The sequence below is a fragment of the Streptomyces sp. 378 genome, assembly GCF_030124145.1.
Lineage (GTDB): Bacteria > Actinomycetota > Actinomycetes > Streptomycetales > Streptomycetaceae > Streptomyces.
This window is the reverse complement of record NZ_JASKMS010000018.1, coordinates 1-114,163: the sequence shown is the minus strand read 5'-3', so window position 1 is coordinate 114,163 and position 114,163 is coordinate 1. Positions and strand designations below refer to the sequence as shown.

The window sequence follows — 114,163 nt, the reverse complement described above, 5'->3', positions numbered from 1 at the left end:
AACGAGTACGAGATGAGCCGCTACTACCTCGACGACGCCGACATCGACACCAACCACCGGTTGTTCGAGTCGTACGCGGCCGAGGCCCGGCGCCTGCTGGACCTGGAGCTGCCGGTCCCGGCGTACACCTACGTACTGAAGTGCAGCCACACCTTCAACGTGCTCGACGCACGCGGTGCGATCAGCACGACCGAGCGGGCGAAGGCGTTCTCGCTGATGCGCGGGCTGACGCATGAGACGGCGAAGCTGTGGGAGCGGCGGCGGGCCGCCCTGGAGCATCCGCTCGGACTGGCTCCGGCACCGGCTCCGGCCGAGCGGGGCATGCTGCCCAAGGTGCCCGGCGTCGAGACGCTGCTGTTCGAGATCGGCGTGGAGGAACTGCCGTACGCCGAAGTCCCCGCCACCACCGAGGCGGTGCGCGAGTCGGTCACAGCCAAACTCGCCGCGACCCGGCTGGGGCACGGCGCCATCACCGTGCTGGCCACACCGCGCCGGATCGTGATCACGGTCGACGGTGTGCAGCCGCGCGAGCGGGACACCATGCGGACCGTGCGCGGACCCAAGGTCGCCGCCGCCTACAAGGACGGCGCTCCCACTCCCGCGCTCCTGGGCTTCGCCCGCAGCCAGGGCGCCGAACCGACCGACGTACGGGTCGTCGAGGCCAACGGGGTCGAGTACGTGGCGGTCACCCGCCACGAGGAGGGCCGCCCGGCCGTCGAGGTGCTCAGCGAGCTGCTGGCCGAGGTCGTCTCCGGACTGCGGGCCGGGCGCAACATGCGCTGGAGCGACCCGGGGCTGTCGTTCTCGCGTCCCGTGCGCTGGCTGCTCGCGCTGCTGGGCCGTACCCCCCTGCCCGTGGTGGTCTCCTCGCTCTCCGCGAGCGACACGACACGGGTGCAGCGGAACGCCCCCTACCCGGAGGTCCGGGTGACCTCCGCCGAGGGTTACCCGCACTTCCTGCACATGCACGGCATCCTGCTCGACCGGGAGGCCCGGCGCGGGGCGGTCGTGCGTGGCGCCCTGGAGGCGGCGGCCGAGGTGGGCGGGCGCGTCGATGTGGAGGGCCAGGCCGGGCTGATCGACGAGATCACCGACATCCTGGAGTTCCCGTACGCCGTGCGGGGATCCTTCGACGAGCGCTACCTCGAACTGCCCGCGAGCGTCCTGACCACCGTGATGCGCAAGCACCAGCGCTATCTGCCGGTGCTGGACGGGGAGCGGCTCATGCCGCACTTCGTGACCTTCGCCAACGCCCTGTGCGACGACGACGTGGTGCGGGCGGGCAACGAGGCGGTGCTGCGGGCCCGTTACGAGGATGCCGCGTTCTTCTGGCGCGCGGACCTGAAGGTGGCGCCGGAGGAATTCCGGAGGCGGCTGGACAAGCTGACCTTCGAGGACCGGCTCGGTACGGTCGCCGACCGCGCCGTCCGGCTCGCCTCCCTCGCCCTGGATCTGGCCGGGCGGGCCGGGCTACCGCAGGACACGGTGGAGGTCGTGCGGCGGGCCGGCGCCCTGGCCAAGTTCGATCTGGCCTCGCAGATGGTCATCGAGTTCTCCGGACTGGCCGGGGTCATGGCGGAGGAGTACGCCCGCCGGGCCGGCGAGTCCCCCGAGGTCGCCCGTGCACTGGCCGAGATGGAGCTGCCGCGTTCCGCCGGTGGTGCCCTGCCGACCGGGGACGCGGGTGCCGTGCTGTCCCTCGCCGACCGGTTCGACCTGGTGACGGGCATGTTCCTGATCGGGGCGGCACCGACCGGCAGCTCCGACCCGTACGGGGTGCGGCGGGCCGCCATCGGGCTGCTCAACGTGCTGCGAAGCCTGCCCGCCGTGGCCGGGGTGCGGGTGAGCGAGGGTCTGCGCGCGGCGGCCGTGCGATATGCCGCGCAGGGCGTCGAGGTGCCCGCCGAGCGGGTCGCCGAGGCCGCCGAACTCATCACCCGGCGCTACGAGCAGCAGCTCACCGACGCCGGGCACGAGCACCGGCTCGTGCAGGCCGTACTGGTGTGGGCCGACCGTCCCGCCCATGGCGATCGCACGCTGGCCACCCTGGAGCGGCATGTCGGCAGCGAGGCGTTCGAGGCGCTCGCCGCCGCGTTCCAGCGGGTGGTGCGCATCCTGCCCGAGGGCGGTGCCGAGGGGGCCGACCTGTCTCTGCTGACCGCGCCCGCCGAGCTGCGCCTGGCCGAGAGCGCGCAGGCCGTGCGAGAGGCCTTGCAGGGGCGGGAGGACGATCTCGGCGCGCTGATCGAGGTCTCCGCACCCCTGGTCGACGCCATCGGCACCTTCTTCGACGAGGTGCTGGTGATGGACCCCGACCCGGCGCTCCGGGCGGCGCGGCTGGCGCTGCTGACGGACGTGGCGGGGCTGGCCCGTACGACGGTGGACTGGGGCGCGCTGTAGGGCGGTGTTTCACGGACAGCGGTTCACGGGCGTTGTTTCACGTGAAACACCGCACGGCCCCGCACGGCCCCAGAGTCAGACCGCCATCAGTGGTGCGTCGCTGCGCCACTTCAGGACCTTGTCGAAGCTCACCACGGCTCCGCCCCGGCCCGGCTTGTTGCCGATGTGGACGTGGTCGGCGAGTTCCTCGATGAGGCCCAGCCCCCTGCCGTTCTCCGCGTCCGTGTGCGCGGGACGGATCGGCGGGCGGGACCGCCCGGCGGACGCCGCGGGGAATCCCGGGCCCGCGTCGGCGACCTCGATCCGGCACTTCTCGCCGTCCAGGTACGCGGTGACCCGGTAGGCCTCCGAGCCGGGTCCCCGGCCGGTGTCCCCACCGTGCTCCACGGCGTTCGCGCAGGCCTCGCTGAGGGCGACGGAGAGGTCGTAGGAGATGTCCGGGTCGACGCCCGCGGTCTCCATCGTGCCGATCAGCAGGCGGCGGGCGAGCGGCACGCTCGCAGCTTCGCGCCGCAGATGGAGTGACCACCAGATGCTCATGCTCCAGCCTCCTGGCCGCGGCTCGACATACCGTTACGTATTGCCCTGCGTGCCCGTGTGTAAGCGCGAAGTTGACGTGATGCCGCCCATACGGCGGATGCGCGCTGGTCCTGATCGGTGTATGCGGGGGCGGACATCGGCGCATCCGGGGGCGCGTGGGGCCAGAGCATGATGTTCCGGTCGTACGGCATCTTGTGGACCTGCCGCACGGGGCGTGCGGGGCCAGTGCGATGATGAGCCCGCCATGACTGCCCCCCATGCGCGCGCGACGCGCTCCGGACACACGCTCCGGATCCTGCGGGCCGCGGTGTTCGCCGCGGTCTGCGTCGTGCTTGCCGGGGCAGGTCACGCGCTCGCCTCCTGCGACGGCATTCCCCTGTGGACGCTGGGCGCCGGGTTCCTCGGGGTGGTCGCGGTGGCGGCTCCGCTGGCCGGGCGCATGCGCTCGCTGGCGGTGATCACGGCGCTGCTCGCGGTCGGCCAGACGGTGCTGCACACACTGTTCGGCCTCGGCCAGCACGGTACGGCCGCCGTCACGTCCTCGGTACCGGCGGGCGGGAGCGATGCCACGCTGGTCCAGCAGGCCGCGCGGTTCGTTTGCGGCACGACGGCTGCGGCCATCAGCCCGGCGCAGGCCCAGAGGATCCTCACCGAAGCCCGGGTCCAGCCGTCCCCGGGGACGCACACGCATCTGGCCTCGGACGCCGTGTCCGGCTCCTCGGCCTCGCTGTGGCCGTCCCTGCCGATGCTGCTCGGTCACCTCCTCGCGGCGCTCGCCGCCGGCTGGCTGCTGCGCCACGGCGATCTGGCGCTGCAGCGGCTCACCGAACTGTCGGCGCAGGGTGTCGCCGAGGGGGCGCTCGTGCGCTCCCTGCGGGCCGCCCTCGCACTGGTGCGCGCCCTGTGCGCCGGGCTCCCGGGAGCTCCGGAGGCCCACCCGCGCCCGGTGTGCGCCGCGCGGCCCGTGCCCCCGATGCCTCGCACCCTGGCCCTTCAGCACACGGTGATCCGGCGGGGCCCGCCGACCGGCCCGGCTTCCCCAGCGGCACTCGCCCTCGCCGCCTGACGCGACGCGACCACCACCCCTTCCGCTCCCGGACGCCCCGGGCCTCCTCTCCTGGAGCCCCGGATCGCCGGATCTTTGAATCCCTGGATCCCGCGGAGGAGGGGCCGCCGTCGTGCGGCACGCGCGTGTGCGCGCATTCCTCCTTCCACATCCAGACCGAATCACAGCGGAGTGCTCCTTCCATGAAGGCTTCCCGTATCGCCGCGGCCGGTGCCGCCGCCGGTGTCACCGTTCTCGCCCTGTCCGCCCCCGCCTTCGCGCACGTCACGGTGCAGCCCGAGGGCACGGCCGCCAAGGGCGGCTACGCGGTCGTGGACTTCAAGGTCCCCAACGAGCGTGACAACGCCTCGACCACCAAGCTCGAGGTCAACTTCCCCACCGACCACCCGCTGGCCTCGGTGATGCCGGAGCCGGTGCCCGGCTGGGACATCAAGGTCACCAAGTCCACGCTGGACAAGCCGCTGGAGATGCACGGCAAGAAGATTTCCGAGGCCGTCACCAAGGTCACCTGGACCGCCGACGGTGAGGGCATCAAGGCCGGCTTCTTCCAGAAGTTCCCGGTCTCCATCGGCACCCTGCCCGAGGACACCGACCAGCTGGTCTTCAAGGCCCTGCAGACGTACTCCAACAAGGAGGTCGTCCGCTGGATCGAGGTGCCTCAGAAGGGTCAGGAGGAGCCCGACAACCCGGCCCCGGTGCTGGAGCTGTCCGCCGCCTCCGAGGACGGGCACCACGACGCGGCCGGTGACGACTCCGACGCCAAGTCGGCCGAGAAGGCCTCCGCCGAGACGGCCGCCTCCGGCTCCGCCTCCTCCGACGGCACCGACACCACCGCCCGCGTCCTGGGCATCGTCGGCATCGTGGTCGGCGCGGCGGGTGTCGCCTACGGCGTGCTCGCCGGCCGTCGGCGCGCCGACGCCTGAGGCCGCATCCGTTGCCGGCGCGCACCGGACCCCCGCCTCGTGCGGGGCACCCCGGTGCGCGCCGGGTAACCGACATCTGGGAAATTCTTCTATGCGCACCAAGACCTTCGCCGCGGCGGCTCTGCTCGCCGCCGCCTCCCTGACCCTGACCGCCTGCGGCAGCGGCGGCGACAGCGACAAGCCCGTCTCCGTGGTGTCGGAGGCGGCCGGGACCGACAAGGCCGCCACCGTCCTCGACAAGCCGTTCGAGAAGCCGGACCTGGTCCTCACCGACACACAGGGCAAGAAGTACGACCTCCGCGAGGAGACCGCGGGCAAGCCCACGCTGGTCTACTTCGGCTACACCCACTGCCCTGACGTCTGCCCGCTGACCATGAACAACATCGCCGTCGCCAAGAAGCAGCTGCCCAAGGCCGAGCAGGACGAGCTGCGCGTGGTGTTCGTGACCACCGACCCCGAGCGCGACACCTCGGCCGAGCTCGGCAAGTGGCTCAAGGGCATCGACTCCACCTTCGTCGGCCTCACCGGCGACTTCGCGACCATCCAGGCCGGCGCCCGCACCCTTGGCATTTCCATCGAGCCGACCAAGAAGGACAAGAACGGCAAGCTCGTCTCCGAGCACGGCACCCAGGTCATCGCGTTCTCCCCGAAGACCGACGCCGGCTATGTGCTCTACGGCGAGGACGCCACCGTCGACGACTACACCAAGGACCTCCCCAAGATCATCAAGGGGGAGAACCCGTGAGGCGGCGCATCGGCCCGGTGGCCCTCGTCATAGCCGGGGCACTGGCCCTGGCGGGCTGCGGCGGCTCGGACTCGGGCGGTGACAGCGGCTCCGGCAAGGCGGAACTCTCCGTCGGCTCCGCGTACATGCCGCAGCCGGTGTCCGACGACATGGCGGCCGGCTTCCTGACCGTCACCAACAAGGGCGGCGCCGACGACGAGCTGACCTCGGTCACCAGCGGCATCGCCGGGCAGGTCACCGTGCACGAGACCGTCGACGGGGCGATGCGGGAGGTCAAGAGCCTCAAGATCCCCGCGGGCGGCCGGCTGGAGCTGAGGAGCGGCGGTGACCACCTGATGTTCGAGCAGCTGAAGGACAAGCCGAAGGAAGGCCAGACGGTCTCCGTCGAGCTGCACTTCGCCCACTCCACCCCCGTGAAGGTCGAGATGCCGGTGAAGCCGGCGACCTACACGCCCACGACCGGACACTGAGGGAGGGACCCCTGTGACGCAGACCATCGCCCCCCGCGTCCGGACACTGGTACTGCTGCTCCTGGCCGCGGCCTGCGCACTCCTCGCCGGAGCCGGCCCGGCCTCCGCGCACGCCGCGGTGACCGGCAGCGACCCCGGACAGGGGGCGGTGGTCGACAAGGCACCGGCCCGGATCTCGCTCACGTTCTCCGAGCAGGTCGCGCTGTCCGACGACTCGCTGCGCGTGCTGGACCCCGAGGGCAAGCGGGTCGACAGAGGCAAGCCGGCCAACGTCAGCGGCACCACGTACGCCGTGCCGCTGCACTCGGGGCTGCCCGACGGCACGTACACGGTGGCCTACCAGGTCGTCTCGGCGGACAGCCATCCTGTCGCCGGTGCCTACACCTTCTCCATCGGCGCCCCCTCCAAGACGTCCGTGTCGGTCTCCGGGCAGTCGGCGGACGACGGGGTCGTGGGCTGGCTGTACGGCTTCGGGCGGTACGTGTCGTACGCCGGGTTCATCGTGATGGCCGGCGGCGCCGCCTTCGTGCTCGCCTGCTGGCGGCGCGGTTCCGGGGTGCGGCCGGTACAGCGGTTCGTCGTCTCCGGATGGGTCGCGCTCACCGCGGCGACCCTCGCCCTGCTGCTTCTGCGCGGCTCCTTCACGGGCTCCGGGAAGGTCTCCGACATCTTCGACCTGTCCCTGCTCGGGCAGGTGCTGCAGACCAAGAGCGGGGCAGCCCTGGTGTCCCGGCTGCTGCTGCTCGCGGCGGCGGCACTCTTCATCGCCGTGCTGTTCGGGGCGTACGACAAGCGGGAGGACGCCCAGGAGAAGCGGGATCTGACCTTCGGGCTCTCGATCGGCGGCATCGTGGTGGCGGCCGGTCTGGCGGCGAGCTGGGCGATGTCCGAACACGCCTCGGTCGGTCTCCAGGCGGGCATCGCCATGCCGGTCGACGTGCTCCATCTGCTGGCCGTCGCCGCCTGGCTCGGCGGACTGGGCGCGCTCCTGGTCGCCCTGTACCGCGCGCCCGCCGACACACCCGTCGACACCGCGGCCGTGCACCGCTTCTCCCGGCTCGCCTTCGGCAGCGTCCTCGCCCTGATCGCGACCGGCACCTATCAGTCCTGGCGCCAGCTCGGCTCCTGGTCGGCCTTCACCGACACCCGCTACGGCCGGCTCCTGCTGGCCAAGATCGCCCTCGTGGTCGTCCTGGTCGGCGTCGCGTGGATCTCGCGCCGGTGGACGGGACGGCTGGCGGATACGGCACCGGTGGAGGCAGCGGCGGTACGGGAGAAGGAGCGGGTCGGAGCGGGGGCGGACGGCGCCGCGGCCGGCGACGAGGTCGACGCCTCTGACGCGAGCGAGGGCGACAGCGGTCCCGAAACCGGCACCGGTGAGCGGCCCGGCTCCGAGCCCGCCGACAACGAACGCGCCGCTCAGCTCGCCCGGCAGCAGGCCGCCCGGGATGCCGCGCGGCAGAAGCGGATGCGGGACGCCGACCCGAACCGCTTCGGGCTGCGGCGCTCCGTGCTGGCCGAGGCCGGCATCGCGGTGGTGTTGCTCGCCGTCACCACCGTCCTGACGCAGACCGAGCCGGGCCGCACCGAGCAGGAGGCCCAGGCAGCCACCTCGTCCTCCGCTTCCTCCACCGCCGACACGGGTGCGTCCGGGGCGTTGACCCTGAACATGCCGTTCGACACCGGCGGCGAGGACGGCAAGGGCATCGTCACCGTCGACATCGACCCCGCGCGCGTGGGCGGCAACGAGATGCACGTCTATGTGGAACGGCCCAACGGCCGGGCCTTCGACATCCCCGAGGTGAAGGTCGCGTTCACCCTCGAAGCCAAGGACATCGGGCCTCTGCCCGTCGTCCCCGACCACATCGCTACCGGACACTGGTCGGCGAACGGAGTGCAGATCCCCATGGCCGGCGACTGGAAGGTCGACGTGACCGTGCGGACCTCCGACATCGACGAGGTGACCGTCTCCAAGAACGCTCAGATCGGCTGAACGACCATGCCTGAACAGTCCCTTCCGAAGGCCCGCACCCCTGAGGCCACCACCGGGGAACGCGAAGCGCCCTCTGCCCACGAGGCCATCTCACGGCGGCGGCTGCTCGGCACCGCCGGTGCCACCGGCCTCGTCCTCGGCACGGCGGGCGCCGCCGTGGGCTATGCCGCCGCCCCCTCCGAAGCCGCCGCTCCGCTGACCTCACTCGGCACGGGCCGGGCGATGTTTCACGGGAAACATCAGCCCGGCATCACCGACGGTCTCCAGGCCCGCGGCCACGTCGTGGCCTTCGACCTGGCGGCAGGCGCCGGCCGCAAGGAAGCCACCGCTCTGCTGCGCCGCTGGTCGGAGACGGCCCGGCGGCTGATGGCGGGTGAGCCGAGCCCTCACGACGACACCGACGTGGCCCGTGACGCCGGCCCTTCGTCGTTGACGATCACCTTCGGCTTCGGCCACAGCTTCTTCGCCCGGACGGGCCTGGAGAAGCAGCGCCCGACCGCCCTCGACCCGCTGCCCGAGTTCTCCTCCGACCAACTCGACAAGAACCGCAGCGACGGCGACCTGTGGGTGCAGATCGGCGCCCATGACGCCCTGGTCGCCTTCCACGCCCTGCGCGCCATCCAGAAGGACGCGGGCCGGGCGGCCAGGGTGCGCTGGCAGATGAACGGCTTCAACCGCTCACCCGGCGCCACCTCCCACCCCATGACGGCCCGCAACCTCATGGGCCAGATCGACGGCACCCGCAATCCGAAGCCGAGCGAAGCGGACTTCGACCAGCGTGTCTTCGTCCCCGAGAAGGGTGAACCGGCCTGGATGGCGAACGGCTCCTACGCTGTCGTACGCCGGATCCGGATGCTCCTCGACGACTGGGAGCAGCTCTCCGTCACGGCGCAGGAGGACGTGATCGGGCGCCGCAAGTCCGACGGGGCGGCGCTGTCCGGGGGCACCGAGACAACCGCGATGGACCTGGAGAAGACGGACGCCGAGGGCAATCTGGTCGTCCCGATCAACGCCCACGCCCGCATCACACGTCCCGACCAGAACGGTGGGGCGGCGATGCTCCGCCGCCCGTTCTCCTTCCACGACGGCATCGACGGCGACGGGGTGCCGGACGCGGGTCTGCTCTTCATCTGCTGGCAGGCCGATCCGCTGCGCGGGTTCGTGCCGGTGCAGCGCAAGCTCGACCGCGGCGACGCGCTGTCGCAGTTCATCCGGCACGAGTCGAGCGGGCTGTTCGCCGTGCCGGGCGGGGCCGCGGAGGGTGAGTACGTGGGGCAGAAGCTGCTGGAGGGGTGAGAGATCACTCCAGGGGCGCGCTTGTGAGGGATAGCGCTTCCGCGGGCCCATTAGGGTGAGGTCATGCCAGCGAGCTATGCGTATCTCGGCCCTGAGGGCACCTTCACCGAAGTCGCCCTGCGCACGCTTCCCGAGGCCGCCACCCGGGAGCTCATCCCGTACGTGTCCGTCCAGTCCGCGCTCGACGCGGTACGCGCCGGCGAGGCCGAGGCCGCGTTCGTGCCGATCGAGAACTCCGTCGAGGGCGGCATCACCACCACCCTCGACGAGCTGGTCGCCGGCGCCCCGCTGATGATCTACCGCGAGGTCCTGCTGTCGATCACCTTCGCGCTGCTGGTCCGCCCGGGCACGAGGCTGTCGGACATCAAGACCGTCTCCGCCCACCCGGCCGCACAGCCGCAGGTGCGCAACTGGCTGAAGAAGCATCTCCCGGACGCGCACTGGGAGTCGGCCGCCTCGAACGCGGATGCCGCCCGGCTGGTCCAGGAGGGTCAGTACGACGCCGCCTTCGCCGGTGAGTTCGCCGCCGCCCGCTACGGCCTGGAGGCGCTGGAGACCGGGATCCACGACGCGGAGAACGCCCAGACGCGGTTCGTGCTGGTCGGCCGGCCCGCCCGGCCCGCCGCCCCGACCGGCGCGGACAAGACCTCGATCGTGCTGTGGCAGCGCGACGACCACCCCGGCGGTCTGCGCGACCTGCTGGGCGAGTTCGCCACGCGGGGCATCAACCTGATGCTGCTCCAGTCCCGGCCGACGGGCGCGGGCATCGGCAACTACTGCTTCTGCATCGACGCCGAGGGCCACATCTCCGACCGCCGGGTGGCCGACGCCCTGATGGGCCTGAAGCGGATCTGCCTCCAGGTGCGCTACCTCGGCTCGTACCCGCGCGCGGACATGCGTCCGGGGGATGGGCGGCCACCGCGGCTGGGCACCTCCGACGACGAGTTCGTCGCGGCGGCGGACTGGGTCGCGCGGTGCCAGGACGGCCGCTTCTAGGCCGGTCGTACCTGCCGATTGTCGTTATCCACAGAAGTTATCCACAGGCCACTTCTCGACCTGGGGACAAGTCGACAACGAAGCATGACCCGGTCGACAAATCGCCCTACAGGCCCCTGGTGGGTCCATCCGCACGCAGGTCACCCTTCGTCCATCGTTTTCCTTTGCGTAACTCGTCAGGGTGACCTCTTTCCACTCGAAAGTGAGGATAGAGCGGGTTTCCCTCGGCAATTCCGAGGGTGTGACGGGTCTTCCGGAGTGATCAATTCCGAAGTCCACAGATCTTCCACACAGCCTGTGGATAACTCTTCGGGATGCAGAGATCCCTGTGGACAACCGTGGCCCAAGTCCCGCTTCCCGCAAGGGATTCCCGTCAATGCGGCGCCCCGGGGATGCCTCGTGCCGGGGATGGAGGACCGTGGCATTGACGCTGCACGTAATTCGCCCATAACGGTATGTATGTCACCGCGACCATAGTCAGTCGTGGGCGGTCACCCCGCACCGGTAGCCTTGGGCCCGTGATTGACCTTCGCCTGCTTCGTGAGGACCCCGACCGTGTGCGCGCGTCGCAGCGCGCCCGTGGAGAGGACGTCGCGCTCGTCGACGCCCTCCTGTCTGCCGACCAGCGGCGCAGGTCGTCCGGCGTCCGCTTCGACGAGCTGCGCGCCGAGCAGAAGGCGCTCGGCAAGCTCATCCCCAAGGCGGCCGGCGACGAGAAGGCCGAGCTGCTGAAGAAGGCGGGCCAGCTCGCCGCCGACGTCAAGGCGGCCGACGCGGACCGCGACGCCGCCGCGACCGAGACCCAGGAACTGCTCCAGAGGCTCGGCAACCTCGTCCACCCGGACGTGCCCGTGGGTGGCGAGGAGGACTTCGTCACGCTCGAGACGCACGGCACGATCCGCGACTTCACCGCCGAGGGTTTCGAGCCCAAGGACCACCTGGCGCTCGGCCAGATCCTCGGAGCGATCGACGTCGAGCGGGGGGCCAAGGTCTCCGGCTCGCGTTTCTACTTCCTGACGGGCGTCGGCGCCCTGCTGGAGCTCGCCCTGGTGAACGCGGCGATGGCGCAGGCCACCGCGGCCGGCTTCACCCCGATGCTGACCCCGGCGCTGGTGCGCCCCCAGTCCATGGCGGGCACGGGCTTCCTCGGCCAGGCCGCGCAGGACGTCTACCACCTCGCCGACGACGACCTCTACCTGGTCGGCACGTCCGAGGTGGCGCTCGCGGCGTACCACATGGACGAGATCCTCGACGCCGAACGCCTCCCCCTGCGCTACGCGGGCTTCTCTCCCTGCTTCCGTCGCGAGGCCGGCTCGCACGGCAAGGACACCCGGGGCATCTTCCGCGTGCACCAGTTCGACAAGGTCGAGATGTTCTCCTACGTCGCTCCGGAGGACTCGCAGGCCGAGCACCAGCGCCTGCTGGAGTGGGAGAAGCAGTGGCTGACCTCGCTGGAGCTGCCGTACCGCGTGATCGACGTGGCGAGCGCCGACCTGGGTTCCTCGGCCTCCCGCAAGTTCGACTGCGAGGCGTGGATCCCGACCCAGGGCAAGTACCGCGAGCTGACCTCGACCTCGGACTGCACCGAGTTCCAGTCCCGCCGCCTGTCGATCCGCGTCCGTGACGGCAAGCAGGTCCGCCCGCTGGCCACCCTCAACGGCACGCTGTGCGCCGTCCCGCGCACGATCGTGGCGATCCTGGAGAACCACCAGCAGGCCGACGGTTCGGTGCGCGTGCCCGAGGTGCTGCGTCCGTACCTGGGCGGCCGGGAGGTCCTGGAGCCGGTGGCCAAGTGAGCGACACGGCTTCGCCGGGCGGCTTCCCGTACCGGCTCGTCGCCACCGATCTCGACGGGACGCTGCTGCGCTCCGACGACACGGTGTCGCAGCGCACCCGTGACGCGCTCGCCGCGGCCACCGCGGCGGGCGCCGCGCACATCGTCGTCACCGGCCGCGCGGTCCCGTGGACCCGGCACATCCTCGACGACCTCGGCTACCAGGGCCTGGCCGTCTGCGGTCAGGGCGCTCAGGTCTACGACGCCGGTGCGCACCGCCTGCTGACATCGGTGACGCTGGACCGGCAGCTGGCCGGGGTGGCGCTGGCCAAGATCGAGGCGGAGGTCGGCCCGCTCCACCTGGCGGCGAGCCGCGACGGCCTGGACGGCGAGGTGCTGGTGGGCCCGGGCTACGCGGTCCAGGGCACCCTGCCCGCCACGCCGTTCACGGACGCGTCGGACCTGTGGACCGCGCCTTTGAACAAGCTGTACATCCAGCACCCGACGCTGACCGACGACGAGCTCTGCGAGGCGGCGACACGTACCGCCGGCGGTTTCGTCACCGTCACGATGGCGGGCGCGGGCATCGTCGAGTTGCTCCCCCTGGGGTTGTCCAAGGCGACGGGGCTGTCCCTGGCGGCCCGCCGGCTCGGGTTGAAGGCGGCGGACACGATCGCCTTCGGCGACATGCCCAACGACATCCCGATGCTCGCCTGGGCCTCCTACGGCGTCGCCATGGCGGACGCCCACGAGGAGTTGAAGGCGGTGGCCGACGAGGTGACGTCCTCCCACGACGAGGACGGCATCGCGGTGGTGCTGGAGCGGTTGCTGGGCTGAGCCCCGGGCGCTGGTGCCCTGCGGCTCGGTGGTGCTGGGCGGAGGATGCACGGATCGAACGTGCGCGGGCCCTTCCGGACCCGACCACGGTGTAGCAAACCGGTGCCTTACCACTCGGCCAATCCTCCGGGTGGGCGGCCCACGCGATGTGCGATTCGCGTGCTCGAAGCGGCCGCCCCGGGCAGCTCCCCGTGTGGGGCGAGTTCTACGGAGGGGTGGTGACTACTCCGGATCCCGCCGCGGGCTGCCCTGAAGGGAGCTGGACGTACTGCCGTGCATGGACATCGTCCCGCTCCTCTCCCAGAACGTGGCGCCGGGCTCCTCGCCCGGCCGTGACGACAACCACTGTGCCCGCCGGGCGAAGGGGACGCCACTGATTAAACCGGTGGTCCGACCGGCGGAGGTCCGGCTACTTCCTGCGCCACCTGCGCCGCCGGGCCTTGCTGAAGAACCAGCCCGCGGGCGGCTCGTCGGAGCGCCAGGGCTGCGGCTCCGGTTCCTCGCGCCGCCACTTCGCGGCGAGCATCCGGGCACGGGCGGACGGCTCGGAGGTCCCGGCGGAGCGTATGAAGTCCTCGTCGAGTACGACACCGTCGAGGTCGTCCCCGGCATCGTCGTACTGTGCCCTCTCGCCCGCCATACCCGTCCTCCAGCCGTCCAACTCCCGTTGCGGTTCCCCTGCATCCCGTTCGCCCAGTGTGCCCGGGCGAAGGTGAAGCCCCCGTCAAGACCGGGTCACGTCACTCCTCGCCGGCGAGCGTCAGGGAGCGCAGCTTCTGTCCGGCGAACCAGGTGGCCAGCACCGTGACCGCCAACAGCAGCACCGTCGCCGTGGTCAGACCCACGTCGGAGGAGACCAGGTCCCCGCCGGACACCTTCTGGGCCACGGCCAGCGACCACTGCTGGACGCTCAGAGTGCGGGCGCCCGGCACCAGGGAGCCGAACAAGGCCTCCCAGACCAGCGCGTAGACGAGCCCGAACACCACCGCGTGCCGGGAGACCGTGCCGAGCAGCAGGAACAGGGCCGCGTACGCGATGGAGGCGACCAGCGCGGCCACCGTGTAGGCGACGGCGACCTGCTGGCCGTTGCCGTTCAGGATGAAGCCGGCGATGAGCGTCGGCACCGCGGAGAACACCATGGTCACCGCGATGGCCACGATCAGCTTGGTGAAGATGATCGTCGGGCGCTTGATCGGCTTGGACAGCAGGTACACCACCGAGCCGTCGTCGATCTCCGGTCCGATCGCGCCCGTTCCGGCGATGACGCCGATGATCGGGACCATCGTCGCGAGGGCGAGTCCGCCCAGCAGGTCGGACGCCGTCTGGTCGTCCGCCCCTGCCAGCGCGCGCACCGCCACGGCGATCACGATCAGCAGCATGGGCAGGGCGCCGAGGATGAGGGCCCGGCGCCTGCCGAGCAGGGCCCGGTACGTGAGCCGGGCGACTGTGGGGTCGTACATCAGGGCCTCCTACGCCGCGACGAGGTACGAGAAGACGGACTCGAGGGACTCGTCGGACGGCGAGACCGTGAGCAGCCGGATGCCGTGGTCCCTGGCCACCCGCGGCAGCAGGGCCGTGAAGCGGCCGAAGTCGACGGCTTGGACGCGCAGCGCGCCCTCGGCGAGGTCGACCTCGATGCCGGCCGTCGACGGGTCGGCGATCAGCGCGGCCGCGAGGACCCGATCGTCGCTGGAACGCACCAGGTAGCGGTGCGGCCGGTCGGTCATCAGGCGGCGGATCTTGCGGAAGTCACCGCTGGCGGCGTGCCGGCCGGCGACGACCACCTCGATGTGCCAGGCGAGTTGCTCGACCTCTTCGAGGATGTGGGACGAGAAGAGGACCGTGCGGCCCTCGTCGCCCATGCGGCGCAGCAGGTCCATCAGCTGCATGCGCTGGCGTGGGTCCATGCCGTTGAACGGCTCGTCCAGCAGCAGCAGGGAGGGGTCGTGGACCAGGGCGGAGGCCATCTTCACGCGCTGGCGCATGCCCTTGGAGTACGTCTGGATCTTGCGGTCCTGGGCGTACTCCATCTCGACCGTCGCGAGCGCCTTCTGGGCCGCCTTGGCGCCCAGGCCGTGCAACTCGGCGTTGGCCAGGACGAACTCCTTCCCCGTGAGGAAGTCGTACATCGCCTCCCGCTCGGGCACGACGCCGATCTGCCGGTAGATCTGCTCGTTGCGCCACACGGCCTGGCCGTCGAGGGTGACGGTGCCGGTGGAGGGGGCCAGGAATCCGCCCATCATGTTGATGAGGGTGGACTTGCCGGCGCCGTTCGGGCCGAGCAGGCCGGTGACGCCCGGGCCGATGGTCATGGTGATGTCGTTGACGGCGACCACGTTGCCGAACCAGCGGGAGACGTGGTCGATGGAGAGCGTGGTCACAGTCCCACCTTCTTGTAGCGGCGCATCAGGAGGGCGTAGCTCGCCGCGATCACGCCCAGGGCGACGACCACGTAGACGATGCCCTCGGCGTTGCTCGGGCCCACGCCGCTGGGAGAGGCGGACGTCGCGCCGAGGAACGCCGACTGCACACCGTCGACGAGCGTGATCGGCGAGAACAGCCCGATCCACGGCACGGCGTCGCCGCTGCCCTGGGCGTCGGCGATGGCCTGGAGGGTGGAGACCGCGCCGTAGGTGATGGTCAGCACGGCGATCACGGCCGCGATGCCGAAGCCGCGGCGCGGGGTGAAGGACGCGATGACCAGGCCGATGCCGGCGAAGAGCAGTGAAAGCAGTGTTACGGACACGAGTCCCTGTGCGAATCCCTTGGTCTGGTCGGCGAAGTCGAGCTTGGCCAGCAGGGCGCCGACGTAGAGCACGAGCAGAGGAGCGGCCGTGAGGACGAACAGCGCCGAGGCCAGCGCCGCGAACTTGGCGCGGACGTAGTCGGCGGTCTCGATGGGCCGCGAGAAGTACAGCGGAACGGTCTTGAAGCGCAGGTCCCGCGAGACGGACTGGGGGGCCTGTGAGGCGACGTACAGGCTGATGACCGCCTGCATGACGATCGCGTAGCGGGTGTAGTCCAGGGGCAGGGCGTTGGCCTTGGTGGCGACCGCGACGGCGACCATGATGGCCGCGGGCACGCACATCACCACGAACAGCAGCATCGGCAGCACCTTGGACTTCACCGAGCGGCCGAGGCCGTACGAGCCGCGCAGGGACTGCGAGTACAGGGAGCGGCGGGCGTAGGCGCGGCCGAGGCGGGGGCCGTCGTAACTGCGGTAGCCGATGTTGTGGATGCGGGTCTGGTCACCCGGTGCCGGGGTGGATGTCCCCGTGGAGTGCTCAACCGCCATGGCCGACCGCCTCCTTCCGCTGCTCGTGCCGGTCGCTGGTCGTGAAGACCTCGGAGATGTGGTGCCTGCGCTGCTCCATGCGCACCAGGCCGAGTCCGAGGTCGGCGATCACGTCCCGGACCAGGTCGTACGTCTCCTCGCCCTGCGCGGTGAGCAGCAGGACGTGGCCGGCGCCCGGCAGGCCGCTGCCGTCCTCGACGCTCACCCCGCGCGCGTGCAGCGCCTCGCGCACCGCACGGGTGCCGTCCGGGTGCTCGTCGCTGTCGGTGACCTCGATCGCGAGGGTCGTGGTGGTCTGCGTGAAGTCCGTGGTGGAGCTGGAGCGAAGGAGCTTGCCGCCGTCGACCACCACGACGTGGTCGCAGGTGCGCTCCAGTTCGCCCAGCAGGTGGGAGGTGACCAGGACCGAGATGCCGAAGTCGGTGTGGATACGGCGGATCAGGCCGAGCATCTCGTCGCGGCCGACCGGGTCGAGGCCGTTGGTCGGCTCGTCCAGGAAGACCAGCTGCGGGTCGTGGACGAGGGCCTGCGCGAGCTTGACGCGCTGCTTCATGCCGGTCGAGTAGCCGCCGATGGGGCGGTAGCGCTCCTCGTACAGGCCGACGTGGCGCAGGGTGTCGGCCGTGCGCTCACGTGCGGCGGTGGGCGGCAGGCCGGACATGCGCGCCATGTGGACGACGAACTCGGTGGCGGAGACGTCCGGCGGCAGGCAGTCGTGCTCGGGCATGTAGCCGACGCGCTCACGGATGTCGGCGCCCTGGGTGGCGACGTCGAGGCCGAGCACTTCGGCACGGCCCTCGGTGGCGGGGGACAGACCCAGCAGGATCTTGATCAGTGTGGACTTGCCGGCTCCGTTGGCTCCGACGAGTCCGGTCACACCGGGTCCGACGTCCACGGAGAGCCGGTCAAGCGCGGTCACCCGGGGGAACCGCTTGCTCAGGCTTTCGGTCGCGATCACAGTCACCCCTCGAAGGTACGGGCCGCGCGGGTGGCGGTCGTCACTCCGCAGAGCTGTCTTCGGATCAGCCCTGAGTATTACGGGCCCCTAGGGGTGCTGGTTCTTGAGGGTTACCACGGCCGGGAAGCCTCTATTGACGAACTCTCTAACAACTGCCAGATTCGCCGGATGACGTTGCTGACGGGCGCGCGGGAGCGCAGGGTGCGGACGGGCGAAGTCGAGCTGTGCGTGGCCGAGCTGGGTGATCCGGGGCGGCCGACGGTCGTCCTGGTGCATGGCTACCCCGACAGCAAAGAGGTGTGGTCCGAGGTCGCCGAGCGACTCGCCGGGCGCTTTCACGTGGTGGTGTACGACGTCCGCGGCCACGGCCGCTCGACGGCGCCGCGGCCACTGCGGGGCGGGTTCACGCTGGAGAAACTGACGGACGACTTCCTGGCCGTCGCGGACGCGGTGAGTCCGGACGAGCCGGTGCACCTGGTCGGGCACGACTGGGGTTCGGTGCAGGCCTGGGAGTTCACCACCGTCCGGCGCACCGAGGGCCGCATCGCCTCCTTCACGTCGATGTCCGGCCCGTCGCTGGACCACTTCGGCCACTGGATCGACCGGCGCGTGAAGCGGCCCACCCCGCGGCGGGTCGTCCAGCTCCTCGGGCAGGGTGCCCGGTCCTGGTACGTGTACCTGCTGCATACGCCCGTGCTGCCCGAGCTGGCCTGGCGAGGGCCGCTCGGCAGGCGCTGGCCCCGGGTCCTGGAGCGCGTCGAGAAGGTGCCCAGGGGCGACTACCCCACCGCGTCCCTGCCGTCGGACGCGGCCCATGGGGCCTGGCTGTACCGGGACAACGTCCGGCCGCGGATGCGCAGCCCGCGCCCGGACGCCCGTGCCCACGCACCCGTGCAGATCATCACGCCTCTGGAGGACCGGTTCCTCTCGGAGCGGCTCCACGACGAACTGGATCAATGGGTTCCGCAGCTCACCCGCCGGACGATCCAGGCGGGGCACTGGATCCCGCGCACCCGCCCGGACCAGCTGGCCTGCTGGATCGACGAGTTCGTGACATCCGTCGAGAGCGGGCGGTCCCCGGCGGTGGCCGGCGGCGAACACGCCGAGCGGTTCGGCGGGCAGCTCGTGCTCGTCACCGGGGCGGGCAGCGGCATCGGGCGGGCCACGGCGCTCGCGTTCGCCGAGGCCGGGGCGCGCGTGGTGGCCGTCGACCGGAACGCGGAGGCCGCGGCCCGCACCGCCGAGTCCTCCCGCCGGCTCGGCGCCGCGGACGCCTGGGCGGAGACGGTCGACGTCTCCGACGAGCAGGCCATGGAGAAGCTCGCCGAGAAGGTCACCGCCGAGTACGGGGTGGTGGACGTCCTCGTGAACAACGCCGGGATCGGACTGTCCGGTTCCTTCTTCGACACCACGCCCGAAGACTGGAAGAAGGTCCTCGACGTCAACCTGTGGGGCGTCATCCACGGCTGCCGGCTCTTCGGCCGCCGGATGGCCGGGCGCGGGCAGGGCGGTCACATCGTCAACGTGGCGTCGGCCGCGGCGTACCAGCCCTCCCGGGCGCTGCCCGCCTACAGCACCTCCAAGGCGGCCGTGCTGATGCTCAGCGAGTGCCTGCGGGCGGAGCTCGCCGGGCAGCGGATCGGTGTGACGGCGGTCTGCCCCGGGTTCGTCAACACGGCCATCACGTCGACGGCGCACTTCGCCGGGGTCGACGCCCGGGAGGAACAGCGGCTGCGGAGGCGCACCGCCCGGCTGTACGGGCTGCGCAACTACCCGCCGGAGAAGGTCGCCCGCGCCATCCTGCTCGCGGTGACGCGCGACGAGGCGGTGGTGCCGGTGACGCCCGAGGCGCGGGGTGCGCGGTGGCTCTCGCGGTGGGCGCCGGGGGCACTGCGGAGGATCGCGCGGGTGAAGCCTCCGGTGTGAGGCCCTCCGGTGTGAGGCCGGGTGCCTCAAATACCGTGCATCCACCGCTAGTTGTCCACAGAACTGTCGATTCAGCTGTGGATAACCGCACTTGGCTGTGGATCAAACCTGCGAAGCGAAACTCGATCGCGTGATGCGCGTCTCTCCCGCACCCTGAGGGGATGGACGAGAGACGCACCGTGAAGGTGTCGAAGTACCTGTCGAAGCATCTGCGCCACCAACCGGGACACATCGGGCTGACCCTCGACGCGGCCGGCTGGGTGGAGATCGACGCGTTGATCGCCGCGGCCGCCGCACACGGCTTCCGGTTCACCCGCGACGAACTGGACCATGTCGTCGCCACCAACGACAAACGGCGTTTCGCCGTCGAGGGAACCCGGATCCGGGCGAGCCAGGGCCACAGCGTGGAAGTCGATCTGGGACTGGCCCCGGCCACCCCGCCCGCGTACCTCTACCACGGCACCGTCGCCCGCGCCCTGGACGTGATCCGAACCGAAGGGCTCCGTCCGATGACCCGGCATGCCGTGCATCTCTCTCCCGGCCGGGAGACTGCGACCCGCGTCGGCGCCCGCCGGGGGCAGCCGGTCGTGCTGGCGGTGCACGCGAGCGCCATGCACCGGGACGGCCATGTCTTCCAGGTGAGTGCGAACGGCGTGTGGCTGACGCAGTCCGTGCCGGTCCGCTATCTGCGCTTTCCCGGGTCGGACTGACCTTCGCGTCCGCCGATCATTCCGGGCGCCGTGTCCACCCGGACGCGCACGGTGACTGTTTCACGTGAAACACGGGCGGTCGGCGAGGCTCCCTTAGGCTCGATGCCATGAGTCTGCGTCTGAGCACCGTGATCCTCCCGTACCGCCGCTGGCACGAAGGCGGCCGCGCGGCCTGGACGCGCGCCGAGCAACTCGGCTTTCACACCGGGTACACCTACGACCACCTGTCCTGGCGCACCTTCCGGGACGGCCCGTGGTTCGGCGCCGTACCGACCCTCACGGCCGCCGCGAGCGTCACCGACCGGCTGCGGCTGGGCACCCTGGTGACCTCGCCGAACTTCCGGCACCCGGTGACCCTCGCCAAGGAGTTGATCTCTCTCGACGACATCTCCCGTGGGCGGGTCACGCTGGGCATCGGCGCGGGAGGCTCCGGCTTCGACGCCACCGCGCTCGGCCAGGAGCCGTGGACCCCGCGCGAGCGCGCCGACCGTCTCGCCGAGTTCGTCCCGCTGCTCGACCGGCTGCTCAGCGAGGACGCCGTGTCCTACGAGGGAGACTTCTACTCGGCCCACGAGGCGCGCAACATCCCCGGCTGTGTGCAGCGCCCCAGGCTGCCGTTCGCGGTGGCCGCGACCGGGCCGCGTGGGATGCGGCTCGCCGCCCGGTTCGGCCAGGCGTGGGTGACCACGGGCGACCCGAAGCTGTACGAGAACGGCACGCCTGAACAGTCGATTCAGGCCATTCGCGGGCAGGCGGAGAGGCTCGACGACATCTGTGCCGAGGTCGGCCGGGACATGACCGACCTCGACCGGGTCCTGCTCACCGGATTCACGCCGGACCGCGGTGGTCCGCTCCAGTCCTTGAACGCATTCGTGGACTTCGCCGGGCGGCATGTGGAGCTGGGCTTCACGGAGATCGTGATCCACTGGCCGATTCCCGACTCGCAGTTCGCGGCCGACCAGAAGGTCTTCGAGCAGATCGCCATGGAGGCGCCCGCACAGTTGCGCTGAAGCGTGGACGGGGGTGCCGAAGAGCTTCCGGCGAAGGGCTCCGGCGGAGAAGCTCAAGTGTCGGCTCTCTCCGGGAGTCCCCGGCAGGAGTCCTTGGCGAGGGCGGTATCCACTCGCCTGTGCGGAGCCCCACACGCACGTGCAGGCATGTGCGGGACAATGGCCGGGTGACCTCAGCGACCCGACAGCCCGAGACCGCGGCCGAGACCCTCCCGCCGCGGCTGATCGCCACCGACCTCGACGGCACCCTGCTGCGCGACGACAAGTCGGTCTCCCCGCGTACGGTCGCCGCGCTCGCCGCAGCCGAGAGGGCGGGCATCGAGGTCTTCTTCGTGACCGGCCGCCCGGCCCGCTGGATGGACGTCGTCAGCGACCACGTGCACGGCCACGGCCTGGCGATCTGCGGCAACGGCGCCGCCGTGGTCGACCTGCACGGCGGACCCGGCGCCCACCGGTTCGTGAAGGTGCGGGAACTGGCCCGGGAGAACGCCCTGGACGCCGTGCGGCTGCTGCGCGACGCGGCGCCGGGCACGGTGTACGCGGTGGAGCAGACATACGGCTTCTACCAGGAGCCGGCGTACCCGAAGCTGCACATGGAGATACCGGACAGTCTCGCCCCGGCCGAGGAACTGCTGGGCCCGGACCACCGGGCCGCCGGCGAGTCGGTGCTGAAGATCCTCGCCTATCACCCCGAGATCGACCCCGACGCCTTCCTGACCCTGGCCCGCCTCGCCATCGGCGACCGCGCCAACGTCACCCGCTCCAGCCCCAGCGCCCTCCTGGAGATCAGCGGTCCGGGGGTGTCGAAGGCCAGCACCCTCGCCCTGTGCTGTGCGGAGCGCGGCATCTCGCACGAGCAGGTCGTCGCCTTCGGCGACATGCCGAACGACGTGGAGATGCTCACCTGGGCGGGCCGGTCCTACGCGATGGGCAACGCGCACCCGGACGTGATCGCCGCCGCCTCGGGCCGGACGGTCGCGAACAACGAGGACGGGGTGGCGGTCGTGATCGAGGAGTTGCTGGCGGAACTGCCGTAGCCGCCGGGGGCAGGGGGGCTCAGAGGGACACTCCGCGCGCCGCCAGCCACGACACCGGGTTCACCGCCGAGCCCGTCTCCGGTGTGACCCGGGCCTCGAAGTGCAGGTGCGGCCCGGTGGAGTTGCCCGTGGTGCCCGACTGGCCGATCCACTGGCCCGGGCTGACGAGCTCCCCCTGGTCGACCGCGACGGACGCCAGATGGGCGTACTGCGTGTAGTAGCCCCCTGCGTGCTTGAGCACGATCTCGATGCCGAAGGCGCCCCCGCAGGACACCCTCACCACCCGGCCCGTCCCCACGGCCCGCACCGGTGTGCCGATCGGCACCGCGAAGTCCTGCCCGGTGTGCCGGTGCGACCAGCGCGCGCCACCGCTGCCGTAGGAGGCGGAGAGTTCGTACGTCTCGACCGGCGCGACCCAGTCGCCGTCGCTGAAGCCCTTCTCCGGCTGATCCAGCCGGACCGCTCCGCGGCACGCCCCGGCGGACACCGCGGCGTCCGCCTGCCCCTGGAGCCGAACACGGGCCGACTCCAGCTTCTGCTCGATGTCCGCCTTGAGACCGGCGAGTTGCGCGTTGCGCTTCTCCAGCGCCTGCCACCGGGCCGCGGCCTTGGCCTCGTCCGCCGCCAGCCGGGCCTCGGCACGCCGGTTCTTGGAGATCGCGTTGTTCACGGCGAGGTCCGCCTGGGCGAAGGCGTGCTGACCTCGCATCAGGCCGTCGGGGCTCCCGGCGAGAATCATGTGCGCCGCCACCGGCAGGCCGCCGCTGCTGCGGTACTGGGCCCGGGCGATGCGGCCCAAATCCTCCTGCAGCACGGCGATGTGCCGCCGCTGCGCGTCCAGGAGCGCCTCCGCCCGCTGGGCCTCACCCCGCTGTTCCTCGGCCTCCGCGCGGCCGGCCTCGTACTGCTGCGTCGCCACCGCGGCTTCCTCGTACAGTCGCGCCACCTCGGCGCTGAGGCCCGTGTCCGTGCCGTTTCCGGGTTCCTCGGGCGCCGTCGCCGGCCGGGCGGCGAGCAAGGCCAGCGCGCACAGCAGGACCGGAACGACCAGCCGATGACGGCGATATGAGCGCATGTCAGCGATCGTCGCCCAATCCGGCCGACCCGGCCCTATTCACGTCGTACGGCTGGGGGAACGGCTGCGCCGAACGGCCCAGTGCGTGCTGTTCCCGACCGCTACCGCGCCCCCACCAGCGACTCCGCCGCCGCCTCCCGCTGCGCCATCCCCCGCAACGGCCCGTCCGCGGCCACCAGCTCGGCGTACGGCCCGCGCTGCACCACCCGTCCCCGGTCGAGCACGATCACCTCGTCGACCGCTTCGAGCCCGGCCAGCCGGTGCGTGATCAGCAGCGTCGTACGCCCCTCGGTGGCGGCCAGCAGATCGGCGGTGAGCGCGTCGGCGGTCGGCAGGTCGAGGTGCTCGGCGGGCTCGTCGAGCACCAGGACGGGGAAGTCGGCGAGGAGTGCCCGGGCCAGCGCCAGCCGCTGCCGCTGCCCTCCGGACAGCCGTGCTCCATGCTCGCCGACAAGCGTGTCGAGCCCATCGGGCAGGCTGTCGGCCCAGTCCAGCAGCCGGGCCCGGCCCAGCGACTCGCGCAGCCGGTCCTCGGTGGCGTCCTTCCTGGCGAGCAGCAGGTTCTCGCGCAGCGAGCTGTCGAAGAGGTGCGCGTCCTGCGCACACAGCCCGACGAGCCCTCGAACGTCGTCACTGTGCAGCGCGTACGCGTCCACGCCCGCCAGCGTGTACGAGCCCGCGTCCGGGTCGAGGAACCGGAGCAGGACCTGTGCCAGTGTCGTCTTGCCGGAGCCGGAGGGTCCGACCACGGCGATCCGACGGCCCTTCTCGAGGGTCAGGTCGATCCCGGCGAGCGCGTCCCGCTCCTGCCCGGCGTGCCGCGCGGTCAGCCCCGCGACGACGAGCGGGAACGGCGACGCGGGCGCCTGCCGCGGCCGCTCCGGCTCCCGCACCGGCTCCGGGGCGTCCAGCACCTCGTAGACCCGCTGCGCGCTCCGGTGCACGCGCTGCCGGTACCGCACGGCGAGCGGCAGTCCGAGCACGGCCTCGAAGGCGGCGAGCGGGGTCAGGACGACGACGGCCATGGCCACGCCGTCCAGCCGCCCGGCGGCGACCGCCTGCGCTCCGGCCAGGGCGGCGGCTGTGACGGTCAGGCCGGAGATCAGCGCGGTGAGACCGTCGCCGAGGGCCGTGGCGGTGGCGGCGCGTGAGGCGATGCGGGTGAGCACCCCGTCGGCCTCGCGAGCCTGGGCGGTCCGCGTGGGCAGGGCACCGGCGACCGTCAGTTCTGCGGTACCGGTGAGCAGATCGGCCACCCGCGTCGCGAGCGCCCCGCGTGCGGGTGCCAGCCGGTGTTCCGCCCGCCGGGCCACCGCGCCGGTGATCAGCGGTACACCGACCCCCGCCGCCAGGAGCCCGGCCGCGAGCACCGCCCCCGCCTCGGGCAGCAGCCAGGCCGTGAAGCCGACGGACGCGGCCGACACGACGACGGCCGCCCCGGCCGGCAGCAGCCACCGCAGCCAGTAGTCCTGCAGCGCGTCCACGTCCGCGACCAGCCGGGAGAGCAGATCGCCGCGGCGGGACCGGTGCAGCCCGGCCGGCGCCAGCCGCTCCAGCCTGCGGAACACGGCGACCCGGGTGTCCGCCAGCATCCGCAGCACGGCATCGTGTGACACCAGCCGCTCGGCGTAGCGGAAGACGGCTCGCCCGATCCCGAACGCCCGCGTCGCCGTGACGGCCATCATCAGATACAGCACGGGCGGTTGCTGCGAGGCCCGCGAGATCAGCCACCCGGAGGTGGCCATGAGCCCCACGGCACTCCCCAGGGCGAGGCTCCCGAGCAGCAGGGCCAGTACGAGACGACCGCGCCGGGCACCGGACAGGGCGCGCACGCGGGCCAGGACCCCGCCCGAAGCCGATGTCTCGACGGGCTCGGCCGGGGTGGGCTGCTCGGACTCGCCGGACCGCGTGTCGGTTTCCCGGGCCGCGGCGGGCGCGTCGGGCAAGGCAATCGGGGTCCGGTGCTCCGCCAGCCGCACGACCCGGTCCGCGATCTCCAGCAGCGCCGGCCGGTGCACCACCAGCAACACGGTCCGGCCGACCGCGAGGCGCCGCACCGCCGCGACGACCTCGGCCTCCGTGCCTCCGTCCAGTGCCGCCGTCGGCTCGTCGAGCAGCAGCACGGGCCGGTCCGCGAGGAACGCCCGGGCCAGCGCGAGCCGCTGCCGCTGCCCCGCGGACAGCCCGGCGCCGTCCTCGCCGAGCACGGTGTCCACACCCCCGGCCAGCGCGTCGACGAACTCCAGTGCCCCGGCGTCCCGCAGCGCCCGCCGTACGGCGTCGTCGTCGGCGTCGGGCCGTGCCAGGCGTACGTTCTCGGCGATCGTCCCGGCGTACAGATGCGGTCGCTGCGGCACCCACGCGATCCGGGAACGCCATTGCTCCAGGTCGGCGCCGGTGAGGTCGACTCCCCCGATCCGCACCCGCCCCTCGGCCGGGCGCACGAACCCCAGCAGGACGCTCAGCAGCGTCGACTTGCCGGCGCCGCTCGGACCGACCAGCGCGACCGTCTCACCGGGCTCGACACTGAAGGACACGTTCGAGACGGCGTCCACCGACCGCCCCGGGTACCGGACGGTCACGCCCTCGAAGGACAGCGCCCCCTCCGGCACGGCCCCGGAGCCGGACGCCGGAGCGGGCGTCTCCAGGACCTCGAAGATCTCCTCGGCGGCGGCGAGCCCCTCCGCCGCCGCGTGGTACTGCGCCCCGACCTGCCGCAACGGCAGATACGCCTCGGGGGCGAGGATCAGGATGACCAGGCCGATGTACAGGTCCATCTCCCCGTGCACCAGCCGCATGCCGATCGTCACGGCGACCAGCGCCACTGAGATCGTCGCGAGCAGTTCCAGCGCGAACGAGGAGATGAAGGCGATCCGCAGCGTCCGCATGGTCGCCCGCCGGTACTCGCCGGTGATCCGCCGGATCGACTCGGCCTGCGCCTTGGCCCGCCCGAACACCTTGAGCGTCGGCAGCCCCGCGACCACGTCCAGGAAGTGCCCGGACAGCTGTGACAGCAGTCGCCACTGACGGTCCATCCGGGCCTGGGTGGCCCAGCCGATCAGCACCATGAAGACCGGGATGAGGGGCAGGGTGCCCACGATGATGGCCGCGGAGACCCAGTCCTCGGTGACGATCCGCGCCAGCACCGCCACCGGCACGACCACCGCGAGACCCAGCTGCGGCAGGTACCGGGAGAAGTAGTCGTCGAGGGCGTCGACACCCCGGGTGGCCAGGGCTACCAACGAACCGGTCCGCTGCCCGCCCGGCCGGCCCGGACCGAGATCAGCCGCACGCTCCAGCAGCCGGCCCCGCAACTCGGACTTCACCGCCGCGCTCGCCCGGTGCGCGGCGAGCTCGGTGAGCCAGCCGATCAGCGCCCGGCCGACCGCGACGGCGGCCAACAGCAGCAGGGGAGTGCCGAGTTCGGACACCGACATGCGGTGCTGGAACGCGCCGACCACCACCTCGGCGATGAGCATTGCCTGGGCGATGACCAGGCCCGCGCCCACCGCCCCCAGGGCGACGACCGCCACCAGGAAGCCCCGGGTGGCACGGGCGTACCGAAGCAGGCGCGGATCGATTGGTTTCACGTGAAACACACCTCAGTGCACGGTCTCGGCGATGTGCTGGGTACCGATCCGCTTGCGGAACACCCAGTACGTCCAGCCCTGGTAGAGCAGGACGATCGGGGTGGCGATCCCGGCACACCAGGTCATGATCTTCAGTGTGTACGGGCTGGACGAGGCGTTGGTGACCGTCAGGCTCCAGTCCGGGTTCAGCGTCGACGGCATGACGTTCGGGAACAGCGTCAGGAAGAGCATCGCCACCGTGGCCACGATGGTGAGCCCCGACAGGGCGAACGCCCAGCCCTCACGCCCGGCCCGTGCCGCGACCAGGGCCACGAGGAGCGATGCCACGGCCGCGACCATCGCGACGAACGACGCACCGTCGCCCCGGTCGGCCTGCGTCCACAGCAGGAAGGCGAGCGCCAGCAGGGCGGTGACCAGTCCGACACGCAGCGCCAGCTTCCGCGCCCGCTCGCGGATCTCCCCGACGGTCTTGAGGCCGACGAACACCGTCCCGTGGAAGGTGAACAGCGCCAGCGTCACCAAACCGCCCAGCAGTGCGTAAGGGTTGAGCAGATCCAGGACGCCGCCGGCGTAGTTGAAGTCCTGGTCGATCTTCACGCCCCGCACGATGTTGCCGAAGGCCACACCCCACAGGAACGCGGGCAGCAGCGAGGTCCAGAAGATCGCCGTCTCCCAGTTGCGCTGCCAGTTCTCCTCGGTCCGCTTCACGCGGTACTCGAAGGCCACACCGCGGACGATCAGGCAGACCAGGATGAGCAGCAGGGGCAGGTAGAAGCCGGAGAAGAGCGTGGCGTACCACTCGGGGAAGGCGGCGAAGGTCGCGCCGCCCGCGGAGAGCAGCCATACCTCGTTGCCGTCCCAGACGGGGCCGATGGTGTTGATCAGCACCCGCTTCTCAGGCCGTTCGCGGGCGAGCAGCTTCGTGAGCACGCCGACCCCGAAGTCGAAGCCCTCCAGGAAGAAGTAGCCGGTCCACAGGACGGCGATCAGGACGAACCAGACGTCGTGCAGTTCCATGACTGTGCAGCTCCCTCGGCCTAGTACGAGAAGGCCATCGGCTTGTCGGCGTCACGGGAGTCGCCGCCGATCTTCGTGGGCGGGTTGAGGTCGGCCTCGGTGAGCTCCGGGGGGCCTGCCTTGGCGTACTTGACCAGCAGCTTGACCTCGACGACGGCGAGGATCGCGTACAGCGTGGTGAAGACGACCATCGAGGTGATGACCTCGGCCTGGGAGACACCGGGGGAGACCGCGTCACGCGTCTTGAACAGGCCGTAGACGACCCACGGCTGGCGGCCCATCTCGGTGAAGATCCAGCCCCAGGAGCTGGCGATCAGCGGGAAGCCCAGGGTGAGGATCGCGATGCGCCAGTACCACTTGGTGAGGGTCGGACCGAGCGCCTTGTTCGGCAGCAGCACGAGATGCGGCACTTCGTCGTCGCCCACCCTCAGGTGCTGTGGCAGCAGGAACTTCTTGCGGGTCAGCCACAGACCGGCCAGGCCGATGGCGAACGACGTCATACCGAAGCCGATCATCCACCGGAAACCCCAGTAGGCGACGGGGATGTTGGGGCGGTAGTCGCCGGGTCCGTACTTCTCCTGCTCGGCCTTGTTGACGTCGTTGATGCCGGGCACGTACGAGGTGAAGTCGTCCTTCGCGAGGAAGGAGAGCAGGCCGGGGATCTCGATGGCGACCTTGTTGTGGCCCTTGTCGACGTCGCCGATGGCGAAGACCGAGAAGGGGGCCGGCTTCTCGCCGTCCCACAGCGCCTCGGCCGCGGCCATCTTCATCGGCTGCTGCTGGTACATGATCTTGCCGAGCACATCGCCGCTGATCGCGGTGAGGAGACCGCCGATGACTACGGTGACGAGGCCCAGCCGCAGCGACGTCTTCATCACCGGGACGTGCTTCTTGCGGACCAGGTGGAAGGCGGCGATGCCGACCATGAAGGCGCCGCCGGTCAGGAAGGCCGCGGTGAGCGTGTGGAAGACCTGGGCGAGTGCGGTGTTCTGAGTGAGCACCAGCCAGAAGTCGGTGAGCTCGGCCCGGCCCTTCGCCTCGTTGATCCGGTAGCCGACCGGATGCTGCATCCAGGAGTTGGCCGCGAGGATGAAGTACGCCGAGAGGATGGTGCCGATCGAGACCATCCATATGCAGGCCAGGTGGATCTTCTTGGGCAGCTTGTCCCAGCCGAAGATCCACAGGCCGATGAAGGTCGACTCGAAGAAGAAGGCGATCAGTGCCTCGAAGGCCAGCGGCGCACCGAAGACATCACCGACGAAACGGGAGTAGTCCGACCAGTTCATGCCGAACTGGAACTCCTGCACGATGCCGGTGACCACCCCCATCGCAATGTTGATCAAGAAAAGCTTGCCCCAGAACTTCGTCGCCTGGAGGTACTTCTCCTTCTCCGTCCGCACCCAGGCCGTCTGCAGACCGGCCGTGAGCGCGGCCAGCGAGATCGTCAGGGGGACGAACAGAAAGTGGTAGACGGTGGTGATGCCGAACTGCCATCGCGCCAGGGTCTCCGGCGCCAGAGCCAGGTCCACGTCGCCGCTCCTTACCTACGCTTGTGAAAGCGTTCACATTCACAAGCCATTATGCAGCACGCACTTTCGAGCGCTGGAGGGGGTCCCCTGTCTCCCCCGTCACAGTCAACCCCTTGGCCGGAACTTCAACATATTGTTGAATCTGCGGCATGCAGGCACCGACATCGCTACGAATACGGATCTTCTGGCCGGCGGGGCATCTCATCGCAACCCTCGACGACACCCCGACCAGCCAGGCTCTCGCCAAGGCACTGCCGCTCGTCTCCGCCGCCCGCACCTGGGGCCAGGAGGTGTATGTCGATACGGGCCTGGCGGTTTCACGTGAAACAGGCGCCCAGGACGTCGCCGAACCGGGCACTGTCGCCTTCTGGACCGACGGTGACGCCCTCGCCCTGCCGTACGGCCCCACACCGATCTCACAGGGCGACGAGTGCCGTCTCGCGAGCCCGTGCAATGTCCTGGGCCGCCTCGACGGCGATCCCGGGTTGCTCGCGACCGTGCGGGACGGCGACCCTGTGCGTGTGGAATTCCTGGACGCCTGACCTGGCTCCGGGTCCTACAGGTCCTTACGGAACCCTTCCGCCGCCTTCAGGAAGATGTCGTTCGCCTCGGCTTCCCCGACCGTCACCCGCACACCCTCGCCCGGGAACGGCCGGATGACCACCCCCGCCTGCTCACACACCTCCGCGAACGGGACCGTGCGCTCCCCCAGCCGCAGCCATACGAAGTTGGCCTGGGTCTCGGGCACCGTCCAGCCCTGAGAGCGCAGTCCGTCGACCACACGCGCGCGCTCACACACCAGCGAACCGACCCGGCCGAACAGTTCGTCCTCGGCCCGCAGCGAGGCGATCGCCGCCTCCTGCGCGAGCTGGCTCACGCCGAACGGCACCGCCGTCTTGCGCAGCGCCGCGGCCACCGGCTCATGAGCGATGGCGAATCCGACGCGCAGGCCGGCGAGGCCGTACGCCTTGGAGAAGGTCCGCAGAACACAGACGTTGGGCCGCTCCCGGTAGAGCTCGACGCCGTCCGGCACCTCGGGGTCCCGGATGAACTCGCGGTAGGCCTCGTCGAGAACCACCAGCACGTCCCTCGGGACCCGGTCGAGGAAGCGCTCCAGCTCCGCCCGCCGCACCACCGTGCCGGTCGGGTTGTTGGGGTTGCAGACGAAGATCAGCCGCGTCCGGTCGGTGATCGCGTCGGCCATCGCGTCGAGGTCGTGCACATCCCCCGACGTCAGCGGCACCTGGACCGACGTCGCGCCGCTGATCTGCGTGATGATCGGGTACGCCTCGAAGGACCTCCAGGCGTAGATCACCTCGTCGCCCGGGCCGGAGGTGGCCTGGATCAGCTGCTGAGCGACGCCGACCGAACCGGTGCCGGTGGCCAGGTGAGTGAGAGGCACACCGAACCGCTCGGACAGCTCGTTCATCAGCGCCGTGCAGGCCATGTCCGGGTAGCGGTTGAAGGTGCAGGCCGCCGCGGTCACGGACTCCATCACGCCGGGCAGCGGCGGGTAGGGGTTCTCGTTGGAGGACAGCTTGTAGGCCACCGGGCCACCTGCCGCGGCGGGCTTGCCCGGCTTGTAGGTGGGGATTCCCTCCAGCTCGGCGCGCAGCTTGGGGCTCGTCTCGCTCACCACAGTCCTCCTCGTGAAGACCGGCGGCCCATGACCGCCGCCGACATCCAATACTCCTCACCTTATGAGGATTCGGCGCCCCTGCGTATAGCCACGGCCGACCGGACGGCGTCGGCCTCCTCGGTCCCACCGGCATCAGGGGCATCGCCGCACCAAGGCGTACGAATCCGGGGGCGCGCCTCACATATATCTACGCGCCGGTGGTGCACGCCGTGGCGCGCATCCCCCGTGCAGGTGAGTTGAGACCTCTTCGCAACATCGGCCACTTGGCAGGCCCGTGTGCGCCACCACGTCGCGTACTGCCATAGGAGCCCTCAACCTCCTTGTTTTCCAAGGCAATTGACGTCAAATGATCATGCAGAAACGTGCCTGCCAACGCGTGCATATGCGTCCGCACTACCCCACCGCATGAGCCCTACTATCGGCTCGCCATGACAGCAGCAGGGAAGCACCAGGTGAGCCGCGCGGAAACCTCACGGCGAGGCAATCGGCCGGGTCGGGCCGGCATCAGAGACGTGGCCGCCGCCGCCGGAGTCTCGATCACGACCGTCTCCGACGCCCTCAACGGCAAGGGTCGGCTCCCGGACGCCACCCGGCGCCACGTCCGGGAAGTTGCCGACCGGCTCGGCTACCGGCCCTCGGCCGCCGCCCGGACCCTCCGTACCGGCAAGTCGGGCCTCATCGGTCTGACCGTGACCACATACGGGGATGAACCTTTCACCTTCACCGAGTTCGCGTACTTCGCCGAGATGGCGCGGGCCGCCACCTCCGCCGCGCTCGCCCGCGGCTACGCCCTCGTCATCCTGCCCGCGACCTCCCGCCACGACGTGTGGTCGAACGTCGCCCTGGACGGCACGGTCGTCATCGACCCCTCCGACCAGGACCCGGTCGTCAGCGAGCTCGTACGACAGGGCCTGCCGGTCGTCTCCGACGGCCGCCCTGCCGGTTCGCTGCCGGTCACGGCCTGGGTGGACAACGATCACGAGGCCGGCGTCCTCGGCATCCTCGACCACCTGGCCGATGCCGGCGCCCGCCGCATCGGCCTGCTGACCGGCACGACGACGGACACGTACACCCACCTGTCGACCACCGCGTACCTGCGCTGGTGCGAGCGCGTCGGCCAGGACCCGGTGTACGAGGCCTACCCCGCGCATGATCCGTGCGCGGGCGCCGTCGCCGCCGACCGGCTCCTCGCCCGGCCCGACCGGCCCGACGCGGTCTACGGGCTGTTCGACCCGAACGGCACCGACCTGCTCGCCGCCGCCCGCCGCTACGGCCTGCGCGTGCCGGAAGACCTGCTGCTGGTCTGCTGCAGCGAGTCCACGGTGTACGCCAACACCGAACCGCCCATCACCACGCTCTCCCTGAAGCCGCGCCGTATCGGCACGGCGGTGGTGCAGCTCCTCATCGATGCCATCGAGGGAGTGGAATCCGACCATCCGGTGGAGCAGGTGCTACCGACGGAGCTGATCGTGCGCACCTCGTCCCAGCGACGCCCGCCGCGCACGACGGTCAGCCCGCCGCGCTCACCCGAGGGAACCTAGGTCCAGCGGGGGGACGCCTCGCAGGGGGCGTCCGGCTGAGGGCTTCTCCTGCTGCGGGGGTAAGGGGAAGATCCTCCTCCTGGGGAGAAACAGGGCCGGTCCCCCGGAGAGAAGGGATCGTTCTCGCGAAGAGAAGAAGAGCGAGGACGGTCACACGGTGGTCAAAGCCCGGCTCAATCGGGGCGAAAGCCGCGGTGAACTGGACGCTTGCTCTGATTCACCACCCCTGGGTCATCACATGGCGCGATCCGCATTCCTATGATGGGCCCACGACATCCGCGGGCCGCTACGACCAGGCAGTCCGATGCGGTGCAATGCGGCGCGATGGTGGAGGGGTCGATGACTCAGGGGGCCGGTCAGGGACCCGAGGTGGAGCGGACGGCGACGTTGCGCGACTTCCGGGTGCCCGCGTACGTCCACGAGACCGGTCCGTACGTCCCCAGCGCCCACGCCGGGGAAGTCGCCCCGCCGCCCGAGGAGACCTACCCCGAGGGATACACGCCGACCCAGCGCGACCTTCCCGTCATCAACCGGGGTGACACTGTCCAGGTGACCGTGGACCCCGAAACCGCCGCCGCCCCGCAGGCCAGCACCGGGCAAGGCCCGCTGTACGTCGTGGGCGACGTGCACGGCTACCTCGACCAGCTGGTGTCGGCCCTCCAGGAGAAGGGCCTGCTCGACGCCTCCGGCAACTGGTGCGCGGGTACCGCCCGGCTGTGGTTCCTCGGTGACTTCACCGACCGCGGCCCGGACGGCATCGGCGTCATCGACCTGGTGATGCGGCTGTCCGCCGAGGCCGCCGCGGCCGGCGGCTACTGCAAGGCGCTCATGGGCAACCACGAGCTGCTGCTGCTGGGCGCGAAGCGGTTCGGCGACACCCCCGTCAACTCCGGCGCGGGCACCGCCACCTTCCAGGCGGCCTGGCTGCTCAACGGCGGCCAGAAGACCGACATGGACCGCCTGCAGGACCACCATCTGCAGTGGATGTCCCGTCTGGACGCCGTCGAGGAGGTCGACGGTCATCTGCTCGTCCACTCCGACACCACCGCCTACCTCGACTACGGCCGGTCCATCGAAGAGGTCAACGACACCGTCCGCGAGACGATCACCCGCAACGACGCGGACGAGGTCTGGGACCTGTTCCGCAAGTTCACCAAGCGGTTCTCCTTCCGCGACGAGGGGGGCGCGGAAGCCGTGCGCCGCCTGCTCGATACGTACGGAGGCACCCGGATCGTCCACGGCCACAGCCCGATCCCGTACCTGCTGGGCGAAGTCGGTGCCGAGGACGACGAGGACAACAGCGACCCGGTCATCGAGGGACCGCACGTCTACGCCGACGGACTCGCCATCGCGATGGACGGCGGCGTGACCATGGCCGGAAAGCTGCTGGTCCAGCAACTGCCGCTGGAAACGTGAACGTTCACCGGCAGGCGCCTCCGGCCGGAGGACCGCTGCCGGTGAGGGGCCAATTTCGGTAAACCCCCTGTCACCGCATACCGTCACCGCTCTACCATCGGCTTATCCGTAGCAGGCTCCCCTCCGTTTCTGCCCGACGGCTCGTCAGCATGTCGAGCCCCAAGCCCTACGGAGCATCGGGGGATGCACATGAACAGCGTTCCGCAGCACCTGCTGAGCGAGGACCGCCAGGAATACGAGCGGGTCCTCGATGAGGCGCTGCGCTCCGCACCACACCGTCCCGACCTGGCCGCTGTCGGACAGCGGCTCAACCCCGAACAGCTGCGCACCATGGCGCTGAACGCCACCGCACTCATCACGGCCGCCGCGTCGGCCGAGTACCAGCACTACGTCAAGGTCCGCGACGAGCTGCGGCAGCCGGCGTCGTCCGCTTCGCCGGCCGTGCACGAGTCCGATTCCGCCGAGCCGGACGCGGGCGCCTCGGGACTCGCCGTCGGCATGGCAGTCGCCGACGCCGCCGGCGCGGGCGCCGTGGCCGTCGTCGCCGTCCTCGCACCCGTCCTGGCCGGCACCGCGGCGGCGATCTTCCTACTCGTCGGTTACATCCTGCAGATGCTCGACCCCGAGCAGGGGTTTGCCCGGACCATGCTCACCACGGGCTGGGTGTTCGGCGCCCTGACCGCGGTCGCGATCCTCGTCGCCGCGGTGGGACTGCTGCTCACCGCCCTGCGCAACAAGCCCACGGCCGAAAGCGGGCTGTATGGCGAATTGCAGGGGGAGGTGGCACAGGCCAGAGCGGCCTGGCACGAGGCGCTGCTGGAACGCGGAATCCTGCCCTTCTTGCGCGAAGCACTCCTCGACCCCGGCTCGACCGCCGCACTGCACCCCACGCCCTCGTCCACCCCGGTCAGTCGCATGCCGCACCTCGGCTACGACCGCCCGGGGTTCACCAGTCCGGACGACGGCGACCGCGGCTCGCGCCCCAGCTTCAGCAGTCCGGACTACTCCAGCCCGGACTTCGGAGGCCCGGAGCACCAGCCGGAGTAGCCGTCGGTTCCCGTCCGAGCAGGCGCCTCCCACAGGCCGGGGGACCATCGGCCCCCGGGCCTGTGCGCGGCCGGTCAGTCCGCGATCGGCAGGTACACGCGGTTCCCGCTCGCCGCGAACTCCTTCGACTTCAGGGCCATGCCCTCCTCGATCTCGGTCCGTGTGCCGCCGTGTTCACGGCGGATGTCCTGCGAGATCTTCATGCTGCAGAACTTGGGACCGCACATCGAGCAGAAGTGGGCCGTCTTGGCCGGTTCTGCGGGCAGGGTCTCGTCGTGGAACTCCCGTGCTGTGTCCGGGTCGAGGGCCAGGTTGAACTGGTCCTCCCACCGGAACTCGAAACGGGCGTCGGACAGCGCGTCGTCCCACTCCTGCGCACCCGGGTGTCCCTTGGCGAGGTCGGCTGCGTGGGCGGCGATCTTGTAGGTGATGACGCCGGTCTTCACGTCATCGCGGTTCGGCAGGCCCAGGTGCTCCTTGGGCGTGACGTAACAGAGCATCGCCGTGCCCCACCAGGCGATCATCGCGGCACCGATGCCGGAGGTGATGTGGTCGTACGCCGGGGCGACGTCCGTGGTCAGCGGGCCGAGCGTATAGAACGGAGCTTCATCGCAGATCTCCTGCTGAAGGTCGATGTTCTCCTTGATCTTGTGCATCGGGACATGGCCCGGGCCCTCGATCATGGTCTGCACGTTGAAACGCTTCGCGACCTGGTTGAGTTCCCCGAGCGTGCGCAGCTCCGCGAACTGCGCCTCGTCGTTGGCGTCCGCGATCGATCCGGGCCTGAGACCGTCGCCGAGCGAGTACGTGACGTCGTACGCGGCGAGGATCTCGCAGAGCTCCTCGAAGTTCTCGTACAGGAACGACTCCTTGTGGTGCGCGAGGCACCAGGCGGCCATGATCGAGCCGCCGCGGGAGACGATGCCGGTCTTGCGGTTCGCCGTCAGGGGCACGTACGCCAGGCGCACGCCCGCGTGGACCGTCATGTAGTCCACGCCCTGCTCGGCCTGTTCGACGACCGTGTCCTTGTAGATCTCCCAGGTCAGCTCCTCGGCCCGGCCGTCGACCTTCTCCAGAGCCTGGTAGAGCGGCACGGTGCCGATCGGGACGGGGGAGTTGCGCAGCACCCACTCGCGCGTGGTGTGGATGTTTCGGCCGGTGGACAGGTCCATGACCGTGTCGGCGCCCCAGCGGGTCGCCCAGGTCATCTTCTCGACCTCCTCCTCGATGGAGGACGTCACGGCCGAGTTGCCGATGTTGGCGTTGACCTTCACCAGGAACCGCTTGCCGATGATCATCGGCTCGATCTCCGGGTGATTCACGTTGGCCGGCAGCACGGCCCGGCCCGCGGCGATCTCGTCCCGCACGACCTCGGGCGCCACGTTCTCCCGGATGGCCACGTACTCCATCTCGGGCGTGATCTCGCCGCGACGGGCGTACGCGAGCTGTGTGACCGCCTGCCCCTCCCTGCCCCGGCGGGGCTGACGCGGCCGACCGGGGAAGACGGCGTCCAGGTTACGGAGGCCGCCGCGGGGCGAGGTGTGCTTGATGCCGTCGTCCTCGGGACGGACAGGACGGCCCGCGTACTCCTCGGTGTCGCCGCGGGCGATGATCCAGTTCTCGCGCAGCGGCGACAGGCCCCTGCGGACGTCGGTGTCGACGAGTGGATCGGTGTATGGGCCCGACGTGTCGTACAGCGTGACCGACTGGCCGTTGGTGAGGTGCACCTGACGGACCGGCACGCGCAGGTCTGGGCGAGAGCCCTCGACATACGCCTTGTGCCAGCCGATGGACTTCCCGGCCTCCTCGGACTTCTCGTCCTGAATGGAGGCAGGCGTGCGTGCGTCCTTGCTGGTCATGAGACCTACTCCCTACGCCGGCATTACCCGGTAACAGGTTCGGCGGTCGACGCAGCGGCTTCCGTCCGGCGACGTTCCGTGTGAAACATCACTCGACTCCGGCGATGTTTCATGTGAAACATCGCTGGGACGGAGGTCAGCGCCCTCTCAGCCCGGTGCTCCGAGCTCCCGCGTGTACAAAAGGTGCCTCCACGCTAGCGGCAATTCTGGCGCGGTGAACAGAGGGCCCCCCTCGTTCTTGCGATGATCGGTCGGTGACCACGACGCAGCGCCCCCCCTACCCTCCGCCCGAACCGCCCCCCGGATCCGGCGCCGGAAACGGCAACGGCCGTAATGACGGCCATGACAGCGCCGCCGGGGCCCGGCAGGAGCAGGCTCAGAGACAGGGCCCTGGGTCTGGCTACGGGCGCGGCGGGAGCTTCGGTTCCGGAGGCGGCGGTGCGCGTGGTTCCGGCTCGGGCGGTGGATACAGCTCTGGCTTCGGCGGCGGATACGGATCGGACTCCAGCGACGAGTACGGCTCGGGCTCCGGAGGCGGATACGACTCGGGTCCGGGCGGGCCGTACGGTTCTCGTCCCGGCGGAGAGTACGGGCCGGGCGCCGGTGGCGGCCCTGGTGCCGGTTCTTCCGGCGGCGGCCACGGTGGCCCCACCGGCGGACAGGACTCCGGTTCCGGCGGCGGGCGCGGTTCCGGGTCCGGCAGAGGTGACGGGCACGGCCACGGTGGGGGCGACGACCACAGTGGGGGCGACGGACACGGTGGGGGCGACGACCACAGTGGGGGCGACGGACACGGTGGGGGCGACGGACACGGCCACGGCTCCGCACCGGGTGGCGGCCACGGTCATTCCCATAGTCACAACCACGGCCCGGCGACGCCCGTTTCCCTGCATCTGCGCAAGGTCATCGCGGCGGTCCTGATCCCGTTCGCCGTGGCAGTGCTGGTCGGTCTCGCCGTGTTGTGGCCGGGCGGCGCCCCGCCGCACGAGCGCACCGGCGTCGGCTTCGACCGGCAGACGCAGGAGGCCACAGTCACCAAGGTGGTCGAGGTGAGCTGCAAGGAGGCCGGTGCCTCGGGCGTTCCGCCGACCGGCGACACCTCCACCGCGGAGGGTTCCTCGGCGGTGCAGGAGGAGAACGGCACCTGTAAGAGGGCCACGATCCGGGTGGACAGCGGCAACGACAAGGGCCGTACGTTCACCGAGATCGTCCAGCCGGACCAGTCCCGCCAGTTGCACGAGGGCCAGGAGGTCGTGGTCGCCTACGAGCCCTCTGCGCCGGAGGACCTCCAGTACTCGGTCACCGACATCAACCGCCGTCTGCCCTTGGGGCTGCTCGCGGGCATCTTCGCGCTCGCCGTCGTGGTCGTCGGGCGGTTGCGGGGTGTCATGGCCCTGGTGGCGCTGGCCATGAGCTTCCTGGTGCTGAACTTCTTCATCCTGCCGGCGATCCTGCAGGGCTCGAATCCCTTGATCGTGGCGGTGGTGGGTGCGAGCGCCATCATGCTCATCGCCCTGTATCTGTGTCACGGCCTGTCCGCCCGGACGTCCGTGGCGGTGCTCGGCACGCTCATCTCCCTGCTGCTCATCGGCATCCTGGGCTCGGTGTTCATCGACTGGGCCGCGCTCACCGGCAACACCGACGACAACACCGGGCTCATCCACGGCCTCTATCCGACGATCGACATGAGTGGTCTGCTGCTGGCCGGCGTCATCATCGGCTCGCTGGGCGTACTCGACGACGTGACGGTCACCCAGACCTCGGCGGTCTGGGAACTGCATGACGCCAACCCGTCGATGGGCTGGCGCGGGCTCTACCGCGCGGGCATCCGGATCGGCCGTGACCACATCGCCTCGGTCGTCAACACGCTCGTCCTCGCCTACGCGGGCGCGGCGCTGCCGTTGCTGCTGCTGTTCTCGATCGCGCAGAGCAGTGTGGGGACGGTCGCCAACAGCGAGCTGGTGGCGGAGGAGATCGTGCGCACGCTGATCGGTTCGATCGGCCTGGTCGCCTCGGTGCCGGTCACCACGGCCCTGGCGGCGCTGGTGGTCTCGGCCGACCGCCCCGGAGCGGAGCCCGCCGCAGAGGCCGCAGCGGTCCCGGCGCGCGGGGGGAAGGGCCGGCGCCGCAAGCGCTGACGCCTCCGCGCCTGCCGTAGGTGGCCTGGGCCTGCGTCCTGCGCAAGCCTCGGACAGTGGCGGGGAAGACGCCCCGCGCTCAGGCCCCGTGCCGGGCGCCCAGCGTCTGCGCACCCGGGTGCCTCGGGCTCGGCCACCTACCCGCGCCTCCAGCGGTACAGCCGCGTCCCCGCGCTTCCGGCGCCTGAGCCGCCCGCACCGGAGCCGCCCGCACCATCTCCGGCGGCGGAAGCGTCCGCCTGCCGCGAGAAGATCGCCCGGTCATACGACCATCGCAGGAAGAAGCGTTCCTGCACAGCTCGGCGGCATCCGGTGAAGCGTTCCTCCACCGTGCCGCCGGGCCATGTCTCAACCAGCACTCTGCTCCGCCAGGATGCGGTCCAGGGCCTCGTCCAAGTGAGCGTCGAAGTCGGCGAGTGAGCCCTCCTGGCCCAGCGGCACCAACTTGTCCGTACGGTCGAGGAAAGCGACGAGCGGTGCCGTCGACGACCGGAACAACGCCTGGTCGCTGCCCACCTGAAGCCTGATCAACACCTCGCCCAGCGTGTCGGGTTCGACGGGCGTGACCCGCACATCGCCCTCCCCGCACGGCCGGCCGACCCCGTCGATCAGCAACTCCCGCCCAAAGGCCCACGTCACGGGGGCATCACCAGGCAAATGGAACGTCAGCCGGACGGCATAGGGATCACTGGACTCATAGCGCAGCTCCACCGGAATGCGGAAGGAGAGCTCCTCGGACACGAGAAAGCTCATCATGACCTCTGCTTGCACGGACTCGCGCATCGATAACCCCGTCATTCGCCGTGACTGGCCGGGAACGAACCTCTGACACTTGGTGGAATCTTGCTGAACGTACACAGCAGATCACAAGGAGTGAGTTTTCACATACTGATAGAGAGGGCGAGCGAGCCGAGCGAGCGCCCGATCTCGGCCTGCAGCTGCCGGGCCGCAGGCAGCAACCGATCGGCCTGGTGTGCGGGGAGTGAAATGGCCATCGTCGCTGCCGTGGTGCCGAGCGTGAGCGGGATCGCGGCGCAGACCGCGCCCAGGGCGTACTCCTGACGCTCGATCACCGGTTCCATGCGCCGGATGCGCTCCAGACGCCTCAGCAGGCTGTGGTTGTCGCGCACGGTGTACGGCGTGAGCGGCTGTACCGGGTAGCGGTCGAGGTGGTCACGCCGTGCCTCCTCGTCCAGCTGGGACAACAGGCACTGCCCGACGGCGTGCGCGTGCCCGGTCTCCCGGAAGTCGGCCCACTCCTCGACGGCCGGGTTGTTCGGGGTGTCGGAGACGCACCTGACCTCGATCTCGCCCTCGCGGTACACCGCGTAGTACACGGGCACGCCGAGGACGTCCCGCCAGTGCGCGAGTGCGTCGACCACCGTGCTGCGACGTTTCTGCCGCGCTCCGCTGCTGCTCAGCCGCTCCGCCGCCTCACCGAGGAAGAACAGACCCTTGTCGCGGCGCAGATAGCCCTCGTGCACGAGCGTGCGCAGCAGGTGATAGGTCGTGGGCAGCGCCAGCCCCGTCTCACGGGCCAGTTGCTTGGCGGGGGCGCCGTACTCGTGCACGGCGACGGTCTCCAGCAGGCGCATCGCGCGCTGCACGGATCCGATGAGGGTCGGCGCAGGCGCGGGTGCGGAGGGGGCCGGTGGCCCGGGAGGTGCCGCCGAGCGGGGCTGCGCGGGGACGGTGTGGAGGTGGACGGGTGCGGTGTCAGCCGGGACCAAGGGTCTCTCCCGAAGCGCGAGGGGGCAGACCGTGCGGAGGAACACGGGTGGGGGTGAATGCCGCTCGCGGGGTAGTCCCCGCGTCGAGTTCCGGACTCTATTCGTCTGCCACCGCGTGCAGACGGCCTCGCCGGGAAACTTCCCCCGCCCGAGGGAACCGGTGATTCCAGGCGTTTCCCGCTACCCCCACCGGTTTCCCACCGGTCTCACCAGTCGCTGCGCGACGAGGAGCTCGATGTGAACTTCCGTACGACGTAGATCAGTCCCCCGACCAGTGCCACGAAGACCAACACCTTGAAGAGCAGTCCGATGACGAACCCGACCACGCTGGCGATCAGTCCGCCGAACACGACCAGGGCGATGACCGGCACCGCGATCCACTTCACCCACCACGGCAGTCCCGTGAAGATCTCTCGCATCGCCCTCGTCCTTGCCTCTCCGCCCGTTCGAGTGCCGGGTCCGGTCGGTCCTTCTGGGTCTCTGACGTCCTGCACTCGATGCTAGGTCCGGGGAGGGGTCGAGCGGGGGCCTCGCACCCCTTGTCCTCCCCTGACCGATCCCCTAGGGAACCCTGAGGCGGTGCGTCACCTCTCGGGCGGAGAGAAGACCACCAGCACCCTCAGGTCCTCGGTGATGTGGTGGAACTTGTGGGTCACGCCCGCCGGCACGTAGATCACGCTACCGCGCGCCACCTGGGTCGTCTCCAGGCCGACGGTGATCGCGGCCCGGCCGCTCACAACGAAGTAGACCTCGTCCTGATGGTGCGGCTTCTGTGGATCCTGCGCGCCCGCGTCGAGGGCGTACAGGCCGACCGACATGTTCTGCTCCCGCAGAAACTGCAGGTAGGCGCCGTCGTTGGCGGCGCGCTCCGCCTCCAGTTCATCCAGCCGGAATGCCTTCATCGCCTTGCCCGCCCCTGCCTCTTGTGCCCATGTCCGATCACGTCTGCCACGATCAGACACATGATGAATTTCGTAGTCAAGACGATCGCCAACGCGGGTGCCCTGGCAGTCGCCGTATGGCTGCTCGACAAGATCACCCTGACCGGTGACAGCACGGGCAAGAAGGTCGGCACCCTGATCATCGTGGCACTGCTCTTCGGGCTGGTGAACTTCCTCGTCAAGCCGGTCGTCAAGCTCCTCAGCCTTCCGGTGTTGATACTGACGCTCGGGCTGTTCACCCTGGTCGTCAACGCGCTGATGCTGCTGCTCACCTCGTGGCTGGCGGACACGCTCGACCTGAGCTTCCACGTGGAGGGCTTCTGGACGGCCGTCCTGGGCGGTCTGATCATCTCGGTCGTCTCCTGGGCTCTGCACGTCGTCCTGCCCGACGGGGACTGAGCACCATGACCTACCGCGTCTGTTTCGTCTGCACGGGCAACATCTGCCGTTCCCCGATGGCTGAGATCGTCTTCCGCGCGCGGGTGGCGGAGGCCGGCCTCGACGGGCTGGTGGAGGCCGACAGCGCCGGCACCGGCGGCTGGCACGAGGGTGACGGCGCCGACCCGCGCACGGTGGCCGTCCTGGAGGACAACGGTTACGCCGGCGGCCACACCGCCCGGCAGTTCCAGCCGTCCTGGTTCTCCCGCCTCGATCTGGTGATCGCCCTCGACTCCGGCCACCTCGGAGCTCTGCGCCGCCTCGCCCCCACGGAACAGGACGCGCAGAAGGTACGACTGCTGCGCTCGTACGATCCCGCCGCCGACGAGGACCTCGACGTACCGGACCCCTACTACGGGGGCATGGACGGCTTCGAGGAGTGCCTTGAGATGGTGGAGGCGGCGAGCACAGGGCTGCTCGCCGCAGTACGCGAGAACGTGGAAGGACAGGCGGCATGAGTGATTCCACGAGGGGTGACGCGGACCGGGCGACGGGCGACGCGGACCGGGTGAAGGATGCCGCGAGCCGGGTGACGGGCGCGGCGGGCCGAGCGGCGGGCGCCGTGGACGACGTCACGGCCGCCGTGGACGAGGTGACGGGTGCTGCAGGCCTCGCTGCCGCGGACGCCGGTGACGGCACGCGCGCGGTGCGGGCCGGGCTGCCCGAGCCGGTCAAGCACGAGCCCACCCTGCCCGGTCCCGTGTTCGCCGCCCACTTCCACCTGCCGGGCGACCCGACCGGCCCCTACACCTACGGCCGCGACGAGAACCCGACCTGGACACTGCTCGAGCGCGCCGTCGGCGAGTTGGAGGCACCCGGCCCGGACGGTGCGGAGACGCTCGTCTTCGCCTCCGGCATGGCCGCGATCTCAGCGGTGCTCTTCTCCCAGCTGCGCACCGGTGACGTGTGCGTCCTGCCCGACGACGGCTATCAGGCGCTGCCGCTGGTTCACGCCCAGCTGGAGTCCTACGGCATCGAGGTGCGCACCGCGCCGACCGGCGGTGACGCCCAGCTCGACGTCCTCGACGGCGCGAAGCTGCTGTGGATCGAGACCCCGTCGAACCCCGGGCTGGACGTGTGCGACATCAGGCGGCTCGCCGAGGCGGCACACGCGCGTGGTGCCCTGGTGGCCGTCGACAACACCCTCGCGACGCCGCTCGGCCAGCGTCCGCTGGAACTCGGCGCCGATTTCGCGGTGGCCAGCGGCACCAAGCAGCTCACCGGCCACGGCGACGTCCTGCTGGGCTATGTCGTCGGCCGGGACGCGGAGGCCATGGCCGCCGTACGCCGGTGGCGCAAGATCGTCGGTGCGATCCCCGGACCCATGGAAGCCTGGCTCGCACACCGTTCGATCGCGACGCTCCAGATGCGGGTCGACCGGCAGAGCACAACGGCCCTGACGGTCGCCGAGGCGCTGCGTGAACGGCCCGAGGTGTCGGGCTTGCGCTACCCGGGGCTCCCCGACGACCCCTCGCACGCGGTCGCCGCGCGGCAGATGCGGCGCTTCGGGTGCGTGGTGTCGTTCACGCTGCCCACGCGCGCGCGTGCCGATCGCTTCCTGGATGCGCTGCGGCTCGTGGACGACGCGACGAGCTTCGGCGGAGTGCGGTCCACGGCCGAGCGGCGCGGGCGCTGGGGTGGGGACGCGGTGCCGGAGGGCTTCATCCGCCTGTCGGTCGGTGCCGAGGACCCCGAGGACCTGGTGGCGGACGTGCTGCGTGCGCTGGACGCGTCGGCCGCCTGACATCCCCATGGACGGTCCGAGCCTCCCCCCTCGTGGCTCGGACCGTCCCCCGGTTCCCCCCGCAAGAACCGCGTGACCAAGGCTAGTTGACTGTCTGTCAGTGTCCAATCACTGTAGCGACAGAGGCCTATCGACTTATTTATAGTTGAATGCGGCCGGGGGCATGAGCGGGGCCGAAGAGGGGAGCTTGCGCGGTGGATCTGGCCTTGCTGCGGACCTTCGTGACCGTGCACCGAGCCGGCTCCTTCACTCGCGCCGCCGCCCTGCTCGGCCTCTCCCAGCCGGCCGTCACCTCGCAGATACGGACGCTGGAACGGCAGCTGGGTCGCCCCTTGTTCCTGCGGCAGGCCCGCGGCGTGACCCCGACGAGCATCGGCGACGAACTCGCCCACAAGGCCGCACCGCATCTCGACGCCTTGGTGGAGATCACCGAGACCGGCCTCGACGACGACTCCTCCTTACGGACGCTGCACCTCGCAGGTCCTCCGGAGTTCACCGCCGAACGAGCCCTGCCCGCCCTCACTGAGCTCACCGGCGAGGACGGTCAGGGCTTGGCCTTGCGCGCTTCGTTCGGGAGTGCCGAGGAAGCCCTGGAAGGGCTTTCCGCCGGGCATCATGATCTGGCCATCAGTACAGCCCAGCCGCGCGGCGCCCTGCTCACGGCGACCGCGCTCTGCGACGAGGAGCACGTCCTGGTCGCCGCCCCGCGCTGGGCCGAGGAGACCGGCGCCGGGCAGCCGGTACCGGCCCTGAAGCAGGTGCCCGTGGTGGAGGTGCACGAGTCGCTGCCCTTCGTCTCCCGCTACTGGGCCTCTGTCTTCGACTCGCCCCCGGCCGCCCCGGGCACCGTCATCGTTCCCGACCTGCGTGCGGTCCTGGCCTGCGCGGCCGCGGGGGCGGGCCTGGCGGTGCTGCCCCGCTATCTGTGCGCGGCGGCGCTGGAGCGGGGCGATGTCGTGCCCCTGTACGAGCCTGCGGTGCCGCCGTTGCGAACGTATTTCCTCGTGGTCCGCACCGGGACGCTCGCCATGCCTCATGTCGCGCGGGCGCACGACTGGTTGCTGCGGTCCGCGGCCGACTGGTGCTGAGGCGCTCGGGGTCGCGCGCGGGCCGTGCCGAGGTGCGCTGCGGGGCGCCCCGACGGGCGGTGGCGGGCGCCATGGCGCGGGTGCCGGGGCGCTCGGGACGGTGTCTGACTCTGAGGGTTCGAGTGGTCACGTTTCGCGATGTTTCACGTGGAACCAGCTGGGCCACATTTCACTCATGACCGTCCGACCCGTGGTCAAGCGCACCGCCCGCGCCGTTCTGCTGGACGGTGACGACCTGATCTTGATCAAGCGCACCAAGCCGGGTGTGGATCCCTACTGGCTCACCCCCGGCGGCGGGGTCGAGCCCAGCGACTCGACCGTCGTCGATGCCCTCCACCGCGAGGTGTACGAGGAGCTCGGCGCGAAGGTCACCGATGTGGTGCCCTGCTTCGTGGACACCATGGAGCACATCAGGGAGGACGGTGGTGCGAGCGGTGTGAAGGTGCAGCACTTCTTCGTCTGCCGCCTGGAGTCCATGGACCCCTCTCTGCGTCACGGTCCCGAGGTCGACGAGCCCGTCGGTGAGTACGAGATCGTTCGCGTGCCCTTCACCCGGGTCGGGATCGCGTCCGTCCATCTTGTGCCGCTGTCGCTGCGGCACTACCTGGACGGCAACATCGAGGGTGTTCTCGCCATGCACGCGCCCGACCTGGGGTGAGGCGCCTGTTCAGTTCCCGGCCGCGACCAGTTCCTCGACGGAGTCGTGCCGTATGCGGTCCGAGGGGATGCCGACGTCCCTCAGGGCGTCCACACCGCTGCGGATCATCCCGGGCGGACCCGACAGATAGGCGTCGAACTCGTTCCACGGCCCGTAGGCGCGTATCGCGTCCGGCAGCTGCTGGTGCGCCTGCTGGTCGATGATCGCGCGGACCGAGAGCCAGGGGTGGGTCTGCTGGAGGCGGAGCATGGTGTCGATGTCGTACAGGTCATGATCGGTGCGGGCCCCGTAGAAGACCTCCACCGGCCGGCGGTCCCCGTGCTCGGCGACATCCTCGACCAGAGCCTTGATGGGCGCTATGCCCGTGCCGCCGCCCAGGCAGAGGAGGCCACTGGCGGTGGTGTGGTCGACGGTCATCGAACCCGCGGGCGGGCCGAGCCGGATGATGTCGCCGGGGCGTGCGCGGTGTACCAGGGCGTTGGACACCCAGCCGGCCGGAACGGCCTTCACGTGGAATGACAGCAGACCGTCGGAGCGGGGGGCCGAGGCGAAGGAGTAGTGCCGCCAGATCCGCGGCCACCAGGGCGTCTCCAGGCTGGTGTACTGCCCGGCGAGGAAGGGGTACGGCTGGTCGGGGCGGACCGTCACGACGGCGACGTCCGGGGTTCTCAGCTCGTGCGTGACGATCTCGGCGTACCACCACGCCGGGGCGCGCAATTCGTCCGCGGCCGCCGCATCGATCATGACCTGGGAGATCGTAGTGTAGGCCCGGACCCAGGCCGCCTCCATCTCCGAGCTCCAGACTCCGGCGGCGTACTTGCTCAGCGCGCCGATGAGGCATTCGCCGACGGCCGGGTAGTGCTCGGCCCGCGTCCCGTACTTCCGGTGGCCCCGGCCGAGGTTCTGCAGGTAGTCGACGAGGACGTTCTTGTCGTCGATGTGCTCGGCGGCCGTGAGCAGCGCCCTGAGCAACCGGTCCCGCTGGGTGTCCATCGCGGCCGGGAACAGCGACCGCAGGTCAGGGTGACGGACGAAGAGCAGGGCGTAGAAGTACGAGGTGACCTTGTCCGAAACGGGGGCGACCTCGGCCATGGCGCGGCGGATGAGGAGGGCGTCGGGGGACGCCGCTTCACCCGCCGTGGCGGCTGGTTCCGAACTCGACGCCGGTGCGTGCCGCTGGGAGGGAACACGCGGCTCTGGAGCGGCAGACGGAGGCGCCGCCACGGTGGAGGCGAAGGGCGCCGGGGTGAGCGCTGTGGGTGCGGGACCCGGCGGCGAGGCGGCGGCCGGACGTGAGAACGCGGGAGACGGGTCGTGCTGCGCGGCTGAACGGGTGGACGTGGGGACCTCGTTCGGGGATTCACTAACCGAGTCCGGCCCATCGGCATGCGCGCCGCCGGGCGACGAGGCGGGTCGCTCGGACATGCCGTCCTCCGGCACATCCGGGGCGGGCCTGGGCCTTCCCACGGGACGTATCACGGCCGGTCGGCGCCCGTCTGCCGTCCCGGGTTGGCTGTCCGGCGCCGTCGTCGGGTTCTTGCGGGGTGTGAACCAGCCGCCCTCGCCGCCAGAAGTGCCGTTGTCGGCCGACGTGGTGGTCGGAGCGTCCATGGTGTGCCTCGCCTCGAGCATCTTTCGGTCGGTCTGCGCACTTCCTCGGTCGGAAGGTGCCTGCTTTCCCCCGTGGACGGTCTGCGTTCCCCTCCTTGTCGCGGCTAATACGGTCACATTCAACCCGTATTCCAGCTCCGTACGGACAAGTAAGGTGAGAGTGTGACATTGGCCGCAGCAACTCTCATCGAGCTTCTCACCCGCCCGGACGCTTCCGTCGCATAACCCGGAACGCGGGTCTTCGATCTCTGCTCCCGTGATGCTGCACGACCCCGCACTCGACCCACACGGAACGTGCCGGCTCGCCCCGGACGCGAACCGGAGTTGACCCTACCGGCCACCGCTGTGCATACAAGTCCCGCCTTCACCCGTCGCGAAGGAGGGCACGACGCGTATCGGCGAGTCGGCCAACTGTGTGACGGGAAAACCCCGTTCACGGCCTCGATCGGTCACCAGATGTTCTTACGTGTTTCACGTGAAACATCCAGTCCCGGTCCGTGCGTCGGCCGAGCGGTGACAACTGGCCAAAAGGTCGTATGTCTCCGCCGAAACAGGTGGACGCCGGGGTGCCTTGTCAGACAGCCTGACCTGCGTGCCGACTCCTTCTCTTGCCTCATTGCCCATCCGTCGTCTGACGCTCCGCGATCAAGCCGCCTGCGCCGACTTGTCCGAGGATCGGGGGTGGCCACGGGAGGAGCACAAGTGGGCTTTCCTTCTCACGGCCGGGAAGGGCTACGGCATCGACGACCCCGACGGGGGCCTCGTGAGCGCCTGTGTCGTCACCGAGTACGGGCCGCAGGACCCCGCCCTCGCCGCGATCGGCATGGTTCTGGTCGCCGGACGGCATGCCCGCAAGGGCGTGGGGCGCCGACTGATGCGCCACGTCGTCTCCGCAATGGGCACCACGCCTCTCACCCTGCACGCGACACCATACGGACGCCCCCTCTACGAGGGACTGGGCTTCAAGACCATCGGGCGGGCAGAGATGGTCGCCGGGCGCTTCACTCCCGGCGGACCGGAGTGGGAAGTGGCCACCCGTGCCGCGACCGCCGAGGACCTCACCGCGATCCTCCGGCTCGACGAGCAGGTGTTCGGGGTCGACCGTACGCACATCGTCACTCGGTTGCCCGCTTTCGCGGACCAGTTGCGCGTGGCCGAGGAGCACGGGCGCATCATCGGATACGCGGCGGGCTGGCCCAACATGGACACCCACGTCGTCGGCCCGCTCATCGCACACGACACATCGGTGGCCCAGGCGCTCATCGCCTCCCTCGCCGCGCACACCGACCGTCCCCTGCGCACCGACATCGACGTGCGCCACGAAGAACTCCTCGCATGGGTGAAGGAGCGCGGTCTGGAGTCCGTCGCCTTCAACTCGGTGATGTCCTACGGCATCTCCGAGTTGCCCGGAGACTGGAGCCGGCGGTTCGCACCGGTCACCGTCGCGGCGGGCTGAAGAGCCGCGATACGACGACGCCGACTCCCCATGGATCGGGAAACCGGCGTTCTCGCGCTGACGCGGGCCAGGTCAGGCGAGGGCCTCCACAGCGGTCGCGGCGAAGCCGTGGTCCTGCTCCGGGGCACCCCCACCGACGCCGATCGCGCCGATCAGGCGGCCGTCGCGGTGCACCGGCAGACCACCGGCGATGAACAGCAGCGGCCGGTCGAGGGCGGTCGGCAGCGTGTGGAAGAGACCTCCAGGCTGTACCGCGTCGACAAGGTCGGCGGTGGGCGCGTTCAGCTGGAGAGCCGTGTAGGCCTTGCGGGTGCTGGTCTCGCCCGAGATCAGCACGGCACGGTCATCGCGACGGAAGGCGAGCAGATGGCCGCCCGCGTCCAGAACGGTGACGCTGACCGTGACGCCCGCGGCCTCAGCGGCACGGTGGGCGGCGGCGACGAGGACGTCGGCGTCACGGGTGGTCAGCGGGGCGACAGCGGTCGTGGTGCTCATGAGGGGTTCTCCTGGACGGCTTGCTGTGGTGCTGAGGCGTGTAGGGGTCGGGACGTTGAGGCTGCTCAGTGGTGGGCAGCGGCCGGCTGCTCCGTCGGCGCGGGTCCTGTGACGACGGTGCTGGAACCACCGGCGCGGCGCTCCAGGGCGGCCGAGACGATGGCCAGAACCAGGGCTCCGGCAGCCAGGGCGGCACCGACCCAGTTGGGGGCGGTGTAGCCGAGGCCCGCCGCGATCAAAAGTCCGCCGAGCCAGGCGGACAGGGCGTTGCCGAGGTTGAAGGCGCCGATGTTCACTGCGGAGGCCAGGGTGGGAGCGCCGTGCGCCTGGTCGAGGACCCGCTTCTGGAGCGGCGGCACGGTGGCGAAGCCCAGGGCACCGATCAGCGTGATGGTGATCGCCGACAGCAGCTTGTCGTGCGCGGTGAGGGTGAACAGCGCCAGGACGACGGCCAGGGCACTGAGGGCGATGTAGAGCATCGGCATCAGGGCGCGGTCGGCGAACTTGCCACCGACGAGGTTGCCGCCGACCATGCCGAGGCCGAAGAGGACCAGTAGCCAGGTGACGGAGCCGTCGGCGAAGCCCGCGACGTGGGTCATCATCGGCGCGATGTAGGTGATGGCGGCGAAGACACCGCCGAAGCCGAGGACGGTCATGGCCATCGCAAGCAGCACCTGCACGTTCTTGAAGGCGGCCAGCTCGTGCCGCAGGCGCACGCCCTCCGCCTTGGGCATGTCGGGGACGAGCCGGGCGATGCCGACCAGGCCGATGACACCGAGGGCGGCGACGATGCCGAAGGTCACCCGCCAGCCGACGGACTGCCCGACGAGAGTGCCCAGCGGGACGCCCACGACGTTGGCGACGGTCAGACCGGTGAACATCATGGCGATGGCTCCGGCCTTCTTGTCGGGAACGACGAGGTCGGCCGCGACCACCGAGCCGATACCGAAGAAGGCGCCATGCGCCAGCGAGGTGACGATCCGGCCGATCAGCATGACGGAGAAGGCCGGGGCAAGGGCCGAGAGCAGGTTGCCGACGATGAACAGGCCCATCAGCAGCATCAGCATCCGCTTACGGGAGATCTTGGTGCCGAGCACGGTCATCAGCGGGGCGCCGAACATGACGCCGAGCGCGTAGCCGGTGACCAGGTATCCGGCCGTGGGGATGGACACCCCGTACTCGCTCGCGACCTCGGGCAGCAAGCCCATGATCACGAACTCTGTCGTTCCGATCCCGAAGGCCCCGATCGCTAGGGCCAGAAGCGCGAGAGGCATGGAGGGGTTACCTTCCCAGATGATTGCAGGAGCGCGTTACATGCGTTCGCAATAGTTGCAGACGCGGGATATTTGCAAACGCCGTCTATTGCGGTCCTGCTCTATCCTGGGAGACAGCCGCTCCGGGACGGAGGAAACGCCAATGACAGCGACGGACCCCGCGCTCACCGCTCTCGCCCAGAGCTGGTGCGCCCTCTCTCTGCTCCACGGGAGAATCGAGGCCCACATCGAGCGCGCTCTGCAGGCACAGCACGACCTCAGCGCGCGCGAGTACTCCCTGCTGGACGTGCTCAGCCGACAGCACGACGGGGACGGAGGCCATCTCCAGATGAAGCAGGTCGCCGACGCCGTCGTCCTCAGCCAGAGCGCCACCACGCGTCTGGTCACCCGGCTGGAAGACCGCGGGCTTCTGGAGCGCTACCTGTGCCCCACCGACCGCAGGGGCATCTATACGAACGTCACCGCGGCTGGTCTTGAACTCCTGCAAGCGGCGCGGCCCACCAATGACGCCGCCCTGCGCGAGGCTCTCGACGAGGCGGCGAAGAACTCCGAGCTGGCCCCGCTGGTCCGGGTCGTGGAGACCCTGAAGACCCCGGTGCCCGCTTAGGGTCGTATCCCCACAGGACCTCGCCCCGTGCGACAGCTCCGCGCGGGCCGTCTCTGCGTAGAAGGCGCCCCATGGGAGATCTTGAAATACGTGCCGCCGTGGCCGACGACGTCCAGGCGATCGTCACCATGCTCGCGGATGATGCGCTGGGCGCACAGCGCGAGTCCCCGGACGACCTCACCCCGTACCTGGCCGCTCTGGAGAGGCTCAGCGCCGACCCGAACCAGCACCTGGTCGTGGCGGTTCGGGGAGGCCGGGTCGTCGGCACTCTCCAGCTCACGATCATTCCGGGGCTGTCTCGACGCGGCGCGACCAGGTCGATCGTCGAAGGGGTGCGCATCCATGCGAACGAGCGCGGCAGTGGCCTGGGGACTCAGCTCATCGAGTGGGCGGTCGACGAGTCCCGGAACCAGGGCTGCCAGTTGGTCCAGCTGACGTCCGACAAGACCCGCGCCGACGCCCACCGCTTCTATGAGCGACTCGGCTTCACGGCCTCCCACACGGGCTTCAAGCTCCAGCTGTGACCGCCGCGACGACGTCTGTGGGTGCCCTGTTTCACGTGAAACAGGGCACCCACATGCACCACCTAACCGATGCCGCGCCATCCCTCGGGGTCGACACCACCCGGCACAGGAGCCCCCTCGTCATACGGCCGGCGCGTGAACATGAACGAGCCGAGGTCCAGGTGACTCACGGACCCGTCCGGTCGCCGCACGGCCTTCAGGAGCTCGCCGGCGTAGTAGCCCTCCAGCCCTGTCCATGTGCCGTCACTGTTCGGTCGGAACCGTGAGCGACGGCCGCCGCCGGACAGCGGTCCCAGGGAGACGTGCCCGTCGGCCGTAAGCCGCAGAGCGAAAGCATGCGTCCCCCAGTACCACTGGCCCGTCAACTCCAGCAGCGACGGGTCGACCTCGTTGAGCGGCTTCCACGGTGCGGGGATGCGCGGCTCCGACTCGGCGACGATACGGACCAGGTCTGCGGCGACGGGGAACAGCATCGGCCCGGACGTGGCGTTGGTCAAGGCGATCGCCGCGACGTCATCGTCGACGCTGATCATCAGGCAGGCGAGGAAGCCGGGCAGCGAACCGGTGTGGCCGACGAGGGACCGTCCGTTCCGCCGCCGGGTCTCCATGCCCAGACAGTAGGCGTAGCCGCTCGCCACGTCCGCCGCCTCGTGGGGCGCGGCCGGCGTCCTCATCTCTCTCAGCGACTCGGTGCTCAGTACCCGCTCGTCGCCGTTGACCAGGAAGACCGCGAACCGCGCCAAGTCCACAGCGGTCGACCAGAGTTGACCGGCCGGTGCCATGCGGCCCAGATCCTCGGTGGGCTCGGGAAGCATCACGTCGGCCCAGGGATGCACGGCCCAGCCGCCCGCATGGGGTGCCTGCGGTCGCACGCTCGTACGGTGCAGCCCCAGGGGTTCGAGCACTTCACGCCGAAGGACCTCCTCCCAGGGGGCGCCGCGGAGTTTCTCGATGAGTGCGCCTAGCAGTGCGTAGCCCGGGTTCGAGTAGTGGAACCGGCGGCCGGGCGGGGTCAGCAGGGGTCGCTCGCCCAGGACGTCGGCGAGTTCGGGACGCAAGGATCCCGGGCTTCGCTCCCACCACGGCCCCGGCGTCTCGGCCGCCAAGCCCCCGGTGTGCGCGAGCAGTTCGGCGACGGTCGCCTCTCCCACGCCGGTGCCCGGCAGGTGCTTCTCCAGCGGATCCCCGAGGCCGATTGCGCCCTCGTCGCGGAGCCTCAACACGAGAACCGCCGTAAAGGTCTTGGTGATCGAACCGATCCGGTACTGCACGTTGTCGTCCGGCGCGTGGCCTTCGACCGAGGTCCGCGTGCTCGTCCACACCGTTGCCCCGTCCCGCACGACGGCCGCGGCGAGCGACGGAGCCCGTCCCTCGGCCTGCGCGACGGCGATCCGGTGCAGCAGAGCGCGACGTGTGCCGGGGAGCAGCTCACCCTGAGATGTCGTCATGGGCCCAGTTCACCTGCCCCGGCAGCCTCTCGTCGAGCACATAGGGGGCGGGCCTGTGAGGCGAGGTGGGATCAGGTCTGCGCCATGTCCACGAACCGCGAGTAGTGACCCTGGAAGGCGACCGTGATGGTCGCCGTCGGGCCGTTTCGGTGCTTGGCCACGATCAGGTCGGCCTCGCCCGCGCGCGGTGACTCCTTCTCGTAGGCGTCCTCGCGATGCAGCAGGATGACCATGTCGGCGTCCTGCTCGATGGAACCGGACTCACGCAGGTCGGACACCATCGGCTTCTTGTCCGTACGCTGCTCGGGACCACGGTTCAGCTGGGAGAGGGCGATGACCGGGAGCTCCAGTTCCTTGGCGAGCAGCTTGAGGTTACGGGACATGTCCGAGACCTCCTGCTGACGGCTCTCTGCCCGCTTGGAGCCACCCGACTGCATCAGCTGCAGGTAGTCGATGACGACCAGCCTGAGGTCGTTGCGCTGCTTGAGGCGACGGCACTTGGCACGGATCTCCATCATCGACAGGTTCGGCGAATCGTCGATGTAGAGCGGGGCCGCAGAGACGTCGGGCATCCGCCGGGCCAGGCGCGTCCAGTCCTCGTCCGTCATCGTCCCGGACCGCATGTGGTGGAGAGCGACCCGGGCTTCGGCGGACAGCAGACGCATGGCGATCTCGTTGCGCCCCATCTCGAGCGAGAAGATCACACTCGGCAGGTTGTTCTTGATCGAGCAGGCCCGCGCGAAGTCCAGAGCGAGCGTGGACTTACCCATGGCCGGACGCGCCGCGATGACGATCATCTGGCCGGGGTGCAGGCCGTTGGTGAGGGAGTCGAAGTCGGTGAACCCGGTGGGCACACCGGTCATCTCGCCGCTGCGCGAGCCGATCGCCTCGATCTCGTCGAGCGCGCCTTCCATGATGTCGCCGAGCGGCAGATAGTCCTCGCTGGTCCGCTGCTCGGTGACCGCGTAGATCTCCGCCTGGGCCCGGTTGACGATCTCGTCGACGTCGTCGTCGGCCGCGTATCCCATCTGCGTGATGCGGGTGCCGGCCTCGACGAGGCGGCGTAGCACGGCCCGTTCGTGGACGATCTCCGCGTAGTACGCGGCGTTGGCCGCCGTGGGCACCGTCTGGACGAGGGTGTGCAGATACGACGCCCCGCCGACCTTGTTGATCTCGCCGCGCTTGGTGAGCTCGGCCGCGATCGTGATGGGGTCCGCTGGCTCGCCCTTGGCGTAGACGTCGAGGACGGCCTGGTAGATCGTCTCGTGGGCCGGCTTGTAGAAGTCGTGGCCCTTGAGGATCTCGACCACGTCGGCGATGGCGTCCTTGGACAGAAGCATGCCGCCGAGGACGGACTGCTCGGCGTCCATGTCCTGCGGCGGTACCCGCTCGAACGACGGAGTCGATCCGCCGTCCCACGCCCCGCTGTCGCTGCCGCGCTCGTGCTGTTCGTCGCGGCCCCGGCCTCCGTCTCCGCGCCGGCGGGAGGCGGGCAGACGATCACTGGGACCGCTGTCGGCCCACGGGTCGTCCAAGGGCTCGGAAATGCTCACCGAGCCACCTCCTCCCGTCCGCCGAAGCAGACCTAGCCGTGCCCCTCTGTTCTACGGCACGGCACTGACAAATAAGAGGCCCAACTCCGGTTGGCACGCGCCGGGTTTGTGGCGTTTTGAAAACCGGCGGACGGAGCGGGCGCCGGACCACCGTAGGCCTCTCGGCACCGTCAGCCAATCTGGTTATCCACAGGCCATGTGGACGGCGGCCCAGATGCTGTGGAGAACTCCTCGAAACCTGTGCACGAGCCGGTGGACAGGCCTGTGAACAAGCAGTGGGACCATCAAGGCAAACCCTTCTGACCTGCTGCTTTGCCGTCCACTGGCTGTGCAGAAGAAAAACTTTCCCAACCGGCGCAAGATCGTTTCGAACAGTGCACAGCAGTGCGCACACCGAGACGGACAGTAAGGGTCACAAAAGCTTTGCATCGCTTACCTGTGGACGATTAGATTGGTGCACATGACACAGGCTCCCGCGCGCCGCCGACCCGGCCGCAGACAGCACGACCGAGAGATCGTCGCACTGGCTGTGCCGGCCTTCGGCGCCCTCGTCGCCGAGCCCCTCTTCCTCATGACCGACACCGCGATCGTGGGCCATCTGGGCACAGCCCAACTCGCAGGCCTCGGCATCGCCTCGGCCCTCCTGATGACCGCCGTCAGCGTCTTCGTCTTCCTCGCCTACGCCACCACAGCGGCGGTTGCCCGCCGAGTCGGCGCGGGCGATCTCCAAGCCGCCATCCGGCAGGGTATGGACGGCATCTGGCTGGCACTGCTCCTCGGTGCTGCCGTCGTCGCCGTCGCCTTGCCGACGGCACCCCACCTCGTGGACCTCTTCGGTGCGTCGGACGCGGCAGCTCCCTACGCGACCACCTATCTGCGCATCTCCGTGCTCGGCATACCGGCGATGCTCGTCGTGCTCGCCGCGACCGGCGTGCTGCGTGGCCTGCAGGACACGAAGACCCCGCTCTACGTCGCCGTCGCCGGCTTCATCGCCAACGGTGCCCTCAACGCCGGGCTTGTCTACGGCGCCGACCTGGGGATCGCCGGATCCGCATGGGGAACCGTCATCGCCCAGTGCGGCATGGCGGCGGTCTACCTCGGCGTGGTGCTACGAGGAGCCCGCAAACACGGCGCTTCACTGCGCCCGGACGCCGCCGGGATCAGGGCCTCCGCGCAAGCCGGGGTCCCCCTCCTGGTCCGGACCCTCTCCCTTCGGGCGATCCTGATGATCGCCACGGCGATCGCCGCCCGCCTCGGAGATGCCGACATCGCCGCCCACCAGATCATCCTCTCCCTGTGGAGCCTGCTGGCCTTCGCCCTTGATGCCATCGCCATCGCCGGGCAGGCCATCATCGGGCGCTACCTCGGAGCCGGTGATGCCCAAGGCGCCCGAGACGCCTGCCGTCGCATGGTGGAGTGGGGCATCGCCGTCGGCATCGTCCTCGGAGCCCTGGTGGTCATCACCCGGGCGGCATTCCTGCCCCTGTTCACCAGCGACCCAGCGGTCAAGGATGTGGCGCTGCCCGCCCTGGTCATCGTCGCCCTCTCCCAGCCGATCTCCGGCATCGTCTTCATTCTGGACGGGGTCCTGATGGGCGCAGGCGACGGATCCTACCTCGCCTGGGCCATGCTGCTCACCCTGGCCGTCTTCACACCGGTCGCTCTGCTGGTCCCGGTCCTGGGCGGCGGTCTGACCGCCCTCTGGGCCACGATGACGCTGATGATGACCGTCCGGATGCTGACGCTGTGGCTCCGCGCCCGCTCAGGGCGCTGGATCGTGACGGGCGCGACCCGCTGACCGTTTCACGTGAAACGCTCCCTGTTTCACGTGAAACACGATGAGGTCCGCAGAACGCGCTGTTTCACGTGAAACACGCGCGCCGTTTCAGTCGGCTGACACCCAGCACATACGAATGGGGCCACACCCCGCAGGGTGCGGCCCCATCGCTTACTGCTTCAGCAAGCGCGGCACTCAGGCCGCGACGACCTCGATGTTGACCTTGGCGGCAACCTCGGGGTGCAGACGCACGGACGTCTCGTGAGCGCCCAGCGTCTTGATCGGCGAGCCGAGCTCGATGCGGCGCTTGTCGACCTCGGGACCACCAGAGGCCTTGATCGCCGAAGCGATGTCGGCCGGCGTGACGGAGCCGAAGAGCCGACCGGCGTCGCCGGAGCGAACCGCCAGACGGACCTTGACGCCCTCGAGCTGGGCCTTCACAGAGTTGGCCTGCTCGATGGTCTGGATCTCGTGGATCTTGCGAGCACGACGGATCTGCTCGACGTCCTTCTCGCCACCCTTGGTCCAGCGGATAGCGAACTTCCGCGGGATCAGGTAGTTGCGAGCGTAACCGTCCTTGACGTCAACGACGTCGCCCGCGGCACCGAGGCCAGAGACCTCGTGGGTGAGGATGATCTTCATGAGTCGGTCACCCTTCCCTTATCGCGCGGTGGAGGTGTAGGGCAGCAGCGCCATCTCACGGCTGTTCTTCACAGCCGTGGCGACGTCACGCTGGTGCTGGGTGCAGTTGCCGGTCACGCGACGGGCACGGATCTTGCCGCGGTCGGAAATGAACTTCCGCAGCATGTTCGTGTCCTTGTAGTCCACGTACGTGACCTTGTCCTTGCAGAAAGCGCAGACCTTCTTCTTCGGCTTGCGCACAGGCGGCTTAGCCATGGTGTTTCTCCTGTGTGATCAAGAAGTGTGAGTGCGAACCCGCCCCTAGAAGGGAGGCTCGTCCGAGTAGCCGCCGCCACCGCCGCCGCCGGAGTTTCCACCCCAGCCGCCGCCACCGCCCTGGTTGCCACCGGCGGGAGCGCCGGTCGCCCACGGGTCGTCGGCGGGAGCGCCGCCGCCCTGCTGGCCGCCACCGGAGCCGCCGCCCCAGCCGCCGCCACCCTGGGCGCCACCGCCACCGCCACCGCCGCCGCTGAAGCCGCCCTGGCCACCGCGGCCACTGGTCTTGGTGACCTTGGCCGTGGCGTTGCGCAGGCTGGCGCCGACTTCCTCGACGTCCAGCTCGTAGACCGTGCGCTTGACGCCCTCACGGTCCTCGTAGGACCGCTGCTTCAACCGGCCCTGCACGATGACGCGCATGCCTCGCTGGAGCGACTCCGCGACGTTCTCCGCCGCCTGACGCCAGACCGAGCAGGTCAGAAAGAGGCTCTCGCCGTCCTTCCACTCGTTCGTCTGGCGGTCGAAGGTGCGGGGGGTGGACGCGACACGGAACTTCGCGACCGCCGCACCGGAGGGGGTGAAGCGCAGCTCGGGGTCGTCGACAAGATTGCCGACGACCGTGATGACGGTCTCGCCTGCCATGGGGGAACCTCTCGGCGGGTTTGCTCTGGCTGCTTGCTACTCGAATCCCGGGATCAGCTGAGCTGGAAGCTCAGTGCATCTCGGGACGGAGGACCTTGGTCCGGAGGACCGACTCGTTCAGGTTCATCTGGCGGTCGAGCTCCTTGACGACCGCAGGCTCGGCCTGCAGGTCGATGACCGAGTAGATGCCCTCGGGCTTCTTCTTGATCTCGTACGCGAGACGACGACGGCCCCAGGTGTCGACCTTCTCGACCTTTCCGCCGCCGTCACGGACGACAGAAAGGAAGTTCTCGATCAGCGGAGAGACAGCGCGCTCCTCGACCTCGGGGTCGAGGATGACCATCACCTCGTAGTGACGCATGTGGAACCCACCTCCTTTGGACTCAGCGGCCACGGTCGTTCCGTGGCAGGAGGGTTGTGATGCGTAGGCAACGGTATCGGCCACCACTGACAGTCGGGGTTCTGATGAGGAGCCCCTGCCATGACATGGGCAGACACCGGTGCGGACGGTACAGAGTACCCGCACAGCGGCTTGCGGTTGAAATCCGGCTGCCAGGGCAGCCAATCTGTACACATCGGGTGTGTATGGCGCTACGATGCGCCGACTTTCGCAGGAGGTGCCCTATGGCACAGGCATTGCGACCCAACACCGCCGGCGGCCTCTTCGCCACGGACGGCAAGCCCCATCCCCTCCAGGACGCCCTGCTCGCGGCGACCCTGGTCCTGGGCCTCCTGTCGTTCCTCACGGCGATCATCGAGGAAGACCTGCATCTGCTCAGCTCCTGGGCCGGCCTGGTGGGCATCCTCACGGGCGCGTACGGCCAGTGGATGTCCGAGACGACCCGGGAACGCTTCGGCCTGATCCTGGGCCTGGGCGCCTCGGGTGTCGGGTTCTTCCTGGGCATGGCGCACGGCGGCCTCGTCGGCTGACGCCAGGACACCCCGCTTCGCACATCGCTCTCGCCCCGGCCGGCCTCGAGCCGGGGCGAAGGTCCCGTACGCCCAACCGGCGCGCTCCCCAGGCGCAGTAGGCTTCGCGCGAGAGCCGGAGCCCCTGAACCCATGGGGACACACCAGCCCGAGGAGCGCCCCGAATGAGCCTGACCCTGAGGACCATCAGTCGCGAGCAGCATCTGGCCTACATCCAGAGCCTGCCGTCGGCGAGCCACATGCAGGTCCCGGCCTGGGCTGATGTCAAGGCGGAGTGGCGCTCCGAGAACCTCGGATGGTTCGACGACCGCACCGGCGAGATGGTCGGTGCCGGTCTGGTCCTCTACCGGCAGCTTCCCAAGATCAAGCGTTACCTCGCCTACCTGCCCGAGGGCCCGGTCATCAACTGGTTCGCGCCGAATCTGCAGGAGTGGCTCGAGCCGATGCTGGCGCACTTGAAGCAGCAGGGTGCCTTCTCCGTGAAGATGGGCCCGCCGGTGATCATCCGGCGCTGGGAGGCCCCCTCCATCAAGCAGGGCATCCAGAACCCCGACGTCAAGCGCCTGCGGGACATCGAGGCGGACCACATCGAGCCGCGTGCCTTCGAGGTCGCCGACAAGCTGCGCCGCATGGGCTGGCAGCAGGGTGAGGACGGCGGCGCCGGCTTCGGCGACGTCCAGCCGCGTTACGTGTACCAGGTGCCGCTGGCGAACCGCTCCCTGGAAGAGGTCCACAAGAACTTCAACCAGCTGTGGCGCCGCAACATCAAGAAGGCCGAGAAGGCCGGTGTCGAGGTCGTCCAGGGCGGTTACCAGGACCTCGAGGAATGGCAGCGGCTGTACGAGATCACAGCTGTGCGCGACCACTTCCGGCCGCGCCCGCTGTCGTACTTCCAGCGCATGTGGACGGCCCTCAACACCGAGGACCCCAACCGCATGCGGCTGTACTTCGCCCGGCACAACGGCGTGAACCTGTCCGCTGCCACGATGCTGATCGTCGGCGGGCACGTCTGGTACTCCTACGGCGCCTCCGACAACATCGGCCGCGAGGTCCGGCCCTCGAACGCGATGCAGTGGCGGATGCTGCGCGACGCCTACGCGCTCGGCGCCACCGTCTACGACCTGCGCGGCATCTCCGACTCGCTGGACGAGACCGACCACCTCTTCGGTCTGATCCAGTTCAAGGTGGGTACCGGCGGCCAGGCGGCCGAGTACCTCGGCGAGTGGGACTTCCCGCTGAACAAGCTGCTGCACAAGGCGCTCGACATCTACATGTCGCGTCGCTGATGTCCCGTTCAGTGCTTCTATACCTCTGACACACGGCAACCGCTGATACACGGCGACCACGAGAAAGGTTCCAGGTCCGGCCATGGCGCTCACGCTCTACGTCGACACCGCGCGCTGGCGTGCGCACCACAAGCACGTGCAGGAGCAGTTCCCGGGCCTCGTGCCGGTCTGCAAGGGCAACGGTTACGGCTTCGGGCACGAGCGGCTGGCGGAGGAGGCCACACGGCTGGGCTCGGACGTCCTCGCCGTCGGCACGACGTACGAGGCCGCCAGGATCAAGGACTGGTTCGGCGGGGACCTGCTGGTGCTGACGCCCTACCGGCGTGGCGAGGAGCCGGTGCCGCTGCCGGACCGGGTCATCCGCTCCGTCTCGTCGATAGACGGTGTGTACGGCCTGGTCGGTGCCCGCGTGGTGATCGAGGTGATGTCCTCGATGAAGCGGCACGGCATCAGCGAGCAGGACCTGGCCCAGTTGCACGCCGCCATCGAGAACGTCCGCCTGGAGGGCTTCGCCATCCACCTGCCGCTGGACCGCACCGACGGCTCGGACGCCGTCGAGGAGGTCATCGGCTGGATGGACCGCCTGCGTGCCGCCCGGCTGCCCCTGCACACCATGTTCGTCAGCCACCTCAAGGCCGACGAACTCGCCCGGCTCCAGCAGCAGTTCCCGCAGACCCGGTTCCGGGCCCGTATCGGCACGCGGCTGTGGCTGGGGGACCACGACGCCACCGAGTACCGCGGCGCGGTTCTGGACGTCACGCGGGTCGCCAAGGGCGACCGCTTCGGCTACCGCCAGCAGAAGGCCGCCTCCGACGGTTTCCTGGTGGTCGTGGCGGGCGGTACGTCGCACGGAGTGGGCCTGGAGGCCCCCAAGGCGCTGCACGGCGTCATGCCGCGCGCCAAGGGCGTCGCCCGCGCCGGTCTCGCGACGGTGAACCGCAACCTTTCCCCGTTCGTCTGGGGTGGCAAGCAGCGCTGGTTCGCGGAGCCGCCGCACATGCAGGTCTCGATCCTGTTCGTGCCGGCGGATGCGCCGGAGCCGAAGGTCGGTGATGAGCTCGTGGCCCATCTGCGCCACACCACCACGCAGTTCGACCGGATCATGGACCGCTGACCGGCGCGCCGCGGCATCCCTCGCAGCGCAGCAAGAAGGCCGTACACGGCTACCCGTGCACGGCCTTCGGCGTTCCCGGCTGTGGCCCTCCGGCGCCGTTCGCTCAGAGCGAACCGTCCGTAGCACCCGGCCTGCCCCACTCGACCGACGGCCCGTCGAACTGGGCGGTCATGTGCCGTCGACCACGGGCCGCGGGGCTGAGAACGAAGACGTCCTCGGCCTTGTCGAGCACTCCGCCCGAGGGATCGTCGTCACCGGACCGCCGCACCGGATCCCGCTCCGGCATGAAGATGTCCCGGACGACCATGACGCACAGGTACAGCGTCCCCAGCAGATGCAGGCCGATGGCCCAGTGGTAGCCGTCGGTGGGAAGCCCCTTGTGGGCCTCTCCGCTGGTCGTGTACGCGAGGTACAGCCAGATCCCCAGGAAGTACGCCACCTCGCAGGCCTGCCAGATCAGGAAGTCCCGCCACTTCGGCCGGGCGAGAGCGGCCAGCGGCACCAGCCACAGGACGTACTGCGGCGAGTAGACCTTGTTGGTGAGGATGAACGCCGCCACGATCAGGAAGGCAAGCTGGGCGAACCGCGGGCGGCGCGGGGCGGTCAGCCCGAGCGCCGCGACAGCCGCACAGCACACCAGCATCAGCAGCGTGGCGAGTGTGTTGACGGTGTCGGTGCTGAGCGGGTCGTCCGAGTTCTGCGCCATGATCAGCCAGAACGAGCCGAAGTCGACGCCCCGCTCCTGGCTGAATGTGTAGAACTTCGACCAGCCCTCGAAGGCGAAGAGCATCACCGGCCCGTTCACGACGACCCACGCGGCGATCGCGCCGCCCAGAGCCGTCCCGAACTCACGCCACCTGCCCGCGCGCCAGCACAGCACCATCAGCGGCCCCAGGAGCAGGAAGGGGTAGAGCTTGGCTGCCGTGGCGAGCCCCAGCAGGACGCCAAAGGCGAGGGAACGGCCACGTGACCACATCAGCATCGCCGCGGCCGTCAGAGCGACCGCGAGCAGGTCCCAGTTGATGGTGGCGGTCAGGGCTGCGGCGGGCGCCAGGGCGACCAGGAGGCCGTCCCAGGGGCGCCGGGCGTGGGTACGGGTGACGCAGACGGCGATGACCGACGCACACACCATGAGCATTCCGGCGTTGACCATCCAGTACCACTGCTCCTGGAACTGGATGGTGCCGCTGCCGGGCGTGAGCCAGGAGGCGACCTCCATGAAGACACCGGTGAGAACCGGGTACTCCAGGTACTGCATGTCGCCGGGAAGCCGGTCGAAGTACGGCACGAGCCCGTCGGCGAAGCCGCGCCCCTGGTAGAGGTGGGGGATATCCGAATAGCACGCGTGCGTGTACTGGGAACTAGCGCCGAAGAACCAGGCGCCGTTGTAGCAAGGCGCCTTCTGGACCAGGCCGAGGGCGAACATGCCGATCGCCACCAGCGCGATCACCCGCACGGGAGTCCACCAGGACGTCCCGAGCAGGGCACGCCGCCCGAGCGGGCCACCGATCAGCTCGCTGCCGGCCGCGGCGACCTCGTCCTCCTTGGTCGGCCGCACCGGGTCCGGCTCATGGACGCTCGCTTGCGTCGATTCTGCACTGGGCATGCCGCACATCCTGCCGTACGTGTCTGGATACGCCGAGGGCCGCCGTACCCAAGGGGGACGGCGGCCCTTGTTTCACGTGAAACACCTTCGCGTTTCACGTGAAACACCCAAGCCGGGCGATCTTCGGCGGCTATCCTTCAGGGCCTCCGAAGATGCCTCCGTTGCCGTTGCCTCTGGTGTTGCCGCCGTCCAGGCCCGTATCGGTCGGCGAGGGTTCGGTGGAAGCACCTCCGTCTGTGCCGCCGTTGCCGGGGCCGCCGTTGCCGGTGCCGCCATTCTGCGCGCCACCGTCGTCCTCACAGCCGAAGAACCCGCAGGTGTCGCTCGGCGTGGGCGACGGAGACGTCGGGCTCTCGCTGGGCGTGGCGCTCGGCGACTCGGTCACCGTCTCGCTGGGCTCCGCACTGGGCGTCGGCTTCGGCGACGGGGCACCCACCTCGTCCTGGATCTTGCCGATCTTCTCTGCGTCCGGGAAGCCGAGATCGGGCTCGTCCTTCAGCGCGGCCTTCATGTACTCGGTCCACACCAGTGTGGGGACATCGCCACCGTGGATGGACTTCTCACCCGCCGTGCCGTTCATGGACAGCAGCTTGGCGCTCTTGGGGTCCTCACGGAACATCGCGACCGAGGTGGACAGCTGCTGGGTGTAGCCGACGAACCAGGCCGACTTGTTCTCGTCGGTGGTACCGGTCTTGCCGGCCGCCGTACGGCCCAGGGCCAGCGCCTTCGTACCCGTGCCGTTCTGGATGACGTTCTCCAGGACGTCAGTGACGTTGTGGGCCACGTTCTCAGGCATGGCCTGCGTGATCCTCGGCTTGTCGAAGCCCGGCTCTTCCTGCCCGTTGTATTTGACGCTGGTCACCGAGTAGGGGGCGGCCTGCTTGCCCGCTGCGGCGAACGTCGCGTAGGCGTCGGCCATACGGATCGCACTGGGCGTCGACGTCCCCAGCGCGAACGAAGCGTTGAGATCGGCGAAGCTGTTCCTCAGGATGCCGGACTTCTCGGCCAGGTCGGCCACGTTCTTCATCCCCACGTCCATGCCGAGCTGCACGAACGGGGTGTTGACCGACTGCTCCATCGCCTTGCGCAGCGAGATGTAGCCCCAGGGGTATTCATTCTCGTTCTCCTGGAAGAACGGGGTGTTGTCCTTCTTCAGAACATAGGAGCCGTCGTTGTTCCTGACCTTGAGATGGTCGTTGCCGTTGTACTTGCTCAGCGGTGAGAGAGGGCCTTCGCTCCGGTAGGTTCCGTGCTCCATCGCCGCGGCGAGCACGAACGGCTTCCACGTCGAACCGACGGGGACACCCTGGGTGTCCGCGTTGTTGTTGAAGTGGCCGTTCTCGTAACCCGCACCGCCGTAGAGCGCGAGGATCGCACCGTCCTTGGGCTTCACCGACGCCGCACCGAACTGGACGTGCTTGTCCAGCTCACGATTCTTCGGGTCGAGCTTCTGCTTCTCGATCTTCTTGACGGCCTTCGCCAGCGCCTCGACGTTCTCCTTCTTGAACGTCGTCTTGATCTGGTAGCCGCCCAGGTCGAACTGCTTCTCGGAGATGTTGGAGTGGTTCAGGACGTACTTCTTGGCCGTGTCCACCAGGTACCCGATCTGGCCGGTCATGCCCTTGATCGCCTTACGGGGCTGAGGCGTGGGGTACCTCTTGATCGCTTCCTGGTACTGCGCGTCCGTGATCCTCTTGTCGTTGTGCATCTGCTCGAGAATCCAGGCCCAACGGGCTTCCGAGCGCTTGCGGTTGGCGCTGGCGGTCGCCGCCTTGTCGATGCCGTCATTGCCCGCGGGGTCGTAGTACGTCGGGCCCTTCAGCAGGGCAGCGAGGAAGGCGCACTCACTCGGGTTGAGGTCCTTCGCTTCCTTGCCGTAGTAGGCCTGGGCGGCGGCCTGGATGCCGTAGGCGCCACGGCCGTAGTACGAGGTGTTCAGATAACCCTGAAGGATCACCGGCTTGTCGACCTTCGTGCCCACCTTGATGGAGATGAACATCTCCTTGAACTTGCGGGTGAGCGATTGTTCCTGACTCAGGTAGGTGTTCTTCACGAACTGCTGGGTGATCGTCGAACCGCCCTGCGTGTCACCGCCCCGCGCCATGTTCGCCAGAGCCCGGGCGATGCCCATGGGGTCGACGCCCTTGTCCTCGTAGAAGGTCTTGTTCTCGGCCGAGATCACCGCCCACTGCATGGCCTTGGGGATCCGGTCGATCGTGACGTTCTGCCGGTTCTGACCACTGCCCGCCGCGATCATCTGTTTGCCGTCGGCCCAGTAGTAGACGTTGTTCTGCGACAGGGCCGCGGCGTTCTCCTCGTTGGGGACGCCCACCATCGCGTAGCCGATGCCCGCCACGGCCAGCAGGCTGCCGAAGAAGCCGACGCACAAGCCAGAGACGAGCTTCCAGGACGGCATCCAGCGCTGCCAGCCGTACTTGCCGGCCCGCGGATAGTCGATCAGCCGATTCTTGTCGGGGACGGCGGCCGCGCGTCCCCGGCCCCGGCCGGGCCCGTTCGGGCCGCCGGGGCCGGCACGCCGGCCACCCCGGGTCGGTTCGGCCGCTCTGCGGCGGCTACCACCCGTGCTTCTCTGCGTCGCACGGCGGGCCTCGGCACGGCCGCCGTACTGACGCTCCTCACCCCCTGAGTCGTAGGCATCCGACCCATAGGAGTCGGACGGAGACCCGGTGGCGCCTCGCGGTGCCGCACGGCGGCCGGAGGACGAGCCGGACTGGCCGCGTCGGGCCGCGGCACGTCCGCCTCCCTGCGGCTGCGGCGGTTTGCGACGGTGCTCGCTCATCGAACGACTACTCCTCGGGCAGGCGCACCCTTGCGCGCCTGGAAACGGCGGCTGGTTTCCGGTCCCCCCGAAGTACGGATGCGGTCGGCTCCGCATTCATCGGTCCCGTATGCACCCCTACTACACCGGGAACGACGACGCTCTCAGGCGTCACTTGGTTCCCGGTGATGTGCATGGCGCACAGACTACGCACCGTCAAAACCTGCCGGGCCCCGAACTTCACCTCAAATCAGGCAACTCGCGTCCGACGAATCGGTGATGTGATCCCGTTCACCCGACCCCCTCTTGTCGTATCCGGAAGGCCGTTCTATCGTGCTGATGTATCGAGTCGATACATCAGCACGACACATCGGTCCGACACATCGGTCCGACACATCGGTCCGATACATGCGCACCGCGGCGAGAGGAGGCGATGATGAGCCGGCGTGCCGGGATCCTCGAGTTCGCCGTACTCGGTCTGCTCCGCGAATCTCCGATGCACGGGTATGAGCTGCGCAAGCGGCTCAACACCTCGCTGGGTGTGTTCCGTGCGTTCAGCTACGGGACGCTCTATCCCTGTCTCAAGACGCTGGTCGCCAACGGCTGGCTGATCGAGGAGCCGGGGAACACTCCCGAGGACGCCCTCGCCGCCCCCCTCGCGGGGCGCCGCGCCAAGATCGTCTACCGATTGACGGCGGAGGGTAAGGAGCACTTCGAGCTGCTGCTCTCGCAGACCGGGCCCGACGCGTACGAGGACGAGACCTTCGCCGCCCGTTTCGCCTTCTTCGGGCAGACCTCACGCGATGTCCGCATGCGCGTGCTGGAGGGCCGCCGCAGCCGGCTGGAGGAGCGCCTGGAGAAGATGAGCGCTTCCCTCGCCCGGACCCGGGAGCGCCTGGACGACTACACGCTCGAGCTTCAGCGCCACGGAATGGAGTCCGTGGAGCGCGAGGTGCGCTGGCTGAATGAGCTGATCGAGAGCGAGCGGGCGGGGCGGGACCTCAAGGGTCCGGCCGCCGAGAAGCCCGCCTCGCGTGACACCACATCTGGAGCGTCGGGCGGCCTGCCCCGGCCGGGGGGCGACCTCCGGCCGGATACGCCCGACGACACCGCCACGTGAGAGCCCGTTCAGGGCCTCACTCGTACACACAGGGAGCAACCGGAATGGGTTCGGTTCGCGTAGCCATCGTCGGTGTGGGCAACTGTGCCGCATCGCTGGTGCAGGGAGTCGAGTACTACAAGGACGCCGATCCGGCGTCCAGGGTGCCGGGCCTGATGCACGTCCAGTTCGGCGACTACCACGTCCGCGACGTCGAGTTCGTCGCCGCGTTCGACGTGGACGCCAAGAAGGTCGGCCTCGACCTGGCGGACGCCATCGGCGCCTCCGAGAACAACACCATCAAGATCTGCGACGTACCCAGCACCGGTGTGACGGTGCAACGCGGCCACACCCTCGACGGCCTCGGCAAGTACTACCGGGAGACCATCGAGGAGTCCGCCGAGGAGCCGGTCGACGTCGTCCAGGTCCTCAAGGACCAGCAGGTCGACGTCCTCGTCTGCTACCTGCCCGTCGGCTCCGAGGACGCGGCGAAGTTCTACGCGCAGTGCGCCATCGACGCCAAGGTCGCCTTCGTCAACGCCCTTCCGGTCTTCATCGCCGGCACCAAGGAGTGGGCCGACAAGTTCACCGAGGCGGGTGTGCCGATCGTCGGTGACGACATCAAGTCCCAGGTGGGCGCCACCATCACGCACCGTGTGATGGCGAAGCTGTTCGAGGACCGGGGCGTCATCCTGGACCGCACGATGCAGCTGAACGTCGGCGGCAACATGGACTTCAAGAACATGCTCGAGCGCGACCGCCTCGAGTCGAAGAAGATCTCCAAGACGCAGGCCGTCACCTCCCAGATCCGCGACCGCGAACTGGGCGAGGGCAACGTCCACATCGGCCCGTCCGACTACGTCGCCTGGCTGGACGACCGCAAGTGGGCCTACGTCCGTCTCGAAGGCCGCGCCTTCGGCGACGTCCCGCTGAACCTGGAGTACAAGCTCGAGGTCTGGGATTCCCCGAACTCCGCCGGTGTCATCATCGACGCCGTGCGCGCCGCGAAGATCGCCAAGGACCGGGGCATCGGCGGTCCCGTGCTCTCCGCGTCGAGCTACTTCATGAAGTCCCCGCCCGTGCAGTACTTCGACGACGAGGCCCGCGAGAACGTCGAGAAGTTCATCAAGGGTGAGGTCGAGCGCTGACGCGCCGCAACCAGTCGCTCCTGCCAGGGCTGTGAGGGTCCCCGGGTCGTACGACCCGGGGACCCTCCCCGTATGTGAGGCTGGTCCCCATGGCCGTCGTCCGTGACCTGAGCGTCCTGTTGCGCTTCGAGGGTTTCCGACGCCTGCTCGCCGTGCGTCTGCTGTCCCAGGGTGCCGACGGCGTCTACCAGGTCGCACTCGCCGCGTATGTGGTCTTCTCGCCGGAGAAGCAGACCTCGGCGGCCGCGGTCGCCTCCGCGATGGCGGTGCTGCTGCTCCCGTACTCCCTCGTCGGCCCCTTCGCCGGTGTCCTGCTGGACCGCTGGCGGCGCCGTCAGGTCCTGTTGTTCGGCAGTCTGTTGCGCGCCCTGCTGGCCTGCGTGACGGCCGTGTTGATCCTCAGTCCGGCTCCGGACTGGCTCTTCTACGTCTCGGCGCTGTGCGTCACCGCGGTCAACCGCTTCGTCCTGTCCGGCCTGTCGGCCGCCCTGCCGCGCGTGGTCGACGCCGATCGCCTGGTCCTCGCCAACTCCCTCTCACCGACCGCCGGCACGCTGGCGGCGACCGCGGGTGGCGGACTCGCCTTCGCCGTGCGCCTGGTGGTGGCGGACTCCGATGCCGCCGTGGTGCTCGTGGGAGCAGGTCTGTATCTGTGCGCGGCCCTGGCGTCACTGAGCATGGCGCGAGAACTCCTCGGCCCGGACCGGCCCTTGGCGCGTGAGCAGATCGGGACAGCCCTCACGGACACCGCTCGCGACCTGGCGGCAGGCGTACGTCATCTGGCCGCGCCACAGCGCCGTGAGGCCGCCTGGGCCCTCGCGGCGATGTCGCTGATGCGGTTCTGCTACGGCGCCCTGCTGGTCATGCTGCTGATGCTGTGCCGGTACGCCCTCACCTCGACCACGGACGACGGACTCACCTTGCTGGGACTGGCGTTGGGCGTCTCCGGCGCCGGGTTCTTCGCGGCGGCCGTGGTGACCCCCTGGGCCGCGGGGCGGCTCGGGCCGGGGCGTTGGATCGTCGTGTGCGCGGGGTCAGCGGCGCTGCTGGAGCCTGCCTTCGGGCTGCCGTTCGCCACCGCTCCGCTGCTGGCCGCGGCCTTCGTCCTGGGGCTGACCACCCAGGGCGCGAAGATCGCCACGGACACCATCGTCCAGTCCTCCGTGGAGGACGGCTTCCGTGGCCGGATCTTTTCGGTTTACGACGTCCTCTTCAACGTCTTCTTCGTCGGCGCGGCCGCTGTGGCGGCCCTGATGCTGCCGCCGGACGGCCGATCCGTGCCGCTGGTGATCACGATCGCCGCAATCTACGCGACAGTAGCTGTGACTATGACCCGATTTGGCCGCCAGTAAGTGTCACATCAATGACACAGAGCCACTACTGACTACTGCGCTGTCAGTGGGGACCGCTACCTTACGTGGGTCTTATCTCGCGACATGTTCGCGTCACTCACGATGTTCTAGGGGGACCCCCAAGTGACCACTCCGCCGCCCCAGGGCAATCCGTTCGCACAGGGCCAGCCCGCGGCTGCACCCCAGGCTCCGTTCCCGCCGCAGGGCGGTTACCCTCAGCAGCCCGGGCAGCCCGGCCTCCCGCCCCAGGGCGGCGCTCCGTATGCTCCGGTCCCCCCGCAGCCCTCCGGTCGCAAGCTCAGCTTCAAGACGATCAAGAACATCGTCATCGTCATAGCCGTGGCGACCATCGCCATCGTCGGCTACGTCACCAGCCGGGACGACGCCAATACGGCCGCCGTCGGCGACTGCATGCACCGCGGCAGCAGCAGCGACAACAACCCGGACCTCGAAGTGGTGAAGTGCGACGACGCGAAGGCCCAGTTCAAGGTGCTGGCCAAGATCGAAGGCTCCTACCTCACCGAGACGCTGGCTTCCAGCAAGTGCGAGGCCGAGGCCAAGGACTTCCAGTACACGTACACCGAGAGCGGTGACGGCAAGGACTTCCTGCTCTGCCTGAAGGACTACAAGAAGTAGACAAACGACAGGAGGGGCGGTGTTTCACGTGAAACGCCGCCCCTCTGTCTGCTTCAGGCCTCAGCGCGCTGCCCCGGGGTCGTGTTTCACGTGAAACACGACCCCGTGCACAGCCTCAGCTCTCCTGTCCGGCCCACCACTCCTTGAGTGCGGCCACCGCGGCGTCCGGCTCCATCGGCCCGTTCTCCAGGCGCAGCTCCAGCATGTGTTGGTACGCACGGCCGATGACCGGACCGGGGCCCACTCCAAGGATCTCCATGATCTGGTTACCGTCGAGGTCCGGACGGATCGAGTCCAGCTCCTCCTGCTCCTGCAGCTTGGCGATCCGCTCCTCCAGCCCGTCATACGCACGTGACAGAGCCGCCGCCTTGCGCTTGTTCCGCGTCGTGCAGTCCGAGCGGGTCAGCTTGTGGAGGCGGTCGAGGAGCGGCCCTGCATCACGGACGTAGCGCCGAACCGCCGAGTCCGTCCACTCACCGGTGCCGTAGCCGTGGAATCGCAGGTGGAGTTCGACCAGACGCGAGACGTCCTTCACCAGCTCGTTGGAGTACTTCAGGGCCGTCATGCGCTTTTTGGTCATCTTCGCCCCGACCACCTCGTGGTGGTGGAACGAGACCCGGCCGTCCTTCTCGAACCGGCGGGTGCGCGGCTTGCCGATGTCGTGCAGCAGGGCAGCCAGGCGGAGGGTGAGGTCGGGACCGTCCTCCTCCAGCGCCATCGCCTGCTCCAGGACGATCAATGTGTGGTCGTAGACGTCCTTGTGGCGGTGGTGCTCATCACGCTCCAGCCGCAGAGCCGGCAACTCGGGCATCACGCGATCGGCGAGGCCCGTCTCGACGAGCAGCGTCAGGCCCTTGCGCGGCTGCGGGGAGAGGACCAGCTTGTTCAGCTCGTCCCGTACCCGCTCGGCCGAGACGATCTCGATACGCCCGGCCATCTCCGTCATCGCCGTGACGGCCTCGGGAGCAACCTCGAAGTCGAGCTGAGCCGCGAAGCGCGCGGCCCTCATCATGCGCAGCGGGTCATCCGAGAAGGACTCCTCCGGGGTGCCGGGCGTACGCAGCACCCGCGCCGCGAGGTCCTCGAGCCCGCCGTGCGGGTCGACGAACTCCTTCTGCGGCAGCGCCACCGCCATCGCGTTCACCGTGAAGTCACGGCGGACCAGATCCTCCTCGATGGAGTCTCCGTACGACACCTCGGGCTTGCGCGAGGTGCGGTCGTAGGCCTCCGAGCGGTAGGTGGTCACCTCGATCTGGTAGCCGTCCTTGTGGGCACCGACCGTACCGAAGGCGATCCCGACCTCCCAGACAGCGTCCGCCCAGGGGCGCACGATCTTGAGGACGTCCTGGGGGCGGGCGTCGGTCGTGAAGTCCAGATCATTGCCGAGCCGGCTCAGGAGCGCGTCCCGTACCGAGCCGCCGACCAGGGCGAGTGAGAACCCGGCCTCCTGGAAACGGCGGGCGAGGTCGTCGGCGACAGGAGCGACCCTCAGCAGCTCACTCACCGCGCGGTGCTGCACCTGGCTCAGGACACTGGACGTTTCTTCGTTGGCGTTCGGCACAACAGAAGAGGGTACGTGGCCCGGGCCACCGCGACCTCCTCCTATTCCCTTGCGGAAGTGTGGGGACAGGTCCGCTGTTCATGTACAAGGCCAACTCTTGAACCGTAAAGAGCCGCTTCCTCCCATAGACCCATATACCGGACTGCAGGGTGCTGGTCGACGATCTTGTGGAACGGACCGCGGCACTTCCCCTCAGCGCGCATCGTTACCATGCGTGGACGCACATTCCGACGACCACTGACGACGACGAGGGACGGACGAGCGCGTGGCCGAGGCGGCAGACTTCCAGGGGACCAGTGCCTCACCTGCCCGCCGGTGGCTGCGGCGCACCGGGGCACTGCTCGCCGGCGCGCCCCTGCTGGCCGGAGTCCTCCAGCTGCCCGCCGCCACGCCGGCGGGCGCGGCCGGGCTGGAGGCCCCACAGGCTGCCTCCAGCGCGGGCTCGGTATCGGTCGCGGTCGACTCGCTCACCCCCAGCGTCCTCTCCGAGAGCGACACGGTCACCGTGTCGGGCACGGTGACCAACAACGGCAAGCAGACGGTCACCGGTGCCCATGTCGACCTTCAGGTCGGCCCCCCGCTCGAGACCCGCTCGGCGATCGCCACCCTCGTCAAGAAGAGCGACGACCTCCAGGGGCCCTCCGGGCAAAAGGTCGGCGGGAAGTACACCGAGAAGTTTTCCGCGCTCACCCCCGGCGTCGCGGAACCCTTCAGCATCTCCGTGCCGGCCGACGAGCTGGATCTCGGCCGTGACGGCGTCTACCAGCTGGCCGTCGCACTCTCCGGGGAGACCGCCGCGCGGCCCTGGGACCAGGTCCTCGGCATCCAGCGCACGTTCCTGCCGTGGCACCCGGAGGAGGCGGACACCAAGACGAAGACCACGTTTCTGTGGCCTCTCGTCTCCAGCGCCCACATGACCGCCGAGACAGGGTCGAACGAGCAGCAGACGCCGGTCTTCCGCGACGACGAGCTCGCCGAGGAGATCGCCCCGGGCGGCCGCCTCGACCAGATGGTGTCGCTGGGCAAGGGCCTCGGCATCACATGGGTGATCGACCCGGACCTGCTGGCGTCCGTCGACGCGATGACGGGGAGCTACCAGGTCCGCGGTGCGGACGGCACCACCACTCCGGGCAGGAACCAGGAGGTCGCCAAGCGTTGGCTGGCCGAGCTCCAGCAGGCGGTCACGGGTGAGGAGGTGGTCGCCCTGCCGTTCGGCGACCCGGACCTGGCCTCCCTCGCCCACAAGGGCACGAACGTCGCCGGCTCGCTCAGCCACCTCAAGGAGGCCACCGATGTCGCCGCCGAAACGGTGGACACGATCCTGCACGTGCAACCGTCCACGGACTTCGCCTGGCCGATGGACGGCGCCGTCGCCCCGTCGATCGTGAAGGTCGCCACGTCCGCGGGTGCCGACAAGGTGATCGCCCGCAGCGACAGCCTCCAGGACGACCTGTCGTACACGCCCTCCGCGGCCCGCCCCATCGGCGGCGGCACCACGGCCGTGGTCGCGGACTCCCGCATGTCCACCGCGTTCCAGGGGGACCTGACCAGGACCTCCGCCTCCACACTCGCCGTGCAGCGCTTCCTGGCGCAGAGCCTGACGCTGAACCTGCAGACCGGCAAGCAGCGCAGCGTCGTCATCGCCCCGCAGCGGATGCCGTCCGTGAGCCAGGCGCAGACCATGGCGGAGGCCTTGGCGGCCCTCCAGGCCGGGAACTGGTCCGAGTCGCAGGACCTCACGGCCGCCGCCAAGGCCAAGCCCGACCCGGCTGCCAACACGAAGGTGCCGCCGGCTGCCGCCTACCCCCCCTCGTTGGTCAAGCAGGAGCTGCCCCGGGCCGCCTTCGAGCAGATCGCCAAGACCCAGGGCAAGCTCGACAAGTTCAAGGTGATCCTCACCCGCCCGTCCCGGGTGGTGACACCGTTCGGACGGGCCATGAACCGCGAGATGTCCACGTCGTGGCGCGACCGGGGCGTCGCAGCGGTGGAGTACCGGGAGGGCATCGAGTCGTACCTGAACGGGCTGATCGACGGGGTCAAGCTGATCGAGAAGTCGGAGACCAAGCTCTCCGGTCGCAGCGCGACGATCCCCGTGACCGTCCAGAACAACCTCGTCCAGGGCGTCGAGCACCTGAGACTGCGGCTCACCTCGCAGAACCCGACGCGACTCAAGATCGACGGCGACGCCTACGAGGAGCAGCCCGTCACCGTCAACGGCGGCCACGCCCAGTCGGTGAAGTTCACCACGTCCGCCAACGCCAACGGCCGGGCCAAGGTCGTCGCCCAGCTGTACACGGAGGACGGCCGGACGTACGGTGCGCCGGTCACCTTCGACGTGAGGGTCACCGAGGTCACGCCCACGGTGATGCTGGTCATCGGCGGTGGCGTCCTGCTCCTGGTCCTGGCCGGCTTCCGGATGTACACCCAGCGCAAGCGCGCCGCCGCCCGCGAGGCCGCCGAGGACGACACCGCCGAGGCGGGCGCCGAGGCCGACGACCCGCAGAGCCAGGCCGGCGCTCCGCAGAACCCGGAGGCCTCCGGCGCACGTCTCGAGAAGGACACCGAGGCCGGCTCACGGGCCGACGCCCCGGAGCAGCCGAGTGACCCGGCCCCGGACACCGCAGCGGAAAGCGCCGACCCGTCCGGCACGGGTGAGAGAGTGGACCGTTGAGAAATCGTGGCCGGTGGGCCCGGGACGATGAGGTGGGGTAACCATGAACGCGCCGTACGACGGTGACCGCGGCCGGGCCGCGGGCAGCCCGGGCTACCCCGATGCGGGCGGGCCTGAGGGCTCACCGCCCGAGCACGGCCAGGCGCCGCCGCAGCCGCCCGCGGACATCTACCTCCAGGACGCCTACGCCCAGGATCCCTACCGGGCGCAGGACCTCTCCACCCAGGACCCGGTCGGTGAGGCGCTCTACGACCGCGCCGCGCACCCGCCGCCCCCTCCCGGCTCGTACCAGCCGCAGCAGCAGCTCTACGGCCAGCCGCCGCCCTCGCCCTACGCGCCCGATCCGCAGGTGTGGGCGCAGACGCCCCCGCCGGAGCCGGACGGCCCGACGCGACACCTGCCGTACGGCGATGACGCCCGCACCACCCAGTTCGTGGGCGTGGACGACCTCGTCTCCCAGACGGGCGAGCCGCGCCAGGAGCCGGACGCGTTCGCGCATCTCTTCCGGGACCAGCAGCAGAGCAGCGGCCACCCGTCCTACGAGTCGCCGTCGGTCCCCGGCCCCTCCCCGGCCCCGGGACAGACGGAACAGGGCCCGTACGCACCGCGGGACCAGTACGCGACGCCCGGGCGGGCCGCGGCGACAGTGCCACCCCTCGTGGACGGGACGCCGGCCCCTGAGCCCGCCGCCTCGTCCGCTCCGAAGAAGGGCGGACGCGCCGCAGGCCTGATGAAGTCCAGCGCCGTGATGGCGGCGGGCACGATGGTCTCGCGCCTCACCGGCTTCGTCCGCTCCGCGCTGATCGTGTCGGCGCTGGGCGTCGGCCTCCTCGGCGACACCTTCCAGGTCGCCTACCAGCTGCCGACAATGATCTACATCCTCACCGTCGGCGGTGGTCTCAACTCCGTCTTCGTGCCGCAGCTCGTGCGCGCCATGAAGGAGGACGACGACGGCGGTGAGGCGTACGCCAACCGTCTGCTCACCCTGGTCATCGTGACGCTCGGCACCCTCACCGCGCTCTCGGTCGTCGGTGCGCCGCTCCTGGTCCGCTTGCTGTCCGACTCGGTCGCCAGCGACCCGGCGGCGATTCGGGTCGCCGTCACCTTCGCCCAGTACTTCCTGCCCACGATCTTCTTCATGGGCATCCACGTGGTGATGGGCCAGATCCTCAACGCCCGCGGCAAGTTCGGCGCGATGATGTGGACCCCGGTCCTGAACAACATCGTCATCATCGTGACGCTGGGCATGTTCATCTACGTCTACGGCACCGCGGCCGACTCCGAGATCAACGCCGCGAGCATCCCGCCGGAGGGCCAGCGCCTGCTCGGCATCGGCGTCCTGCTCGGCCTGGTGGTCCAGTCCATCGCGATGATCCCCTACCTGCGCGAGACCGGCTTCCGGCTGCGGCTTCGCTTCGACTGGAAGGGCCATGGCCTCGGCAAGGCCGTCACCCTGGCCAAGTGGACGGTCCTGTTCGTCCTCGCCAACCAGGCGGGCGCGATGATCGTCATCCAGTTGTCCACGGCGGCGGGCAAGGCCTCACCGGTCGACGGCACCGGCTTCTCCGCCTACGCCAACGCCCAGCTGATCTGGGGCCTGCCCCAGGCCATCATCACGGTCTCTCTCATGGCCGCCCTGCTGCCGCGCCTGTCGCGCTCGGCGAACGAGGGCGACGGCGGCGCCGTACGCGACGACATCTCCCAGGGTCTGCGCAACACGGCGGTCGCCATCGTGCCGATCGCCTTCGGGTTCCTCTCCCTCGGCATCCCCATGTGCACGCTGATGTTCGGCTCCTCGGGCACCAGTGAGGCCACCAACATGGGCTTCATGCTGATGGCGTTCGGGCTCGGCCTGATCCCGTACTCGGTGCAGTACGTGGTCCTGCGTGCCTTCTACGCCTACGAGGACACCCGAACTCCCTTCTACAACACGGTCATCGTGGCCGCGGTCAACGCCGGCGCCTCGGCGATCTGCTACTTCGTGATCCCGTCCCGCTGGGCCGTAGTCGGTATGGCCGCCTCCTACGGCCTGGCCTACGCGATCGGCGTCGGTGTCGCCTGGCGCCGGCTGCGCAGACGGCTCGGCGGAGACCTCGACGGAGCCCGTGTCCTGCGGACTTACGCCCGGCTGTGCATCGCGTCCGTACCGGCCGCCCTGCTCAGCGGCGCGGCCTGCTACGGCATCGGCCTCTCGCTCGGCCAAGGCCCCGCAGGCTCGTTCGCCGCGGTCCTGGCAGGCGGCGCCGTGCTCCTCGGGGTCTTCTTCGTCGCCGCCCGCCGCATGCGCATCGAGGAACTCAACTCGCTGGTCGGCATGGTCCGCGGACGCCTGGGACGCTGAGTCGGGGGGTAGGCGCACAACCATCGTCGGCCACCGCGTGTCGTGCATAGCGGCGGACTGTGGGCACAATTGGTTTCGGCGTCGGACGGCGCGCAACGGAAGTCGGGCGGGCGCGCAATGGATGGGGAGGCAGGAACGACGGTGGCGGAACGGAGTACGGCTGCCGTCGACGTGGCAGACAACAGCGGCGAGACGTCGCTGACCGCGCAGGCGGACCAGTCCACGGCCGACGGGGTGGCCAAGAACCGGGAGCGGGACACGGACAGCGACGAGGTACAGGAGACGACCGGGACCGACGGTGCCGGAAAGACCTCGCCGCCCGAACTGCACAGTGGTCACAAACTCGCCAGACGCTACCGCCTCGAGGAGTGCGTCACCCGTCTGGACGGTTTCAGCAGTTGGCGTGCCGTGGACGAGAAGCTGCGCCGTGCCGTCGGTGTGCACATCCTGCCCGCCGACCACTCGCGTGCCCGCTCCGTCCTGGCGGCGGCCCGCTCCTCCGCCCTCCTGGGCGACCCGCGCTTCGTCCAGGTGCTGGACGCGGTGGAGGAGAACGACGTCGTCTACGTCGTCCACGAGTGGCTTCCCGACGCGACGGAACTGACCACGCTCCTCGCCTCCGGTCCTCTGGAACCCTACGACGCCTACCAGATGGTCAGTCAGGTCTCCTCCGCCATGGCCGCCGCCCATCGTGAGGGCCTTGCCCATCTGCGGCTGAACCCCAACGCCGTGCTGCGTGCCTCGACCGGCCAGTGGCGCATCCGCGGCCTCGCCGTGAACGCCGCCCTGCGCGGCGTCGCGTCCGACACCTCACAGCGCACCGACACCGAGGCCATCGGGGCCTTGCTGTACGCGGCCCTCACACAGCGCTGGCCGTACGAGAGCGACGCCTACGGCCTGTCAGGTCTACCGAAGGACATCGGCCTGATCGCGCCCGACCAGGTACGCGCCGGTGTGCACCGCGGTCTGTCCGAGCTCGCCATGCGCGCGCTCGCCAACGACGGCGCCACCGCCTCCCGGCACGAGTCGCCGTGCACCACGCCGGAGGAGCTGGTGAAGGCGATCGGCGAGATGCCCCGCATCCGCCCGCCGGAGCCGGCGTTCGCCGCCCCGCCCGAGTACCAGCGCACGACGTACCAGCAGGGCACGTACGGCCGTCAGACCCCGCGCCCCGGCGTCACCCAGCAGATCCCGAGCCCGCCGCCTCCGCTCCAGACCCGCACGGGCAAGGCCCTGAAGTGGGCCGTCTCCGCACTGCTGATCACCGCGCTGGGCCTCGGCAGCTGGCAACTGGCGGACGCGCTGATGGACCAGGGCGGCAAGAACGACGACCCCGGCCAGACGCATACGAACGACGGGGACGACAAGGGTCCCAAGAAGCCTGCACCCAGCAAGCCGATCGCCATCAGCAGCGCCCGGGACTTCGATCCCCTCGGGGACCAGACAGAGAAGCCGTCAGACATAGGGAAGGTCTACGACAACAGCACGGCCACCTATTGGCAGACGGACTACTACCTGAGCGCGGACTTCGGCCGCCTGAAGTCGGGCGTCGGCATCATCCTCGATCTGGGTAAGGCCCAGCAGGTCGGGAAGGTGACCGTCACATTCGTGGGGGACACCTCGGTCGAACTCCGCAGCCCGAGCTCGGACGCGAGCTCGGAGCCGACGTCCCTCGACGCCTACTCCACGGTTGCCAAAGGTTCCGGAACGACCGTCCAGCTCAAGCCCGGCAAGCCTCTCAAGAGCCGGTATCTCCTGGTGTGGCTGACAAAGCTGCCGTTGCAGCCGGACGACGGCAAATGGCGCGGCAGGGTGGCGGACATCAAGGTGACCAGCTGACGGCATCTGCCTCGAGGAAGGAGGCCGATGGCAGACGGCACCGGATATGGCGGAGTGAGCGATCAGGACCTCCTCGCCCGCCACGTCCAAGGCGACCCCGACGCCTTCGGTGAGGTCGTGCGGCGGCACCGCGACCGGCTCTGGGCCGTCGCCCTGAGGACACTGGGCGACCGCGAGGAAGCCGCTGACGCCGTGCAGGACGCCCTCGTGTCCGCCTACCGGGCCGCCCACACCTTCCGGGGCCAGTCGGCCGTCACGACATGGCTGCACAGGATCACGGTGAACGCCTGCCTCGACCGCGCCCGCAAGGCCGCCTCCCGGAAGACCTCTCCCGTCGACGACACCGAGCGGCTGGAGCAACTGCTGGAGCCGCACGAGTCGGCCTCGGCCCCCGCCGAGCGCAATGATCTGCACCGGCAGCTCATCGAAGCGCTGGGGACCCTGCCGGCCGACCAACGTGCCGCGCTGGTCCTGGTGGACATGCAGGGTTACCCGGTCGCCGAGGCGGCCCGCATTCTCGACGTGCCCACCGGCACGGTGAAGAGCAGATGTGCGCGCGGGAGAGCCAGACTCCTGCCGCTGCTCACCCATCTACGGCCGGGCAGCACCGTTGGGGGCAAGAACCCGGGCGGAGAACGGAACCGGACGCAGGGGCCGGCCGTCCCACCCGCAGCGGGGCCGCACCGAGCGGAACCCCCGGCCACAGGACCGAGCGACCCAGCTGCTGTGAAGGGCGGAGGTGGACGAGCGTGACGTCGACGACAGACATGGCCGGGCACCCGGACGTCGCTGAGATCTCCGACCTCGCCGAGGGCCTGCTCTCTCCGTCCCGGACCACCGACCTCCGTCGGCATCTGGACGAGTGCGAACTCTGCGCGGACGTGTACGCCTCCCTGGAGGAGATCCGCGGACTGCTCGGCACGCTGCCGGGTCCACCGCGTGTGCCTGCCGATGTCGCGGGCCGCATCGATGCGGCTCTTGCCGCCGAGGCACTGCTGAGCGCCGGCGGCACGGAGTCCGAGGAGAGCGCGGAGCCGGCGGGCGCTCCCCTTCTCGCGCGCGACGACCGCGGTGCGCATGTTTCACGTGAAACATCGACCCCCACCGACCGGCCTGCCGGTCGCCCCCATTCCGCCAGCACCGGCCCCGGCCGCAAGGGCCGCACGCTCCTCGGGCGCCGCAGAATCGCCGTCCTGGGAACGGTCTTCACGGTGGCCGCCTTGGGTCTGGGTTCCGTCCTGCTGTCGTCGCTCGGCGACAACAAGCCGCCCCACGACACGGCGGGCGAACGGCAGAACACCTCCCCGGACACCTTCTCCGAGGGGAAGCTGCGGAAGCAGGTCACCGATCTCCTGGCCGAGAACAAGACCGAGGACAAGACCGAAGAAGGCGGCGGCTCCCGCACCCCCTTCGGCGCGGCGACCTCCCCCGGCAACCAGCCCAAGGTCTTCAGGGGAGCCGTGGTGCCCGGCTGCGTCCGCGACGGCATCGGGCGGGAGGACGCCGCCCTGGCGACCGAGAGCGGCACGTATCAAGGGAAGAAGGCCATGCTGGTGCTGCTTCCCGATCCTTCCGACGCCACCCGGGTCACCGCCTACATCGTCGACGCGACCTGTGTGGATCACTCGGCGTCCGGTGCGGCCGGCGAGGTGCTCCTGAAGCGCACCTACCCGTCCGCCTGAGCAAACGCTTCGTCTCGCCCTCTGGGGCACCCCGCGGTGCCGCATCTCCGTGTGCCCGGACACAGCGGGAATGCGCGCCCCTTAGGATCCGTTGGGTGGGGTGAGAGCTCTCCTGGAGAAGCTCCTACCGCTCAACCGACGCAGTCCAGAGACGAGGAATCAAGCCGTGAGCGACGTCCGTAATGTGATCATCATCGGCTCCGGGCCCGCCGGCTACACGGCGGCGCTCTACACCGCGCGCGCGTCGCTGAAGCCGCTGGTGTTCGAGGGCGCCGTCACCGCAGGCGGTGCCCTCATGAACACCACCGACGTCGAGAACTTCCCCGGCTTCCAGGACGGCATCATGGGCCCCGAGCTCATGGACAACATGCGCGCCCAGTCGGAGCGCTTCGGGGCCGAGCTCGTCCCGGACGACATCGTGGCCGTCGATCTGAGCGGTGAGATCAAGACCGTCACGGACACGGCCGGCACCGTCCACCGGGCCAAGGCCGTCATCGTCGCCACCGGCTCGCAGCACCGCAAGCTCGGACTGCCGAACGAGGACGCACTCAGCGGCCGCGGCGTGTCGTGGTGTGCCACCTGTGACGGCTTCTTCTTCAAGGACCAGGACATCGCCGTGATCGGTGGTGGTGACACCGCGATGGAGGAGGCCACCTTCCTCTCCCGGTTCGCCAAGTCGGTGACCATCGTCCACCGGCGTGACACGCTGCGTGCCTCCAAGGCCATGCAGGAGCGTGCCTTCGCCGACCCGAAGATCTCGTTCGTGTGGGACAGCGAGGTCGCCGAGATCCAGGGCGACCCGAAGCTCTCGGGCCTGAAGCTGCGCAACCTCAAGACCGGTGAGCTCTCGGACCTCCCGGTGACCGGTCTTTTCATCGCCATCGGCCACGACCCGCGCACCGAGCTCTTCAAGGGCCAGCTCGACCTGGACGAAGAGGGGTACCTGAAGGTGAACGCGCCGTCGACGCGCACGAACCTGGCCGGTGTCTTCGGTGCCGGTGACGTCGTCGACCACACCTACCGTCAGGCGATCACCGCAGCCGGTACCGGCTGTGCCGCAGCTCTCGACGCCGAGCGCTACCTCGCCGCCCTGGCGGACGAAGAGCAGCCCGAGCCCGAGAAGACCGCTGTCTGACCCTCCCTACCCGCCCCACGCACCAACCAGTTAAGGAGCCCGCCGTGGCCGGCACCCTGAAGAATGTGACCGACGACTCCTTCGAGCAGGACGTCCTCAAGAGCGACAAGCCTGTTCTGGTGGACTTCTGGGCCGCCTGGTGCGGTCCGTGCCGCCAGATCGCGCCGTCCCTCGAGGCCATCGCGTCCGAGTACGGCGACAAGATCGAGATCGTCAAGCTGAACATCGATGAGAACCCGGGTACGGCCGCCAAGTACGGCGTCATGTCCATCCCGACCCTGAACGTCTACCAGGGTGGTGAGGTCGCCAAGACCATCGTGGGCGCGAAGCCGAAGGCCGCGATCGTTCGCGACCTCGAGGAGTTCATCGCCGAGTGAACCGGCGGAGCCGTCGCATAGACGGTGCATGTTTCACGTGAAACACGAATGGGCCAACCCGGAAGGGTTGGCCCATTCGTTTGCCTGCACCTACAGGGGTCGCAGCGCCGGCTCCTTCTGCACGGCTCCCAGAAGGCGGTCCAGCGCCATCTCGACGTCTTCCTTCCAGGAGAGGGTCGACCTCAGTTCCAACCTCAGCCGAGGGTGAGTGGGGTGCTGTCGAACCGTCTTGAAGCCCACCGCCAGAAGATGATCGGCGGGCAGCACACAGGCAGGTTCTTTCCACCGTGCGTCTCCGAAGGCCTCGATCGCCTTGAAGCCGCGCCTCAACAGATCCTTGGCGACCGTCTGCACCATCACCCGGCCCAGCCCCTGTCCCTGGTAGCCGGGCACCATGAACGCCGTCATCAACTGCACCGCGTCGGGCGAGACCGGGCTCGTGGGAAACGCCGTGGATCGGGGGACATAGGCGGGGGGAGCGTAGAGCACGAAGCCCACCGGCACGTCGTCGACGTACACGACCCGTCCGCAGGATCCCCAGTCCAGCAAGACCGCTGAGATCCAGGCTTCCTTCTCCGAATCGGATGTGCCCGCCTTCAGCGCGGCCTCACCGCTGACCGGGTCGAGCTCCCAGAAGACACACGAGCGACAACGCTTGGGAAGGTCCTGGAGGTTGTCCAGCGTGAGCGGTACGAGCCGGCGGCCCATGAAGGGTGATCCTCGCTTCCTTCGCCCGCCGCCGCGTCGCGGGCGGCTGTCAGAGCGCTCCGTTCCTTGAGGAGACTGCCGATGAACCCACCGACCGCCCCCAGCCCCAAACCGGCGCTCACCAGCCCGGTGCGGCTCATGGTGCGCATGGCCCCTGTCCTCCCTCTCAGAGGTACTGCCGAGTGGTTGCGCCGTGCTCCGAGCGCATCGTATCCACGATGCGATTCCATCGATACCGCCAAAAAGGAAAGAGCGAGCCACGTTCCGGCACACACCGGACACGGCCCGCTCTTACCCGATCCACCAGAGTCTCCTCCGGAGGCTCAGGACTCGCTCTCCTCGGAGTCGCCCTCCAGGAGACTCTTCTGCAGGACCGGGCCCTCACCAGGGGCGAGCGAACCGAGGATTCGCTCAAGGTCCTCCATCGAGGCGAACTCGACGGTGATCTTGCCCTTCTTCTGCCCCAGGTCGACCTTGACCCGCGTCTCGAAGCGGTCCGAGAGCCGTGTGGCGAGGTCGGACAGCGCGGGAGAGACCCGGGCACCGGCACGCGGCCCCTTGGGCTTCTGAGCCTTCTGAGGCCGCGACCCCATCAGGGTCACGATCTCCTCGACGGCCCGTACCGAGAGTCCCTCGGCCACGATGCGGTGGGCCAGCCGGTCCTGCTCCTCCGAGTCCTCGACGGAGAGCAGTGCCCGCGCGTGGCCTGCGGAGAGCACCCCGGCGGCGACCCGACGCTGCACGGCCGGCGAGAGCTTGAGGAGACGCAGGGTGTTGGAGACCTGCGGGCGGGAGCGACCGATGCGGTCCGCCAGCTGGTCGTGTGTGCAGTTGAAGTCCCTCAGCAACTGGTCGTAGGCGGCCGCCTCTTCCAACGGGTTGAGCTGAGCACGGTGCAGGTTCTCCAGCAGAGCGTCGAGGAGGAGCTTCTCGTCCTCCGTGGCCCGCACGATCGCCGGGATGGCCTCCAGCCCCGCCTCGCGGCACGCCCGCCAACGGCGCTCGCCCATGATGAGCTCGTAGCGGGCGGGACCCGCCTGCCGTACGACGACCGGCTGGAGGAGCCCCACTTCCTTGATGGAGGTGATGAGCTCGGACAGCGCGTCCTCGTCGAAGACCTCACGTGGCTGCCGCGGGTTCGGCGTGATGGAGTCGAGGGGGAGCTCGGCGAAGTGCGCACCGATGGGCGCCGCGGGCACGGCGGGAGCACTCGGCTGCGAAGGCTCCTCTGTTTCACGTGAAACAGTCGGCAACGTGGCCACCTTCGCTGCGGCCACCCCCCGTTCGTTCGGCAGTGCAGGCAGTCCTGCGGGGGATGTGGAAGCAGCACCCTGGGCCGCAGCCTGGGCCACCGACTTCTCCGTCGGCGCAGCAGGGATCAGTGCGCCGAGACCACGACCCAGCCCCCTCCGTCGCTCGCTCACTGGACACCTTCCACCATGCTCGGATCGTTCTGTTGTGCGCCGATGTGGGCGTGCGTCGCGTCATAACTGATGCCGACACCCCTCAGCGCGATCTCTCGTGCCGCCTCAAGATAGGAGAGGGCACCGCTCGATCCAGGATCGTAAGTCAGGACCGTCTGCCCATAACTCGGCGCCTCGGAGATACGGACGGAACGGGGAATGCTCGTCCGCAGTACCTCGTCACCGAAGTGGGTGCGCACCTCTTCTGCGACCTGGGACGCGAGGCGCGTCCGGCCGTCGTACATGGTGAGCAGAATGGTCGACACATGCAGGTCGGGGTTGAGGTGCCCCCGTACCAGGTCGACGTTGCGCAGCAACTGCCCCAGGCCTTCCAGCGCGTAGTACTCGCACTGAATCGGGATCAGCACTTCCTGGCCCGCGACGAGCGCATTGACCGTCAGCAGACCGAGGGACGGCGGGCAGTCGATGAGGATGTAGTCCAGCGGCTGCTCGTACGCCTGGATCGCGCGCTGGAGCCTGCTCTCCCGCGCCACTAGGGAAACCAGCTCGATCTCCGCACCGGCGAGATCGATCGTGGCAGGGGCACAGAAGAGGCCCTCGACATCCGGCACCGGCTGGACGACCTCGGAGAGCGGCTTACTCTCCACCAACACGTCATAGATGGACGGAACTTCGGCGTGATGGTCGATGCCCAGCGCGGTGGACGCATTGCCCTGTGGGTCGAGGTCGACCACCAGGACCCGGCCACCGTGGAGCGCCAGCGATGCGGCAAGGTTGACGGTTGTCGTCGTCTTGCCCACACCGCCCTTCTGGTTGGCGACCACGATGATTCGGGTCTGCTCAGGCCGTGGCAGGCCCTCACCGGCACGACCCAGAGCCTCCACCGCCAGTTGGGCAGCACGACCGATGGGAGTGTCGTCCATCGGAGGCGGTGTTTCACGTGAAACATCCGCCCCCATCGACTCGGTACGGGGACCGGGGACCGGATCGGTCATCGGTCCCGCGATGTTGGCGTCGGACCGCAAGGATTCACTCTCCTCGACTTCAGGCTCGCAATGAACAGAGCCTCCCATGTCTTCGGGGTCGTGAACCAGTGAGGCCTGGCGTTCTGTGGAGAAATCCACCTCTGTGGATACCTCCGGTCCCTCATCGAGTGAACCGAGAGGCTTTCGGTCGCGGGGTTCGGCCGCAGCGCGGCCACGACTGATGATGCCGTGCAGCAGTGAGCGACGTTTCACGTGAAACACGATGCACAGCAGCCGTGGCCGGACTGTCGCGACACTCCGACATGCATAGGTTTGGCAGCTTGTGTGGAGTACGTCTCGTCCTCAGGACGGATCAGTGCCGCCGTGACGGATCAACTTCCCTGATCAGCATCTCCAAGACGAATCAGCATCTCCAGGAGAGGTGAAGGTCTCCGGGATGAGTGAGCGTCTCCACGATGGATGAGCGTCACCAGGAACGGGCCGGCGGCGTCGGAACGCCTCAGCTCAGCGACGTCGACGCGTCCGCCCCGTGCGAGCCGCCTTGGCACGCTTCGCGGCGAAGCGCACACCGCCCGGGCTTTCCCCGACCTCGACCCGAACGACGGTGGACATCGGGTCCACCACGCCCTCACCCACATGCAGGATGGATGTCTCCACCGCCCCCAGCTTGCTCAGCGCCGACGACGCGCTCTTCAACTCCTCCTCGGCGGTGTCGCCCTTGAGCGCGAGCATCTCGCCGTACGGCCGCAGCAGCGGGATCCCCCACGCGGCGAGCCGATCGAGCGGCGCGACGGCCCGGGCCGTCACCACATGAACAGGCTGGATCTTCCCCATGACCTCCTCGGCGCGGCCCCGCACCACGGTCACGTGATCGAGGCCGAGCAGCTCGACGACCTCGCTGAGGAAGTTGGTGCGCCGCAGCAACGGTTCCAGCAGGGTGATCTTCAGGTCGGTGCGGACCAGCGCCAGCGGAATACCGGGGAGACCGGCACCCGAGCCGACATCGCACACCGTCACGCCCTCGGGCACGACCTCCGAGAGCACGGCGCAGTTCAGCAGGTGCCGCTCCCACAGGCGGGGCACTTCACGCGGGCCGATGAGACCGCGCTGCACGCCCGCCTCAGCGAGCAGCTCGGCGTACCGCACCGCATCCGCGAAGCGGTCACCGAACACCTCGCGCGCCTGCTCGGGCGCGGGGGGAAGCTCCGCTGCCTCCGTCACGGGGGGACCGTCCTTCCGTACCGCGTCGGCGCATCAGGCGCCGACACCAGAACCACCAGAACTATCAGGCTGACAAAGTTCGGCCCCGCCTGCTCAACAGACGGGGCCGGGGAACGTGAAGGCCGTCAGGCGGGCAGCACGACGACGAAGCGCTGCGGCTCCTCGCCCTCGGACTCGCTGCGCAGCCCCGCGGCCTTGACCGCGTCGTGCACGACCTTGCGCTCGAAGGGCGTCATCGGCTCCAGCTTCACGGCCTCACCGCTGCTCTTGGCCTCCGCGGCGGCCTTGGCGCCCAGCTCGGACAGCTCGGAGCGCTTCTGTGCCCGGTATCCCGCGATGTCGAGCATCAGGCGGCTGCGGTCGCCGGTCTCCCGGTGCACGGCCAGACGGGTGAGTTCCTGGAGCGCCTCCAGTACCTCGCCGTCACGGCCGACCAACTTCTGCAGATCGCGGCCGCCCGTGTCGCTGATGATCGAGACAGAGGCGCGGTCGGCCTCGACGTCCATGTCGATGTCGCCGTCGAGGTCGGCGATGTCGAGCAGACCCTCCAGGTAGTCCGCCGCGATCTCGCCTTCCTGCTCCAGGCGAGTCAGGGTGTCTGCACCCTCGGCAGCGGCGGAGGTGGTGCCTTCCGTCACGGGATGGACTCCTTCTTACTTCTTGGACGGGGACTTGGGCCGCTGCGGACCCTTGCGCTGTCCGGACTGGGCCTTGCTGCGGGTGCCGCCGGAGGGCTTCGCGCCGCCCTTCTTGGCAGCGGCGTCGGGCTTGGCGTCCTCGGGCTCATCGGCCTTGGTCAGCGATGTCTTCGGTTCGTTCTCACCGGCCGCCTTCACGCCGGCGGAGCCGCCGTGCTGACGCTGCGACTTGCTCTGCCGCTTGGGCTGCTGGCGCTTCGGGATACCGGCGGCGGTGGTCGGCGACCCGTCCTCGGCCTGGGCGGCGGCCGCGGTCTCGCTCTTGATCACAGTGCCGTCGGCCTGGGCGGCGAGGCCGGCCTTGCTGAGGCCGTTGATGAACTTGCGCTCGTACTCGTTGCGGTCGCGGCCCTTGGCGACGATCGCCTTGATGATGGCGCGGTCACGACGCTTGCCGACCTTGTCGTGCTGCGTGACGTGCTTGGCCAGGCGCTCCAGGTACGCGGCCTGGGCCTTCGAACCCGGGGTCGGGTTGTTGCGGATGACGTACATCTGCTGGCCCATGGTCCACACGTTGGTGGTCAGCCAGTACACGAGGACACCGACAGGGAAGTTGATGCCGAAGACTGCGAACATGACCGGGAAGACGTACATCAGCATCTTCTGCTGCTGCATGAACGGGGTCTTCACCGTGGTGTCGACGTTCTTCGTCATCAGCTGGCGCTGCGTGAAGAACTGCGAGGCCGACATCAGGATGATCATGATGGCGGTGACGACGCGAACGTCGGTGATGGAGGACCCGAGGGCCTCCACCTTCCCGGCCCCGTCGGTGAACTTCGCCGCGAGCGGCGCCCCGAAGATGTGGGCCTTCTGAGCGCTTTCCAGCAGACGGTCGTTGATCACACCGATGGTGTCGTTCGACGCGATGCTGTTGAGCACGTGGTACAGGGCGAAGAAGAACGGGGACTGCGCCAGGATGGGAAGGCACGAGGAGAGCGGGTTGGTGCCCGTCTCCTTGTACAGCTTCATCATCTCTTCGGACTGACGCTGCTTGTCGTTCTTGTAGCGCTCCTGGATCTTCTTCATCTCGGGCTGGAGCGTCTGCATCGCCCGGGTGGCCTTGATCTGCTTCACGAAGAGCGGGATCAGGCAGATACGGATCAGGATCACCAGGGACACGATCGACAGGCCCCAGGCCCACCCGGTGTCAGGGCCGAAGAGGGCGCCGTACACCGAATGGAACTGGACGATGACCCAGGAGACGGGTGTGGTGATGAAGCTGAAGAGGCTGGCAATCGTGTCCACTAATCATGCTCCTTGGGCATGGGACGGTGTCTCTGCGGCCGGGCTCGAAGGACTCGACGGACTTGTGGGAGAAGTCTGTCCCTCGGTGGCCGGTCCGGCGGCGGAGGGCCCGCCCTTGCGTGCGCGCCACGCGGTGCGCAGCATTTCGTGCCACCGGGGACGCTTGCGCGGCGGGACATGGTCCACACCGCCCAGCGACCACGGATTGCATCGCAGGATGCGCCAGGCCGTGAGTGCCGTTCCCTTGAGGGCACCATGCCGGTCGATGGCCGTGAAGCCGTAGTGGGAGCACGACGGGTAGTACTTGCAGACCGGCCCGAGCAGCGGACTGATCGTCCACTGATAGAGCTTGATCAGAGCCAGCAGCGGGTACTTCATCGCGCGCCCCCTCCCAGCAACCGCTGGAGAGCGGCATCCAGGTCTCGGGCCAGCTGTGCATGGTCGGCGTCGCCCGATCCGGGCAGCGCTCGTACGACTACCAGGCTACCGGGGGGCAGCTGGGCGACTCGCTCGCGCATCAGGTGGCGAAGCCTGCGCTTCACCTTGTTGCGCACGACCGCGCCACCCACTGCTTTGCTCACGACGAAACCCGCACGCGTCGGGGGAGCGCTCTCCCCAGGCGCGTGCGGGTCCGTGGAACCGCTACGTAGGTGGACGACGAGGAGCGGGCGTCCGGCCCGGCGTCCTCGTCGTACCGCGGTCGCGAAGTCCTCGCGCCGCCTCAGCCGATGCTCGGTAGGCAGCACGACGTCATGACCTGATCGGGATCAGGCGGACAGGCTGGCGCGACCCTTGCTGCGGCGGTTCGCGAGAATCGCGCGACCGGCACGGGTACGCATCCGCAGGCGGAAGCCGTGGGTCTTCGCGCGACGGCGGTTGTTCGGCTGGAAGGTGCGCTTGCTCACTCGAGGGCTCCAGAAGAAATCGGTGGTTGCGGGGTGCCGTCTTGGCTGTCACCGTGCGCCCACGAGTAGCTCGCAGTTACGCCCGAGTGCACCGCTGACCGATCACCCAAATGATCTGTGCCCATCGGAGGCAGGCGGCAGCAGCCATCGACAACTCGACCTGGTTACGGTACGCGCGGCTACGCCATCCGGTCAAACCGGGAGTCGCCGGGAGACACTTGTCCACAGGCTGGGGACAACAACTTGAACCGTACCGGCCGCCCTGACTACCGTGACGGAACTCCGATTCGTTCCCTTATCCCTGCCCCACCCGATTTACATCCCGAGCCGTCCCAGAACCACACGTTCGTGGGACCTGTGAGAGAGCGTGCCCTGTGGCTGACGTACCTGCCGATCTTGCCGCAGTGTGGCCACGCGTATTGGAGCAGCTCCTCGGGGAGGGCCGCAGCCAAGGGGTCGAAGGAAAGGACGAGCACTGGATCCGCCGCTGCCAGCCGCTGGCGCTGGTCGCGGACACCGCCCTGCTCGCCGTACCGAACGAGTTCGCGAAGGGCGTGCTCGAAGGCCGGCTGGCGCCGATCGTCAGCGAGACGCTGAGCCGTGAGTGCGGGCGCCCGATCCGGATCGCGATCACCGTCGACGACTCCGCGGGCGACCCCCCGGCCCCCCAGGCTCCCCAGACCCGCCACCAGTCGCGCTACGAGGAGCCCGAGCTTCCGGCCACCCGCCAGGACCGCGACGGCTACGACCGCCCTGACCGGGACGGCTACGACCGCACGGACCGGGACGGATACGACCACCGTGACCGCGAAGGATACGAGCGCCCCGACCGGGACGGCTACGAGCGCAAGGACCGCGACGGTCATGACCGCCGGGACCGCGACGGCTATGAGGGGTACGGCCGCCACCGGGCCGACCAGCTGCCCGGTCAGGCCGGTGACCAGCTTCCGCCTACGCGCGCAGATCAGCTTCCCTCGGCGCGTCCCGCCTACCCCTCCGAGTACCAGCGCCCCGAGCCCGGCGCCTGGCCGCGTCCGTCGCGGCAGGACGAGTACGGCTGGCAGCAGCAGCGCCTCGGGTTCCCCGAGCGTGACCCGTACGCGTCACCCGGGCAGGACCCGTACGGCTCCCAGGACGCGTACAACCCCCAGGACTCCTACGGATCGGGGCCGAAGGACACCTACGGGTCGAAGGACTCCTACGGTCCGCCCTCCCAGGACTACCGCCCCCAGCCCGCGGAGCGCCCCTCCTATGAGCAGCAGCGCTCCGAATACGAGTCGTCACGCGGCGACTACGAGCAGCGTGACCCGGTTCGCCGGGAGCTGCCGGACCCGCCGGCCGGCTCGGGACACGTCCACCGGGGCGGCCCGGTCGGCCCGAACCTGCCCACGACCGGTGCGCCCGGCCCCCTGGCAGCGCAGCCTGCGCCGGCGGCCGGCCCGGGTGAGCCCACCGCCCGGCTGAACCCGAAGTACCTCTTCGACACGTTCGTCATCGGCGCCTCCAATCGCTTCGCGCACGCGGCCGCGGTCGCCGTGGCCGAGGCGCCGGCCAAGGCGTACAACCCCTTGTTCATCTACGGGGAGTCCGGGCTCGGCAAGACGCACCTGCTGCACGCGATCGGGCACTACGCCCGCAGCCTCTACCCGGGCACGCGGGTGCGGTACGTGAGCTCCGAGGAGTTCACCAACGAGTTCATCAACTCCATCCGCGACGGCAAGGGAGACAGCTTCCGCAAGCGGTACCGCGAGATGGACATCCTGCTCGTCGACGACATTCAGTTCCTGGCGGACAAGGAGTCGACGCAGGAGGAGTTCTTCCACACCTTCAACACGCTCCACAACGCCAACAAGCAGATCGTGCTGTCCTCCGACCGGCCGCCGAAGCAGCTGGTCACACTGGAGGACCGGCTGCGGAACCGTTTCGAGTGGGGTCTGATCACGGACGTCCAGCCGCCCGAGCTGGAGACGCGTATCGCGATCCTCCGCAAGAAGGCGGTGCAGGAGCAGCTGAACGCTCCGCCGGAGGTGCTGGAGTTCATCGCGTCCCGGATCTCGCGCAACATCCGTGAGCTGGAGGGCGCGCTGATCCGGGTCACGGCGTTCGCCTCGCTCAACCGGCAGCCGGTGGATCTGGGGCTGACGGAGATCGTTCTGAAGGACCTCATCCCCGGTGGCGACGATTCGGCGCCCGAGATCACGTCGACGGCCATCATGGGCGCGACGGCGGACTACTTCGGTCTGACGGTCGAGGACCTGTGCGGCACCTCGCGTGGCCGGGCCCTCGTCACCGCCCGCCAGATCGCCATGTACCTGTGCCGTGAGCTGACGGATCTGTCGCTGCCGAAGATCGGCGCGCTGTTCGGCGGGCGCGACCACACCACCGTCATGCACGCGGATCGCAAGATCCGCAATCTGATGGCCGAGCGCCGCTCCATCTACAACCAGGTCACGGAACTCACCAACCGCATCAAGAACGGCTGACGACGACGGCGCAAGGCCGCTGACGGCCAAGACCCATGAGGGCACTGAGGCCGTGAGGCCGTGAGGCCGCCACTGAGGGCGCTCCCGGATTTTCCCGGGAGCGCCCTTCTCATGTCCGGGCCCGTCGGCGCCAGGGACCCCGGATCCGGGGTCCCTCCCGCGGCCGTGCGGACCGGTTTCCGAGCCCTCGGGCCGGTTCAGCGACCCTCGCGTCACGCACCGAGCCGCAACCCGGTGTTCGATTAGTCGCCGGGTTACGGCCTCCCTCCACAGATTCGGGGACTTTCTGCCGTCCACATCCTGGGGATCGGGGAGTTGTCCAGATCGTGTCCACAGGCACCGCTGTTGAAAGACCATCAGACCAGTTCAGCTGCCTGTGGATTGGTGGACGAAGGATCTCCACAGACTGTGGACGACGGAATGATCCACAGGCTGTGCACCGAGTTGTCCACCGGCCGCCCACAGGCTGGGGGCGGTTGTCCCCAGCGATCGGCCCCTTCTCCACATGCCTGTCCACTGTTCGGCAACGCGACGCGTCTCCTCACCAGGTCGAGTGAAAGGCGTCACACGAAGGTGCCGGATTGGGCTGTGGGAAACGTGGGTAAACCTGGGGACGGCGTTGGGGAGAACTCGCCTCATCCTGTGCACGGCGTGTGCAGAACTTTCTGTTCTCCACAGATGCGCCCGGTTGTCCACCGCCTCCACCCACAGGGCCCGTGGACAAAATTCCCGCTCTGAGCTGGGCAAACGAGGTTATCCACGGTATCCACAGGCCCTACTACTACTCCCAACTAGAGAGAGCTGGGAATCCGTTTCGAAGCGGGCCCTGTGCACAACTCGCTCTTCGGTGCCCGGCCGCCCCTCGTCACGACTTGACCCCGAGAGGCACCTACTGTCAGTGCCGTGCGTCAGACTGGTCCCCGGTGTCCTCCCCCTCACAGGGACCGTCGACACCACGACAGACGACGAGGGCCAGGCAGAGCGAGAAGCGCCGGCAACAGCAGGAGGCGGCAACAGTGAAGATCCGGGTGGAACGCGACGTACTCGCGGAGGCAGTGGCCTGGGCGGCACGCAGCCTCCCGGCCCGTCCGCCGGCGCCTGTCCTCGCCGGCCTGCTGCTGAAGGCCGAGGAAGGCCAGCTGAGCCTGTCCAGCTTCGACTACGAGGTCTCGGCGCGGGTCTCCGTGGAGGCCGAGGTCGACGAGGAGGGCACGGTCCTGGTCTCCGGCCGCCTGCTCGCGGACATCTGCCGCGCGCTCCCCAACCGGCCGGTGGAGATTTCCACAGACGGTGTACGGGCGACCGTGGTCTGCGGCTCCTCCCGGTTCACACTCCACACCCTGCCTGTGGAGGAGTACCCGGCCCTGCCGCAGATGCCGAACGCGACCGGCACGGTCCCCGGCGAGGTCTTCGCCTCCGCCGCCTCCCAGGTCGCCATCGCGGCCGGCCGTGACGACACGCTGCCCGTCCTCACCGGTGTCCGCATCGAGATCGAGGGCGACACCGTCACGCTGGCGTCCACCGACCGCTACCGCTTCGCGGTCCGCGAGTTCCTGTGGAAGCCGGAGAACCCGGACGCCTCCGCGGTCGCCCTGGTGCCCGCCAAGACCCTCCTGGACACCGCCAAGGCCCTGACCAGCGGCGACCAGGTGATCCTGGCGCTGTCCGGCGGGGGCTCGGGCGAGGGCCTGATCGGCTTCGAGGGCGCGGGCCGCCGTACGACGACCCGTCTGCTGGAGGGTGACCTCCCGAAGTACCGTTCGCTGTTCCCGACGGAGTTCAACAGCGTCGCCGTGATCGAGACGGCCCCCTTCGTGGAGGCCGTCAAGCGCGTGGCCCTGGTCGCCGAGCGCAACACCCCGGTGCGGCTCAGCTTCGAGCAGGGCGTGCTCATCCTTGAGGCCGGTTCCAGCGACGACGCACAGGCTGTGGAAAGGGTCGACGCCCAGCTGGAGGGCGACGACGTCTCGATCGCCTTCAACCCGACGTTCCTGCTGGACGGCCTGAGCGCCATCGACTCCCCGGTGGCCCAGCTGTCCTTCACGACGTCCACCAAGCCCGCGCTGCTCAGCGGCAAGCCGGCGCTGGACGCCGAGGCGGACGAGGCCTACAAGTACCTGATCATGCCGGTGCGCCTCAGCGGCTGAGCCCGTCCGACGGTCGGCGGGACGCGGTGGATCACCGGCTCTGTCCACAGGCTGAGGACAAAGCCGCAGGTGAGGGCGTACGAGTGAGCGCGTATGCCCACAGATGTGCGTGAGCGTCCGGGTTTAGGCTCGGACGCGGGTACGAAAGTGCCTGGCGGTACGCACGTGCCGCCACGCCACGTCGCAGAACCTAAGGAACACAACTGATGGAGCTCGGTCTCGTCGGCCTCGGCAAGATGGGCGGCAACATGCGCGAGCGGATTCGCCGCGCAGGTCACACCGTCCACGGATACGACCGCAACCCGGACCTCGCCGATGTTCACAGCCTGGAAGAGCTTGTGGGCAAGCTCAGCGCTCCGCGCGTGATCTGGGTGATGGTCCCGGCGGGCGAGCCCACGCAGTCCACCATCGACGAGCTCGCCGAGCTGCTGGAGCCGGGCGATGTCGTCGTGGACGGCGGCAACTCCCGCTGGACCGACGACGAGAAGCACGCCGAGGAACTGGCGGCGAAGGGCATCGGCTTCGTCGACTGCGGTGTCTCCGGCGGCGTCTGGGGCCTGGAGAACGGCTACGCGCTGATGTACGGCGGCGACAAGGAGAACGTCGCCAAGGTTCAGCCGGTCTTCGACGCCCTCAAGCCGGAGGGCGACTTCGGTTCGGTGCACGCCGGCAAGGTGGGCGCGGGTCACTTCGCGAAGATGGTCCACAACGGCATCGAGTACGCGATGATGCAGGCCTACGCCGAGGGCTGGGAGCTGCTGGAGAAGGTCGACTCCGTGACGGACGTCCGGGAGGTCTTCCGCTCCTGGCAGGAGGGCACGGTCATCCGTTCCTGGCTGCTCGACCTCGCGGTCAACGCGCTCGACGAAGACGAGCACCTGGACGAGCTCCGGGGTTATGCACAGGACTCCGGCGAGGGACGCTGGACTGTGGAAGCCGCCATCGACAACGCGGTGCCGCTGCCGGCGATCACCGCGTCGCTGTTCGCGCGGTTCGCCTCCCGGCAGGAGGACTCGCCCCAGATGAAGATGATCGCGGCACTGCGGAACCAGTTCGGCGGCCACGCGGTCGAGAAGAAGTAACCGAGCACCGAGGGAGGTCGGCGAAACGACCATGCACGTCACGCATCTGTCGCTGGCCGACTTCCGCTCGTACCCCCGGGTCGAGGTCCCGCTCGACCCCGGGGTGACGGCCTTCGTCGGGCCGAACGGGCAGGGCAAGACCAACCTCGTCGAGGCCGTCGGCTATCTCGCCACCCTCGGCAGCCACCGGGTCTCCTCCGACGCCCCCCTGGTCCGCATGGGCGCCGATCGCGCGATCATCCGGGCCCAGGTCCGGCAGGGTGAACGGCAGCAGCTCGTCGAACTGGAGCTCAACCCGGGCCGTGCCAACCGGGCCCGTATCAACAGGTCCTCGCAGGTCAGGCCGCGTGATGTGCTGGGGATCGTCCGGACGGTGCTGTTCGCTCCCGAGGATCTCGCACTGGTCAAGGGCGACCCCGGTGAGCGGCGCCGCTTCCTCGACGAGCTGATCACCGCCCGCTCCCCGCGCATGGCCGGGGTCCGGTCCGACTACGACCGGGTCCTCAGACAGCGCAACACTCTGCTGAAGTCGGCCGCGCTGGCCCGTCGGCACGGCGGCCGCACCATGGACATGTCCACGCTGGACGTGTGGGATCAGCATCTCGCGCGCGCGGGCGCCGAGTTGCTTGCCCAGCGCCTGGACCTGATCGCCACGATCCAGCCGCTGGCCGACAAGGCCTACGAGCAGCTCGCCCCCGGCGGCGGCCCGATCGCACTGGAGTACAAGCCGTCCGCGCCGGGCGAGGCACACACCCGTGAGGACCTCTTCGAACAGCTGATGGCGGCGCTCACCGAGGCCCGCAAGCAGGAGATCGAGCGTGGCGTCACCCTGATCGGCCCGCACCGGGACGACCTCCAGCTCAAGCTCGGCCAGCTCCCCGCCAAGGGCTACGCCTCCCACGGCGAGTCCTGGTCCTACGCGCTGGCGCTGCGCCTGGCCTCGTACGACCTGCTCAGGGCAGAGGGCAACGAGCCGGTGCTGGTGCTCGACGACGTCTTCGCGGAGCTGGACACCCGTCGCCGGGAGCGCCTCGCCGAGTTGGTCGCGCCCGGCGAGCAGGTCCTGGTGACGGCCGCCGTCGACGACGACGTACCGCACGTGCTGTCCGGGACGCGGTTCGCCGTGTCCGAGGGGACGGTGGAGCGCGTATGACGCAGAACACATCCGGGGGCGCCGGGAAGTCCCCCGAGCCCTCCGGTGTCGACCTCGCGCGTGTGGCGCTGCGGGCCGCCAGGGAAGCCGCACGCGCGCGTGGGGACGCCGCACAGCAGAAGAAGCAGGCGCGCCGCGGCGGTCTGCGCTCCGGCGCACGAGCCGACGGGCGCGACCCCATGGCGCTCGGGTCCGCGATCAACCGGCTGATCACCGAGCGGGGCTGGGAGGCTCCGGCCGCGGTGGGCGGGGTGATGGGCCGCTGGCCGCAGATCGTCGGCGAGGACGTGGCCAAGCACTGCGTCCCGGAGAGGTACGACGAGGACGAGCACGTCCTGACGGTGCGCTGCGACTCGACGGCCTGGGCGACGAACCTCCGGTTGCTCGCGCCCACGCTGGTCGCGCGCCTCAACGAGGACCTGGGGCACGGCACGGTGAAGCTGATCAAGGTGCAGGGGCCGGGCGGCCCCGCGCGCCGCTACGGCCCGCTGCGCGCCCCCGGCAGCACCGGTCCGGGCGACACCTACGGCTGAAGCGGCACCGGTTTCCCACCCGTCGACAGCACGTGACTGACTTCACATCGAGGGCTTGCGCCTGCTCGTTCGGAGCGTCGGCGGCCCTCCCGTCGCGGGCCCGCGCACGGTTGCGAATCGCGACCTGACTCCTAAGTAGCCAAGGGTTGACGGCCGGAAGCGCTGAGTGCCTCCGTGAGCCTCTTGGAGCCCCCATCCGTATATCGGGAGTCGGACAAGACCCGTCGAGGGCGGCACATGCGGACTCAGGTACCGGCAAACCCCCATCAGTGTCAGTGCTACCGGTAGACTGGAAGCAATCCCGCCCCAATCGTGGGGACCGTCCGGGAAAAGCTGAGCAACGCTGATCAAGGCTTACCAACGCAACATGCCGCAGCCGCTCCGGCAACCCGCCGACGAGCCTGGCTCGTGCTGTGCCAGAAAGGGCGCTTCGTGGCCGATTCCGGCAACCCCAACGAGAACATCCCGTCCACCGACGCAGGCGTGACCAGCGAGGCGATCACCTCCAACGGCGAGGTCACCGCCTCGTACGATGCCAGCGCCATCACCGTCCTCGAGGGTCTGGACGCGGTCCGCAAGCGACCCGGCATGTACATCGGCTCGACCGGTGAGCGAGGGCTGCACCACCTCGTGTACGAGGTCGTCGACAACTCGGTCGACGAGGCGCTGGCCGGCCACGCGGACACCATCGACGTGACGATCCTCCCCGACGGTGGCGTCCGGGTCGTCGACAACGGCCGTGGCATCCCGGTGGGCATCGTCGCCTCCGAGGGAAAACCGGCCCTCGAGGTCGTGCTGACCGTGCTGCACGCGGGCGGCAAGTTCGGCGGCGGCGGCTACGCGGTCTCCGGTGGTCTGCACGGCGTGGGCGTCTCCGTCGTCAACGCGCTGTCCTCAAGGGTCGCCGTCGAGGTCAGGACGGACGGCCACCGCTGGACGCAGGACTACAAGATGGGCGTCCCCACGGCGCCGCTCGCCCAGCACGAGGCCACCGAGGAGACCGGCACCTCGGTCACCTTCTGGGCCGACCCGGACATCTTCGAGACCACCGACTACTCCTTCGAGACGCTCTCGCGGCGCTTCCAGGAGATGGCGTTCCTCAACAAGGGCCTCACGCTCAAGCTCACCGACGAGCGTGAGTCCGCCAAGGCCACCTCCGGGGCGGACGAGGCGGGCGCGGACGAGACCGCCGAGGTCAAGACGGTCACGTACCACTACGAGGGCGGCATCGTCGACTTCGTGAAGTACCTCAACTCCCGCAAGGGCGAGGCGGTGCACCCCACCGTCATCGACCTGGAGGCCGAGGACCGGGACAAGCACCTGTCCCTCGAGGTCGCCATGCAGTGGAACGGCGGCTACACCGAGGGCGTGTACTCCTTCGCCAACATCATCCACACCCATGAGGGCGGTACGCACGAAGAGGGCTTCCGCGCCGCGCTGACCTCGCTGATCAACAAGTACGCGCGCGACAAGAGGCTGCTGCGGGAGAAAGACGACAACCTCACGGGTGACGACATCCGCGAGGGTCTGACGGCGATCATCTCGGTCAAGCTGAGCGAGCCCCAGTTCGAAGGCCAGACGAAGACCAAGCTGGGCAACACCGAGGCCAAGACCTTCGTCCAGAAGGTCGTCTACGAGCACCTCGCGGACTGGCTGGACAGGAACCCGAACGAGGCCGCGGACATCATCCGCAAGGGCATCCAGGCGGCCACCGCGCGCGTGGCGGCCCGCAAGGCCCGTGACCTCACCCGCCGCAAGGGCCTGCTGGAGACCGCGTCCCTGCCGGGCAAGCTCTCCGACTGCCAGTCGAACGATCCCACCAAGTGCGAGATCTTCATCGTCGAGGGTGACTCCGCCGGCGGCTCGGCCAAGTCCGGCCGCAACCCGCAGTACCAGGCGATCCTCCCGATCCGCGGCAAGATCCTGAACGTCGAGAAGGCGCGGATCGACAAGATCCTGCAGAACCAGGAGATCCAGGCGCTGATCTCGGCCTTCGGCACCGGAGTCCACGAGGACTTCGACATCGAGAAGCTGCGCTATCACAAGATCATCCTGATGGCGGACGCCGACGTCGACGGCCAGCACATCAACACCCTGCTGCTGACCTTCCTGTTCCGCTTCATGCGGCCCCTCGTCGAGGCCGGGCACGTGTACCTCTCCCGCCCGCCGCTCTACAAGATCAAGTGGGGCAAGGACGACTTCGAGTACGCGTACTCCGACCGTGAGCGCGACGCCCTGATCGAGATGGGCCGCAACGCGGGCAAGCGCATCAAGGACGACTCCGTGCAGCGCTTCAAGGGGCTCGGCGAGATGAACGCCGAGGAACTGCGCATCACGACCATGGACCAGGAGCACCGCGTCCTCGGCCAGGTCACCCTCGACGACGCCGCCCAGGCCGACGACCTGTTCTCGGTCCTCATGGGTGAGGACGTCGAGGCCCGCCGCGCGTTCATCCAGCGCAACGCCAAGGACGTCCGCTTCCTCGACATCTGAGTCGGTCTCAGCTGACCGCATCAGGAAGGATCCTCACCAGCAATGACCGACGAGAACACTCCCGTGACGACGCCCGAGGGTGACGCCCTGGCCATGCGCGTCGAGCCCGTCGGGCTCGAGACGGAGATGCAGCGCTCGTACCTCGACTACGCGATGTCCGTCATCGTCTCGCGTGCGCTGCCGGACGTCCGCGACGGCCTCAAGCCCGTCCACCGCCGGGTGCTGTACGCGATGTACGACGGCGGCTACCGGCCCGAGCGCGGCTTCTACAAGTGCGCCCGCGTCGTCGGCGACGTCATGGGCAACTACCACCCGCACGGCGACTCCTCGATCTACGACGCGCTGGTCCGCCTCGCGCAGCCGTGGTCGATGCGCATGCCGCTCGTGGACTCCAACGGCAACTTCGGCTCCCCGGGCAACGACCCGGCCGCGGCCATGCGGTACACCGAGTGCAAGATGGCGCCGCTGTCGATGGAGATGGTCCGCGACATCGACGAGGAGACCGTCGACTTCACGGACAACTACGACGGCCGCTCCCAGGAGCCGACCGTCCTGCCGGCCCGCTTCCCGAACCTGCTGATCAACGGCTCGGCGGGTATCGCGGTCGGCATGGCGACCAACATCCCGCCGCACAACCTGCGCGAGGTCGCCGCCGGCGCCCAGTGGTACCTGGAGAACCCCGAGGCCTCGCACGAGGAGCTGCTGGACGCGCTCATCGAGCGCATCAAGGGCCCGGACTTCCCGACCGGCGCGCTCGTCGTCGGCCGCCGGGGCATCGAGGAGGCCTACCGCACGGGCCGCGGCTCGATCACCATGCGCGCGGTCGTCGAGGTCGAGGAGATCCAGAACCGCCAGTGCCTGGTGGTCACGGAGCTGCCGTACCAGACCAACCCCGACAACCTCGCGCAGAAGATCGCCGACCTGGTCAAGGACGGCAAGATCGGCGGCATCGCCGACGTGCGTGACGAGACCTCCTCGCGCACCGGCCAGCGCCTGGTCATCGTCCTCAAGCGGGACGCGGTCGCCAAGGTCGTGCTGAACAACCTCTACAAGCACACCGACCTGCAGTCGAACTTCGGCGCCAACATGCTGGCGCTGGTGGACGGCGTGCCGCGCACGCTCTCGCTGGACGCGTTCATCCGCCACTGGGTGACGCACCAGATCGAGGTCATCGTCCGCCGTACGCGCTTCCGGCTGCGCAAGGCCGAGGAGCGGGCGCACATCCTGCGCGGTCTGCTGAAGGCGCTGGACGCCATCGACGAGGTCATCGCGCTGATCCGGCGCAGCGACACCGTCGACATCGCCCGCGGCGGCCTGATGAGCCTGCTGGAGATCGACGAGATCCAGGCCAACGCCATCCTCGAGATGCAGCTGCGCCGACTGGCCGCCCTGGAACGCCAGAAGATCGTCCAGGAGCACGACGAACTCCAGGCGAAGATCAACGAGTACAACGAGATCCTCGCCTCCCCGGTCCGCCAGCGCGGCATCGTCAGCGCCGAACTGGCCGCGATCGTCGAGAAGTTCGGCGACGACCGCAAGACGACGCTGATCCCCTACGAGGGCGACATGTCCATCGAGGACCTGATCGCCGAGGAGGACATCGTCGTCACCGTCACCCGGGGCGGCTACATCAAGCGCACCAAGACCGACGACTACCGCGCCCAGAAGCGCGGCGGCAAGGGCGTGCGCGGCGCGAAGCTCAAGGAAGACGACATCGTCGACCACTTCTTCGTGTCCACCACGCACCACTGGCTGCTGTTCTTCACCAACAAGGGCCGCGTCTACCGCGTCAAGGGCTACGAGTTGCCCGACGCCGGCCGGGACGCGCGCGGTCAGCACGTGGCGAACCTGCTCGCCTTCCAGCCGGACGAGGCGATCGCCGAGATCCTGGCGATCCGTGACTACGAGGCGGTTCCCTATCTCGTTCTGGCCACCAAGGCCGGACTTGTGAAGAAGACGCCTCTGAAGGATTACGATTCACCTCGTTCCGGCGGTGTGATCGCCATCAACCTTCGCGAGGGTCAGGACGGTTCGGACGACGAACTGATCGGAGCCGAACTGGTCTCGGCGGACGACGATCTGCTTCTGATCAGCAAGAAGGCGCAGTCGATCAGGTTCACGGCCTCGGACGACACCCTGCGGCCCATGGGCCGTGCCACCTCGGGTGTCAAGGGCATGAGCTTCCGTGAGGGCGACGAGCTGCTCTCGATGAATGTTGTTCGACCCGGTACGTTCGTGTTCACTGCCACAGACGGCGGGTACGCGAAGCGGACCAACGTCGACGAGTACCGCGTCCAGGGTCGCGGCGGCCTCGGCATCAAGGCTGCCAAGATCGTCGAGGACCGTGGATCCCTCGTCGGCGCGTTGGTGGTCGAGGAGACCGACGAGATCCTCGCCATCACGCTGTCGGGCGGTGTGATTCGTACGCGAGTCAACGAGATCAGGGAAACCGGCCGTGACACCATGGGCGTCCAACTGATCAATTTGGGCAAGCGCGATGCCGTCGTGGGCATCGCTCGCAACGCCGAGGCGGGACGCGAGGCGGAAGAGGTCGACGGCGACGTGGTCGTCGACGAGACCGCCGAGGGTGCCGTGACCGGCACGGACGAGGGTGAGGCGCCCTCGCCCGAGTAGGCACGAGGAGTGAGTCAGCGTGAGCGGAGCCACGGGCGCCGGACCGGCCGGTACCTCAAGGGGTACGGAAGCGGACGACGGCGGTCGTGGCTCCGCCGCACGTGCGGCGGACCCGCACACGACCAACCTGAAGGCGATCAAGTCCCCGACCAAGGACGCGCCCTCGCCTGACGCGCAGGAATCACAGGGGGGAACTGTGACGGCCCGAGGTCCGCAGACCCAGCAGCCCAAGGCCGGCGCGGGCCCGTCCGCCTCCGGCACGCACCCGCAGCCGGCCGCCCAGGAGCCGGGCACGGCGTCCCCCCTGCCCGGGGACCGGCAGGCGCAGCAGGCCGCCGGGCCGTACCACCCGCCGCAGGCCTACCCGGCGCAGCAGGCGGCCGAGGGTGCCGGTACCGCACGCCGTCCCCGTACGGGGGCGCGTACCACTCCGCGTGTCCGCAAGGCGCGGCTGCGGGTGGCGAAGGCCGACCCGTGGTCGGTGATGAAGGTCAGCTTCCTGCTCTCCATCGCCCTGGGCATCTGCACGATCGTCGCGTCCGCCGTGCTGTGGATGGTCATGGACGCGATGGGCGTCTTCTCGACGGTCGGTGGCACGATCTCGGAGGCCACCGGCTCGAACGAGTCCAACGGCTTCGACCTGCAGGCCTTCCTGTCGCTGCCGAACGTCCTGATGTTCACGTCGATCATCGCGGTCATCGACGTCGTCCTGGCGACGGCCCTCGCGACGCTCGGCGCGTTCATCTACAACCTGTCCGCGGGCTTCGTGGGCGGTGTCGAGCTGACGCTCGCCGAGGACGAGTGACGTCCTTCGACGCTGTCCCGACAACCGATTTTGGGACTGCGCATGTCGTGCGCTAATCTTCAGGAGTCAGCGCGCGGGACGCACACCGCAGAGCGCGGCGGGGCTATAGCTCAGTTGGTTAGAGCGCATCCCTGATAAGGATGAGGCCACAGGTTCAAATCCTGTTAGCCCCACCAGCGACAAGAACCCCAGTCGATATCGGCTGGGGTTCTTCGCTGTCCCCGGGCCGCTATCAGCCGCGGTCCGGTTCTCCCACCCGGCGCTCGAACCGCCTGTCTGCGCGCTGTCCCCGTGCCTAGACTCGGTCAATGACCTTGGAATGGGAACAGGTAATCGTTCACGCGGTGGATCCGGTGGCCCTGGGGCAGTGGTGGGCCGACGCGCTGGGCTGGGTGGTGGTGTACTCGTCCGACGATGAGTTCGAGATCCGCCCCGAGCCGGATCGCATGCCAGGGCTGGATTTCGTCCGCATCGAGGAAGCCAAGCAGTCCAAGAGCCGACTGCACCTCGACTTCAGGCCCGACGACCAGGCCGCCGAAGTGGCTCGCCTCGAGGCGCATGGCGCCAAGCGGGTCGATATCGGCCAGGGCGATCAGTCGTGGGTCGTCATGGCCGACCCTGAAGGCAACGAGTTCTGTGTCCTCGGCCGGCGCAAGCAGTGAGGAGCGCATCGGCGCGATGACCCCCGGCCGGTGACGGTCGGGGGTTTTCCGTCTCTCCTGTGTGTCCATGTGCGGTCGGTGGCCGGAGGGCCGGGACATGCGTGAGCCCGGCGGCTCTGTCGAGCTGCCGGGCTCTGTACGCGGGATCGCCAGAACGTGGTGCCGGGGGTTCAGCGCTGCAGGGGCGTGAGATGGTCCGCCTCGGCGTCGGGGTCCTCATCGGTGCAGTCGGTGCCGGGGGAGGCCGCCGTGTCCGCGGGCGAGCGGTGCCGGCAGCGGGGGGTCTTGCCATGGGCCTCGGCGCGGATGCGCTGCTTCATGGTGGGGGGCAGGGCCTTGGGGGAGGTCCAGGGGAAGGCCGCCGGTGCCGCTGTCCGCTGCTGTGGGATGCTCGCGCCGCCGCTGTTGCTCTTCTGCTCGCTCTGCGGTACCGCCGCGGCGGCGGTCGTGGTGACGAGTCCGAGCGCCGTGCAGAGCGCCAGGAAGACGGTGACGATGGTGGTCCACAGCGTCATGACCTTGTTCCGGGCCATGGCCCCTCACTTTCGGGTTGGGCGATTTGCGTACTTTCCTCATGATGTGTATGCGGGGCGGGAAGTGGTGGACCCCGACCCGTGGCGCGTCGATGTTCTGATGAACACCACCCGTATGGCCGCAAAGAGGGCGAAAAGGTGAGGAGACTGGCAAAAGGCGGTCAAAGTGACCGTCTGTCCAGGTGTGATCACCCTCCGATCGGAAAGGTGCACTCCGCTTCTATCCCGGTTTCCGGGACGGGAGTTGACGGCCGACTCAGGTCACCGATCGGTCTCGGTCGGTGTGTATAGTCGGGCGCCAGAGGTCCCCTACGTCAAGGAAAGACGAGGTAGCGCGGTGAAGAAGCTTCTCCTGGTCGCACTGGCCGCCATCGGCGGGCTCCTCGTGTACCGCCAGATCCAGGCGGATCGCGCCGAGCAGGATCTGTGGACGGAGGCGACTGACTCCGTGCCCACGGGTTCGTGAGTCACGACAAACCAGACCGAACACACCCCGGCCGCCTCGCGGTCGGGGTTTTGTGTGCCGAGCGCCGGTCGTGGACCCGGCCGACGCGGCAGGATGGGCCACGGTTTCACGGGCTCTGTGGTCAGGCGACGTGAGGGGTGGCGCGTGAGGGGACGGTGTCGTACGGCGCGGGGACGGCGCACGGGGGCGTATCGAGGCCGTCCGGCGGGGGCCGTACGCCTGGGGGCTGTGGTGATGATGCTGGGGACGACGGCGGCCGTGACGCCCGGCCAGGCCGACGCCGCCGGAGAGGCCTCCGGCGCCCCGGGCCCGTACGCCTTCGCTGTCGGCGCGCAGAGCGTCGAGGGCGCGAGGAGCACCGGGGAGGCCGCCCTCCTGGAGCCCGGCCGGACCTACAGGAGCTCCCTGCCCGGCAGCGGCAAGGTCAGCTACGGCCTCGAACTCGACGCCGCGTCGAACGCGTACGTCTCCGTCACCGCCGTCCCCTCCCCCGGCAGCACCGTCTCCGTCATCGACGGGGTCAAAGTGACCGTGCAGGACGCCGAGGGCAACACCTGCTCCGTCGACAACACCGGCTTCGGGGCCGCCCGCAGCCCTCACCCCATCGCCGCGTGGGGCATGCGCGAGATCGCGCCCGACAAGCCGCTGTGCCGCAAGGCGGGTGCGTACTACGTGTCGGTCGAGCGCGTCGACCCCGAGGGTGAGGGCTCCTCGCCGGACGCCTGGGACCTGGAACTCGTCGCCATGACGGAACCGCGGACGGCGAAGACCGGGGCGACCAGCGCGCCCGAGGTGTGGAACTCCGCCACGCCCCAGCCGGTCCAGGGACAGTCCCGGCGCCGGAAGGGCGGCGCCGGGTTCACCGGTGCCACCCCCCTCGACCAGGGAGTCTGGCGGGACGACATCCGGCCCGGCCAGACACTCTTCTACAAGGTGCCCGTCGACTGGGGACAGCAGGTCTCCGTCATCGCCGATCTCGGCAGCTCGGGCTCCGGCGCCACCGGCTACACCTCTGACGCGCTGAGCCTGGCCCTCTACAACCCGGCACGCGGTCACGTCGCCGACGTGGGTGTCGGTTACGACGGCGGCCAGAAGTCCGGGAGCCTGCGCCCACTCCCACCGGTCGACCACGCCAACCGCTACGCCGCCGCTCCGCAGGTGAGCGCGCTGCGCTTCGCCGGCTCCCACTACCTCGTCGCCCACCTCTCCGAGGGCGTCGCCGACACCTTCGGCGACGGGCCGTTCGTGATGACGCTGCGGGTCCGGGTGAGCGGGGAGGCGCGGAGCGGGCCCGAGTACGCGGGGGAGTCCGAGCCGAAAGGCGTCTTCGAGGTCTCGGACGAGGACCGGGAGGCGGCTGCGCAGGGCGTGACCAGGGGCGATGACACCGCGATGAGGGCGCTCGCCGTGGGCGGGATCGGCACCGGCAGCGCGCTGCTGGTGGGGCTCGGGGTGTGGACCTTGGTGGCTCGGCGGAGGAACGCCGCGTAAGAGGGCCGGGCGCACCCGCCGTGTCGCCGCCCTGATCGCCGGGCTCGCCGCGACCGCGGAGCCGGGCGGCCGCCGGCCCGCTCAGATCTGGGTCAGGGCCCAGAAGCCCACGGCGTAGCAGGCCAGCGCCAGGAGCAGCAGTGGCACCGCCACCTTGGCCGGGGGGCCGGGGCGGGAAGGCTTGTGCGCCCGGTGCCGCGACGGCACCTGGGTGACGAGCGGGGCCGGGGGAGTCCAGGCCGTGTACGAGGCGGTGGGGGTGTCCGTGCGGTACTGCTCCGCAGGGGGCAGGGACGGACCGGAGTACACCGGGGGGAGCGGCTGGGCGGTGGACAACGGATGCGTGGGGTCGTAAGGGGAGACCGGAGGCTGCGGGTGCGGGCCCTGCGCCGGTGCGGGGTGTGACGCCCCGGGCGCCGGGGACGTGGTGACGGTGGCCTGCGGAGGCGGCAGCGGGAAGCTGCCGGTGTCTGACATGGAAGACGGCTGGGCGGCGGCCGAGGGGTCGGTGGTCCGTCGCGGGTCGGACGGTAGCGACGGGGCGCTCGCCTGTGACCAGGCATGGCTTGAAACGTCTCCGCGCTGCCCGCCGGGCACCGGCAGGTCCGCCTCGTCGGCTCCCCGCCGGGATGATTCGCCGCCCGTCCCGGGGCCGGACGGCTCCGCTCGCGGGCCCAGCCCTTTCGCCCTCTCCAGCGGCCCCTCGGGAGCGAACCCCCGGGGGAGCGGGCCGAGTTGGTCGAAGATCTCGATCAGCTCGTCGTCCGGGCCCGGCTCGGGAAGGAGTTCTGCGGCGGCGCCGAGTGCCTTGCGCGCCCCCGTCGCCGTACGGAACCGGGCCTCGGGGTCCGGCTGGAGCAACATGGCCACCACCTGCCACAGCGGCTCCGGAATGCCCTGGGGCGCACCGGGCGTCCCGTGCTCGGCGAAGTACTGGATGAGCGCCTTGCTGTCCGGCTTGGCGCCCTCCAGCAGATACAGCGCGACCAGCCCTACGGCGAACAGGTCGGCGGGGAAGTCCGGTTCGGCGCCCATCATCTGCTCGGGAGCCAGATAGCCGGGGGTCCCGACGACGAGATTGGTCTCGGTCAGGCGGGGCTCGCCCAGCCGCATCGCGATGCCGAAGTCGGACAGCCGCAGCCGCGGCCGGCCCGTGCCGGTGGCCTCCAGGAGCACGTTGGCGGGTTTGACGTCACGGTGCACCACGCCCTCCGCGTGCACCGCGGCCAGGCCCGCCAGCAACTGGTCGAGCAGGGTGCAGACGAAAGCAGGTGGCAGGGGGCCGTAGTCCCCGACGAGATGGACCAGGGATCCGCCCGCCACCAGATCCATGGTGAACAGGACCTTGTCGTCGTCGGCGGCCCAGCTGGTGGGGGCGAGCACATGGGGGTGGTCGATCCGCAGGGCTTGTTCGCGGACGAAGCGCAGCAGGGAGTGTGCGTCGCTCTGGAGCAGGACCTTGGCGGCCACGTAGCGACGGCGGCGGTGGTCCCAGGCGCGCCAGACGGCACCGACCCCTCCGCGTCCGATCGGGTCGACCAGTTCGTACCGGCCGGCGAAGACCTCACCCATGGCTGTACGTCGCTCCTCCCCCTGCGGCTTTCCCCCTTGCTTCCCCCTCGGTGAGCGCTACGACTCCCCGCCGGGCGAAACGGCTCCCCCTGACGCCCCCCGACTCCCCCGATGAGCGATACGTCCCCCTCGCGTCGACCGGTCCCCCGTGCGGCGCACGCCCCCTCGTGCCCGCCCGTACCGTGACGCGTCCCCCGTCACCTCACCCGCAGCCCGCTGCCGAACCCCCTTCGGCGGCCGGGCCGGGGATCAGCTCTGGTGGGACTGGTAGTGCGTGACCGCGTCCGAGGTGCGGCCGGCCCCGTAGACCCGGAGGAACTCTGCCAGCTCCGGATGGGTCGGGGCGAGGGTGTCGGCGGCATCGATGATGTCACCCGCGGCCGCGACCGACCGCAGCAGCGACTGGATCTCGCGCACGACGCGCTTGACCGTGGGCGCCCCCGAACTGCTGGTGGTCTGTGTGGTGTTGCTCAGCACCGAGCCCCCTTGTGACTTCTTGATCTCCTCCATGCGCTCGGTGGCCTCGGCCGCGCTCACGCTGCCGTCCGCGACCTGCCCCGCCAGGTCCTGGAGCTGCTGCACCCGCTGCACCACGGCCGGGTTGCCGATCTTCGCCCGCTGACCGCTCATCAGCTGCGACAGCATCGGAGCGGATAGTCCCAGAACCCCCGCGAGACGAGCCTGGTTGAGACCAAGATCGTCGATGAGCCTACGGAAGAGCGCCCCCAACGGCTCCCCGTACCAGTTCCGCTGCAGTTCCCGCGCTCTTGCGGTCGCTTCCTGCTGTGCGGCGTCCATTGCGTCTCCCCATCGCTTCCCCATGTACGGCGGTTCGCGGTAGCGAACCACGCCGAGCATCTTACGGAGAGTGGTCGGCGACGGGGACCCCCAATCTTTTTGCGGAACCACGGGGGTGACCCGGTACTCTGGTCTCCGACGCCCGCCGGGACGCGCTTCCTCCGGTGGGATGTCACCTTCCGGGGCCTTAGCTCAGTTGGTAGAGCGCTGTCTTTGCATGGCAGATGTCAGGGGTTCGACTCCCCTAGGCTCCACTCCGAAGTACCTGGTCATGCCGAGTGGCCGGGGGCCGGGAAACCGGCCTACGGGTTGGCAGTACGGATTTCGTACACACCGCCCGCCGCGGGCTCGCCTCCGCCCTTGATCAGGTGGAGGCGCTCGCGGGGATTCTCCAGGCGCTGCTGCTCCGCCAGGAGGAGACCGGCGAGGCGCGCCAGGAGCGCCCGACGCTCACGCTCGCGGTCGAGCCGGTTCGCCACCTCGTCGAGGCGATCCGGGAACAGGTGCCCGTACAGATCAAGCGTCATGACCGCCGACTTGTGCCCGAGCATGGTCTGTACGACCTTCACATCGGCCCCGGAGGCGATCGCCAGGGAGGCCGCCGTGTGCCGCAGCTTGTGCGGCGTGACGCCGAGCTCGCCGAGCCCGGCCGCCTTCACCGCCGGGTTGAAGAACCTCGAGCGGAAGTTGTCCCCGTACAGCGGACCGCCTCGAGGCGCGGTGAACAACAGCTCGTCGCGCTTCCGGCCGTCGACGTGCGCGGCGAGCTCGTCGGCGAGCGACCGCAGGATCGGCACCTTCCGCCTCTCGTGCGTCTTGGGCATCCCGACGACCAGGCCGCCGCGCGTCTTCTTGTACGCCTGCCGCACCGACACCCGCCGCGCGCCGAGGTCGACCGCGCCCACGGTCACCGCGGACAGCTCACCCCACCGCAGGCCCGTGTACGCGGCGAGCAGCACCAGGACCCGGTAGGGGCCGGCCGCGTCGGCGAGCCGGTCCACCTGCCCGTGGGTCAGGTAGACGTGATCCCTGGGGACCGGGCGAGGCAGCGGAACCCCGGCCGCCGGGTTGGCCGGTATCCGCTTCGCCCGCACCGCGTGCCCGAGCACCAGGGAGAGCACCTGGTGAATCTTGCCGACCCGCCCCGGCGACAACGGCCGGTGATGCCCGGCACTGCCGGCCACCAGCTGGCCGACCCACTCCGCGACGTCCTCCCACTCGATCCCGCGGACCTGGTACGAGCCCCACCGCGGCAGCACGTGCACCCGGAGAGTGTCCTCGTACGTCTCCCTCGTCGTCGGCTCCAGCCCCGACAGCGTCGCCCGCCACTTCTCGGCAACCTCCGCCAGCGTGGCCTTGCCCGCCGACGCGTCCCGGTACGAGCCGTCCCTCAGCCGCGCCTCGACCTGGTGGACGTGGTTCTCAGCCTCCGGCTTCCTGGCGAACGTCTTCGACCTCGGCTTGCCCCCCAGGTCGTACCAGCGCACCCGCCACCGCCCGGGAGGCTGCCGCTTCGCCGCCTTCGCCTTCGCCAGCGCCGCACGGAACTCCTTGTGACCCGCCCGGTCCTCAATCCACACCCGTGCCATCGCCGCCCCCTCCCTCGTCGGCCCATGCCTTGAACACCTCGAGCGCTGCGTGCTGCCCTTCCTTGGTGGTCTGATCCCACCCGACGCCGTCCGGGGTGGCGGTCATGAGGTACATGGCCAACTGGCGCCGCCTTGCTCCCTCGTCAGCGCCCTCGGGGTACCTCAGTGGGACCCGGCCCTGAGCCCAGCGCCACGCGAGGCGTCCGGGAACTTCCCCGCCGCCGGTCAGCCTGACTGAGCCACGGACGCTCTCCGGTACGAGGAGCGTGATGACCGGAACGTCAAGAACGACGGCGAGCGCCATCAGGTCGTCCACGTCAACCCGGCGTACCGGCTTGGGCTCCCCGCTCTTTCCCGGGCTGGTGTCGGCTGCACCGTTCTCAATCTTGTTGAGCGCGTCCGCGCTCAACGGCCGCCCTGCTTCCCTCAACGCCGTGGACAGAGCACGAAGGGTCATCCCTCGCTCGCCTCGCAGGCGTTTCACGTTGGCGGCAACAGTCCGCCCCGTCGGTCCCAATTCGATACGCCCTGTCGTCATGATCCGGACGGTAGCAGTCGCTGTTTTAGCGACAAAGGTTCGGATCTTGCGGCCCGGGATCTTCCCGGCTACGCTCCGCATCATCTCGCCTTATCTCGCCAAGATGCAAGTCCTTGTCTAGAAAACTTCGACAGGAGAACCGATGGCCGACAACAGCGAACTCCTCACCCCCCGCCAGGTGCAGGCCCGCTACGGCATCGCCCCGCAGACCCTCGCCAACTACCGATGGCGCAGCGAGGGACCGGCCTACATCAAGACCTCCCCCTCGCGGACCGGACGCGTCCTGTACCGGACGAGCGCCATCGAGCAGTGGCTGAACGAGCGCACGGTCAGCCCTGCCGCGCAGCAGGCGGGCTGATGGGGGCGGGGAACGTGAAGGCCGTGTACGCGGAGTGGAAGGAACTGCCCCACGCGCCGTTTCGCCTGCTCGCGTACATGGCGGTCGTCTCACTGGACGCCCCAGACGGGGACATCCCCGCGCGCCGGTTCTTCGCGGGCCGTGAAGCGATGGCCGTCGCCCTGGGGAGCATGCCCCCGCCGGAAGACCTCGATGATCCGGTCGTGGTGCGCGAGCGCCGTGCGGCATTCGGACGCGTCGACCGCGCGCTCAAGGTGCTCATCGAGGAGGGAGCCGTCACGCGCGTGAAGGCGGCCGGCCACTTCTCGAACGCGCACTACGCCCTGAACGTCAGGGGCGCGTCTCGGACCACGGTGAGCGTGGCCCAAGACTCGGACCACGGTGAGCGTGGATCAAGCGGAGAGGTAAGCGAGGCTCGCACCACGGTGAGCGTGGACCTACAGGACCACGGTGAGCGTGGACCTAAGGACCACGGTGAGCGTGGTTCTCGCACCACGGTGAGCGTGACGACGGACCACGGTGAGCGTGGTGCAGAGGAGTATGAGGAAGAAGAAGGACTTACAGGAGGAGGAACGGGCTCAGGTAGTCCTCACCCTGCGGGAAGCGCGCACACGCGCGAGCGTGAGCCGCTGCGCGCCGTCCCGACCGACGGCATCCGAGACCCTCTGCCCGCAGTGGCGGGCGTGCCCGGGCAGCGCGCGATGCTCCTTCCGGTTTCCACATCCCCGCGCGACGTCGGCGAGGCCCTCGAGGGCCAGGACGACGCCGCAGTCCCGTACGGCCGCTGTGAGGGCTGCGACCGCGCCTTCCTGCGATCGCGCCCCGCATGCCCGCACTGTGGCCTGATGAGAGGAACCGCTTGATGACCATCGACCACGCCGCGATCGCGGCGACCCTGCCCACGTCCGTCGACGAGCTCATGAACGAGCTGGACTACCTCCGGGCGCCCGTGCACATCACCGGCGGGAACCGGCTGCTGCGCGCCGAGCTCGGCGACGTCGACGAGACGTACCTCAGCGCGGCGATCCGCATCCGCAAGGGCGTGCTGTGCGAGGCCTGCAAGACCGGCAGCGGACGTCACAGCGAGCCGGACGGCGCCCGGGTGCAGGAGTTCACGCCCGGTGTCCGTACGGGCCGCTAGCATGGCCGTACGCCGCGTTCGAGCCCCGGCGCCCGCTCCCCGAGGGCGGGCCATGCTCCGCGGCCAGCACGACCGCTCCCCGTGGGCGGCAGTGATCCGCAACCACTTCGTGGTGCACGCTGCTGCGCGCACCCAGCAACCACGGGAGCCCTGATGACCAGAAGGACCCTGCCCGGCAGCTTCGAAAGCATGTGCGAGCGCTACGGCGTACGCGCTAACGGCTCGCTGCTGATCCGGGAACTCAAGAGCAAGCGCACCGAGCGCCAGGACCAGGCCCGCCAGGTCATGACCCGCGCCGGCGCGAAGATGAACACCGCCGAGCAGCGCGAATTCGACCGGCTGATGGACGAGCACGACGACCTGGACGAGATGGTCACGCAGGCCGAGGAGCGCCTCGAGGGCGACCGCGGCCGCGTTGACGACGACCGGCCCAACGGCCGCCGCGACGCCCCGAACCTGTACTTCCACACGGCGGACGGCCGGAAGGTCCGCGCCGTACGACACGGCGAGTCCTTCGCCCAGGCCGTCAACGCCCCGCGCCCGGTCGGCGTCGACGGCGAAGACCTCTCGCTCGGCCGCGCCCTGCTCGGCATCCTCCGAGGCGACCACGCGATGATGGAACGCGAGATGCGCGCCCAGGTCGTCGCCCAGGACCCCGCCGGCGGGTTCTTCGTCACCCCGACCCTGGGCAACCTGTTCATCGACCTCGCCCGCTCGCAGTCGGTCATCTCGCAGGCCGGCGCGATGACGATCCCGCTCGGCGCCGGCGAGACACGCATCCTGCGCACCGCGACCGACCCCACCGCAGAGTGGAAGCCGGAGCTCGGCGCGCTCAACAACACCGACGTCCGGTTCGACGCGGTGACCCTCATGCCGAAGGTGCTCGGCTGCGTCGCCGACATCAGCGAGGAGCTCATCGAGGACGGCGCGAACGCCGCGGCGCAGATCGAGGCCGTGCTGTCCGCGGCCGTCGCCAACAGCCTCGACCGCTCGTTCTGGCGGGGCGTGAGCAACGGCACCGGTGGCAACGATGTGGCAGGCCGCTACTTCACCGGCATCCTCGACGACCCCGACGTCGGAACCGTCGACCTGGCCGGCGCCGCGCCCACCGACTACGACGAGTGGATCGACGCCATCCAGCTCGTCGAGGACGCCAACGGCACGCCCGACGTCCGCATCGACTCCCCCCGCACCGCCGCGCAACTGGCGAAGCTCAAGGAGGCGACGACGAACGCCTACCTCGCCCCGCCCGAGCAGGTCACCGCGCTGCGCCACTTCAAGACCACCCAGACCCCGGTGACCCTGGGGGCCGGCGGCGACGAGTCGGTGTCGGTGGTCGGCAACTTCGCCTCCGGGTTCGTCATCATCGGCGTCCGCTCGGCGTTCCGCGTCGAGGTGTCCAACCAGGCCGGGAACGCCTTCGAGAACCTGGGCCGGAAGGTGCGGGTGTGGGGCCGTGCCGACATGGCTATCGGCCGCCCCGCGCACCTGGCCCTCGTGCAGGCGATCGGACCCAGCGCATGACCCGGGTCAGGCTGCGCGTGCCCTACATCAGCCGTGCTGCCCGTGGTGTGCCCGGGCAGGTCCTCGAGCTCGAGGACGCCGCGGCCCGCCGCCTGGTCAGTGCCGGCCGCGCCACGCTGGCCGACGCCCTGCCCGCCGACGTCGACGACCAGGGCGACGGCCAGGAGGAGAGCGAGCCCAAGCGCACCAGGCGCGCGGGAGGTGCACGCAGCGTGAGATCAGGGCGAGGACGAGGCACCAAACCACCGGCAGAAGAAGCCTTCCTCAACCCCGATATCGAGCCCTACGAGTACGACCCGACGCACGGCCGGACCATCCGGCCCGACTGACTCCCGCGCGGGTGTCCGGGCACGCGGCACCTCCGTCCCGTCGCGCGCCCGCGGTGCAGCACTCGCGCGGGCACCGCTGCCCGGTGCTTGCGGCCCTGGTCAGGCCGCAAGCACCGGGCAGCGCCACCCCTCGCCCGCGACACAGCGTCACGGGGAGGGGGCGTCGAATCTCTGGCGTTGGAGGGGGTCGGAACGCGGGGGGGAGCCCCCTCTCGCGCTGACAAATTTCGAGAATCGCCGTACCCGGGCGACCTTCGTCACGGTACGTGACCGATGGAGGCAGGCAGACGTGGACCAGCCAGAGCAGATCAGCAACGAACTCGCCGCCGGCGTCGCCGCGGCGCTCACGCAGAACCTCAACGCAATCGAGCTCGAGGCCGTGAAAGACGCGCTGCGCCGTGGCGACGTGCGTGTACGCCGCGACGACGACGGGGGCGTGACGGTGGTGATCGGCGACGAGGTGATCAGGGGCCACATCTTCGACCTGCCGTCCGTCGCCACCGAGTGGGAGTCCAGGGCGACGTGAGCCGCTCGGGTGACGGCTACGCGCCGTCGCCCTGGTCGAGCTGGGCCGTCTCCGAGGTGGCGATGACGTACGTACCTTTGATCGGGAGCGTCGCCACCAGGCCGCGCTCCCGCAGTTCACGTACAGCGCGCCGCACTGTGCCGAGGCTGACCTTGTAGATCTCCGTCATCTCCCGCTCACCAGGCAGCCGACCTCCCACGGGAGGACGCCCGGCCTTGATCTCAGCGGCCAGCCGGTCCGCGAGTTTCACGTACTCGTACTGCGGCAAATCGGTCATGCTCCGAGGCTGACGCGCACCTTTGCGACCTGCATTGTGCGGACGCGTAGGTACGCGTACTAGAGCATGGGGTGCATGGGGACGCACTGAGCGCTACGGTCGGAGTACAGCAAGCCCCGGCGAGGTGGAGGCCTCCCGGGGCGTGGCCACAGCTGCAAAGGAGCTGCGACATCATGAAACGTACAGCGCGCCCCGGCCCCGCTGCATTACGACCCGTGGAGGCCTCCCCCGGGGCCCTCGTCCACTCGAGCGCTGATCGTCGCCTGGCTGCCGAGCACTGGCTTCTGTCGACGCTGGCCGACGCTGCGAAGGGCCGCCAGGAGTGGAACGCTCACGGCGTCGCCTTGCTGCCGCTGGGCGGCCTGTTCTCCGCTGTGCGGCTGCCCGGGCGGCTCGTCCTGGCCGTGGCCGGCGAACGGTCCCTTCCGTCCCACGACCTCGATGCCTTCCTGAGCGAGGCCTTCGATGACGGCCCGGTGATCTGCGACCCGAGACACGAGCGCTTCTACGCCCTGGTGCCGCCGACGATGCCGCAGACGTGGCATCAAGCGGCCGACGACTGGCGGGCGTTGGACG

102 protein-coding genes, 3 tRNA genes and 1 pseudogene (1 of these 106 cut by a window edge) are annotated in these 114,163 nt (G+C 69.4%); 62 read left to right on the top strand and 44 right to left on the bottom strand.

The window, feature by feature from the left end; genetic code table 11:
- On the top strand, positions 1-2,400 hold the 3' portion of the coding sequence (locus QNO09_RS23790) for a glycine--tRNA ligase (RefSeq protein ID WP_283972275.1). It extends 654 nt beyond the left edge of the window; 2,400 of the gene's 3,054 nt are visible here — the last part of the coding sequence; the start codon falls outside the window, past its left edge; it ends in the stop codon at positions 2,398-2,400.
- Between the two features lie 75 nt (positions 2,401-2,475).
- Here QNO09_RS23790 and QNO09_RS23785 read toward each other — a convergent pair whose 3' ends face one another.
- Positions 2,476-2,940, bottom strand: a complete 465-nt coding sequence (locus QNO09_RS23785; protein WP_283972274.1) for an ATP-binding protein — start codon at positions 2,938-2,940, stop codon at positions 2,476-2,478.
- Positions 2,941-3,184: 244 nt separating this feature from the next.
- Here QNO09_RS23785 and QNO09_RS23780 point away from each other — a divergent pair, with 244 nt between their 5' ends.
- From QNO09_RS23780 to QNO09_RS23740, 9 genes are all read left to right on the top strand, one after another.
- Positions 3,185-4,006 carry a hypothetical protein gene (locus tag QNO09_RS23780; RefSeq protein WP_283972273.1) on the top strand — a complete coding sequence of 274 codons (822 nt, stop codon included), beginning with the start codon at positions 3,185-3,187 and terminating at the stop codon, positions 4,004-4,006.
- 182 nt (positions 4,007-4,188) lie between these two features.
- Complete coding sequence (locus tag QNO09_RS23775) at positions 4,189-4,929, top strand: YcnI family copper-binding membrane protein (protein WP_283972272.1); 741 nt, start codon at positions 4,189-4,191, stop codon at positions 4,927-4,929.
- Positions 4,930-5,020: 91 nt separating this feature from the next.
- Positions 5,021-5,674, top strand: coding sequence for an SCO family protein (locus tag QNO09_RS23770; RefSeq protein ID WP_283972271.1), 654 nt, complete (start codon positions 5,021-5,023; stop codon positions 5,672-5,674).
- A complete protein-coding gene (locus tag QNO09_RS23765; RefSeq protein ID WP_283972270.1) occupies positions 5,671-6,144 on the top strand; it encodes a copper chaperone PCu(A)C in 474 nt (157 codons plus the stop codon). Before QNO09_RS23770 ends, QNO09_RS23765 begins: the two co-directional genes overlap by 4 nt.
- A 13-nt stretch (positions 6,145-6,157) precedes the next feature.
- A complete protein-coding gene (locus QNO09_RS23760) occupies positions 6,158-8,137 on the top strand; it encodes a copper resistance CopC/CopD family protein (protein ID WP_283972269.1) in 1,980 nt (659 codons plus the stop codon).
- Between the two features lie 6 nt (positions 8,138-8,143).
- Positions 8,144-9,433, top strand: coding sequence for an iron uptake transporter deferrochelatase/peroxidase subunit (gene efeB / locus QNO09_RS23755; protein ID WP_283972268.1), 1,290 nt, complete (start codon positions 8,144-8,146; stop codon positions 9,431-9,433).
- Positions 9,434-9,496: 63 nt separating this feature from the next.
- Positions 9,497-10,429: a prephenate dehydratase gene (gene pheA / locus QNO09_RS23750; RefSeq protein ID WP_283972267.1), complete on the top strand. Its 933-nt coding sequence runs from the start codon at positions 9,497-9,499 to the stop codon at positions 10,427-10,429.
- Positions 10,430-10,947: 518 nt separating this feature from the next.
- Entirely contained in the window at positions 10,948-12,225 is a 1,278-nt protein-coding gene (gene serS, locus QNO09_RS23745) for a serine--tRNA ligase (protein ID WP_283972266.1), read from the top strand.
- Positions 12,222-13,040, top strand: coding sequence for an HAD family hydrolase (locus QNO09_RS23740; protein ID WP_283972265.1), 819 nt, complete (start codon positions 12,222-12,224; stop codon positions 13,038-13,040). The genes serS and QNO09_RS23740 overlap by 4 nt, the downstream gene beginning before the upstream one ends.
- 39 nt (positions 13,041-13,079) lie before the next feature.
- Here the strand turns inward: QNO09_RS23740 and QNO09_RS23735 are convergent.
- From QNO09_RS23735 to QNO09_RS23710, 6 genes are all read right to left on the bottom strand, one after another.
- Positions 13,080-13,168: transfer RNA gene (locus QNO09_RS23735), tRNA-Ser, on the bottom strand.
- A gap of 281 nt (positions 13,169-13,449) precedes the next feature.
- The gene (locus QNO09_RS23730) at positions 13,450-13,680 is read right to left on the bottom strand and encodes an SGM_3592 family protein (RefSeq protein ID WP_283972264.1); all 231 of its coding nucleotides are present in this window, start codon (positions 13,678-13,680) and stop codon (positions 13,450-13,452) included.
- Positions 13,681-13,780: 100 nt separating this feature from the next.
- Positions 13,781-14,500, bottom strand: coding sequence for an ABC transporter permease (locus QNO09_RS23725; RefSeq protein WP_283972263.1), 720 nt, complete (start codon positions 14,498-14,500; stop codon positions 13,781-13,783).
- A gap of 9 nt (positions 14,501-14,509) precedes the next feature.
- The gene (locus QNO09_RS23720) at positions 14,510-15,421 is read right to left on the bottom strand and encodes an ABC transporter ATP-binding protein (protein ID WP_283972262.1); all 912 of its coding nucleotides are present in this window, start codon (positions 15,419-15,421) and stop codon (positions 14,510-14,512) included.
- Positions 15,418-16,335: an ABC transporter permease gene (locus tag QNO09_RS23715; protein ID WP_283972261.1), complete on the bottom strand. Its 918-nt coding sequence runs from the start codon at positions 16,333-16,335 to the stop codon at positions 15,418-15,420. The genes QNO09_RS23720 and QNO09_RS23715 overlap by 4 nt, the downstream gene beginning before the upstream one ends.
- Positions 16,325-17,293, bottom strand: coding sequence for an ABC transporter ATP-binding protein (locus QNO09_RS23710; protein ID WP_283972260.1), 969 nt, complete (start codon positions 17,291-17,293; stop codon positions 16,325-16,327). The genes QNO09_RS23715 and QNO09_RS23710 overlap by 11 nt, the downstream gene beginning before the upstream one ends.
- A 168-nt stretch (positions 17,294-17,461) precedes the next feature.
- Between QNO09_RS23710 and QNO09_RS23705 the strand changes: the two genes are divergently transcribed.
- From QNO09_RS23705 to QNO09_RS23690, 4 genes are all read left to right on the top strand, one after another.
- A complete protein-coding gene (locus QNO09_RS23705) occupies positions 17,462-19,219 on the top strand; it encodes an SDR family oxidoreductase (RefSeq protein WP_283972259.1) in 1,758 nt (585 codons plus the stop codon).
- A 161-nt stretch (positions 19,220-19,380) separates the two neighbouring features.
- Positions 19,381-19,929 carry an RNA 2'-phosphotransferase gene (locus QNO09_RS23700; protein ID WP_283972258.1) on the top strand — a complete coding sequence of 183 codons (549 nt, stop codon included), beginning with the start codon at positions 19,381-19,383 and terminating at the stop codon, positions 19,927-19,929.
- A 107-nt stretch (positions 19,930-20,036) separates the two neighbouring features.
- Complete coding sequence (locus tag QNO09_RS23695; protein ID WP_283972257.1) at positions 20,037-20,939, top strand: LLM class flavin-dependent oxidoreductase; 903 nt, start codon at positions 20,037-20,039, stop codon at positions 20,937-20,939.
- A 167-nt stretch (positions 20,940-21,106) separates the two neighbouring features.
- The gene (locus QNO09_RS23690; protein WP_283972256.1) at positions 21,107-21,976 is read left to right on the top strand and encodes a Cof-type HAD-IIB family hydrolase; all 870 of its coding nucleotides are present in this window, start codon (positions 21,107-21,109) and stop codon (positions 21,974-21,976) included.
- Positions 21,977-21,995: 19 nt separating this feature from the next.
- On the opposite strand, the gene QNO09_RS23685 is transcribed toward QNO09_RS23690, so the two are convergent.
- The 4 genes from QNO09_RS23685 to QNO09_RS23670 form a co-directional block, all read right to left on the bottom strand.
- Entirely contained in the window at positions 21,996-23,051 is a 1,056-nt protein-coding gene (locus tag QNO09_RS23685; RefSeq protein ID WP_283972255.1) for a M23 family metallopeptidase, read from the bottom strand.
- 101 nt (positions 23,052-23,152) lie between these two features.
- On the bottom strand, positions 23,153-26,641 hold the full coding sequence (gene cydD / locus QNO09_RS23680) for a thiol reductant ABC exporter subunit CydD (RefSeq protein ID WP_283972254.1): 3,489 nt from the start codon (positions 26,639-26,641) through the stop codon (positions 23,153-23,155).
- A 12-nt stretch (positions 26,642-26,653) separates the two neighbouring features.
- Complete coding sequence (cydB, locus tag QNO09_RS23675) at positions 26,654-27,658, bottom strand: cytochrome d ubiquinol oxidase subunit II (protein ID WP_283972253.1); 1,005 nt, start codon at positions 27,656-27,658, stop codon at positions 26,654-26,656.
- 20 nt (positions 27,659-27,678) lie between these two features.
- Positions 27,679-29,187 carry a cytochrome ubiquinol oxidase subunit I gene (locus tag QNO09_RS23670; protein ID WP_283972252.1) on the bottom strand — a complete coding sequence of 503 codons (1,509 nt, stop codon included), beginning with the start codon at positions 29,185-29,187 and terminating at the stop codon, positions 27,679-27,681.
- A gap of 149 nt (positions 29,188-29,336) precedes the next feature.
- Here QNO09_RS23670 and QNO09_RS23665 point away from each other — a divergent pair, with 149 nt between their 5' ends.
- A complete protein-coding gene (locus tag QNO09_RS23665) occupies positions 29,337-29,729 on the top strand; it encodes a cyclophilin-like fold protein (RefSeq protein ID WP_283972251.1) in 393 nt (130 codons plus the stop codon).
- Positions 29,730-29,743: 14 nt separating this feature from the next.
- On the opposite strand, the gene hisC is transcribed toward QNO09_RS23665, so the two are convergent.
- Entirely contained in the window at positions 29,744-30,823 is a 1,080-nt protein-coding gene (gene hisC / locus QNO09_RS23660; protein WP_283972250.1) for a histidinol-phosphate transaminase, read from the bottom strand.
- A gap of 431 nt (positions 30,824-31,254) precedes the next feature.
- Here hisC and QNO09_RS23655 point away from each other — a divergent pair, with 431 nt between their 5' ends.
- The 3 genes from QNO09_RS23655 (at position 31,255) to QNO09_RS23645 (ending at position 34,830) form a co-directional block, all read left to right on the top strand.
- Complete coding sequence (locus tag QNO09_RS23655) at positions 31,255-32,367, top strand: LacI family DNA-binding transcriptional regulator (RefSeq protein ID WP_283972249.1); 1,113 nt, start codon at positions 31,255-31,257, stop codon at positions 32,365-32,367.
- A 324-nt stretch (positions 32,368-32,691) separates the two neighbouring features.
- The gene (locus QNO09_RS23650; RefSeq protein WP_283972248.1) at positions 32,692-33,783 is read left to right on the top strand and encodes a metallophosphoesterase; all 1,092 of its coding nucleotides are present in this window, start codon (positions 32,692-32,694) and stop codon (positions 33,781-33,783) included.
- A gap of 183 nt (positions 33,784-33,966) precedes the next feature.
- Positions 33,967-34,830 carry a hypothetical protein gene (locus tag QNO09_RS23645; RefSeq protein ID WP_283972247.1) on the top strand — a complete coding sequence of 288 codons (864 nt, stop codon included), beginning with the start codon at positions 33,967-33,969 and terminating at the stop codon, positions 34,828-34,830.
- 74 nt (positions 34,831-34,904) lie between these two features.
- Here the strand turns inward: QNO09_RS23645 and thiC are convergent, their stop codons facing one another.
- Positions 34,905-36,689, bottom strand: a complete 1,785-nt coding sequence (gene thiC, locus QNO09_RS23640; protein WP_283972246.1) for a phosphomethylpyrimidine synthase ThiC — start codon at positions 36,687-36,689, stop codon at positions 34,905-34,907.
- 932 nt (positions 36,690-37,621) lie between these two features.
- On the opposite strand from thiC, the gene QNO09_RS23635 reads away from it, so the two are divergent.
- On the top strand, positions 37,622-38,827 hold the full coding sequence (locus tag QNO09_RS23635) for a YibE/F family protein (RefSeq protein WP_349636983.1): 1,206 nt from the start codon (positions 37,622-37,624) through the stop codon (positions 38,825-38,827).
- 348 nt (positions 38,828-39,175) lie between these two features.
- Here QNO09_RS23635 and QNO09_RS23630 read toward each other — a convergent pair whose 3' ends face one another.
- The 4 genes from QNO09_RS23630 to QNO09_RS23615 form a co-directional block, all read right to left on the bottom strand.
- Positions 39,176-39,610: an SsgA family sporulation/cell division regulator gene (locus QNO09_RS23630; protein ID WP_283972245.1), complete on the bottom strand. Its 435-nt coding sequence runs from the start codon at positions 39,608-39,610 to the stop codon at positions 39,176-39,178.
- A gap of 98 nt (positions 39,611-39,708) precedes the next feature.
- Positions 39,709-40,443 (bottom strand): IclR family transcriptional regulator, encoded by a 735-nt coding sequence (locus QNO09_RS23625; RefSeq protein WP_283972335.1) that lies wholly within the window; start codon positions 40,441-40,443, stop codon positions 39,709-39,711.
- Positions 40,444-40,763: 320 nt separating this feature from the next.
- Positions 40,764-40,976: a DUF5326 family protein gene (locus tag QNO09_RS23620; RefSeq protein WP_020271174.1), complete on the bottom strand. Its 213-nt coding sequence runs from the start codon at positions 40,974-40,976 to the stop codon at positions 40,764-40,766.
- Between the two features lie 165 nt (positions 40,977-41,141).
- Complete coding sequence (locus QNO09_RS23615) at positions 41,142-41,459, bottom strand: cupin domain-containing protein (protein ID WP_283972244.1); 318 nt, start codon at positions 41,457-41,459, stop codon at positions 41,142-41,144.
- Between the two features lie 60 nt (positions 41,460-41,519).
- Here QNO09_RS23615 and QNO09_RS23610 point away from each other — a divergent pair, with 60 nt between their 5' ends.
- From QNO09_RS23610 to QNO09_RS23590, 5 genes are all read left to right on the top strand, one after another.
- Positions 41,520-41,897, top strand: a complete 378-nt coding sequence (locus QNO09_RS23610; protein WP_283972243.1) for a phage holin family protein — start codon at positions 41,520-41,522, stop codon at positions 41,895-41,897.
- 5 nt (positions 41,898-41,902) lie between these two features.
- Positions 41,903-42,394 carry a low molecular weight protein-tyrosine-phosphatase gene (locus QNO09_RS23605; protein ID WP_283972242.1) on the top strand — a complete coding sequence of 164 codons (492 nt, stop codon included), beginning with the start codon at positions 41,903-41,905 and terminating at the stop codon, positions 42,392-42,394.
- Positions 42,391-43,680 (top strand): cystathionine gamma-lyase, encoded by a 1,290-nt coding sequence (locus QNO09_RS23600; protein WP_283972241.1) that lies wholly within the window; start codon positions 42,391-42,393, stop codon positions 43,678-43,680. Before QNO09_RS23605 ends, QNO09_RS23600 begins: the two co-directional genes overlap by 4 nt.
- Before the next feature lie 194 nt (positions 43,681-43,874).
- Positions 43,875-44,768 (top strand): LysR family transcriptional regulator, encoded by an 894-nt coding sequence (locus tag QNO09_RS23595; protein ID WP_283972240.1) that lies wholly within the window; start codon positions 43,875-43,877, stop codon positions 44,766-44,768.
- Between the two features lie 175 nt (positions 44,769-44,943).
- Positions 44,944-45,426: an NUDIX domain-containing protein gene (locus QNO09_RS23590; RefSeq protein ID WP_283972239.1), complete on the top strand. Its 483-nt coding sequence runs from the start codon at positions 44,944-44,946 to the stop codon at positions 45,424-45,426.
- Between the two features lie 9 nt (positions 45,427-45,435).
- Here the strand turns inward: QNO09_RS23590 and QNO09_RS23585 are convergent, their stop codons facing one another.
- Entirely contained in the window at positions 45,436-47,037 is a 1,602-nt protein-coding gene (locus QNO09_RS23585) for a globin domain-containing protein (protein ID WP_283972238.1), read from the bottom strand.
- A 592-nt stretch (positions 47,038-47,629) separates the two neighbouring features.
- Here QNO09_RS23585 and QNO09_RS23580 point away from each other — a divergent pair.
- Entirely contained in the window at positions 47,630-48,493 is an 864-nt protein-coding gene (locus QNO09_RS23580; protein WP_283972237.1) for a GNAT family N-acetyltransferase, read from the top strand.
- 72 nt (positions 48,494-48,565) lie between these two features.
- On the opposite strand, the gene QNO09_RS23575 is transcribed toward QNO09_RS23580, so the two are convergent.
- Together QNO09_RS23575 and QNO09_RS23570 are read right to left on the bottom strand one after the other, a co-directional pair.
- Positions 48,566-48,988, bottom strand: a complete 423-nt coding sequence (locus QNO09_RS23575; RefSeq protein ID WP_283972236.1) for a GlcG/HbpS family heme-binding protein — start codon at positions 48,986-48,988, stop codon at positions 48,566-48,568.
- 65 nt (positions 48,989-49,053) lie between these two features.
- A complete protein-coding gene (locus QNO09_RS23570) occupies positions 49,054-50,262 on the bottom strand; it encodes an MFS transporter (RefSeq protein ID WP_283972235.1) in 1,209 nt (402 codons plus the stop codon).
- Positions 50,263-50,404: 142 nt separating this feature from the next.
- Here QNO09_RS23570 and QNO09_RS23565 point away from each other — a divergent pair, with 142 nt between their 5' ends.
- The gene (locus QNO09_RS23565; protein ID WP_283972234.1) at positions 50,405-50,869 is read left to right on the top strand and encodes a MarR family winged helix-turn-helix transcriptional regulator; all 465 of its coding nucleotides are present in this window, start codon (positions 50,405-50,407) and stop codon (positions 50,867-50,869) included.
- A 71-nt stretch (positions 50,870-50,940) separates the two neighbouring features.
- A complete protein-coding gene (locus QNO09_RS23560) occupies positions 50,941-51,393 on the top strand; it encodes a GNAT family N-acetyltransferase (RefSeq protein ID WP_283972233.1) in 453 nt (150 codons plus the stop codon).
- Between the two features lie 62 nt (positions 51,394-51,455).
- On the opposite strand, the gene QNO09_RS23555 is transcribed toward QNO09_RS23560, so the two are convergent.
- Together QNO09_RS23555 and dnaB are read right to left on the bottom strand one after the other, a co-directional pair.
- Complete coding sequence (locus QNO09_RS23555) at positions 51,456-52,841, bottom strand: serine hydrolase domain-containing protein (protein ID WP_283972232.1); 1,386 nt, start codon at positions 52,839-52,841, stop codon at positions 51,456-51,458.
- Positions 52,842-52,912: 71 nt separating this feature from the next.
- On the bottom strand, positions 52,913-54,394 hold the full coding sequence (gene dnaB / locus QNO09_RS23550) for a replicative DNA helicase (RefSeq protein ID WP_283972231.1): 1,482 nt from the start codon (positions 54,392-54,394) through the stop codon (positions 52,913-52,915).
- A 460-nt stretch (positions 54,395-54,854) separates the two neighbouring features.
- Here dnaB and QNO09_RS23545 point away from each other — a divergent pair, with 460 nt between their 5' ends.
- Positions 54,855-56,192, top strand: a complete 1,338-nt coding sequence (locus QNO09_RS23545; protein WP_283972230.1) for an MATE family efflux transporter — start codon at positions 54,855-54,857, stop codon at positions 56,190-56,192.
- Between the two features lie 174 nt (positions 56,193-56,366).
- Here the strand turns inward: QNO09_RS23545 and rplI are convergent, their stop codons facing one another.
- The 4 genes from rplI to rpsF form a co-directional block, all read right to left on the bottom strand.
- Positions 56,367-56,813 carry a 50S ribosomal protein L9 gene (gene rplI, locus QNO09_RS23540; protein WP_062927880.1) on the bottom strand — a complete coding sequence of 149 codons (447 nt, stop codon included), beginning with the start codon at positions 56,811-56,813 and terminating at the stop codon, positions 56,367-56,369.
- An 18-nt stretch (positions 56,814-56,831) separates the two neighbouring features.
- Entirely contained in the window at positions 56,832-57,068 is a 237-nt protein-coding gene (rpsR, locus tag QNO09_RS23535; protein ID WP_003949403.1) for a 30S ribosomal protein S18, read from the bottom strand.
- Positions 57,069-57,113: 45 nt separating this feature from the next.
- Positions 57,114-57,710: a single-stranded DNA-binding protein gene (locus QNO09_RS23530; protein WP_283972229.1), complete on the bottom strand. Its 597-nt coding sequence runs from the start codon at positions 57,708-57,710 to the stop codon at positions 57,114-57,116.
- A gap of 70 nt (positions 57,711-57,780) precedes the next feature.
- Complete coding sequence (rpsF, locus tag QNO09_RS23525; RefSeq protein WP_104779105.1) at positions 57,781-58,071, bottom strand: 30S ribosomal protein S6; 291 nt, start codon at positions 58,069-58,071, stop codon at positions 57,781-57,783.
- Positions 58,072-58,334: 263 nt separating this feature from the next.
- Here rpsF and QNO09_RS23520 point away from each other — a divergent pair, with 263 nt between their 5' ends.
- From QNO09_RS23520 to QNO09_RS23510, 3 genes are all read left to right on the top strand, one after another.
- The gene (locus QNO09_RS23520) at positions 58,335-58,640 is read left to right on the top strand and encodes a hypothetical protein (protein WP_283972228.1); all 306 of its coding nucleotides are present in this window, start codon (positions 58,335-58,337) and stop codon (positions 58,638-58,640) included.
- A 164-nt stretch (positions 58,641-58,804) separates the two neighbouring features.
- Positions 58,805-59,926, top strand: coding sequence for a peptidoglycan bridge formation glycyltransferase FemX (gene femX, locus QNO09_RS23515; protein WP_031137685.1), 1,122 nt, complete (start codon positions 58,805-58,807; stop codon positions 59,924-59,926).
- An 82-nt stretch (positions 59,927-60,008) separates the two neighbouring features.
- Positions 60,009-61,040, top strand: coding sequence for an alanine racemase (locus tag QNO09_RS23510; RefSeq protein ID WP_283972227.1), 1,032 nt, complete (start codon positions 60,009-60,011; stop codon positions 61,038-61,040).
- A 103-nt stretch (positions 61,041-61,143) separates the two neighbouring features.
- Here QNO09_RS23510 and QNO09_RS23505 read toward each other — a convergent pair whose 3' ends face one another.
- Positions 61,144-62,655 (bottom strand): glycosyltransferase family 87 protein, encoded by a 1,512-nt coding sequence (locus QNO09_RS23505; RefSeq protein WP_283972226.1) that lies wholly within the window; start codon positions 62,653-62,655, stop codon positions 61,144-61,146.
- A 121-nt stretch (positions 62,656-62,776) separates the two neighbouring features.
- Positions 62,777-65,446 (bottom strand): transglycosylase domain-containing protein, encoded by a 2,670-nt coding sequence (locus tag QNO09_RS23500; protein ID WP_283972225.1) that lies wholly within the window; start codon positions 65,444-65,446, stop codon positions 62,777-62,779.
- Positions 65,447-65,861: 415 nt separating this feature from the next.
- Between QNO09_RS23500 and QNO09_RS23495 the strand changes: the two genes are divergently transcribed.
- From QNO09_RS23495 to QNO09_RS23480, 4 genes are all read left to right on the top strand, one after another.
- Positions 65,862-66,545 carry a PadR family transcriptional regulator gene (locus tag QNO09_RS23495; protein ID WP_283972224.1) on the top strand — a complete coding sequence of 228 codons (684 nt, stop codon included), beginning with the start codon at positions 65,862-65,864 and terminating at the stop codon, positions 66,543-66,545.
- A gap of 44 nt (positions 66,546-66,589) precedes the next feature.
- Positions 66,590-67,672 carry an inositol-3-phosphate synthase gene (locus QNO09_RS23490; RefSeq protein WP_283972223.1) on the top strand — a complete coding sequence of 361 codons (1,083 nt, stop codon included), beginning with the start codon at positions 66,590-66,592 and terminating at the stop codon, positions 67,670-67,672.
- Positions 67,673-67,761: 89 nt separating this feature from the next.
- Positions 67,762-69,024 carry an MFS transporter gene (locus QNO09_RS23485; protein ID WP_283972222.1) on the top strand — a complete coding sequence of 421 codons (1,263 nt, stop codon included), beginning with the start codon at positions 67,762-67,764 and terminating at the stop codon, positions 69,022-69,024.
- Between the two features lie 123 nt (positions 69,025-69,147).
- On the top strand, positions 69,148-69,660 hold the full coding sequence (locus QNO09_RS23480; RefSeq protein WP_283972221.1) for a DUF1720 domain-containing protein: 513 nt from the start codon (positions 69,148-69,150) through the stop codon (positions 69,658-69,660).
- Between the two features lie 115 nt (positions 69,661-69,775).
- Here QNO09_RS23480 and QNO09_RS23475 read toward each other — a convergent pair whose 3' ends face one another.
- Positions 69,776-71,221 carry a CCA tRNA nucleotidyltransferase gene (locus tag QNO09_RS23475; RefSeq protein WP_283972220.1) on the bottom strand — a complete coding sequence of 482 codons (1,446 nt, stop codon included), beginning with the start codon at positions 71,219-71,221 and terminating at the stop codon, positions 69,776-69,778.
- Between the two features lie 265 nt (positions 71,222-71,486).
- On the opposite strand from QNO09_RS23475, the gene QNO09_RS23470 reads away from it, so the two are divergent.
- The 7 genes from QNO09_RS23470 (at position 71,487) to trxA (ending at position 81,266) form a co-directional block, all read left to right on the top strand.
- Complete coding sequence (locus QNO09_RS23470) at positions 71,487-73,892, top strand: DUF6049 family protein (RefSeq protein ID WP_283972219.1); 2,406 nt, start codon at positions 71,487-71,489, stop codon at positions 73,890-73,892.
- A 43-nt stretch (positions 73,893-73,935) separates the two neighbouring features.
- A complete protein-coding gene (murJ, locus tag QNO09_RS23465) occupies positions 73,936-76,233 on the top strand; it encodes a murein biosynthesis integral membrane protein MurJ (protein WP_283972218.1) in 2,298 nt (765 codons plus the stop codon).
- Positions 76,234-76,374: 141 nt separating this feature from the next.
- Positions 76,375-78,072, top strand: coding sequence for a protein kinase family protein (locus QNO09_RS23460; RefSeq protein WP_283972217.1), 1,698 nt, complete (start codon positions 76,375-76,377; stop codon positions 78,070-78,072).
- Positions 78,073-78,099: 27 nt separating this feature from the next.
- Complete coding sequence (gene sigM / locus QNO09_RS23455; RefSeq protein ID WP_283972216.1) at positions 78,100-78,825, top strand: RNA polymerase sigma factor SigM; 726 nt, start codon at positions 78,100-78,102, stop codon at positions 78,823-78,825.
- Positions 78,822-79,754: an anti-sigma factor family protein gene (locus QNO09_RS23450; protein ID WP_283972215.1), complete on the top strand. Its 933-nt coding sequence runs from the start codon at positions 78,822-78,824 to the stop codon at positions 79,752-79,754. The genes sigM and QNO09_RS23450 overlap by 4 nt, the downstream gene beginning before the upstream one ends.
- A 166-nt stretch (positions 79,755-79,920) precedes the next feature.
- Entirely contained in the window at positions 79,921-80,889 is a 969-nt protein-coding gene (trxB, locus tag QNO09_RS23445; protein ID WP_283972214.1) for a thioredoxin-disulfide reductase, read from the top strand.
- 44 nt (positions 80,890-80,933) lie between these two features.
- On the top strand, positions 80,934-81,266 hold the full coding sequence (gene trxA / locus QNO09_RS23440) for a thioredoxin (protein WP_030847066.1): 333 nt from the start codon (positions 80,934-80,936) through the stop codon (positions 81,264-81,266).
- Positions 81,267-81,356: 90 nt separating this feature from the next.
- Here trxA and QNO09_RS23435 read toward each other — a convergent pair whose 3' ends face one another.
- The 9 genes from QNO09_RS23435 to rpmH form a co-directional block, all read right to left on the bottom strand.
- Complete coding sequence (locus tag QNO09_RS23435) at positions 81,357-81,974, bottom strand: GNAT family N-acetyltransferase (RefSeq protein ID WP_283972213.1); 618 nt, start codon at positions 81,972-81,974, stop codon at positions 81,357-81,359.
- Between the two features lie 323 nt (positions 81,975-82,297).
- A complete protein-coding gene (locus QNO09_RS23430; RefSeq protein ID WP_283972212.1) occupies positions 82,298-83,398 on the bottom strand; it encodes a ParB/RepB/Spo0J family partition protein in 1,101 nt (366 codons plus the stop codon).
- Positions 83,395-84,471, bottom strand: coding sequence for a ParA family protein (locus tag QNO09_RS23425; protein ID WP_283972334.1), 1,077 nt, complete (start codon positions 84,469-84,471; stop codon positions 83,395-83,397). The genes QNO09_RS23430 and QNO09_RS23425 overlap by 4 nt, the downstream gene beginning before the upstream one ends.
- A 417-nt stretch (positions 84,472-84,888) precedes the next feature.
- Positions 84,889-85,605: a 16S rRNA (guanine(527)-N(7))-methyltransferase RsmG gene (gene rsmG, locus QNO09_RS23420; protein ID WP_283972211.1), complete on the bottom strand. Its 717-nt coding sequence runs from the start codon at positions 85,603-85,605 to the stop codon at positions 84,889-84,891.
- A 125-nt stretch (positions 85,606-85,730) separates the two neighbouring features.
- Complete coding sequence (locus QNO09_RS23415) at positions 85,731-86,243, bottom strand: Jag family protein (protein WP_283972210.1); 513 nt, start codon at positions 86,241-86,243, stop codon at positions 85,731-85,733.
- Between the two features lie 15 nt (positions 86,244-86,258).
- Positions 86,259-87,548 (bottom strand): membrane protein insertase YidC, encoded by a 1,290-nt coding sequence (gene yidC, locus QNO09_RS23410; RefSeq protein WP_283972209.1) that lies wholly within the window; start codon positions 87,546-87,548, stop codon positions 86,259-86,261.
- 3 nt (positions 87,549-87,551) lie between these two features.
- Positions 87,552-87,926, bottom strand: coding sequence for a membrane protein insertion efficiency factor YidD (yidD, locus tag QNO09_RS23405; RefSeq protein WP_283972208.1), 375 nt, complete (start codon positions 87,924-87,926; stop codon positions 87,552-87,554).
- Positions 87,923-88,294, bottom strand: coding sequence for a ribonuclease P protein component (rnpA, locus tag QNO09_RS23400; protein ID WP_078615240.1), 372 nt, complete (start codon positions 88,292-88,294; stop codon positions 87,923-87,925). The genes yidD and rnpA overlap by 4 nt, the downstream gene beginning before the upstream one ends.
- 21 nt (positions 88,295-88,315) lie before the next feature.
- Entirely contained in the window at positions 88,316-88,453 is a 138-nt protein-coding gene (gene rpmH, locus QNO09_RS23395; RefSeq protein ID WP_005482975.1) for a 50S ribosomal protein L34, read from the bottom strand.
- Between the two features lie 374 nt (positions 88,454-88,827).
- Between rpmH and dnaA the strand changes: the two genes are divergently transcribed.
- The 10 genes from dnaA to QNO09_RS23345 all read left to right on the top strand — a co-directional run bounded on the left by dnaA (position 88,828) and on the right by QNO09_RS23345 (position 102,445).
- Entirely contained in the window at positions 88,828-90,936 is a 2,109-nt protein-coding gene (dnaA, locus tag QNO09_RS23390) for a chromosomal replication initiator protein DnaA (RefSeq protein WP_283972207.1), read from the top strand.
- Positions 90,937-91,952: 1,016 nt separating this feature from the next.
- Positions 91,953-93,083 (top strand): DNA polymerase III subunit beta, encoded by a 1,131-nt coding sequence (dnaN, locus tag QNO09_RS23385; RefSeq protein ID WP_283972206.1) that lies wholly within the window; start codon positions 91,953-91,955, stop codon positions 93,081-93,083.
- 206 nt (positions 93,084-93,289) lie between these two features.
- Positions 93,290-94,165 carry a phosphogluconate dehydrogenase (NAD(+)-dependent, decarboxylating) gene (gene gnd, locus QNO09_RS23380; protein WP_283972205.1) on the top strand — a complete coding sequence of 292 codons (876 nt, stop codon included), beginning with the start codon at positions 93,290-93,292 and terminating at the stop codon, positions 94,163-94,165.
- Positions 94,166-94,196: 31 nt separating this feature from the next.
- Complete coding sequence (gene recF, locus QNO09_RS23375) at positions 94,197-95,318, top strand: DNA replication/repair protein RecF (protein WP_283972204.1); 1,122 nt, start codon at positions 94,197-94,199, stop codon at positions 95,316-95,318.
- Positions 95,315-95,851 (top strand): DciA family protein, encoded by a 537-nt coding sequence (locus QNO09_RS23370; protein ID WP_283972203.1) that lies wholly within the window; start codon positions 95,315-95,317, stop codon positions 95,849-95,851. The genes recF and QNO09_RS23370 overlap by 4 nt, the downstream gene beginning before the upstream one ends.
- Positions 95,852-96,283: 432 nt before the next feature.
- Complete coding sequence (gene gyrB / locus QNO09_RS23365; protein ID WP_283972202.1) at positions 96,284-98,344, top strand: DNA topoisomerase (ATP-hydrolyzing) subunit B; 2,061 nt, start codon at positions 96,284-96,286, stop codon at positions 98,342-98,344.
- Positions 98,345-98,386: 42 nt separating this feature from the next.
- Positions 98,387-100,978 carry a DNA gyrase subunit A gene (gene gyrA / locus QNO09_RS23360; protein ID WP_283972201.1) on the top strand — a complete coding sequence of 864 codons (2,592 nt, stop codon included), beginning with the start codon at positions 98,387-98,389 and terminating at the stop codon, positions 100,976-100,978.
- 19 nt (positions 100,979-100,997) lie between these two features.
- The gene (locus QNO09_RS23355; protein WP_283972200.1) at positions 100,998-101,783 is read left to right on the top strand and encodes a DUF3566 domain-containing protein; all 786 of its coding nucleotides are present in this window, start codon (positions 100,998-101,000) and stop codon (positions 101,781-101,783) included.
- Between the two features lie 99 nt (positions 101,784-101,882).
- Positions 101,883-101,959: transfer RNA gene (locus QNO09_RS23350), tRNA-Ile, on the top strand.
- Positions 101,960-102,091: 132 nt separating this feature from the next.
- Complete coding sequence (locus QNO09_RS23345; RefSeq protein ID WP_283972199.1) at positions 102,092-102,445, top strand: VOC family protein; 354 nt, start codon at positions 102,092-102,094, stop codon at positions 102,443-102,445.
- 170 nt (positions 102,446-102,615) lie between these two features.
- Here QNO09_RS23345 and QNO09_RS23340 read toward each other — a convergent pair whose 3' ends face one another.
- Complete coding sequence (locus QNO09_RS23340) at positions 102,616-102,978, bottom strand: DUF6344 domain-containing protein (RefSeq protein WP_283972198.1); 363 nt, start codon at positions 102,976-102,978, stop codon at positions 102,616-102,618.
- A gap of 337 nt (positions 102,979-103,315) precedes the next feature.
- Here QNO09_RS23340 and QNO09_RS23335 point away from each other — a divergent pair, with 337 nt between their 5' ends.
- Both QNO09_RS23335 and QNO09_RS23330 read left to right on the top strand, forming a co-directional pair.
- Positions 103,316-103,444, top strand: a complete 129-nt coding sequence (locus QNO09_RS23335) for a DLW-39 family protein (protein WP_003999697.1) — start codon at positions 103,316-103,318, stop codon at positions 103,442-103,444.
- A 234-nt stretch (positions 103,445-103,678) separates the two neighbouring features.
- On the top strand, positions 103,679-104,935 hold the full coding sequence (locus tag QNO09_RS23330; RefSeq protein ID WP_283972333.1) for a hypothetical protein: 1,257 nt from the start codon (positions 103,679-103,681) through the stop codon (positions 104,933-104,935).
- Between the two features lie 81 nt (positions 104,936-105,016).
- Here QNO09_RS23330 and QNO09_RS23325 read toward each other — a convergent pair whose 3' ends face one another.
- Both QNO09_RS23325 and QNO09_RS23320 read right to left on the bottom strand, forming a co-directional pair.
- Complete coding sequence (locus QNO09_RS23325) at positions 105,017-106,507, bottom strand: serine/threonine protein kinase (RefSeq protein WP_283972197.1); 1,491 nt, start codon at positions 106,505-106,507, stop codon at positions 105,017-105,019.
- A 249-nt stretch (positions 106,508-106,756) separates the two neighbouring features.
- A complete protein-coding gene (locus QNO09_RS23320) occupies positions 106,757-107,305 on the bottom strand; it encodes a helix-turn-helix domain-containing protein (RefSeq protein WP_283972196.1) in 549 nt (182 codons plus the stop codon).
- A gap of 181 nt (positions 107,306-107,486) precedes the next feature.
- On the opposite strand from QNO09_RS23320, the gene QNO09_RS23315 reads away from it, so the two are divergent.
- Positions 107,487-107,559, top strand: a tRNA-Ala gene (locus QNO09_RS23315).
- A 48-nt stretch (positions 107,560-107,607) separates the two neighbouring features.
- Here the strand turns inward: QNO09_RS23315 and QNO09_RS23310 are convergent.
- Together QNO09_RS23310 and QNO09_RS23305 are read right to left on the bottom strand one after the other, a co-directional pair.
- Positions 107,608-108,894: a tyrosine-type recombinase/integrase gene (locus QNO09_RS23310; protein ID WP_283972195.1), complete on the bottom strand. Its 1,287-nt coding sequence runs from the start codon at positions 108,892-108,894 to the stop codon at positions 107,608-107,610.
- Positions 108,875-109,303 (bottom strand): hypothetical protein, encoded by a 429-nt coding sequence (locus QNO09_RS23305; protein WP_283972194.1) that lies wholly within the window; start codon positions 109,301-109,303, stop codon positions 108,875-108,877. The genes QNO09_RS23310 and QNO09_RS23305 overlap by 20 nt, the downstream gene beginning before the upstream one ends.
- Positions 109,304-109,574: 271 nt before the next feature.
- On the opposite strand from QNO09_RS23305, the gene QNO09_RS23300 reads away from it, so the two are divergent.
- From QNO09_RS23300 to QNO09_RS23275, 6 genes are all read left to right on the top strand, one after another.
- Positions 109,575-109,790, top strand: coding sequence for a helix-turn-helix transcriptional regulator (locus QNO09_RS23300; protein ID WP_283972193.1), 216 nt, complete (start codon positions 109,575-109,577; stop codon positions 109,788-109,790).
- A 14-nt stretch (positions 109,791-109,804) separates the two neighbouring features.
- A complete protein-coding gene (locus QNO09_RS23295; RefSeq protein WP_283972192.1) occupies positions 109,805-110,653 on the top strand; it encodes a hypothetical protein in 849 nt (282 codons plus the stop codon).
- On the top strand, positions 110,653-110,931 hold the full coding sequence (locus QNO09_RS23290; RefSeq protein WP_283972191.1) for a hypothetical protein: 279 nt from the start codon (positions 110,653-110,655) through the stop codon (positions 110,929-110,931). Before QNO09_RS23295 ends, QNO09_RS23290 begins: the two co-directional genes overlap by 1 nt.
- Before the next feature lie 153 nt (positions 110,932-111,084).
- Complete coding sequence (locus QNO09_RS23285) at positions 111,085-112,455, top strand: phage major capsid protein (RefSeq protein WP_283972190.1); 1,371 nt, start codon at positions 111,085-111,087, stop codon at positions 112,453-112,455.
- The gene (locus QNO09_RS23280) at positions 112,452-112,784 is read left to right on the top strand and encodes a hypothetical protein (protein ID WP_283972189.1); all 333 of its coding nucleotides are present in this window, start codon (positions 112,452-112,454) and stop codon (positions 112,782-112,784) included. The genes QNO09_RS23285 and QNO09_RS23280 overlap by 4 nt, the downstream gene beginning before the upstream one ends.
- Before the next feature lie 289 nt (positions 112,785-113,073).
- Positions 113,074-113,310 carry a hypothetical protein gene (locus QNO09_RS23275; protein WP_283972188.1) on the top strand — a complete coding sequence of 79 codons (237 nt, stop codon included), beginning with the start codon at positions 113,074-113,076 and terminating at the stop codon, positions 113,308-113,310.
- A gap of 16 nt (positions 113,311-113,326) precedes the next feature.
- Here the strand turns inward: QNO09_RS23275 and QNO09_RS23270 are convergent, their stop codons facing one another.
- Positions 113,327-113,587 carry a winged helix-turn-helix domain-containing protein gene (locus QNO09_RS23270; RefSeq protein WP_283972187.1) on the bottom strand — a complete coding sequence of 87 codons (261 nt, stop codon included), beginning with the start codon at positions 113,585-113,587 and terminating at the stop codon, positions 113,327-113,329.
- A 215-nt stretch (positions 113,588-113,802) separates the two neighbouring features.
- On the opposite strand from QNO09_RS23270, the pseudogene QNO09_RS23265 reads away from it, so the two are divergent.
- A pseudogene (locus QNO09_RS23265) lies at positions 113,803-114,163 on the top strand (hypothetical protein); the annotation flags it as partial.

What these genes read in the sequence shown, in the direction of transcription:
- QNO09_RS23785 (WP_283972274.1), bottom strand. Translation starts at nt 2,940, where the DNA reads ATGAGCATCTGGTGGTCACTCCATCTGCGGCGCGAAGCTGCGAGCGTG.
- QNO09_RS23780 (WP_283972273.1), top strand. Translation starts at nt 3,185, where the DNA reads ATGACTGCCCCCCATGCGCGCGCGACGCGCTCCGGACACACGCTCCGG.
- QNO09_RS23775 (WP_283972272.1), top strand. Translation starts at nt 4,189, where the DNA reads ATGAAGGCTTCCCGTATCGCCGCGGCCGGTGCCGCCGCCGGTGTCACC.
- QNO09_RS23770 (WP_283972271.1), top strand. Translation starts at nt 5,021, where the DNA reads ATGCGCACCAAGACCTTCGCCGCGGCGGCTCTGCTCGCCGCCGCCTCC.
- efeB (WP_283972268.1), top strand. Translation starts at nt 8,144, where the DNA reads ATGCCTGAACAGTCCCTTCCGAAGGCCCGCACCCCTGAGGCCACCACC.
- pheA (WP_283972267.1), top strand. Translation starts at nt 9,497, where the DNA reads ATGCCAGCGAGCTATGCGTATCTCGGCCCTGAGGGCACCTTCACCGAA.
- QNO09_RS23730 (WP_283972264.1), bottom strand. Translation starts at nt 13,680, where the DNA reads ATGGCGGGCGAGAGGGCACAGTACGACGATGCCGGGGACGACCTCGAC.
- QNO09_RS23725 (WP_283972263.1), bottom strand. Translation starts at nt 14,500, where the DNA reads ATGTACGACCCCACAGTCGCCCGGCTCACGTACCGGGCCCTGCTCGGC.
- QNO09_RS23715 (WP_283972261.1), bottom strand. Translation starts at nt 16,335, where the DNA reads ATGGCGGTTGAGCACTCCACGGGGACATCCACCCCGGCACCGGGTGAC.
- QNO09_RS23705 (WP_283972259.1), top strand. Translation starts at nt 17,462, where the DNA reads ATGACGTTGCTGACGGGCGCGCGGGAGCGCAGGGTGCGGACGGGCGAA.
- QNO09_RS23700 (WP_283972258.1), top strand. Translation starts at nt 19,381, where the DNA reads ATGGACGAGAGACGCACCGTGAAGGTGTCGAAGTACCTGTCGAAGCAT.
- QNO09_RS23695 (WP_283972257.1), top strand. Translation starts at nt 20,037, where the DNA reads ATGAGTCTGCGTCTGAGCACCGTGATCCTCCCGTACCGCCGCTGGCAC.
- QNO09_RS23685 (WP_283972255.1), bottom strand. Translation starts at nt 23,051, where the DNA reads ATGCGCTCATATCGCCGTCATCGGCTGGTCGTTCCGGTCCTGCTGTGC.
- cydB (WP_283972253.1), bottom strand. Translation starts at nt 27,658, where the DNA reads ATGGAACTGCACGACGTCTGGTTCGTCCTGATCGCCGTCCTGTGGACC.
- QNO09_RS23665 (WP_283972251.1), top strand. Translation starts at nt 29,337, where the DNA reads ATGCAGGCACCGACATCGCTACGAATACGGATCTTCTGGCCGGCGGGG.
- QNO09_RS23655 (WP_283972249.1), top strand. Translation starts at nt 31,255, where the DNA reads ATGACAGCAGCAGGGAAGCACCAGGTGAGCCGCGCGGAAACCTCACGG.
- QNO09_RS23650 (WP_283972248.1), top strand. Translation starts at nt 32,692, where the DNA reads ATGGTGGAGGGGTCGATGACTCAGGGGGCCGGTCAGGGACCCGAGGTG.
- QNO09_RS23645 (WP_283972247.1), top strand. Translation starts at nt 33,967, where the DNA reads ATGCACATGAACAGCGTTCCGCAGCACCTGCTGAGCGAGGACCGCCAG.
- thiC (WP_283972246.1), bottom strand. Translation starts at nt 36,689, where the DNA reads ATGACCAGCAAGGACGCACGCACGCCTGCCTCCATTCAGGACGAGAAG.
- QNO09_RS23630 (WP_283972245.1), bottom strand. Translation starts at nt 39,610, where the DNA reads ATGCGCGAGTCCGTGCAAGCAGAGGTCATGATGAGCTTTCTCGTGTCC.
- QNO09_RS23620 (WP_020271174.1), bottom strand. Translation starts at nt 40,976, where the DNA reads ATGCGAGAGATCTTCACGGGACTGCCGTGGTGGGTGAAGTGGATCGCG.
- QNO09_RS23615 (WP_283972244.1), bottom strand. Translation starts at nt 41,459, where the DNA reads ATGAAGGCATTCCGGCTGGATGAACTGGAGGCGGAGCGCGCCGCCAAC.
- QNO09_RS23610 (WP_283972243.1), top strand. Translation starts at nt 41,520, where the DNA reads ATGATGAATTTCGTAGTCAAGACGATCGCCAACGCGGGTGCCCTGGCA.
- QNO09_RS23605 (WP_283972242.1), top strand. Translation starts at nt 41,903, where the DNA reads ATGACCTACCGCGTCTGTTTCGTCTGCACGGGCAACATCTGCCGTTCC.
- QNO09_RS23600 (WP_283972241.1), top strand. Translation starts at nt 42,391, where the DNA reads ATGAGTGATTCCACGAGGGGTGACGCGGACCGGGCGACGGGCGACGCG.
- QNO09_RS23590 (WP_283972239.1), top strand. Translation starts at nt 44,944, where the DNA reads ATGACCGTCCGACCCGTGGTCAAGCGCACCGCCCGCGCCGTTCTGCTG.
- QNO09_RS23585 (WP_283972238.1), bottom strand. Translation starts at nt 47,037, where the DNA reads ATGGACGCTCCGACCACCACGTCGGCCGACAACGGCACTTCTGGCGGC.
- QNO09_RS23575 (WP_283972236.1), bottom strand. Translation starts at nt 48,988, where the DNA reads ATGAGCACCACGACCGCTGTCGCCCCGCTGACCACCCGTGACGCCGAC.
- QNO09_RS23570 (WP_283972235.1), bottom strand. Translation starts at nt 50,262, where the DNA reads ATGCCTCTCGCGCTTCTGGCCCTAGCGATCGGGGCCTTCGGGATCGGA.
- QNO09_RS23565 (WP_283972234.1), top strand. Translation starts at nt 50,405, where the DNA reads ATGACAGCGACGGACCCCGCGCTCACCGCTCTCGCCCAGAGCTGGTGC.
- QNO09_RS23560 (WP_283972233.1), top strand. Translation starts at nt 50,941, where the DNA reads ATGGGAGATCTTGAAATACGTGCCGCCGTGGCCGACGACGTCCAGGCG.
- QNO09_RS23555 (WP_283972232.1), bottom strand. Translation starts at nt 52,841, where the DNA reads ATGACGACATCTCAGGGTGAGCTGCTCCCCGGCACACGTCGCGCTCTG.
- QNO09_RS23545 (WP_283972230.1), top strand. Translation starts at nt 54,855, where the DNA reads ATGACACAGGCTCCCGCGCGCCGCCGACCCGGCCGCAGACAGCACGAC.
- rplI (WP_062927880.1), bottom strand. Translation starts at nt 56,813, where the DNA reads ATGAAGATCATCCTCACCCACGAGGTCTCTGGCCTCGGTGCCGCGGGC.
- rpsR (WP_003949403.1), bottom strand. Translation starts at nt 57,068, where the DNA reads ATGGCTAAGCCGCCTGTGCGCAAGCCGAAGAAGAAGGTCTGCGCTTTC.
- QNO09_RS23530 (WP_283972229.1), bottom strand. Translation starts at nt 57,710, where the DNA reads ATGGCAGGCGAGACCGTCATCACGGTCGTCGGCAATCTTGTCGACGAC.
- rpsF (WP_104779105.1), bottom strand. Translation starts at nt 58,071, where the DNA reads ATGCGTCACTACGAGGTGATGGTCATCCTCGACCCCGAGGTCGAGGAG.
- QNO09_RS23520 (WP_283972228.1), top strand. Translation starts at nt 58,335, where the DNA reads ATGGCACAGGCATTGCGACCCAACACCGCCGGCGGCCTCTTCGCCACG.
- femX (WP_031137685.1), top strand. Translation starts at nt 58,805, where the DNA reads ATGAGCCTGACCCTGAGGACCATCAGTCGCGAGCAGCATCTGGCCTAC.
- QNO09_RS23510 (WP_283972227.1), top strand. Translation starts at nt 60,009, where the DNA reads ATGGCGCTCACGCTCTACGTCGACACCGCGCGCTGGCGTGCGCACCAC.
- QNO09_RS23505 (WP_283972226.1), bottom strand. Translation starts at nt 62,655, where the DNA reads ATGTGCGGCATGCCCAGTGCAGAATCGACGCAAGCGAGCGTCCATGAG.
- QNO09_RS23500 (WP_283972225.1), bottom strand. Translation starts at nt 65,446, where the DNA reads ATGAGCGAGCACCGTCGCAAACCGCCGCAGCCGCAGGGAGGCGGACGT.
- QNO09_RS23495 (WP_283972224.1), top strand. Translation starts at nt 65,862, where the DNA reads ATGAGCCGGCGTGCCGGGATCCTCGAGTTCGCCGTACTCGGTCTGCTC.
- QNO09_RS23490 (WP_283972223.1), top strand. Translation starts at nt 66,590, where the DNA reads ATGGGTTCGGTTCGCGTAGCCATCGTCGGTGTGGGCAACTGTGCCGCA.
- QNO09_RS23485 (WP_283972222.1), top strand. Translation starts at nt 67,762, where the DNA reads ATGGCCGTCGTCCGTGACCTGAGCGTCCTGTTGCGCTTCGAGGGTTTC.
- murJ (WP_283972218.1), top strand. Translation starts at nt 73,936, where the DNA reads ATGAACGCGCCGTACGACGGTGACCGCGGCCGGGCCGCGGGCAGCCCG.
- sigM (WP_283972216.1), top strand. Translation starts at nt 78,100, where the DNA reads ATGGCAGACGGCACCGGATATGGCGGAGTGAGCGATCAGGACCTCCTC.
- QNO09_RS23435 (WP_283972213.1), bottom strand. Translation starts at nt 81,974, where the DNA reads ATGGGCCGCCGGCTCGTACCGCTCACGCTGGACAACCTCCAGGACCTT.
- QNO09_RS23425 (WP_283972334.1), bottom strand. Translation starts at nt 84,471, where the DNA reads ATGGGAGGCTCTGTTCATTGCGAGCCTGAAGTCGAGGAGAGTGAATCC.
- yidD (WP_283972208.1), bottom strand. Translation starts at nt 87,926, where the DNA reads ATGAAGTACCCGCTGCTGGCTCTGATCAAGCTCTATCAGTGGACGATC.
- gnd (WP_283972205.1), top strand. Translation starts at nt 93,290, where the DNA reads ATGGAGCTCGGTCTCGTCGGCCTCGGCAAGATGGGCGGCAACATGCGC.
- recF (WP_283972204.1), top strand. Translation starts at nt 94,197, where the DNA reads ATGCACGTCACGCATCTGTCGCTGGCCGACTTCCGCTCGTACCCCCGG.
- QNO09_RS23370 (WP_283972203.1), top strand. Translation starts at nt 95,315, where the DNA reads ATGACGCAGAACACATCCGGGGGCGCCGGGAAGTCCCCCGAGCCCTCC.
- gyrA (WP_283972201.1), top strand. Translation starts at nt 98,387, where the DNA reads ATGACCGACGAGAACACTCCCGTGACGACGCCCGAGGGTGACGCCCTG.
- QNO09_RS23345 (WP_283972199.1), top strand. Translation starts at nt 102,092, where the DNA reads ATGACCTTGGAATGGGAACAGGTAATCGTTCACGCGGTGGATCCGGTG.
- QNO09_RS23340 (WP_283972198.1), bottom strand. Translation starts at nt 102,978, where the DNA reads ATGGCCCGGAACAAGGTCATGACGCTGTGGACCACCATCGTCACCGTC.
- QNO09_RS23330 (WP_283972333.1), top strand. Translation starts at nt 103,679, where the DNA reads ATGATGCTGGGGACGACGGCGGCCGTGACGCCCGGCCAGGCCGACGCC.
- QNO09_RS23325 (WP_283972197.1), bottom strand. Translation starts at nt 106,507, where the DNA reads ATGGGTGAGGTCTTCGCCGGCCGGTACGAACTGGTCGACCCGATCGGA.
- QNO09_RS23320 (WP_283972196.1), bottom strand. Translation starts at nt 107,305, where the DNA reads ATGGACGCCGCACAGCAGGAAGCGACCGCAAGAGCGCGGGAACTGCAG.
- QNO09_RS23310 (WP_283972195.1), bottom strand. Translation starts at nt 108,894, where the DNA reads ATGGCACGGGTGTGGATTGAGGACCGGGCGGGTCACAAGGAGTTCCGT.
- QNO09_RS23300 (WP_283972193.1), top strand. Translation starts at nt 109,575, where the DNA reads ATGGCCGACAACAGCGAACTCCTCACCCCCCGCCAGGTGCAGGCCCGC.
- QNO09_RS23290 (WP_283972191.1), top strand. Translation starts at nt 110,653, where the DNA reads ATGACCATCGACCACGCCGCGATCGCGGCGACCCTGCCCACGTCCGTC.
- QNO09_RS23285 (WP_283972190.1), top strand. Translation starts at nt 111,085, where the DNA reads ATGACCAGAAGGACCCTGCCCGGCAGCTTCGAAAGCATGTGCGAGCGC.
- QNO09_RS23280 (WP_283972189.1), top strand. Translation starts at nt 112,452, where the DNA reads ATGACCCGGGTCAGGCTGCGCGTGCCCTACATCAGCCGTGCTGCCCGT.
- QNO09_RS23270 (WP_283972187.1), bottom strand. Translation starts at nt 113,587, where the DNA reads ATGACCGATTTGCCGCAGTACGAGTACGTGAAACTCGCGGACCGGCTG.